General features: G+C 63.4%; 94 protein-coding genes, 2 pseudogenes and 1 riboswitch (2 of these 97 cut by a window edge). Of the genes and pseudogenes, 47 read left to right on the forward strand and 49 right to left on the reverse strand.

Annotated elements, in window-relative coordinates; genetic code table 11:
- The 9 genes from parC to thiC all read right to left on the reverse strand — a co-directional run.
- Positions 1-2,106: the 5' portion of a DNA topoisomerase IV subunit A gene (gene parC / locus FBY03_RS02690; protein ID WP_147170656.1), read on the reverse strand. The gene continues 153 nt to the left of window position 1, outside the view; the window shows 2,106 of its 2,259 coding nt (coding positions 1-2,106); the start codon lies at positions 2,104-2,106; its stop codon lies beyond the left edge, outside the window.
- A 7-nt stretch (positions 2,107-2,113) separates the two neighbouring features.
- Positions 2,114-2,599, reverse strand: coding sequence for a TIGR02281 family clan AA aspartic protease (locus tag FBY03_RS02695; RefSeq protein ID WP_371920749.1), 486 nt, complete (start codon positions 2,597-2,599; stop codon positions 2,114-2,116).
- A gap of 35 nt (positions 2,600-2,634) precedes the next feature.
- On the reverse strand, positions 2,635-3,618 hold the full coding sequence (locus FBY03_RS02700) for an esterase-like activity of phytase family protein (RefSeq protein WP_147170658.1): 984 nt from the start codon (positions 3,616-3,618) through the stop codon (positions 2,635-2,637).
- Positions 3,618-5,516 carry a DNA topoisomerase IV subunit B gene (gene parE, locus FBY03_RS02705; RefSeq protein WP_147170659.1) on the reverse strand — a complete coding sequence of 633 codons (1,899 nt, stop codon included), beginning with the start codon at positions 5,514-5,516 and terminating at the stop codon, positions 3,618-3,620. The genes FBY03_RS02700 and parE overlap by 1 nt, the downstream gene beginning before the upstream one ends.
- A 17-nt stretch (positions 5,517-5,533) precedes the next feature.
- On the reverse strand, positions 5,534-6,151 hold the full coding sequence (locus tag FBY03_RS02710; RefSeq protein ID WP_147170660.1) for a YqiA/YcfP family alpha/beta fold hydrolase: 618 nt from the start codon (positions 6,149-6,151) through the stop codon (positions 5,534-5,536).
- Positions 6,152-6,230: 79 nt separating this feature from the next.
- Positions 6,231-7,046 (reverse strand): 3',5'-cyclic-AMP phosphodiesterase, encoded by an 816-nt coding sequence (gene cpdA / locus FBY03_RS02715; RefSeq protein ID WP_147170661.1) that lies wholly within the window; start codon positions 7,044-7,046, stop codon positions 6,231-6,233.
- A gap of 191 nt (positions 7,047-7,237) precedes the next feature.
- The gene (locus tag FBY03_RS02720) at positions 7,238-7,690 is read right to left on the reverse strand and encodes a DUF1249 domain-containing protein (RefSeq protein WP_147170662.1); all 453 of its coding nucleotides are present in this window, start codon (positions 7,688-7,690) and stop codon (positions 7,238-7,240) included.
- Positions 7,681-8,280, reverse strand: a complete 600-nt coding sequence (locus FBY03_RS02725) for an NUDIX domain-containing protein (protein ID WP_147170663.1) — start codon at positions 8,278-8,280, stop codon at positions 7,681-7,683. The genes FBY03_RS02720 and FBY03_RS02725 overlap by 10 nt, the downstream gene beginning before the upstream one ends.
- Positions 8,281-8,377: 97 nt before the next feature.
- Positions 8,378-10,279: a phosphomethylpyrimidine synthase ThiC gene (thiC, locus tag FBY03_RS02730; protein WP_147170664.1), complete on the reverse strand. Its 1,902-nt coding sequence runs from the start codon at positions 10,277-10,279 to the stop codon at positions 8,378-8,380.
- A gap of 103 nt (positions 10,280-10,382) precedes the next feature.
- Positions 10,383-10,488, reverse strand: a riboswitch (TPP riboswitch).
- Positions 10,489-10,707: 219 nt separating this feature from the next.
- Here thiC and FBY03_RS02735 point away from each other — a divergent pair.
- The gene (locus FBY03_RS02735; RefSeq protein WP_147170665.1) at positions 10,708-12,162 is read left to right on the forward strand and encodes a TolC family outer membrane protein; all 1,455 of its coding nucleotides are present in this window, start codon (positions 10,708-10,710) and stop codon (positions 12,160-12,162) included.
- A gap of 142 nt (positions 12,163-12,304) precedes the next feature.
- Here the strand turns inward: FBY03_RS02735 and waaA are convergent, their stop codons facing one another.
- Together waaA and FBY03_RS02745 are read right to left on the reverse strand one after the other, a co-directional pair.
- Complete coding sequence (gene waaA, locus FBY03_RS02740; protein ID WP_147170666.1) at positions 12,305-13,588, reverse strand: lipid IV(A) 3-deoxy-D-manno-octulosonic acid transferase; 1,284 nt, start codon at positions 13,586-13,588, stop codon at positions 12,305-12,307.
- A gap of 33 nt (positions 13,589-13,621) precedes the next feature.
- On the reverse strand, positions 13,622-14,506 hold the full coding sequence (locus FBY03_RS02745) for a LysR family transcriptional regulator (protein WP_147170667.1): 885 nt from the start codon (positions 14,504-14,506) through the stop codon (positions 13,622-13,624).
- Between the two features lie 86 nt (positions 14,507-14,592).
- Between FBY03_RS02745 and FBY03_RS02750 the strand changes: the two genes are divergently transcribed.
- The 4 genes from FBY03_RS02750 (at position 14,593) to FBY03_RS02765 (ending at position 18,116) form a co-directional block, all read left to right on the forward strand.
- On the forward strand, positions 14,593-14,925 hold the full coding sequence (locus FBY03_RS02750; protein ID WP_147170668.1) for a multidrug efflux SMR transporter: 333 nt from the start codon (positions 14,593-14,595) through the stop codon (positions 14,923-14,925).
- A 64-nt stretch (positions 14,926-14,989) separates the two neighbouring features.
- A complete protein-coding gene (locus FBY03_RS02755) occupies positions 14,990-16,162 on the forward strand; it encodes an FAD-binding oxidoreductase (protein ID WP_147170669.1) in 1,173 nt (390 codons plus the stop codon).
- A complete protein-coding gene (locus FBY03_RS02760; RefSeq protein WP_147170670.1) occupies positions 16,162-16,971 on the forward strand; it encodes an aldo/keto reductase in 810 nt (269 codons plus the stop codon). The genes FBY03_RS02755 and FBY03_RS02760 overlap by 1 nt, the downstream gene beginning before the upstream one ends.
- A gap of 188 nt (positions 16,972-17,159) precedes the next feature.
- Positions 17,160-18,116, forward strand: a complete 957-nt coding sequence (locus tag FBY03_RS02765; protein WP_256677840.1) for a metal ABC transporter ATPase — start codon at positions 17,160-17,162, stop codon at positions 18,114-18,116.
- 117 nt (positions 18,117-18,233) lie between these two features.
- Here FBY03_RS02765 and hldE read toward each other — a convergent pair whose 3' ends face one another.
- From hldE to msbA, 4 genes are all read right to left on the reverse strand, one after another.
- Entirely contained in the window at positions 18,234-19,655 is a 1,422-nt protein-coding gene (gene hldE / locus FBY03_RS02770) for a bifunctional D-glycero-beta-D-manno-heptose-7-phosphate kinase/D-glycero-beta-D-manno-heptose 1-phosphate adenylyltransferase HldE (RefSeq protein ID WP_147170671.1), read from the reverse strand.
- Positions 19,656-19,729: 74 nt separating this feature from the next.
- On the reverse strand, positions 19,730-21,130 hold the full coding sequence (locus FBY03_RS02775; RefSeq protein ID WP_147170672.1) for a PIG-L deacetylase family protein: 1,401 nt from the start codon (positions 21,128-21,130) through the stop codon (positions 19,730-19,732).
- A gap of 7 nt (positions 21,131-21,137) precedes the next feature.
- Positions 21,138-22,034 carry a GNAT family N-acetyltransferase gene (locus tag FBY03_RS02780; RefSeq protein WP_147170673.1) on the reverse strand — a complete coding sequence of 299 codons (897 nt, stop codon included), beginning with the start codon at positions 22,032-22,034 and terminating at the stop codon, positions 21,138-21,140.
- Positions 22,034-23,854, reverse strand: a complete 1,821-nt coding sequence (msbA, locus tag FBY03_RS02785; protein WP_147170674.1) for a lipid A export permease/ATP-binding protein MsbA — start codon at positions 23,852-23,854, stop codon at positions 22,034-22,036. The genes FBY03_RS02780 and msbA overlap by 1 nt, the downstream gene beginning before the upstream one ends.
- A 150-nt stretch (positions 23,855-24,004) precedes the next feature.
- On the opposite strand from msbA, the gene FBY03_RS02790 reads away from it, so the two are divergent.
- On the forward strand, positions 24,005-25,198 hold the full coding sequence (locus FBY03_RS02790) for an O-antigen ligase (RefSeq protein ID WP_147170675.1): 1,194 nt from the start codon (positions 24,005-24,007) through the stop codon (positions 25,196-25,198).
- The gene (locus FBY03_RS02795) at positions 25,192-25,830 is read left to right on the forward strand and encodes a lipopolysaccharide kinase InaA family protein (RefSeq protein WP_147170676.1); all 639 of its coding nucleotides are present in this window, start codon (positions 25,192-25,194) and stop codon (positions 25,828-25,830) included. Before FBY03_RS02790 ends, FBY03_RS02795 begins: the two co-directional genes overlap by 7 nt.
- 14 nt (positions 25,831-25,844) lie before the next feature.
- Here the strand turns inward: FBY03_RS02795 and FBY03_RS02800 are convergent, their stop codons facing one another.
- The 15 genes and pseudogenes from FBY03_RS02800 to glnE form a co-directional block, all read right to left on the reverse strand.
- Positions 25,845-26,480: a CatB-related O-acetyltransferase gene (locus tag FBY03_RS02800; protein WP_147170677.1), complete on the reverse strand. Its 636-nt coding sequence runs from the start codon at positions 26,478-26,480 to the stop codon at positions 25,845-25,847.
- Positions 26,481-26,486: 6 nt separating this feature from the next.
- Entirely contained in the window at positions 26,487-27,371 is an 885-nt protein-coding gene (locus FBY03_RS23025) for a glycosyltransferase (protein WP_178090552.1), read from the reverse strand.
- 12 nt (positions 27,372-27,383) lie between these two features.
- Positions 27,384-28,520 (reverse strand): annotated as a pseudogene (locus tag FBY03_RS23030) (glycosyltransferase); the annotation flags it as partial.
- The gene (locus FBY03_RS02810) at positions 28,517-29,398 is read right to left on the reverse strand and encodes a DUF6625 family protein (protein ID WP_147170679.1); all 882 of its coding nucleotides are present in this window, start codon (positions 29,396-29,398) and stop codon (positions 28,517-28,519) included. The gene FBY03_RS02810 and the pseudogene FBY03_RS23030, both read right to left, overlap by 4 nt.
- Before the next feature lie 54 nt (positions 29,399-29,452).
- Entirely contained in the window at positions 29,453-30,565 is a 1,113-nt protein-coding gene (locus FBY03_RS02815; protein WP_147170680.1) for a glycosyltransferase, read from the reverse strand.
- Positions 30,552-32,306 (reverse strand): carbamoyltransferase, encoded by a 1,755-nt coding sequence (locus FBY03_RS02820; protein ID WP_147170681.1) that lies wholly within the window; start codon positions 32,304-32,306, stop codon positions 30,552-30,554. The genes FBY03_RS02815 and FBY03_RS02820 overlap by 14 nt, the downstream gene beginning before the upstream one ends.
- A 12-nt stretch (positions 32,307-32,318) precedes the next feature.
- Positions 32,319-33,782: a lipopolysaccharide kinase InaA family protein gene (locus FBY03_RS02825; protein ID WP_147170682.1), complete on the reverse strand. Its 1,464-nt coding sequence runs from the start codon at positions 33,780-33,782 to the stop codon at positions 32,319-32,321.
- Positions 33,779-34,525: a lipopolysaccharide kinase InaA family protein gene (locus FBY03_RS02830; protein ID WP_147170683.1), complete on the reverse strand. Its 747-nt coding sequence runs from the start codon at positions 34,523-34,525 to the stop codon at positions 33,779-33,781. Before FBY03_RS02830 ends, FBY03_RS02825 begins: the two co-directional genes overlap by 4 nt.
- Positions 34,522-35,256, reverse strand: a complete 735-nt coding sequence (locus FBY03_RS02835; RefSeq protein ID WP_147170684.1) for a lipopolysaccharide kinase InaA family protein — start codon at positions 35,254-35,256, stop codon at positions 34,522-34,524. The genes FBY03_RS02830 and FBY03_RS02835 overlap by 4 nt, the downstream gene beginning before the upstream one ends.
- On the reverse strand, positions 35,256-36,062 hold the full coding sequence (gene rfaP / locus FBY03_RS02840) for a lipopolysaccharide core heptose(I) kinase RfaP (protein ID WP_147170685.1): 807 nt from the start codon (positions 36,060-36,062) through the stop codon (positions 35,256-35,258). Before rfaP ends, FBY03_RS02835 begins: the two co-directional genes overlap by 1 nt.
- Positions 36,059-37,180 carry a glycosyltransferase family 4 protein gene (locus tag FBY03_RS02845; RefSeq protein ID WP_147170686.1) on the reverse strand — a complete coding sequence of 374 codons (1,122 nt, stop codon included), beginning with the start codon at positions 37,178-37,180 and terminating at the stop codon, positions 36,059-36,061. The genes rfaP and FBY03_RS02845 overlap by 4 nt, the downstream gene beginning before the upstream one ends.
- Positions 37,180-38,196 (reverse strand): lipopolysaccharide heptosyltransferase I, encoded by a 1,017-nt coding sequence (waaC, locus tag FBY03_RS02850; protein WP_147170687.1) that lies wholly within the window; start codon positions 38,194-38,196, stop codon positions 37,180-37,182. Before waaC ends, FBY03_RS02845 begins: the two co-directional genes overlap by 1 nt.
- Position 38,197: 1 nt before the next feature.
- On the reverse strand, positions 38,198-39,232 hold the full coding sequence (gene waaF / locus FBY03_RS02855; RefSeq protein ID WP_147170688.1) for a lipopolysaccharide heptosyltransferase II: 1,035 nt from the start codon (positions 39,230-39,232) through the stop codon (positions 38,198-38,200).
- Positions 39,233-39,432: 200 nt separating this feature from the next.
- Positions 39,433-40,356, reverse strand: coding sequence for a branched-chain-amino-acid transaminase (gene ilvE / locus FBY03_RS02860; RefSeq protein WP_147170689.1), 924 nt, complete (start codon positions 40,354-40,356; stop codon positions 39,433-39,435).
- Between the two features lie 72 nt (positions 40,357-40,428).
- Positions 40,429-43,374 (reverse strand): bifunctional [glutamate--ammonia ligase]-adenylyl-L-tyrosine phosphorylase/[glutamate--ammonia-ligase] adenylyltransferase, encoded by a 2,946-nt coding sequence (gene glnE, locus FBY03_RS02865; RefSeq protein WP_147170690.1) that lies wholly within the window; start codon positions 43,372-43,374, stop codon positions 40,429-40,431.
- 269 nt (positions 43,375-43,643) lie between these two features.
- Between glnE and aceE the strand changes: the two genes are divergently transcribed.
- Both aceE and aceF read left to right on the forward strand, forming a co-directional pair.
- Positions 43,644-46,289 carry a pyruvate dehydrogenase (acetyl-transferring), homodimeric type gene (gene aceE, locus FBY03_RS02870; protein ID WP_147170691.1) on the forward strand — a complete coding sequence of 882 codons (2,646 nt, stop codon included), beginning with the start codon at positions 43,644-43,646 and terminating at the stop codon, positions 46,287-46,289.
- Positions 46,290-46,300: 11 nt separating this feature from the next.
- Entirely contained in the window at positions 46,301-47,956 is a 1,656-nt protein-coding gene (gene aceF, locus FBY03_RS02875) for a dihydrolipoyllysine-residue acetyltransferase (RefSeq protein ID WP_147170692.1), read from the forward strand.
- A gap of 121 nt (positions 47,957-48,077) precedes the next feature.
- On the opposite strand, the gene FBY03_RS02880 is transcribed toward aceF, so the two are convergent.
- Entirely contained in the window at positions 48,078-48,581 is a 504-nt protein-coding gene (locus FBY03_RS02880) for a hypothetical protein (protein WP_371920740.1), read from the reverse strand.
- A 100-nt stretch (positions 48,582-48,681) separates the two neighbouring features.
- Here FBY03_RS02880 and FBY03_RS02885 point away from each other — a divergent pair, with 100 nt between their 5' ends.
- Together FBY03_RS02885 and msrA are read left to right on the forward strand one after the other, a co-directional pair.
- Positions 48,682-51,348 carry a bifunctional diguanylate cyclase/phosphodiesterase gene (locus FBY03_RS02885; RefSeq protein ID WP_147170694.1) on the forward strand — a complete coding sequence of 889 codons (2,667 nt, stop codon included), beginning with the start codon at positions 48,682-48,684 and terminating at the stop codon, positions 51,346-51,348.
- A gap of 120 nt (positions 51,349-51,468) precedes the next feature.
- On the forward strand, positions 51,469-52,116 hold the full coding sequence (gene msrA, locus FBY03_RS02890) for a peptide-methionine (S)-S-oxide reductase MsrA (RefSeq protein ID WP_147170695.1): 648 nt from the start codon (positions 51,469-51,471) through the stop codon (positions 52,114-52,116).
- Between the two features lie 122 nt (positions 52,117-52,238).
- Here msrA and FBY03_RS02895 read toward each other — a convergent pair whose 3' ends face one another.
- On the reverse strand, positions 52,239-53,096 hold the full coding sequence (locus FBY03_RS02895; protein WP_147170696.1) for a 23S rRNA (adenine(2030)-N(6))-methyltransferase RlmJ: 858 nt from the start codon (positions 53,094-53,096) through the stop codon (positions 52,239-52,241).
- A 205-nt stretch (positions 53,097-53,301) separates the two neighbouring features.
- On the opposite strand from FBY03_RS02895, the gene FBY03_RS02900 reads away from it, so the two are divergent.
- The 4 genes from FBY03_RS02900 (at position 53,302) to selO (ending at position 62,191) form a co-directional block, all read left to right on the forward strand.
- Complete coding sequence (locus FBY03_RS02900) at positions 53,302-55,104, forward strand: acyl-CoA dehydrogenase (protein ID WP_147170697.1); 1,803 nt, start codon at positions 53,302-53,304, stop codon at positions 55,102-55,104.
- A gap of 278 nt (positions 55,105-55,382) precedes the next feature.
- The gene (locus FBY03_RS02905; RefSeq protein ID WP_147170698.1) at positions 55,383-57,128 is read left to right on the forward strand and encodes a potassium/proton antiporter; all 1,746 of its coding nucleotides are present in this window, start codon (positions 55,383-55,385) and stop codon (positions 57,126-57,128) included.
- A 176-nt stretch (positions 57,129-57,304) separates the two neighbouring features.
- On the forward strand, positions 57,305-60,673 hold the full coding sequence (mscK, locus tag FBY03_RS02910; protein ID WP_147170699.1) for a mechanosensitive channel MscK: 3,369 nt from the start codon (positions 57,305-57,307) through the stop codon (positions 60,671-60,673).
- A 57-nt stretch (positions 60,674-60,730) separates the two neighbouring features.
- Positions 60,731-62,191 (forward strand): protein adenylyltransferase SelO, encoded by a 1,461-nt coding sequence (gene selO, locus FBY03_RS02915; protein WP_147170700.1) that lies wholly within the window; start codon positions 60,731-60,733, stop codon positions 62,189-62,191.
- Positions 62,192-62,276: 85 nt separating this feature from the next.
- On the opposite strand, the gene FBY03_RS02920 is transcribed toward selO, so the two are convergent.
- Positions 62,277-62,972: an aspartate/glutamate racemase family protein gene (locus FBY03_RS02920; protein WP_147170701.1), complete on the reverse strand. Its 696-nt coding sequence runs from the start codon at positions 62,970-62,972 to the stop codon at positions 62,277-62,279.
- 229 nt (positions 62,973-63,201) lie between these two features.
- Between FBY03_RS02920 and FBY03_RS02925 the strand changes: the two genes are divergently transcribed.
- From FBY03_RS02925 to FBY03_RS02940, 4 genes are all read left to right on the forward strand, one after another.
- Positions 63,202-64,998 carry an SLC13 family permease gene (locus tag FBY03_RS02925; protein ID WP_147170702.1) on the forward strand — a complete coding sequence of 599 codons (1,797 nt, stop codon included), beginning with the start codon at positions 63,202-63,204 and terminating at the stop codon, positions 64,996-64,998.
- Between the two features lie 64 nt (positions 64,999-65,062).
- Positions 65,063-65,497: a thioredoxin TrxC gene (gene trxC, locus FBY03_RS02930; RefSeq protein ID WP_147170703.1), complete on the forward strand. Its 435-nt coding sequence runs from the start codon at positions 65,063-65,065 to the stop codon at positions 65,495-65,497.
- 92 nt (positions 65,498-65,589) lie between these two features.
- A complete protein-coding gene (locus FBY03_RS02935) occupies positions 65,590-66,033 on the forward strand; it encodes a PaaI family thioesterase (RefSeq protein ID WP_147170704.1) in 444 nt (147 codons plus the stop codon).
- 87 nt (positions 66,034-66,120) lie between these two features.
- Positions 66,121-66,918 (forward strand): universal stress protein, encoded by a 798-nt coding sequence (locus FBY03_RS02940; protein ID WP_147170705.1) that lies wholly within the window; start codon positions 66,121-66,123, stop codon positions 66,916-66,918.
- 57 nt (positions 66,919-66,975) lie between these two features.
- Here FBY03_RS02940 and FBY03_RS02945 read toward each other — a convergent pair whose 3' ends face one another.
- Positions 66,976-67,746: a ParA family protein gene (locus FBY03_RS02945; protein ID WP_147170706.1), complete on the reverse strand. Its 771-nt coding sequence runs from the start codon at positions 67,744-67,746 to the stop codon at positions 66,976-66,978.
- 234 nt (positions 67,747-67,980) lie between these two features.
- On the opposite strand from FBY03_RS02945, the gene FBY03_RS02950 reads away from it, so the two are divergent.
- The 20 genes from FBY03_RS02950 to FBY03_RS03045 all read left to right on the forward strand — a co-directional run bounded on the left by FBY03_RS02950 (position 67,981) and on the right by FBY03_RS03045 (position 85,635).
- On the forward strand, positions 67,981-68,697 hold the full coding sequence (locus FBY03_RS02950) for a beta-ketoacyl synthase chain length factor (RefSeq protein WP_178090540.1): 717 nt from the start codon (positions 67,981-67,983) through the stop codon (positions 68,695-68,697).
- Positions 68,670-69,479, forward strand: a complete 810-nt coding sequence (locus tag FBY03_RS02955) for a 1-acyl-sn-glycerol-3-phosphate acyltransferase (protein ID WP_147170707.1) — start codon at positions 68,670-68,672, stop codon at positions 69,477-69,479. Before FBY03_RS02950 ends, FBY03_RS02955 begins: the two co-directional genes overlap by 28 nt.
- Positions 69,460-69,720 (forward strand): phosphopantetheine-binding protein, encoded by a 261-nt coding sequence (locus tag FBY03_RS02960; RefSeq protein ID WP_147170708.1) that lies wholly within the window; start codon positions 69,460-69,462, stop codon positions 69,718-69,720. The genes FBY03_RS02955 and FBY03_RS02960 overlap by 20 nt, the downstream gene beginning before the upstream one ends.
- A 12-nt stretch (positions 69,721-69,732) precedes the next feature.
- Entirely contained in the window at positions 69,733-69,990 is a 258-nt protein-coding gene (locus FBY03_RS02965) for an acyl carrier protein (protein WP_147170709.1), read from the forward strand.
- 10 nt (positions 69,991-70,000) lie between these two features.
- Positions 70,001-70,546 carry a hypothetical protein gene (locus FBY03_RS02970; protein ID WP_147170710.1) on the forward strand — a complete coding sequence of 182 codons (546 nt, stop codon included), beginning with the start codon at positions 70,001-70,003 and terminating at the stop codon, positions 70,544-70,546.
- A complete protein-coding gene (locus tag FBY03_RS02975) occupies positions 70,543-72,225 on the forward strand; it encodes an acyl-CoA synthetase family protein (RefSeq protein ID WP_147170711.1) in 1,683 nt (560 codons plus the stop codon). The genes FBY03_RS02970 and FBY03_RS02975 overlap by 4 nt, the downstream gene beginning before the upstream one ends.
- Before the next feature lie 109 nt (positions 72,226-72,334).
- Positions 72,335-73,096, forward strand: a complete 762-nt coding sequence (locus tag FBY03_RS02980; protein WP_147170712.1) for a glycosyltransferase family 2 protein — start codon at positions 72,335-72,337, stop codon at positions 73,094-73,096.
- Positions 73,093-74,025 carry a glycosyl transferase gene (locus FBY03_RS02985; RefSeq protein ID WP_147170713.1) on the forward strand — a complete coding sequence of 311 codons (933 nt, stop codon included), beginning with the start codon at positions 73,093-73,095 and terminating at the stop codon, positions 74,023-74,025. The genes FBY03_RS02980 and FBY03_RS02985 overlap by 4 nt, the downstream gene beginning before the upstream one ends.
- The gene (gene hutH, locus FBY03_RS02990; protein WP_147170714.1) at positions 74,006-75,547 is read left to right on the forward strand and encodes a histidine ammonia-lyase; all 1,542 of its coding nucleotides are present in this window, start codon (positions 74,006-74,008) and stop codon (positions 75,545-75,547) included. The genes FBY03_RS02985 and hutH overlap by 20 nt, the downstream gene beginning before the upstream one ends.
- Complete coding sequence (locus FBY03_RS02995) at positions 75,540-75,965, forward strand: thioesterase family protein (RefSeq protein WP_147170715.1); 426 nt, start codon at positions 75,540-75,542, stop codon at positions 75,963-75,965. Before hutH ends, FBY03_RS02995 begins: the two co-directional genes overlap by 8 nt.
- On the forward strand, positions 75,962-76,555 hold the full coding sequence (locus tag FBY03_RS03000) for an outer membrane lipoprotein carrier protein LolA (RefSeq protein WP_147170716.1): 594 nt from the start codon (positions 75,962-75,964) through the stop codon (positions 76,553-76,555). The genes FBY03_RS02995 and FBY03_RS03000 overlap by 4 nt, the downstream gene beginning before the upstream one ends.
- Entirely contained in the window at positions 76,545-78,977 is a 2,433-nt protein-coding gene (locus FBY03_RS03005; RefSeq protein WP_256677844.1) for an MMPL family transporter, read from the forward strand. Before FBY03_RS03000 ends, FBY03_RS03005 begins: the two co-directional genes overlap by 11 nt.
- Positions 78,974-79,702, forward strand: a complete 729-nt coding sequence (locus tag FBY03_RS03010) for a class I SAM-dependent methyltransferase (RefSeq protein ID WP_147170717.1) — start codon at positions 78,974-78,976, stop codon at positions 79,700-79,702. The genes FBY03_RS03005 and FBY03_RS03010 overlap by 4 nt, the downstream gene beginning before the upstream one ends.
- Positions 79,699-80,199 (forward strand): DUF3261 domain-containing protein, encoded by a 501-nt coding sequence (locus FBY03_RS03015; RefSeq protein WP_147170718.1) that lies wholly within the window; start codon positions 79,699-79,701, stop codon positions 80,197-80,199. Before FBY03_RS03010 ends, FBY03_RS03015 begins: the two co-directional genes overlap by 4 nt.
- A complete protein-coding gene (locus FBY03_RS03020) occupies positions 80,199-81,401 on the forward strand; it encodes a beta-ketoacyl-[acyl-carrier-protein] synthase family protein (RefSeq protein ID WP_147170719.1) in 1,203 nt (400 codons plus the stop codon). Before FBY03_RS03015 ends, FBY03_RS03020 begins: the two co-directional genes overlap by 1 nt.
- Positions 81,398-81,862, forward strand: coding sequence for a hotdog family protein (locus FBY03_RS03025; RefSeq protein WP_147170720.1), 465 nt, complete (start codon positions 81,398-81,400; stop codon positions 81,860-81,862). The genes FBY03_RS03020 and FBY03_RS03025 overlap by 4 nt, the downstream gene beginning before the upstream one ends.
- A gap of 91 nt (positions 81,863-81,953) precedes the next feature.
- Positions 81,954-82,682, forward strand: coding sequence for a 3-oxoacyl-ACP reductase FabG (gene fabG, locus FBY03_RS03030; RefSeq protein WP_025164221.1), 729 nt, complete (start codon positions 81,954-81,956; stop codon positions 82,680-82,682).
- The gene (locus FBY03_RS03035) at positions 82,682-83,917 is read left to right on the forward strand and encodes a beta-ketoacyl-ACP synthase (protein WP_147170721.1); all 1,236 of its coding nucleotides are present in this window, start codon (positions 82,682-82,684) and stop codon (positions 83,915-83,917) included. Before fabG ends, FBY03_RS03035 begins: the two co-directional genes overlap by 1 nt.
- 37 nt (positions 83,918-83,954) lie before the next feature.
- Positions 83,955-84,347, forward strand: coding sequence for a hypothetical protein (locus tag FBY03_RS03040; RefSeq protein WP_147170722.1), 393 nt, complete (start codon positions 83,955-83,957; stop codon positions 84,345-84,347).
- A gap of 40 nt (positions 84,348-84,387) precedes the next feature.
- A complete protein-coding gene (locus FBY03_RS03045) occupies positions 84,388-85,635 on the forward strand; it encodes a serine hydrolase (protein ID WP_218570752.1) in 1,248 nt (415 codons plus the stop codon).
- A gap of 42 nt (positions 85,636-85,677) precedes the next feature.
- On the opposite strand, the gene hemE is transcribed toward FBY03_RS03045, so the two are convergent.
- From hemE to FBY03_RS03100, 11 genes are all read right to left on the reverse strand, one after another.
- On the reverse strand, positions 85,678-86,745 hold the full coding sequence (gene hemE / locus FBY03_RS03050; RefSeq protein WP_147170723.1) for a uroporphyrinogen decarboxylase: 1,068 nt from the start codon (positions 86,743-86,745) through the stop codon (positions 85,678-85,680).
- A gap of 324 nt (positions 86,746-87,069) precedes the next feature.
- Positions 87,070-88,488, reverse strand: coding sequence for an FAD-dependent oxidoreductase (locus FBY03_RS03055; RefSeq protein ID WP_147170724.1), 1,419 nt, complete (start codon positions 88,486-88,488; stop codon positions 87,070-87,072).
- Between the two features lie 33 nt (positions 88,489-88,521).
- Positions 88,522-92,970, reverse strand: a complete 4,449-nt coding sequence (gene gltB / locus FBY03_RS03060) for a glutamate synthase large subunit (RefSeq protein ID WP_147170725.1) — start codon at positions 92,968-92,970, stop codon at positions 88,522-88,524.
- A 240-nt stretch (positions 92,971-93,210) separates the two neighbouring features.
- The gene (locus FBY03_RS03065) at positions 93,211-94,770 is read right to left on the reverse strand and encodes an SPOR domain-containing protein (protein WP_147170726.1); all 1,560 of its coding nucleotides are present in this window, start codon (positions 94,768-94,770) and stop codon (positions 93,211-93,213) included.
- A gap of 10 nt (positions 94,771-94,780) precedes the next feature.
- Positions 94,781-95,884 carry a 3-dehydroquinate synthase gene (gene aroB / locus FBY03_RS03070; RefSeq protein WP_147170727.1) on the reverse strand — a complete coding sequence of 368 codons (1,104 nt, stop codon included), beginning with the start codon at positions 95,882-95,884 and terminating at the stop codon, positions 94,781-94,783.
- A 51-nt stretch (positions 95,885-95,935) separates the two neighbouring features.
- Positions 95,936-96,454, reverse strand: a complete 519-nt coding sequence (gene aroK, locus FBY03_RS23160) for a shikimate kinase AroK (RefSeq protein WP_147170728.1) — start codon at positions 96,452-96,454, stop codon at positions 95,936-95,938.
- 4 nt (positions 96,455-96,458) lie between these two features.
- Entirely contained in the window at positions 96,459-98,537 is a 2,079-nt protein-coding gene (pilQ, locus tag FBY03_RS03080; RefSeq protein WP_147170928.1) for a type IV pilus secretin PilQ, read from the reverse strand.
- A 54-nt stretch (positions 98,538-98,591) separates the two neighbouring features.
- A complete protein-coding gene (gene pilP, locus FBY03_RS03085) occupies positions 98,592-99,116 on the reverse strand; it encodes a type 4a pilus biogenesis lipoprotein PilP (RefSeq protein WP_147170729.1) in 525 nt (174 codons plus the stop codon).
- Positions 99,113-99,736: a type 4a pilus biogenesis protein PilO gene (gene pilO / locus FBY03_RS03090; RefSeq protein ID WP_147170730.1), complete on the reverse strand. Its 624-nt coding sequence runs from the start codon at positions 99,734-99,736 to the stop codon at positions 99,113-99,115. Before pilO ends, pilP begins: the two co-directional genes overlap by 4 nt.
- Positions 99,733-100,305, reverse strand: a complete 573-nt coding sequence (locus FBY03_RS03095; RefSeq protein WP_147170731.1) for a PilN domain-containing protein — start codon at positions 100,303-100,305, stop codon at positions 99,733-99,735. The genes pilO and FBY03_RS03095 overlap by 4 nt, the downstream gene beginning before the upstream one ends.
- A complete protein-coding gene (locus FBY03_RS03100; protein ID WP_147170732.1) occupies positions 100,305-101,369 on the reverse strand; it encodes a pilus assembly protein PilM in 1,065 nt (354 codons plus the stop codon). Before FBY03_RS03100 ends, FBY03_RS03095 begins: the two co-directional genes overlap by 1 nt.
- A gap of 184 nt (positions 101,370-101,553) precedes the next feature.
- Here FBY03_RS03100 and FBY03_RS03105 point away from each other — a divergent pair, with 184 nt between their 5' ends.
- From FBY03_RS03105 to FBY03_RS03115, 3 genes and pseudogenes are all read left to right on the forward strand, one after another.
- Positions 101,554-103,992, forward strand: a complete 2,439-nt coding sequence (locus FBY03_RS03105) for a penicillin-binding protein 1A (protein WP_371920741.1) — start codon at positions 101,554-101,556, stop codon at positions 103,990-103,992.
- Between the two features lie 140 nt (positions 103,993-104,132).
- Positions 104,133-104,432 (forward strand): hypothetical protein, encoded by a 300-nt coding sequence (locus FBY03_RS03110; RefSeq protein ID WP_147170734.1) that lies wholly within the window; start codon positions 104,133-104,135, stop codon positions 104,430-104,432.
- Positions 104,413-104,673 (forward strand): annotated as a pseudogene (locus tag FBY03_RS03115) (transposase); the annotation flags it as partial. The gene FBY03_RS03110 and the pseudogene FBY03_RS03115, both read left to right, overlap by 20 nt.
- A 133-nt stretch (positions 104,674-104,806) precedes the next feature.
- On the opposite strand, the gene FBY03_RS03120 reads toward FBY03_RS03115, so the two are convergent.
- The 4 genes from FBY03_RS03120 to rpmE form a co-directional block, all read right to left on the reverse strand.
- On the reverse strand, positions 104,807-106,075 hold the full coding sequence (locus tag FBY03_RS03120) for a malic enzyme-like NAD(P)-binding protein (RefSeq protein ID WP_147170736.1): 1,269 nt from the start codon (positions 106,073-106,075) through the stop codon (positions 104,807-104,809).
- A gap of 104 nt (positions 106,076-106,179) precedes the next feature.
- Positions 106,180-107,622, reverse strand: coding sequence for a M48 family metalloprotease (locus tag FBY03_RS03125; RefSeq protein WP_147170737.1), 1,443 nt, complete (start codon positions 107,620-107,622; stop codon positions 106,180-106,182).
- Positions 107,619-108,419 carry a thermonuclease family protein gene (locus FBY03_RS03130; protein ID WP_147170738.1) on the reverse strand — a complete coding sequence of 267 codons (801 nt, stop codon included), beginning with the start codon at positions 108,417-108,419 and terminating at the stop codon, positions 107,619-107,621. The genes FBY03_RS03125 and FBY03_RS03130 overlap by 4 nt, the downstream gene beginning before the upstream one ends.
- Positions 108,420-108,445: 26 nt before the next feature.
- Positions 108,446-108,661, reverse strand: a complete 216-nt coding sequence (gene rpmE, locus FBY03_RS03135) for a 50S ribosomal protein L31 (protein WP_147170739.1) — start codon at positions 108,659-108,661, stop codon at positions 108,446-108,448.
- Positions 108,662-108,828: 167 nt separating this feature from the next.
- Between rpmE and FBY03_RS03140 the strand changes: the two genes are divergently transcribed.
- The 5 genes from FBY03_RS03140 to hslU form a co-directional block, all read left to right on the forward strand.
- Complete coding sequence (locus tag FBY03_RS03140; RefSeq protein WP_147170740.1) at positions 108,829-111,048, forward strand: primosomal protein N'; 2,220 nt, start codon at positions 108,829-108,831, stop codon at positions 111,046-111,048.
- Positions 111,049-111,224: 176 nt separating this feature from the next.
- Complete coding sequence (gene argS, locus FBY03_RS03145) at positions 111,225-112,964, forward strand: arginine--tRNA ligase (RefSeq protein WP_147170741.1); 1,740 nt, start codon at positions 111,225-111,227, stop codon at positions 112,962-112,964.
- Positions 112,965-113,651, forward strand: coding sequence for an SPOR domain-containing protein (locus FBY03_RS03150; protein ID WP_147170742.1), 687 nt, complete (start codon positions 112,965-112,967; stop codon positions 113,649-113,651).
- A 231-nt stretch (positions 113,652-113,882) separates the two neighbouring features.
- Entirely contained in the window at positions 113,883-114,416 is a 534-nt protein-coding gene (gene hslV, locus FBY03_RS03155) for an ATP-dependent protease subunit HslV (RefSeq protein WP_025164198.1), read from the forward strand.
- Positions 114,417-114,444: 28 nt separating this feature from the next.
- Positions 114,445-115,343 carry the 5' portion of an HslU--HslV peptidase ATPase subunit gene (gene hslU / locus FBY03_RS03160; RefSeq protein ID WP_147170743.1) on the forward strand. Its footprint extends 442 nt past the window's final position, so 899 of the gene's 1,341 nt are visible here — the first part of the coding sequence; the start codon lies at positions 114,445-114,447; its stop codon lies beyond the right edge, outside the window.

A 115,343-nucleotide genomic window follows, 5' to 3' on the forward strand; every position in this document is an offset into this window, starting at 1 on the left:
AAGCGGCAGCACCGCCAAGTCGCTGAGGTATTCCTCACGGCTGGCGACCCGTTCGCCGGGAATCCCGATGATCTTGTTGCCCTTGCCTTTGCTCAGCTGCGGCAGATCGGCCACCTTGAACAGCAGCAAACGACCCTCGGTGGTCACCGCCGCCAGCCAATCCTCGGCACGATTGGTCAAGGGCTTCGGCGGCACCACCTTGGCCCCCGCCGGCAGGCTCAGCAGCGCTTTGCCGGCCTTGTTCTTGGCTTGCAAATCCTCACCCTTGACCACGAAGCCGTAGCCCGCGTCGGACGCGATGACAAATAACGCCTGGTCATCCGGCAGCAATACGCATTCGAAGGTCGCCCCCGGCGGCGGAGCCAGGCGACCGCTGAGCGGCTCGCCCTGACCGCGAGCCGACGGCAACGAGTGAGCGGCCAGGGAGTAACTGCGTCCGCTCGAGTCGATAAACACCGCGTACTGGTTGGAGCGTCCCGGCGCGGCAGCCTTGAAGCCGTCACCGGCTTTATAGGACAACCCCGTGGCGTCGATGTCGTGGCCCTTGGCGCAGCGCGCCCAGCCCTTCTCGGAAATCACCACGGTGACCGGCTCGGTCGGCAACAACTCGGTTTCCGAGAGCGCGCGCGCCTCGGCACGCGCAACGATCGGCGAGCGCCGAGCATCGCCGTAGGTCTCGGCATCGGCGATGATTTCGCTGCGCACCAGCTTGCGCAATTTACTCTCACTGCCGAGCAGCGCCTGCAGGCGTGCCTGTTCCTTGGCCAGTTCGTCCTGCTCGCCGCGAATCTTCATTTCCTCCAGGCGCGCCAACTGGCGCAAGCGGGTATCGAGGATGTAGTCGGCCTGGTCGTCGGTCAGACCGAAGCGCGCCATCAGCACGGCTTTCGGCTGATCCTCGGTACGGATGATATGGATCACTTCATCCAGGTTGAGGAAGGCGATCAGCAAGCCTTCCAACAGGTGCAGGCGGCGCTCGACCTTGTCCAGGCGGAACTGCAGACGCCGGCGCACGGTACCGATGCGGAAGGTCAGCCACTCGGCCAGCAGGGTGCGTAGGTTCTTTACCTGCGGCTTGCCATCCAGGCCGATGATATTGATGTTCACCCGGTACGAGCTTTCCAGCTCGGTGGTGGCGAACAGGTGCTGCATCAGCTCTGCGGCATCCACCCGGTTGGAGCGCGGGATGATGACGATGCGGCACGGGTGTTCGTGGTCCGACTCGTCGCGCAGGTCGGCGACCATCGGCAGCTTCTTCGCCTGCATCTGCCCGGCGATCTGCTCCAGCACCTTGGCCCCGGAGACCTGGTGCGGCAGCGCGGTGACCACGATGTCGCCGTCCTCGATGCGATAGACCGCGCGCATGCGCACCGAGCCACGGCCGCTCTGGTAGATTTTCAGCAGGTCGGCACGCGGGGTGATGATCTCCGCCTCGGTCGGATAATCGGGACCCAGCACATGCTCGCAGAGCTGCTCGACCGTGGCGCCCGGCTCATCCAGCAGGCGCACGCAGGCACTGGCGACTTCACGCAGGTTGTGTGGCGGCACGTCGGTGGCCATGCCCACGGCGATGCCGGTGGTGCCGTTGAGCAACAGGTTGGGCAGGCGCGCCGGGAGTACGGCGGGCTCGTTGAGGGTGCCGTCGAAATTCGGCACCCAATCGGCGGTGCCTTGACCCAGTTCGCTCAGCAACACCTCCGAGTAACGCGACAGACGCGCCTCGGTGTAGCGCATGGCGGCGAAGGACTTCGGATCATCCGGCGCGCCCCAGTTACCCTGGCCGTCGACCAGGGTGTAGCGGTAGCTGAACGGCTGCGCCATCAACACCATGGCTTCATAGCAGGCCGAGTCGCCGTGCGGGTGGAACTTGCCGAGCACGTCGCCGACGGTACGCGCCGACTTCTTGTGCTTGGAGTCGGCGTCCAGCCCCAACTCGCTCATGGCGTAGATGATGCGCCGTTGTACCGGCTTGAGACCATCGCCGATATGCGGCAGGGCGCGATCCATGATCACGTACATGGAGTAGTTGAGATAAGCCTGCTCGGTGAAATCGGCAAGGGAGCGGCGTTCAACGCCCTCCAGGCTCAAATCGAGGGATTCGCTCATGCGGGCCTCATTGCAAGGTGGATTGGCGCAACATCAAGCTGCCGTCGCGCTGGGTAAATTCGAGTTGTTTCAGGGCGCTCATGCCCAGCAGCACCTCATCGCCGCCCATGCCCGGGGCGATCAGGGCGGCCACGTCATTGAGGACGATATCGCCCAACTGCAAGCGGTTGAGCTCGGTGCGATGGGCCGTGGCGCGACCGTTGGCGGTGCTGATGATAATCGGCGCGCCGGGCTGCAAGCCGAGTCGCCGGGCCAGCTCGATCGGCACCGCGACCTGGGTGGCGCCGGTGTCGAGCAGGAAGGTCACCGGCTCGCCGTTGATTTGTCCGTCGGCGCGGTAATGCCCCTGGCGGCTACTGGCCAGGCGCACCTCGACGTAGTCGCTGCCGTGCACCGACTCAGGGGCGCGATTCGGGTTGCGCTGGCTTTCCTGCCAGTCGCCGAAAAACCGCGTGGCCAGCAACAGACCGGCCCCCCAGGCCAGCACCAGCATCACCCGTCCGGCACGCCGTCCCGGTGTTTGCGGACTCACCGGTTTTCACCCCAGCCACCCGTGGGCGCGGCGAAACGCCAGACCAGCGGTCGTTGCTCGCCATCGCCGCGCGCGCGCCGGCCATTGTCGAGACCGATCCAGGCACCGTCCTTGTCGATCACCAGGGCTTCGGCAACGCCGAACGGGCTGTCGTAACGTCGCGCCTCGGTCAACGCCTCGGCGGCGAACGACCAACAGCGCTCGACCTCGCCACTGCCCGGCTGACGACGACAGATGCGGTGCGCCAGTCGCTCCAGGGTGAACAGCTTGTTCTGGTAAAACGTCAGGTCGGAAAAGTCCCGCGCCTGCGGCTCGCCGCCCAGTGGCGCCGGCGCCGACTCGCGCCCGCCTTCGCTCAGCAACACGCAGCCGCCGGCGCAGCGCCAGCTTGAAGACTGTTTATGCAACACCAACAGACCGCGATTCTCCCGCTCGGCAGCTAGCCACAGGCGCTCTCCGGCCGGATCGACCGCGACCCCCTCGAACAACGCGTTGACATGCAGCAGCATGCCACTGGCGCGAGCCTGACGGACCAAGCCACCGGGCAAGTTCAACCACTGCGGCGCCGCCGTTGGTGGTACCTGCAACACGGCGGCATGCGCCTCGCTGACCAGATAGCGGTTGCCCTGGGCATCACAGCTCAGCCCCTCTAGATCCAGGTCACCGCCGCGCACCCGCCCCGCCACCCAGGTGCTCATGCGCAAGCCCCAGGGCAGCGGCATCACCGGTGGCGCGGGAGCGACGAACGGCTCGGCCTCGGCGTGCCACACCGCCTGACTGGTGTCCAGACGATACAAGCGGTCGTCGTCGCGATCCGACACGGCCCACAATGCCTCGCCGCACCAGGTCAAGCCCGACAGATTGCCCCCGGCAATGCCCTCGATCGGATGCTCGCTGAGCAGCTCCAGCTCATCTAATGGCTGAGCGGCGGCCAGCAGCGGAGCGACGATCAGCAGCAACGCGACGCACAGACGCCGCATCAGAGCAGCACCTCGGCCAGATTACCCTTCGACTCCAGCCAGGACTTGCGGTCGCCGGCGCGCTTCTTTGCCAGCAGCATGTCCATGATTTCCTGAGTGCCCGGGTAGTCCTCCAGGGTCAGCTGGACCAACCGGCGGGTATTCGGGTCCATGGTGGTTTCGCGCAACTGCGGCGGATTCATCTCGCCGAGGCCCTTGAAGCGGGTGACCTGAGGCTTGCCGCGGCGCTTCTCGGCGACCAGACGGTCGAGGATGCCGTCGCGCTCGGCATCATCCAGGGCATAGAAGATTTCCTTGCCCAGATCGATGCGGTACAGCGGCGGCATGGCCACGTAGATATGGCCGGCATCCACCAGGGGGCGGAAATGCCGAACGAACAAGGCGCACAACAGGGTGGCGATATGCAGCCCATCGGAGTCGGCGTCGGCGAGGATGCAGATCTTGCCGTAGCGCAACTGCGACAGATCGCTCGAGCCCGGATCGATGCCAACCGCCACGGCGATGTCGTGGACCTCCTGCGAGGCCAGAACTTCTCCGCCATCGACCTCCCAGGTATTCAGGATCTTGCCGCGCAGCGGCATGATGGCCTGGAATTCTTTGTCACGCGCCTGCTTGGCCGAACCACCGGCGGAATCACCCTCGACCAGAAACAATTCGGAACGCATCGGGTCCTGGCCGGCGCAATCGGCCAATTTGCCGGGCAACGCCGGTCCCTGGGTGATGCGTTTGCGCTCGACCTTCTTGCTCGCCTTGAGACGGCGATTAGCGTTGCTGATCGCCAGTTCGGCGAGCTGCTGGCCGAGTTCGGGATGGGCATTGAGCCACAGGCTGAACGCGTCTTTCACCACCCCGGAAACGAAGGTCGCGGCCTCACGGGAGGACAGGCGTTCCTTGGTCTGCCCGGAGAACTGCGCGTCCTGCATCTTGGTCGACAGGACGAAGGCGATCCGCTCCCAAACGTCTTCCGGCGCCAGCTTGACCCCGCGCGGCAACAGGCTGCGAAACTCGCAGAACTCACGCATGGCGTCCAGCAGGCCCTGGCGCAGGCCATTCACGTGGGTGCCGCCCTGGGCCGTGGGGATCAGGTTGACGTAGCTTTCCTGTACGCTTTCGCCGCCTTCCGGCAACCACAGCAGGGCCCAGTCCACCGCTTCCTTGTTACCCGCCAGGCTACCGCAGAACGGCGCCTCGGGCAGCCGCGGGTAGGCGCTGACCGCATCTTCCAGATAGGAGCGCAAACCATCTTCATAGAGCCACTCGATGTGCTCGCCACTGGCCTTGTCTTCAAAACTGACGCTCAGCCCCGGACAGAGCACCGCCTTGGCCTTGAGCACGTGTTTCAGACGGCTGATCGAGAACTTCGGCGAGTCGAAATACTTGCTGTCCGCCGAGAAGTGCACGCTGGTGCCGGTATTGCGCTTGCCGACCGTGCCGATCACGGCCAGGTCGCTGGCCTTGAAGCCGTCGGCGAAGGTCATCTGGTATTCGTTGCCGTCGCGCTTGACCCGCACCGAGACATGGGTCGACAGGGCGTTGACCACGGAGATGCCGACGCCGTGCAAGCCGCCGGAAAACTGGTAGTTCTTGTTGGAGAACTTACCGCCGGCATGCAACTTGGTGAAGATCAGCTCGACCCCCGGCACACCCTCCTCGGGGTGAATGTCCACCGGCATGCCACGGCCGTCGTCGATCACCTCCAGGGAATTGTCCTCGTGCAGGATCACCTGAATCGACTTGGCGTGGCCGGCCAGGGCCTCGTCGACGCTGTTGTCGATCACTTCCTGGGCCAGATGATTGGGCCGGCTGGTATCGGTGTACATGCCCGGACGCTTGCGCACCGGGTCCAGGCCGGAAAGGACTTCGATGGCGTCTGCGTTGTAGGTGTTCTGCTGGGCCATGGGGTCTCTGGTCGTCATTAAAGGTCGGAGAAGTCGATATCGCGCCAAAGTTGGCCGTCGATACCGGCAAAAGCAAAGAGCATCGGCAGCCGCTCGGCGAAGCCCTGAAAACCGTGATCGCCCCCGGCCTGAATACGCAGCGCGCAGGCGCGGTAATAGGCCTGGGCATGGCGATAATCGAGGGTCTCGTCGGCGGTCTGCAACCACACCTGGTAACGCGCGGGATCTTGCGGCGGCGGCACTTCCAGCTCAGCCAGGGCCGTCACGTGATCGGCGCTCAGCTCCCAGGTTTCATCGCTGTAGAAATTCTGCTGCGGCCCCAGGTGGCCCTCGAACAACTGATGCGGGCGTACCGCTGGATTGATCAACAGCGCCCGCAGAGCATGCCGCTCGGCCAAGTGGGTCGCATAGTAGCCGCCCAGGGAGCTGCCGACCAGCACGGGCCGGCCGAGTTCGTCGATCAACGCTTCGAGCTGGGCAATGGCCTGACGCGGATGGTGATGCAAGGCCGGCACGCGCAGGTTCGCGGTCAACCCCAGACGCGTCATGGCGCGCAGCAACTGGCTGGCTTTCAGCGACGCCGGCGAGCTGTTGAGGCCGTGGATATAGAGAATACTGGGACTGGCTAGGGACATGATTGACCGGACTGACATGCGGCGACGGGAAGCCGAAGGTAGCAGCTTTCGCCTGATAGCCTCCAGCCTCAGCGACCTTTCAATAGCCCTTGACGCTGTAATCCACCTCAAACGGAATACCGGTAACGCGCGACACGCCCGTCTCCAGGCGCCCATCGGCATGCAGGCGCAGCCAGCGGTAGCCAGGTGCAGTGCTGTCGACCTGAAACTCCTCACTGCCTGGTTTGAACTGCACGCAGGTGGAAGGCGACGCGAGCAGCCGCACCCCCTTGCGCTGCTGGTCGAACTCCTGGTGAATATGCCCCCAGAGCAACCCGCGCACCTGAGCAAAACGTTCCACCACCGCGAACAATGCGCCCGGATTGCGCACTCCGATTGTGTCCAACCAGCGGCAACCAATGGGTACCGGGTGGTGATGCAGACAGATCAGATGGTGACGCTCGGGGGCTTCACCGAGCGCGCGTTCCAGCAAGGCCAGTTGTTGCTCGCCGAGGTAGCCCGGCACCGCGCCGGGAATGGAGGAGTCGAGGAGAATGATGCGCCAATTGCCCAAGTCAACCACCGACTCCAGCAGATCACTGCCGACACAGGCAGCCTGCATGGCCGGGACTTCGTCATGGTTACCTGGAAACCATCGTGCCGGCGCCGGGATGGCCGCGGTCATCTGACGAAAACGCGCGTAGGAGGCCAGGCTGCCATCTTGCGACAGGTCGCCGCTGGCCAGCATCAGGTCAATCTGCGGCTGCTCCTGCAACACCTGGTCGATCACCCGCTGCAAGCTGTCCTGAGTATCCATGCCCAACAGCTTATCGTTCGCTTCGGCGAATAAATGGCTATCGGACAACTGCACCAGCAGTACCGAGGAATCTTCAGCGGAAGTGGGCGTGCTCGGCAAGGCCGTCTCCTTGAGCGGAATGCCTGAATTATGGCGGTTAGCCCAGCCTGGGGTAAACCCGCGAAGTGGGCATAGGTCACAGAAAATCAGCTGCACCCGTGCGCGGGGTCAGGCACAGTCACGTTGATCGCAAGCGACGTACAGAAACTGATTGAATTACGGCTTAGGAAACTGTCGTTTTCGGCGGCCGCCTACAGCACCGGCGCCAACTCATGGCCGCAGGCCAGACAGTGGCTCAACCACTCGCCGAGGAACAGGTTGAGCTGGGCCTTTTCATCCGGCTGGTGCATCGCCGCATTGGGGTAGGGATAGATACTGCGAAAGCGTCGGGCACTTTGCGCACTGATCACCTCGGCCATGCGCGCATCGTGGTACACCCGCACTTCCAGCTGCGGCACCGGCAACCACGGCAGGCTGTGCTCCTGGCGTACCTGCAGGGTCGAGGTATAGGGGCAGGTTTCCAGCACCTCCAGCGCCAGCACCCCGAGCAGATGCTCGCCCTGGCTCAGCGCCACCCGCCGTGCGCTGGGCTCTTCACGCATAGCCGGCAACAAACGCATCAACCGCGCATAGTTGGCCTCACAAACCGCTTGCAGTTCGATCAGATCGACCCGGTAGCGTTCGCGTAACAGGTTCACGACCATAACCCCCGGACTTCGGCGCGATTCAGGGCCAGCCATTGCAAGGCGATGATGCTCGCCGCGTTGTCGATACGCCCGTCCTTCACCGCTTCCAGCGCACCCTCCAGTGGCCAGACATGCACCCGAATGTCCTCGCCCTCTTCCTCCAGGCCATGTACACCGCCCGCACCCTGGCTGTCGCAACGACCGACGAACAGATGTACGCGCTCATCCGAACCGCCAGGCGAAGGATAGTACTGGGTAATAGGCCACAACGAGGTCAGGGTCAGCCCCGCCTCTTCGAGCGCTTCGCGGCGCGCTACTTCCTCCGGTTGTTCGTCCTTGTCGATCAGCCCGGCGACCAACTCCAGCAACCACGGATTGGCACTCTTCTCCAAGGCGCCAATCCGGAACTGCTCGATCAACACCACCACATCATGCTGCGGATCGTAAGGCAGCACGCACACCGCATCGTGGCGCACGAACAGCTCGCGACTGAGCTGCGGGCCCATCCCCCCGGCGAACTGGCGATGGCGCAGCTGCAGGCGATCGAGCCGATAAAAGCCGCTAAAGCAGGTTTCCCGTTCGATTATCTCAACGTCATCCTGTTGCATAACTACCCCCTGTTAACACGAACGGGCCCGAAGGCCCGTCCTGGTCACGCTGCATTCGGTTGTACGTCAACGTGCAACCGTCTGCTTCGAGGCTCCATCACACCTTGTGATAGAGCTGCGCGCCCTGCGCCTTGAACTCTTCGGCCTTGGCCTGCATGCCCTGCTCCACTTCCTGATCCAGCTCCAGCGCGGCGATGCGTTGCTCTTCAGCATAGACCCGCACTTCCTGGGTGATCTTCATGGAGCAGAACTTCGGCCCGCACATGGAGCAGAAATGCGCCACCTTGGCCGAGTCCTTCGGCAGCGTCTCGTCGTGGTAGGCCCGCGCGGTATCCGGATCGAGGCCGAGGTTGAACTGGTCTTCCCAGCGGAACTCGAAGCGTGCCTTGCTCAGTGCGTTATCACGAATTTGCGCGCCCGGATGACCTTTGGCAAGGTCTGCCGCATGGGCGGCGATCTTGTAGGTGATGATCCCGGTTTTCACGTCATCCTTGTTCGGCAGGCCCAGATGCTCCTTGGGAGTAACGTAGCAGAGCATGGCGCAACCGAACCAACCGATCATCGCCGCGCCTATGCCCGAGGTGATGTGGTCGTAGCCCGGGGCGATGTCGGTGGTCAGCGGGCCGAGGGTGTAGAACGGCGCCTCGTCGCAGCATTCCAGCTGCTTGTCCATGTTCTCCTTGATCAGCTGCATCGGCACGTGGCCGGGGCCTTCGATCATCACCTGGACGTCGTGTTTCCAGGCGATCTTGGTCAGCTCGCCGAGGGTTTCCAGTTCGCCGAACTGCGCTTCGTCGTTGGCGTCGGCAATCGAGCCGGGACGCAGGCCGTCGCCCAGCGAGAAGCTGACGTCGTAGGCCTTCATGATCTGGCAGATTTCCTCGAAGTGGGTGTAGAGGAAGTTCTCCTGGTGATGCGCCAGGCACCACTTGGCCATGATCGAACCGCCACGGCTGACGATGCCGGTGACGCGCTTGGCGGTCATCGGCACGTAACGCAGCAACACGCCGGCGTGGATGGTGAAGTAGTCCACGCCCTGCTCGGCCTGCTCGATCAGGGTGTCGCGGAACAGCTCCCAGGTCAGGTCTTCGGCGGCGCCGTTGACCTTTTCCAGGGCCTGGTAGATCGGCACCGTGCCGATCGGTACCGGCGAGTTGCGGATGATCCACTCGCGGGTCTCGTGGATGTGCTTGCCGGTGGACAGGTCCATCACGGTATCGGAACCCCAGCGGATGCCCCAAGTCAGCTTGGCCACTTCTTCTTCGATGGAAGAACCCAGCGCCGAGTTGCCGATGTTGCCGTTGATCTTCACCAGGAAGTTGCGGCCGATGATCATCGGCTCCAACTCCACGTGGTTGATATTCGCCGGAATAATCGCTCTACCGCGGGCGATTTCCTCGCGGACGAACTCGGCGGTGATTTCCTTGGGGATGCTCGCACCGAAGCTGTGGCCGGCGTGCTGCTGATCGAGCAGGCCAGCGGCGCGAGCTTCCTGCAGCTTCATGTTCTCGCGGATGGCGACGTATTCCATCTCCGGGGTGATGATGCCCTGGCGCGCGTAGTGCATCTGGCTGACGTTCTTGCCGGCTTTGGCGCGGCGCGGATTGCGCACGTGGGCGAAGCGCATGGCGGTCAGCTCGGGATTGCTCAGGCGCTCCAGGCCGAAGCTGGAGCTCAGGCCGTCGAGCAGCTCGGTGTCGTCGCGGTCGGCGATCCAGGCCGAGCGCACGTCGGCCAAGCCCTTGCGCACGTCGATGGTCACGTTCGGGTCGGTGTAGGGACCGGAGGTGTCGTAGACCACCACGGGGGCGTTGATCTCGCCACCGAAGTCGGTGGGGGTGACGTCCAGGCTGATCTCGCGCATCGGCACGCGAATGTCCGGGCGCGAACCCTGCACATAGACCTTCTGCGAACGAGTAAAGGGCTGCACGGATTGCTGGTCGACCTGGGCTGATTCACTCAAAATCGGGCTCAGATTGTTTTTTTCTTGTGTGCTCATCGGCTGGTTCTCTCCTGGGATGAAATGTCGGAGTGAACGTGAACAGAGCCGTTTGCGGGCGCGGGTACACCAGAGCTGGTGCCGAGAAGACTCGCCGTGGGGAAAGCGAGGACATCTTGTTCCCTACGCAGGCCTTAACCTGATCAGGTTCAACGGGATCCGGCAACTGCCAATCTCAGCCCAAACTACGGGCACCCCGACAAGAACCCAGGCAGTCTAATCAAGACATCGCAATAAAACCAACCGCTGAGTCAAAAAAGCATGACCCATGCGTCGGATAGTGACGCCAGCACCAACAACGCAAAGATTGTTGCGCGCAGGCAACATAGCTTGTTGCAAACTACACTCACGGCGCTATCCGCGCGCCTTGACCCCCCAGGCAGTGCCCCTTAGCCTTGCCGATTACCGCCAAATCTAGGATTGCCCTAATGTTGCGCAGACTCTCTCTGGCTCTTGCCGTGGCCTCCGCTTCAGCCGGACTGGCCTGGGCAGAACAAGCCCCGCTGTCCACTAAAACGGACCTCGTCACCGTTTATCAGGAAGCCGCCGATAACAATGCCGACCTGGCGGCCGCGCGCGCCGACTACCAGGCCCGCCGTGAAGTGGTACCGCAGGCCCGCGCAGGCCTGCTGCCGAACCTCTCGGCCGGCGCCAACCTGAGCGACAGCCATACCGATGTCGACACCTCGCTCGGCTCACAATCGACTTCGCGCAGCGGCACCGTGTATCAGGCCAACCTGAGCCAGCCGCTGTTCCGCGCCGACCGCTGGTTCCAGCTGCAGGCTGCCGAAGCCACCAGCGAGCAAGCCGCGCTGGAGCTCTCCGCCACTGAACAAAACCTGATTCTGCAGAGCGCGGAAACCTACTTTGCGGTGCTGCGCGCCCAAGACACCCTGGCGTCGACCAAGGCCGAAGAAGCGGCGTTCAAGCGCCAGCTCGACCAGGCCAACGAACGCTTCGACGTCGGCCTGTCGGACAAGACCGACGTGCTCGAAGCCCAGGCCGGCTTCGACACCGCACGCGCCAACCGGATCATTGCCCAGCGCCAGGTGGACGACGCGTTCCAAGCGCTGATGACCCTGACCAACCGTGAGCATGGCGCCCTCGAGGGCATCCAGCACAGCCTGCCGATCCTCGCGCCGACGCCCAACGATGCCAAAGCCTGGGTCGATACCGCCGCCGCGCAGAATCTCAACCTGCAGGCCAGCAACTACGCGGTGGATGCCGCCGAGGAGACCCTGCGCCAGCGCAAGTCCGGCCATGCGCCGACCCTGGACGCGGTGGCCAGCTACCAGAAAGGCGACAACGACAGCCTCGGCTTCAGCAACTCCAATACCGGGTTTGCCGGCCAGCCGCGCTTCAATGGCGATGTCGAGCAACGCTCAATCGGTCTGCAACTGAACATCCCGCTGTACAGCGGCGGCCTGACCAGCTCGCAGGTACGCGAGTCCTACCAGCGCCTGACCCAGAGCGAACAGCTGCGCGAAAGCCTGCGTCGCCAGGTGGTGCAGGACACCCGCAACCTGCACCGCGCGGTGAACACCGACGTGGAAACCGTGCAGGCGCGCAAGCAGTCGATCATCTCCAACCAGAGCGCCCTGGAGGCCACCGAGATCGGCTATCAGGTCGGCACGCGTAACATCGTCGACGTGCTCGACTCGCAGCGCCAGCTGTACAACTCGGTGCGCACTTACAACGACGCGCGCTACGACTACATCCTCAACAACCTGCGCCTCAAGCAGGCCGCCGGCACTCTCAGCCCGGCCGACCTGGAGGCCCTCGGCAGCTACCTCAAGCCGGACTACAACCCGGACCAGGACTTCCTGCCACCGGACCTGGCCAAGGCCGCCGAAGCACAACTGCGCAGCGGCCAGGATTACTGAGCCGCTTGGCGAAACAAGAAAGCCCGGACACTGTGCCGGGCTTTTTTAATTTCCGCGTGGTTCCCGCCGCACCGACTGAACTTGCCTCACGTAGCTCGGATGCAATCCGGGAGATCGGCCCCGGAGTGCATCCGAGCTACAGCTAACCGAGCAAACGCCCCAGACCGCCCAGCAAGCGTTCCAGCGCCCCCTGATTGGCCCGCATCACCGCCAAGCCCGCCGCATGCATCCGTGCAGCGCGCGCCGGCTCACGCCACAGTTCGCCCACCCGCTGCGCCAACCCAGCAGCATCCGCCACCTCGAGCAAGGCGCTCGCCTCACGCAGCTGCGCGGCGATCTCGAGGAAGTTGAACAGGTACGGGCCGCTGAGCACCGGCTTGCCCAGCGCCGCGGGCTCCAGCAGGTTATGCCCGCCATTGGCCACCAGGCTGCCGCCGACAAAGGCCACATCCGCCAGGGCATAGAGGAACAGCAGCTCGCCCATGGTGTCGCCCAGCAGCACCTGATCGCTGGCTTGCAACGCTTCGCCACTGGAACGCCGACGCGTGCTCAGGCCCTCGCGCCGACACAGCTCGAACACCGGGCCGAAGCGTTCGGGATGGCGCGGCACCAGGATCAGCAGCGCATCGGGCCACTGTTTGAGCAGCTCGCGGTGGGCGGCCAACACCGCCTCGTCTTCGCCGGCATGGGTGCTGGCGGCGATCCACACCGGCCGTCGGCCGGCCTGCCACTGCTCGCGCAACTCAAGCGCACGGCGCGGCAGCTCGGGGTCGATGCTCAGGTCGAACTTGATCGAACCGGTGACCTCGACACACGCGGCGCGCGCACCCAGATCACGAAAGCGTTCGGCCTCGGCGCTGGTCTGCACGGCGATCAGGCTCAGCTCCGCGAGCATCGGCGCGGTCAGTTTGGCGAAACGCGCATAACCGCGCGCCGAGCGCTCGGACAGACGGGCGTTGGCCAGCGCCACGGGAATGCCGCGACGGGCGCACTGATGGATGTGATTCGGCCACAGTTCGGTTTCCATGATCACCGCGAGCTGCGGCTGCGCACGCCGGAGAAAACGCGCAGCGGCCCAGGGCAGGTCATAAGGCAGGTAACAGTGCTGCACCCGTCCCTGATACTCGGCCCCGCCGAATAGCGCCTGAATACGCTCGGAGCCAGTCGGGGTCATGCAGGTGAGGGTGATCGGTAAATGCGGGTAGCGCGCCAGCAGCTCACGGATCAACGGCGCCGCGGCGATGCTTTCGCCCAGCGAGACCGCATGCACCCAGATACCGCCGGGCTTGAGCGTCGGCAGGCCGAGCGCAAAGCGTTCGCCGATGCGCCGCGCATAGGCCGGCGCGCGCCAGGCGCGATAGGCCAGGCGCAGGGCGATCAGGGGCATGGCGAGGTGCAGCAACAGGTTATAAAGGGTGCGATTCATAGGCGCGCAGCTTAGCAGAGCGGCCGCCGCCAATCAGCCGATGGCCTGCAGGTGCTCGGCAAAACAGTCGGCCAGCCACAGCGCCGCCGGCCCCAGGGCCTCGTCACGCCGACAGACCAACTCCACCACCAAGGGCGGCGGCGTCCAGTCACTGCGCAACTCGACCAACTGGCTCTGGTAGGTCGGGTACTGCACGACATGCCGCGGCAACCAGGCCCAGCCGAGGTTACGCATCAACAGCTCGGCCATGGCGTAGAAACTATCGGTGCGCCAGACCGATGGGCTGATCTGCTCGCCGCCGGGATAGTGGCTGTCCTGCGGCGCCATCAGCAGCTGACGGTGCCGCGCCAGTTCACGCCGATCGGCATAGGGCCGCCCCGCCAGAGGATGACCGGCACCGCACACCGTAACCATTTCGATGGTGCCGAGGCGCTGGCGCTCCAGCGCCTCGGGCATCTGCTCATGATGGAACAGCAGGCCGAGATCGGCGCGGCGCTCAAGTAGCTTGCGCGCGACTTCGCCCTGGGCACCGCTGGCCAATTGCACCTCCAGCAGCGGAAAGGCATGGGCCAGCGCCTCGAGGCTGTCCAGCACCGGCTGGTACGGCATCGCCTCGTCCTGCGCCAAGCGCAGCCGCGCCTCTTCCCCGCGCACCAGGCCAAGCGCCCGCCCCTCCAGGCGCTCGCACTGGCGCAGCACCTCGCGCGCCTCCTCCAGCAGCAGCGTACCGGCCTCGGTCAGACGCGGCTGACGACCACTGCTGCGCTCGAACAGCAGCACGCCCAGGTCGGCTTCGAGCAGGGCAATGGCCGTGCTGACGGCCGACTGCGCGCGATGCAGCTGGCGGGCGGCGGCGGAAAAAGACTGTAGTTCGGCAACGCTGACGAACAACCGGACCTGCTCCAGGCTCCACTGCACAAGCTATCTCCAATACAGATAGGTAATCACTTTATCCCATCGCCACAATCACTAGAATAGCCGGCAGCACACATAGGAGTCTCATCATGACCGGCTACCTCTACCTCAGTATCGCGATCATTGCCGAAGTCATCGCCACCACCTCGATGAAGGCGCTCGACGGCCTCAACAAACCCCTGCCCCTGTTGTTGGTGGTGGTGGGTTATGCGATCTCCTTCTGGATGCTCAGCCTGGTGGTGAAGAGCATCCCGGTCGGCATTGCTTATGCGGTGTGGGCCGGATTGGGTATCGTCTTGGTGAGCATCGCCGCGACCGTACTCTATCAACAGCGCCTGGACATACCGGCGATGCTCGGCATGGGCCTGATTGTCAGTGGCGTGGTGGTTATCCAGCTGTTCTCGCACTCCACCGGCCACTGATCGGGCGAGCCACCACACCCACGCGGGTTATACTGCGCCTCTGTTTTCCCGATGAGGCGCGCGCATGTCCCAAGCTCTGACTACTGACGTTCTGATCGTCGGCGGCGGCATCGCCGGCCTCTGGCTGAATGCGCGCCTGCGCCGCCAGGGTTTCTCCACTCTGCTGGTGGAAAGCGCCACGCTGGGCGGCGGGCAGAGCCTCAAGTCCCAAGGGATTATCCACGGCGGCGCCAAGTACGCCCTGCATGGCGCCCTGAGCGGCGCCTCGGAAGCCATCGCCGACATGCCGCGACGCTGGCGCGAGGCGCTGGCCGGCAGCGGCGAGCTGGACCTGTCTACAGTACGCGTGCTGTCCGAGGCCCATTACCTGTGGTCGCCGGGCACCCTGGCTGGCAACCTGACCAGCTTCTTCGCCAGCAAGGCGGTGCGCGGCCGGGTCGACCAGGTCAAAGGTGAACAGTTACCACCGGCGCTGCAACACGCGCAATTCAAGGGCAAGGTCTACCGTCTGGCCGAGCTGGTACTCGACGTACCCAGCCTGATCACACGGCTGGCCACGCTGGCAGGTGACAGCCTGCTGGCAGCCGAACGCATCGAGCCGCTGCGCGAACAGGGTAACTTGCAGGGGCTGCGCGTCGACGGCCGCGAGATTCGCGCTCAGCGCATCGTCCTCAGCGCGGGCAGCGGCAACGCCGAGCTGCTCGGCGCACTCGGCCTCAGCCAACCCGCACAGCAACTGCGCCCGCTGCACATGGTACTGGTCAAGGGACCGACGCTGAAACCGTTGTACGCGCACTGCCTGGGCGGCGGCCCGAAGCCGCGCGTGACGGTGACCAGCCACCCGGCCGAAGATGGTCAATGGGTCTGGTACCTGGGGGGGGATCTGGCCGAGGCCGATGGCGTGGCGCGTGACCCGGCCGCACAGATCAAGGCCGCGCAGAAGGAAGTCGGCGACCTGCTGCCCTGGGTCGACCTGTCCAGCGCACGCTGGGCGACCCTGCGGGTGGATCGCGCCGAGCCGGCGCAATCCGGCTTGACCCGCCCAGACAATGCCTTTCTCGCCGATCAGGGCAAGCTGCTGGTCGGCTGGCCGACTAAACTGGCCCTGGCTCCGGACTTTGCCGACCGGGTACTGGCGGCGCTCGACCGCGACGGCATCCAACCCGCCGAACATGCCGCACTACCGGAGCTGCCACGTCCTACTGTCGCCCGTCCGATCTGGGAGGAGCTACTCTGATGCACAGCCTGCATAACCTCCATCGCCCACTGGGCTCGACCGACTTACTGGTATCCCCGCTGGGGCTCGGCACGGTCAAACTGGGTCGCGACCAGGGGGTGAAGTACCCCAGCGGTTTCACCATCCCCGATGACGCCACGGTTCGCCAGCTGCTCGGCCAGGCACACGAGCTGGGCATCAACCTGATCGACACGGCCCCGGCCTACGGCAGCAGCGAAACCCGCCTCGGGCCCCTGTTGCGCGGCCAACGCCAGCAGTGGGTGATCGTCAGCAAGGTGGGGGAAGAGTTCGACAACCAGCAGTCACGCTTCGACTTCTCCGCCGCGCATACGCGTTTCTCGGTGGAACGCAGCCTGCAACGCTTGGAAACCGACTTTATCGACCTGGTACTGGTGCACTCGGACGGTAATGATGTCGCCATCCTGCGCGACAGTGGCGTCTATGAAACCCTCGCCGAGCTCAAGCGCGAGGGTAAGATCCGCGGCTTCGGCTTCTCCGGCAAGACGGTGGCAGGCGGCCTGCTGGCCCTGGAGCAAGGTGACTGCGCGATGGTCACCTACAACCTCAATGAGCAGAGCGAACTGCCGGTCATGGACTACGCTGAGCAGCACGGCAAAGGCATTCTGATCAAGAAGGCACTGGCCAGCGGGCATGCCTGCCTGCAACCGCACGAAGACCCGGTACGTGCCAGCTTCGAGTTGATCTTCGCCCACCCGGCAGTCAGCAGCGCGATCATCGGCACCATCAATCCGCACCACCTGGCCGAGAATGTCGCGACGGCTGCGGCGGTGATTCAGGACAACGCCTGATGCAGCGCTAGTCGGCGGTGTCTGGGCACACCCCAGCACCATGCCATGACTGCAATAACTGGCCCGCAACGCACGCCGCTCACAGTGGCTTGCCACACAGCTTAACGCGGATTAGCGCTGAGCCAGTCGCGACCCCATCGCCCGCTAACGCCGCCGTCGCGGCCGCCCCAATACAACGAGGAGCCGAGATGCCGAGCAGCCTGACCCGCAAAGACCCCAGCACCTTCAAGACCCTGGCGCTGTTCGTCGAAGCAGGCCCGGACGGCCTCACCTACCAAAGCATCGGCCGACCGCTGAACTTCAGCGAAATGCTCGAGCGGCGCAAAACCATCGAGGTCAGCGACAGCCAACGCTTCGCCGTGGAACTGGCCAACCTGGGCGTGTCGGTACGCCTGACCCTGAACTGGCAAAGTCGCGACTACTGGGTGCTGGTGCGTCAACGCCGCCTGGATCGCGGCGACGTGGTGCTCAAACTGATTTCCGGATACGTGCCCGCTCATGAGCTGAACCTACCGCTGCTCAGCGCCGTTCAGGAGGTCGCCGAGGAGTGCCTGCTGGAAACCCCCGAAGGCTGGCTGGCCGGACGCTTCGGCGATACCTGGCTGCCGACGCCGTACCAAGATGCCCTGCGCTACCGCCAAGCCCCGTACTTTCGCCTCAGCCCGCTATCCGGTGCGGCCCGCCCGGTGCAGTGCGGCAAGCAGACGCTGCTCGAACGCCCGCGTGCCTACGTGCACCTGCCTACCGCCTCATTGCAGCTGGTTTACGACTTGCAGTTGGAGTTACCAAAGGAAGCCAAGCAACTCAGCCTGTACCACGTCGACGAGTGCCTGGAAGACGGTCAGTTGGTTGCTCACCTCAACCCCGCGAGCCCGGACCTGTACCTGATTCCGCTGCACCAGGGACGACCGACGGCCGAGTTGCTGACACTCAATCGAGGTCAGCTTAAAGCGGCCAGCACTCGTGGTCTGTGGCTGGCAGAAAGCTTCGCCGCGCAAGAGGGCTGGCTGGTACGCGACGAGCGGATCCGCTGGAAAGAGTGGGTGAAGCAGCAGCATCTCGACAACCCCACGCAGCAGAATCCCGCCAGGGGGATACCAGCAGACACTCCGGCCACCAAGCTGGATGTTGCTCCGCACGGTTGAAGGACAACCCCACCGACGGGGCCTAGGCTGCTTAACGCGCCTACGTCACAGGAACGCTTGATCACGCGAGCACCGCGGCGGGTGCCTGGCAGCCCGGCCGGTCACCCGCAAACCGGGCTACTTGCTCCGGATTTTCTCGACGATAGCGGTCGTTGAACTGTTTTCCACCAAACCCAGCACCCGCACCTCACCGCCATAGGCCTTGACGATGTCGGCGCCGACCACCTGTTCAAGACCGTAATCGCCGCCCTTGACCAGCACATCCGGGCGCACCTGCTTGAGCAGGTTCTCCGGGGTGTCTTCGCTGAAACTCACCACCCAATCCACCGCGCCAAGGCCCGCGAGTACCGCCATGCGCCGATCCACCGAGTTGATTGGCCGGCCCGGGCCCTTCAGGCGCGTGACCGAGGCGTCGCCATTCACCGCCAGGACCAGCCGATCGCCTTGCGCACGCGCCTGCTCCAGATAGGTCACATGGCCGGCATGGAGGATGTCGAAGCAGCCGTTGGTGAAGACGATCTTCTCGCCATGGGCGCGGGCATCGTCAATCGCCAGGAGCAATTGATCGAGGCTCAACACGCCGCGCTCGGAACCCGTATCGCGCTGAATCGCGCGGCGCAGTTCCGGTGCACTGATGGCGGCGGTGCCCAGCTTGCCGACCACAATACCGGCGGCCAGATTGGCCAGGGCCACGGCGTGGGGCAGCTCTTCACCGGCAGCCAGACTGGCCGCCAGGGTCGAGATAACAGTGTCACCGGCACCCGTCACATCGAACACTTCACGGGCGCGAGCCGGCAAGTGCAGGGCTGGGTGCTCGGGGCGCAACAGGGTCATGCCGTGCTCACCGCGGGTCACCAGCAAGGCACCCAGCTCCAGTTCACGCATCAGCTGTGCACCCTTGGCCACCAGTTCGGCTTCATCGGCGCAGGCACCGACCACCGCTTCAAACTCATGCAGGTTCGGGGTGATCAGGCTGGCGCCGCGGTAGATGGAAAAATCCTTGCCCTTGGGGTCGGCCAGCACCGGAATGCCGCGCGCCCGCGCCGCCTGCAACAAGACCTGATGGTTCTGCAGGGCGCCCTTGCCGTAGTCCGACAGCACCAGCACCTTGACCCCATCCAGCAGCGCTTCGACCTCCATCGCCAGGGCGGCGCAGTCGGTGTTGAACGGCTCTTCGAAATCCATCCGCAGCAGCTGCTGGTGGCGGCTCATGACCCGCAGTTTGACGATGGTCGGCTGGCTGGCGATGCGTTGAAAGCGGGTTTTCACGCCCACGGCGGCCAGGCTATTGCTCAGGCTGTTAGCGGCTTCGTCTTCACCGGTCACGCCCACCAGCACCGCCGGCGCACCCAGCGCGGCGATGTTCAGCGCGACGTTGGCCGCGCCGCCCGGACGATCCTCGATCTGCTCGACCTTGACCACCGGTACCGGCGCTTCCGGAGAGATTCGCGAGGTGCCGCCATGCCAATATCGGTCGAGCATGACATCGCCCACCACCAACACGTGGGCCTGATCGAAACGGGGCATAGCTAGCTTCATGATTACTCCGGAATACGGCGAAAACGCCGCGAATCATAGCATAGGGTCGCAATCTGCCTGACGCGGCAACCCCTTCAGCCGTCGAGCGCGCGCACCCAGAACAGCTCGTGGCGGCGCACCGCCTTGCGGAAGAACTCATCCTCGCCGCTGGCGGGCCAGCGCCGTCCGCTGAGCAGGCGCTGGATCAGCCGGCGCAGGCGCTTCTTCAACGGTGGGCGACCCTGCAAGTCATGCTGCATGGCCAACGCCATGGCCTTGTCCAACTGCACCTCACGACTCAACAGCGGGCTCCACAAGGCGTCAGCCGGCAGCGCCTCGATCGCCGGCGGCAGGGCGATGCCCGAGCCGGCCGGGCCCATGGGCCAGCGGTCGTTATCATGCAGATGATTGGCGTACAGCAGCGCCACTGTCGGTTTCCAACTGCTGCGACGGATCGCCTCGAACAGCGCCTGGGTCGTCGCCACATGATCGGCATGCGGATCGAGTTCGGGATGCGGAGTGACTATGACTTCCGGGCGAAAGTGCTGCAATGCCGCCGCCAGATCGGCAATCAGGTTGTTCCAGCTAGGCTTTCCGTCGGCATCCGCCGGCAGCGGCAGCGGGTTGTGCTGGCGCACGCTGCGGATGTCCGCTTCCCCGGACTCGCGCGAACCGCAGGCCTTGTCCGGCTCGGCCGCCATCGCCGGCAGTTGCAGGCAGTAGTAACCGAGCTGCACGCAGCGGCTCTGCGGCACACCACCCCAGAGCGGCACGGCCAAGCTGTCCCAACTGCGCAGGCGGCCTTTCAGCCGCGCCGCCTGCGCCATGTCCAAGCCCAGCCGCCGATAGGCATCGGCTTCGATTTCGCCCTGGGTCAGGGTAACCACACTGACCTCGGCACTGCGACTGTACAAACCGAAGGCCGCCAACTCGGCATCGTCGGCATGCGGGGCGAGGATCATCAGCCGCCGCCGGGCATAGTTTGGATGGCTAAAGGCATGCAGGGTGGCTGTGGCCGGCAAACGGCAGAAGCGCGCGGCCAGCCTCAGCTCGCCCTTGCGCAAGGATTCGGCCTGTCCGGACAGATTCAGGTAGCGCCGGCCGGCGACGCCACGCTCGAAGTCCTGGCGGTCATCGCCAATTCGCACATAAGGATCGAGCCAACGCCCCAGCCAGCTGGCGCGCAGTCGCACCTCGAGGATCAAGGTGTCGGCCGCGGTCAGCTCGCCAGCCACCTGCAGTCGACCAGCACTCAAGGCCACCGGCAGACTCAGGGTATCGGCGGGAAAGTCGTAGCGGTAATCATCGCGCGGCGAGTAAAACAGGTGGTCGGCAAACCAGGCCTCATGCCCGACCCAGCCCAGCACCATCAGCAGCGGCACCAGCCAGCCGGGGGCAAACCACGCCAGCAAAGCGAGCACGGGCAGCAGCGCCAGCAGGGTCAGGCGCTTGGCGCGACGATGTCGCTTGAGTAACTGCTGTTTGCGCGCACTCATAACCGATTCAGACCTGGAAGACCGGCACCGTATGGCACCAGCGGTCTTTATATTCGCGATCGGCGCGGCCGAAGGAGTAGCGCAAGGGCTTGCCCAAGGCGCGCGCCTCGGCCCAGGCCGCCTGGGTATTGACGAAGCTGAGCACGCTGCCGGGGCTGAACGCGCGGCTCTGCGGATCGACCCCGCCGTTGATGTATTCCAGGGAAATCCACTGGCTCGACTCGACCCGATAGAGCACCTGCACGGCGACGGGAGCGTCCTCAAGCAACACCACCGAACCGGTCATGAATTCGCGCAACAAGCCGAACACCTCGACCAGGTGCGCCTTGCCCGGCGCCTCGAAGCCCCAGCGACGCTGGAACAAATCGGCATACATGGCGGCTTGCTCGGCCGCGCTGAAATCCAGCATTGGCTTGAGCACACCGCCCGCTTCTTCCAACAGACGCTGCTCACGGCGCTGGTTGTAACGAAACTTTTTCGAGTAATCCTCGGGAGCGCGGGCCAAGGCCAAGCCTTCCGGCTGAGGCTTGAGGCTACTGACCCGCCCGGAATTCAGCTCGGAAACGTAACGCATACGCTGGCGCACCGGCACCCGGGCCCGCTCGGCCAGCGGCAGAATGATCTCGGCATTGCCCAGATCGAACAGGCCACGCTGGCCACGCTTCTTCAGCAGCTCCTTGGACAACGCCAGGTAGCGCCCCCAGCACGGCAGGGCCGCGACCAGCTCGTCGCCTTCCAGCCAGCCCAGGTAACGCACCGGAATTCCGGCCAGGCCCGCCAGCCGTTCGACCACCTGCGGATGGGTGACCACGCTGCCACCGAAGCGCTGCCAGACCTCGCTATAAGTGGCGGCGTCTATCTGCGTCCAGCCACGCTCGCGCCAGGCGCACAGGTAGTTCAACATCAAACGTTCGACTCCACCACGGACGCCTCGGCGCCCTCGACAAAGTCTCGTTCATGCAGGCGCGCGTAGTAGCCGTTCAGCGCCAGCAATTCGGCATGGGTACCACGCTCGACGATGCGCCCCTGCTCCATGACCAGGATCAGGTCGGCCTTCTCGATAGTGGACAGCCGGTGCGCGATCACCAGGGTGGTGCGGCCCTTCATCACCTCATCCAGCGCCGCCTGGATATGCCGCTCCGACTCGGTATCCAAGGCCGAAGTGGCCTCATCGAGAATCAGCACGGGGGCATTTTTCAACAGCGCGCGCGCGATGGCCAGACGCTGGCGTTGGCCGCCGGACAACAGCACGCCATTCTCACCCACCAGGGTGTCATAGCCTTGCGGCATTTTTTCGATGAATTCCGCCGCATAGGCCGCTTCTGCAGCGTGGCTCACCGCTTCCTGCGGCGCGCCCTGCAAATCGCCATAGGCGATGTTATTGGCCACCGTATCGTTGAACAGGGTGACATGCTGGGTCACCAGGGCGATGTGTCGGCGCAGGTTGAGCAACTTGTAATCTTCGACATCCAGGCCATCGAGCAAGATCTGCCCCTGGTCATGGTGGTAGAAGCGCGGAATCAGATTAGCCAGGGTCGACTTGCCGCTACCCGAACGGCCAACCAGGGCCACCACCTGCCCGGCTTCAGCGACAAAGTTGATGTTGTCCAGCACCGGCTTGTCACTGCCTTCGTACTGAAAGCTCAGATTAGCCACTTCAAGACGCCCACTGACCCGCTCACGCTCCTGGGTACCACGATCAGTCTCCGGGATTTCATCGAGCTGTTCGAAAATGCTTTCGGCACCCGCCACGCCCTTCTGAATGGTCGAGCTGACCTCGGAGAGCTGACGGATCGGCTTGGGTAACAGGCCGGCCAGCGTGATGTAGGCCACCAGATCACCCGGAGAGGCCTCGCCACGCAGGAACAGCACCAGGAACATCAGCGTCGCCATGGCGCTGTAAATCACCAACTGCAGCATGGGCGTATAGACCGCGCCGGTCTTGGTCATGCGCAACTGCTTGTCCGTATTGCTCTGGCTGGCATCGAGAAAGCGGGTTTGCTCATAGGTTTCACCCCCAAAGCTGCGCACCACGCGATAACCCTGGATAGTCTCGGAGGCCACATGGGTAACATCACCCATGGCGACCTGAATTTTCTTGCTCTGCTTGCGAAACTTCTTGCTGGCGCTGCTTACCATCAGCGCGATCAGCGGCAGGATGGCCACCATCACCAGGGTCAGCTTCCAGTTCATCCACAGCAGAGAAGCGAACAGGAACAACACCGTCATGCCTTCGCGGATCACCACCTTGATCGCATCGGTAGCCGCACCCGTGACCATGGTCACGTTGAAGGTGATGCGTGAAATCAGGTGGCCCGAATTGTGGTTATCGAAGTAGCGGTTGGGCAGGACCAAGAGGTTATTGAACAAGGCCACCCGCAGATCATGCACCAAGCTCAGTGAAACCTTGGCCAGGAAGTAGTTACCCAGATAGGAGCCCACCCCCTGCCAGAGCGCAATCAATACGATCAGCAACGGCACGGCCTGCAGCAATTGAACATCCTGCAGATAAGGCGTGTTCGGAAATAAGCTGGCCTCTGGATTGGACAAGCCATCGACGAAATACTTGAGGATGTAGCCGAACATCGGTTGGGTGGAGGCGAAAATCAGGAAACCGAGAATACTGAGCAGAAAGAGCCCGATGTAGGGGCGCACATAAGAAAGCAGACGCAGATAGATCTTCAGACTTGATGAAGCATCTGGTCTTGCAGCGTTCTCGCTCATAAATCAGGGACCCGCAGCCGACAAAGAGGCGGATGTTACCACAGCCCACAAGCCCAACGTCCCAGCCCAGACTCATCGCCAAGCGGGCAGTATTTTCACGACTCGATCGGGTAGAATTGCCGCCCAATCACATACCGGAACCAGGGATTGATGGATTTCCAGGCACCAGCCCGCGCGCACAAAACCTTCTCTTTCATCTGCGACTGGCTACTGCCGCTAGGCTATTTGATGCTGCTGATAGGTTTGGCTGTGCTGCCTGACCGCAGCCTCTACCACAAGTCGTTTTACGCACTGATTGCCGCCCCCGCCCTGATCGCACTGATATTGCGGCCGGAGACACTCAGAATGTTGCTGCGCGAGCCCATCGTGCTGCTTTTCTTGGCGTTTTCTGCCTGGTCCCTGCTGAGCATTTCCTGGTCCGCCACGGAAACCCCCATAGGTAGCCTGCTGAAGCGCCCCCTATATGTGTTCATGCTGTTTGCCGGCTGCTCACTGCTGACCCGGCAATCGAGCAGGCGCCTCGAGCAGACCACGCTGATCGCAGCCCTGCTGATGATTCCACTGACCCTTTACTCACTCAGTGCGTTCGCCATTAGCGGGATGCCTGACAGTAGGCTGGTTGGCCCAGGCGCACTGGATAACCCCCTGTTGAGCTCACACCTGTTTGGTTTCTTTTGCATCTTCTGGTTAGCGCTGGTCATGACCTTGCCACAACGCCAGAGCTGGATAGCTATAGCCCCTCTGTTAATAAGCGCAATCACCTTGCTGGCCACGGGGTCGCGCACTCCGATTCTCGCCACCGCCATAGCCTGTGGATGGTTGACTCTGGCCTGCTGGAATAGGCGCTCGATCATGCTGGTCCTGGCCGGCGCGCTCACCCTGGCCGGACTGCTAATACTTTATCCCGACGCACTGGTGAGCCGCGGCACGTCTTTCCGCCTGGAGCTCTGGCAAGATGCCCTCGACAAAATCAGTCGACGGCCTTGGCTAGGCTTTGGCTTCGGGGCCAGCCTGGCCATATACATCGAGGGCTTGGCAACCACATTCAGGGAACCTCACAGTTTTGCTATCGGGGTGTTGTATTACACCGGCATCATTGGTCTGGGTCTCTGGCTAGCCATGCATCTCGTGGCGCTGAAACATTGCTGGCGGCAAAGGCACAACTGGCTCTTTGTAATCGGCGGCGCCTTGCTGGCATACGGTATTGGCGCAGGGCTCGCCGAAGGCGGCGGAATTCTCTCCAGGCCCAAAGAGCACTGGTTCGTGACCTGGATCCCACTGGCGCTTATCGCCGCGCTGAACATCAGATCTCGCCATACTCAAGAGACACCGAAGTTATGCTGACCCTGTCTCAGAACCAATACGATGCACTGTCGAACGATGCCTGCGTGCTGGAAAGTGACGGGCTGGGAGCCAAAGTTCTGCGTCTGGCGGACGGTAGCTTCCTCAAGCTCTTCCGTAAACGCCGATTGCTCTCCAGTGAAACGCTCAAACCTTACGCCAAACGTTTCGCCGAAAACGCCCAACGCCTGCAGCTACTAGGCTTCATCAGCCCTGAAGTGATTCAGCTCTATGCGCTACCCGGCCCAATCAACGCCACAGCGGTGCATTACCGGCCCCTGCCCGGAGAGACCTTGCGCCAGGCCCTCAGCGTGAGCCCCCCTGCGCGAAGACAGCAGCTGATCGAGCAGTTCGGCGAGCTGCTGGCGAAGATGCACGAGGCGGGGGTCTACTTTCGCTCGGTGCATCTGGGCAACGTGCTGGTACAGCCCTGCGGGCAACTGGGGCTGATAGACCTGGCCGACATGCAGATCAGTCGGCGTGCCCTCAGTTTTGCCAAGCGGCAGCGCAACCTGAAACACATGCGCCGTTATACCGAAGACAACCACTGGTTGTTCGAGGAGCACCTTACCGCCCTGCAAGCGGGCTACAGTCGGTACGCGGGCAAGAAAGCCCAGACGCTGTTCGCCGACTGATCGAGCGCGCGCTCTTAACCGCCTTCTGATCTCTGCGCACGCTGTCGCGCATAGTCCAGAAACTCATCCAGTCGATCGCTGCACAACAGCGGGCTAACTCTGAAAACTTCCTGCTCCGGCCATTCCCACCAAGCAGCCTCAAGCAGTGCTGCGCAGACCTCAGGTGGAAAACGCCAGCGTACGTGCCGTGCGGGGTTGCCTGCCACTATCGAATAAGGGGCCACATCGCGGCTCACCACCGCCCCTGCAGCGATCACAGCACCATGCCCCACAGTGACACCGGACAAAATAACGGCGTTACTGCACAGCCACACGTCGCTACCGATCAGCACATCCCCCCTGCTCACGGCATAGCCCTGAATCTCGGCAGCCTCGGGGATCATCGCCGGAAACGGGTAGGTACTGATCCACTCGGTGCGATGGTGCCCACCCAGAAAGATTTCCACCTGCTCGGCAATCGAGGTGTAGCTGCCTATTCTGAGAGTCGTGCCTTCCTGCCAATCATGCACGATGGGCAGGCCATAGGTGCCGACGCCAACCTGATAGTGCGGGTAGCGCTGCTGGAACCTGGCGGGCCCACGCTCGAACTTGGGTAGCCGACGAATCTGCTTCTTGGCGCGTTTTTCCAAGAACCTGGCCCAGAACCCCATCGCGACTCAGTCCTTTTCCAACGGTGAGAAGTAGAGCCTCGTCAGACCTCGCCAAGTCTTCTTCGACCAGTACTTGAAGGGGATCTGCGCCAGCAGCTCACGCGCCAGCTTGCGATCGCGATTAGAGCACTTGAGGAACATCGAGCTGAGAAAGCGCGTACGCACGAACTCATACTGAGGATGCTCGCGGTACATGGCATAAATACGCAGAATGCTGTCAATCATGAAGCGGTGGTTTTTGTAGGAGTTGGTGGCGTGCTTGCGGTAGCGGGCCAGCACTTCACCCAGGCAATCGATGTAATAGCCCGCATGGGTAATCTTCAGCTCGATCGCCAAGTCCTCTAGACGAATATCCGGATCGAAACCGCCAACTTTCTCCAGGGCTTCCTTGCGGATCATCAAGGTCGTGGCGGGGGCGTAGGGTTTACGCTCCATAAACACATCGTCGAAATCCATGCGCCGGAAAGGCACATCTCGACGCTGGCGCTTCTCTGGAAACAGATTTCCGTGCGCATCGATCAACTCGATATTACCCGCACAGATGCCCACCTCAGGCTTGCCCTGCAGATAGGCGACCTGCTTGGCCAAACGCTCAGGCAGCATCACGTCATCCGAACCGAAAGGCACAATCAAGTCCCCCTGAGCCCGAGCGATTGCCGAGTTCAGCGTACGGGTCAGCCCCTGATTTTGCTGCATCTGAAAGTCAAAGCCATGCTCGACTTGCAGACGACGGATACGCTCGACGCTGTCATCCGTTGAGCCATCGTCCACCACCAACAGCTCGACCTGCGGGTGGGTCTGCGCCAGCACACTGAGAATGCACTCTTCGATATAAGGTGCATGGTTGTAGGAGGCGATGATGACACTGACCAGCTGGGAATTCTGACTCATAGGGGGGGCACTCGCCTGACTCAGCGACTCTTCGATGAGCCGCAGATACTGCTGACGGAAGACGTCGATATCGTGATTGGCGCACAGGTAGGCGTAGGCCTGCTCACCCTTAGCCTGCAATTGCTGATCGCTCAACTGCAAATAGCTGTGCAGTGCCTGACTCAGCGCCTCGACGTCTGCCGGAGGCACGGCAATACCGCCGGCCCCCTCGATCAACGGCAGCATGGCCGGGACATTCGAGGCGATCACCGGCAGGTGCCCGCTCATGCCTTCCAGCAAGGCCAGCCCCAGGCCTTCGGCCAGCGAAGGCATGGTCCAGATATCGAAAGCGCGGACATACTGCAGAGCATTCTCTCGAAAGCCGAGCAGGTGGACCCGCCCCTGCAGCCCGAGCCGATCGACCTCGGCCAGCAAGCGCGCCTCTTCGCGGCCCTTGCCGATGATCGCCAGCTGCACCTGTGGATAGTCATCCTTGAGCTTGGCAAACGCCTGGAGCAGATAGGTATGGCCTTTGACCGGCACCAGACGACCGAGCGCGCCGAGCAGGCGTACAGCGGGGTCCAGCCCCAGCAAGCGCCGCGCTTCATCGCGCGAATGCTGTAGGGCCTCGGCTTGGGGAATATCGATGGCGTTGGTAATGGCCAGCGTATTCTGTTCGGTAAAGCCGCACTTGCAGTCGAGCAAGTATTGTTTCACGGCCGGCGAGACCCCGACGAAGCGCCAGGCCGCATCGACCAGCCGCTTGGTCTGACGGCGTCGGTAATAGCGATCGTACTCGCCAAAACCATGGGAGATGCCGATGCACAACGGCACCTTCAACCAGCGATTCAACTGCAGGAGCATATTGACCGGTTTGAAGCGGTTGCAGATCACCACATCGAACTTTTCTGCCCGACAGAAACGATACAACTGCCACATGGCCAGCAGACGCATACCCTTGAGTTGCCCGTCGGAAAACTCGAAGTAGACCGAGCGGTCCGCCCGACTTACCGGCTCGCCTGGCTGCGGTTTACCCCGCAGGAAAGCCGCCACCACTTCATAGCGCTCAGCAGGCAGGGCCTTGACGATCTGCTCGGCAAGGTCGGCAAAGTCGTGGGCCTTGACGTTGTAGTCTGGCTGGAGCTGTAAAACCTTGATTCGCCTGCTCATCCGTTATCCCGCGCAAATCCCTGAGAATTGATCCGCCACACCGGCTGTTTCGCCAGAGCCTGGAGTGTTTCGACCGAAGGCTCGTCGAGCGCTGGCCAGGCATCACGCTTCCACACCACGAAATGAAAGTAGGGAAACTCCCGCCCCCTGTTCAGATCATTGGTCAGTCGCCCTTCGCGCCAATACCAGCACGAGGGGAACTCGAAACCGCCATCGGTCCAGGGGATACAGCCAGAGGGCGTACTGAACGCCTCAACGAACTCACTGCGGCGGCGCCAGGGGTTGAGCAAGCCCACCAGCCTGAATAGCGGACGGGGGAAGTTCTTGCGCCAGAGGAAAATCCGACTGAATGCCCCCTCGTCCAAGGCATGGTGTTGCTGGTCACAGAAGCGCGCCTGCCACCTCGGCATGCGCATAAAGGCTTCGCGCATGCGCTGGACGTTGCGGACCAGGCATAAATGTCCCGACACTCGCCGCTCGTGGGTAGAGAACAGATCGAAGCGCGCCAAACGCTCGGTCGTGAAATAGTCGCGCAGCTGGCCGAAGACCAGATCGATGTCACCGAAGGCCCAGAAATCGTAGCCTTTCAGGCGGTCTTCATGGATATAGCCCAACGCAGGTTTGATATCGCAGAGTTTGTAGGCGTTCTTCGGTGCAAACGGAATACCCAGCCGCTCGGCGACCAGGGCGCAGTAGTCACCGTAGCTCATGCTCTCTATCCGCACGTTGCCAGGCAGATCGGCCGGCACGCCGCAATCGCTGAACAGCAGCCAATCGACATCCGGGTTGCACCGGCAGCTCTCCAGAAAGAACGGCATCCAGAAAGGCCAACGGCCGAAATAGGGAATTACGAAACATATACTCGGCTGAGCCGTCATAGCGTACCTATCGCCCACCCGGGCCTAACGGTCCCGGAGGTTTTGAGTTTGCGGTCAGCCGGCAAGCAGACCGAGACGCCAGAACGCCTCGCGCACGGCATGATCGGAGAAGCAGGCCTCGATCCGGCGCAACATGAGCGCGGCACAGAGTTCGCGCTGTTCGGTATCCAGACCGGCCATGTGGCGCAGGGCAGCAGCCAGCGCATGCGTATCGCCTAGCGGAAACAGGACCCCCACGCCCTCGACCACCTCGCGCCCACCGCCACAGTCGCTGCCGATCAGTGGCACACCGGCCGCCATCGCCTCGAGCAACACCATGCCGAAGGGTTCATGATCGGAACTCAGGGCAAAGGTATCGAATGCCTTGAAGTAACGCCGGCCCTGGGCAACCTGGCCGAGAAAACAGACCTGCACCGCCACCCCCAACTCGACGGCCAGGGCCTTCAGCTGAGCCTCCAGGCGCCCGCTGCCCATGATCACCAACAGGCTGCCCGGTGGCAGTTGCGGTAAAGCCTCGGCGAAGCCGCGAATCAGGGTGGCCTGATCCTTATCCGGGTGCAGGCGACCGACATTGCCGACGACCCAGGCATCCTGCGGCAACCCTAGCGCCGCGCGCGCGGCCTGGCGATCGAGCAGCTCGGTCTGTACCGCCGCGATATCGATGCGGTTGTATAGCGTTGCGATGCGTTCGCGCGCCCAACTTGGCAGGCACGCGCGCATATCGTCACGCACCGCATCGGACACCCCGAGCAGCGCCAGGCGCTTCTTGAACAGATTGGCAAACAACCGACGCGAGCGCCTCTGGTAATCACCGAACGCATGGTGCACGCCGATCACCGGCAACCGAGTGCCAAGCAGGGCCACATAGACAGGCTTGAAGCGATGAGCGATGCACAGGCGAAAATCGCGACCCGCGACGATGCGCTTGATATCGCCAATGGCCTTGAGCTTGAGGCCGCGAACGTCCTTGCTCCGGTAATTGAGGAAGATCACTTCGTCGGAGGCCGAGCCCTGCTCGACCTCCGCGCTCGGCGCACCCGTCAGGTAGACCGTGGTGACCTTGTACTCGGTACCCACGAACAGGCTGGCGTATTGCCGGGCACAGTCGAGAAAGGGCCCGTCATAGCCGTGACAGAACTGCAGAACCCGCGGCTCAGGCCTGCTCATACCAGCCCTTGCCGTCCTTTACCACGAGAATGTCTTCCATGATCAGGTACTGCAGGTCCGAGCCATAGAACATGTTCAACGCATCGGTGGGCGAGCAGATCATCGGCTCGCCACGGCGATTCAGCGAGGTGTTCAGCGATACACCGTTGCCGGTGAGCTTCTCCAGCTCGAGCATCATGTCGTAGTAGCGCGGGTTGTATTCGCGCTTGAGCACCTGGGCGCGGGAGGTGCCATCTTCGTGCACCACTTCGCCGACCCGGGTCTTCCATTCTTCGTTGACTTCGAAGGTGAAGGTCATGAACGGCGATGGATGATCGACCTTGAGCATCTGCGCACCCACGGTGTCGAGCATCGAGGGGCAGAACGGGCGCCAGCGCTCGCGGAACTTGATCTGCTCGTTGATCCGGTTGGCCACCCCTGGGATGCTCGGGCAGCCGATGATAGAGCGGCCGCCGAGGGCGCGCGGGCCGAACTCCATACGGCCCTGGAACCAGGCCACCGGGTTGCCGTCGACCATGATCTGGGCGATGCGCTGCGGCATGTTGTCGATTTGCTTGAACACCGGTTTGCTCGGGTGCCGGGCGCAGGCGGCGATGACGTCTTCGTTGGAGAAGGACGGGCCGAGGTAGACGTGCTCCATCTTCTCCACCGGTACACCACGGGCATGCGAGACGTAGGCGGCGGCGCCGACTGCGGTGCCGGCGTCGCCGGAAGCCGGCTGGACGAACAGCTCCTTGACCTCGGGGCGGGCGATGATCTTCTGGTTCAGTTTGACGTTCAGCGCACAGCCGCCAGCGAAGGCGATCTTGCCGGTCTGCTTGATGATGTCGCCGAGGTAGTGATCCATCATCTGCAGCGCCAGCTTCTCGAACAGCGCCTGCATGCTGGCGGCGTAATGGATGTAGGGGTCGTCGGCGATGTCACCTTCGCGCTTCGGCCCCAGCCAGTCGATCAGCTTCTTGGAAAAATAGAAGCCCTTGCCGTTTTCTTTGTAGCGTCGCAGGCCGATGACGTTGGCGTATTCGGTGTTGATCACCAGCTCGCCATTCTCGAAGGTCGCCAAACGGGAGAAATCATACTTGCTGGCATCGCCGTAGGGCGCCATGCCCATGACTTTGAACTCGCCGTCGAGCATCTCGAAACCGAGGAACTCGGTGATCGCGCCATACAGGCCACCGAGCGAGTCCGGGTCGAAGAACTCCTTGATCTTGTGGATCTTGCCGTTCTCGCCGTAACCGAAGAAGGTCGTGGCGTACTCGCCCTTGCCGTCGATGCCGAGGATTGCGGTCTTCTCCTGGAACCCCGAGCAGTGATAGGCGCTGGAGGCGTGGGCCAGGTGGTGTTCGACCGGTTCGATCTTGATTTTCTTCGGGTCGAAGCCGAGCTGCTCCAGGCACCAGACGATCTTGTTGCGGTAGCGCTTGTAGCGCCGGTTGCCCATCAGGATGGCGTCGAGGGCGCGATCCGGGGCGTACCAGTAGCGCTTGGCGTATTTCCAGCGAGCCTCGCCGAACAGGCTGATTGGGGCGAAAGGAATCGCCACTACGTCGACGTCGGACGGTTTGATCCCGGCCTGTTCCAGGCAGAACTTGGCCGACTCGTAGGGCATGCGGTTCTTCGCGTGCTTATCACGCACGAAGCGCTCTTCTTCGGCGGCCGCGATCAGTTTGCCGTCGATATACAGGGCGGCGGAGGGATCGTGACTGAGGGCGCCGGACAGGCCGAGAATCGTCAGTGCCAAAGGTGAAAGCCTCTATTCGGGGCAGGTGCCGGGCACCTGCGGTAAACGTTTGTCGAGCAGCTGGAACAGCCTTGAATCGGCCGGCCAGTTGCGTAGAAAGCGGGCGCGATCGCGGGCATAGGCCCGCGCGAAGCCGCGCGCACTATGGTGTTGACGCATCGCATCGAGATCGATTAACGACCAATGGCCATTCTGCCAGAACAGGTTATGCCCCTTGAAATCGCCATGACTGATGCGCTCGCGAATCAGTGCGGCGAACAGCCGGTCGAGGGCAGCCAGTTCGATTTCTGGCGGAGAACTGCTCCCTTCTTTATCCAAGCAGGGCTGAAAACGCGCGATTATATCTTGCCCGGCGGCATATTCGGTAATCAGGTAGGCACGCCCGCGCAACCAGCACCAGCGTCGCTCCAGCACGGCCAGTGGCCGCGGCGTGCTGATACCGAGCAATTGCAAGCGCTGCCCCGCCACCCAGCTGTGCCAGGCGCGACTGGGACGCCAGAAACGCTTCAGCCAATGGGCGAAGTTCTTGATGTTGTAGCGCTTGACCACCAGCGGCCGGCCATCCAGCTCAACGCGCGCCACCGTGGCGGCACCGCCGGTCTTGTACAGATGCCCCCGTTCGGTGGCCTGATCGAGGTCATCCAGCAATGGCTGCAGCTCGGCCTGTGCGTCGCGACGCACCACGCGCAGGCCGAAGGCACCGATGCTGGCGCTGAACAAACTGCAATCGCGGGCCACTTTGCGCAAGTAGTCGCGCAGCCGCCAAGCCCGCACCTTGGCCACGGCCTTCAACAGCGCCTCGAGTGGCAGGGCATGTTCGCCGTTGACCAACAGGTAATGGACCAGCAGCTCTTCGATAAAGGACTCCAGCTCGACTGGCAGCTGGGCAAAGAACACACCGAGGTTTTCCAGCACCTTGTCGCGCGGCAACGGCTGGCCGGGGGTGGCCACGCACACTCCGCCGCCATCGATCACATGCAAGAGGCCATCGTGACGCAGCAGGTTATCCAGATGCAGGTCGGCCTGCCACAGGCCCCTGGCATGCAGCCGGGCGATGGCGCCCAAGGCTTCGCCGAGCACAGCTTGCTGGGCCTCGGACAACAGCGGCTGGGCTTCGACGGCGCGCCAGGCCTGCCACAGGCTGTCCGCCTCCTCCAGGTAGTCGAACAGCAACCAGCCACCCTCGCCCTCTTGCAGGCCATCGGCCAGTAATGCCGGCGTGGTCAGCCCCTGATCGGCGAGCAGGCGCACGCCGGTCAATTCACGCTGAAAATGCCGCGCCGCCTTGGCGCCCACCAACAGCTTGGCCAGCACCTTGCGCCCACGCCACTCGGCCACGCCGACATAGCGCTGCCCCGGCAATACGCGCAGCAACTTTTCCACGGTCAGGGTCGCGGGGCCGGCGGCATCCAGCAGTTCGATGCGCAGCGGCAAGGCCGGGGTACGCCCGGCTTGGCTCAGCTCCAGCAGCCTCATCGGCTCGCCCCCTTGTGCCGACGGCGGACGTCGAGGCGCTGGCCCCAGCGCTCGAGATTGGCGCCCGCGGGCAGGTACGCCGTCAGCAGGCAGCGCATGTCGTTGTCGCTCCAGTCGCTGGCGCGGCGCAGCAGCGGCTCCAGATCCCTGATCCGGTCATACCTGCCAAACAGCAGGGGCCGGGTCTTTTCCAGGTCGATCAAGCGAGCCTCGAACGCTCCTGAGCTTTCACGCAAAAAAATGTGTTTGGGGTAGAAACAGCCGTGCAGTTGTCCGCCCTGATGCAACGCGCGCGCCAGCCCACCACAGGCCCGCAGGATCGCCGCCTGCTGCGCAGCAGCCAAGTCGTGCCAGTCCTGCAACCACTGCTCGAGATCCTGCCAGCCGTCCAAGGCGCGGGTCAGCAGGATCGCGCGGCGCTCGCCGGGCAACCGCCGCTCGGCGAAGAAGGCGGCCTGCAGCGCCGGAATGCCCAGCTGACGATAGCGCTGAATACTGCGAAACTCGCGGGCGAAGGTCGACTCGCCCAACGGGCGCAGCAGGCTACGGGTCAGGTGGTTGCTCTGGCGTTTGAGGTAGAACGCCACCTCGCCCAGATCCAGGCGATAGACACTACTCCAGCCGCCGCGCTCGGTATTAGGCGCGTCCACCGCCTCCAGTTCGAGTGCCCACAGCGCGTCGAAGTCGGCCAGACCATGCGCCTGCAACAGCGCCCTGTCCTCGGCGGCGATAAAGTCACTCATTCGCGGCCCTCGAAATAACCCACCACCTGGCGCAGGCGTTTTTTGTCGCTGGCATTCAACCGGGTGCGGCCACGGTACTGCAGATAGAAACGCAGGCGCTGGGTGCGCGACAGCTTGTACTTGGCCACCTTGTCCAGACAGGCCAGGTCCTTGACGATGCGGTAGCGCAGCAATGGTCCCCACCAGAAGGCACCGGTGGGGCAATCGATGAAGAACAGTTCGGCACGGTCATTAACCAGCAGGTTGCGCCACTTCAGATCGTTATGGGTGAAGTGATGGTCATGCAGGGTGCGCGTCGCCCGGGCCAACTGGCGGCTGATGACGCTCACCCAGCCGGCATCGGCCAACCGCGGATCATCGCGACCGGCCAGCCACGCCATATCCTGGGTATTGTCCAGGCCGCGGGTGATCAGCGCGCCACGCACGAAGGCGCCAGCGTTGCGTTCCAGACCATAGGCGACGATCGGTGCCGTGGGGATGCCCCACTTGGCGAAACACTTGAGGTTCTGCCACTCGGCCTTCACCCTCGGCCGGCCAATATAGCGCCGCAGGCCCTTGCCGGCGCCCCAGTAGCGCTTGACGTAATAAAACACGCCGCCGCGCTCGACGCGGATCACCTCGGAAAGCAGGTCCTTGGTCAGGCCTTCGCCCTGCAGGGCAAACACCCGCTCGAGACTGCCGAACTCATCGGCCAGGTGCTGGTACTGCGGATCGAGATTCCAACCGGCCATCAGAGCGCATCCCCGTAACGCTGCTTGCGCGCGTACAGCTTCTCCGCCTTGCGCTCCAGCCAGGCCAGCAGGCGCGCCTCTTCGCGCAGAATCTGGCGCAGCGGCTGGCAGAAATAGCCGCGCAGGAAGCGCAGCTTGTCGCGCCGGGTCAGGCCGATATCCAGGGCGGAAAAATACAAGGCGGCCAAGTCCTTGTTGCGCCAACGCCGGGTGATCGCCGTGCGGGTTTGTGCGCGATGCAGATCGATCAACGACAACCTGAAATCATCGGCGCTAACCGGCTTGTCGGTGTGCAGCAGGAAGTGACAGATGTAGCAGTCGCGGTGATTGACCCCCGCACGGTGCATGGTGCCGGTCATCTTCGCCACTTCGTCGAGCAGCGCGCGCTTGAGTGGCGGCGCCGGCGGATTGTGCGTCCAGTCGAGGCTAAAATCCTCCAGACTGACAGTCGGCGCCAGCTCCTCGGTAACGATAAAGGAGTGCTGCGTCGCCGGGTTGCCGCCACGCTCGCCGTAAGCCACGGCGGTCATGGTCGCCACGCCGGCTTCGTGCAGGCGGCGAACCGCCCGCCACTCCTGACCGGCGCCGAGCACCGGCAGCTTGGCCGTGAGCAGGTTCTTGGCGATCTCGCCCCAGCCGATGCCGCGGTGAATCTTGACGAAATAGCCGCGCCCATCCACTTCTGTGCGCAGGGTGCGGCGCCCCTCCAGCTCACGATAGACCTGACCTTGCAGCTGTTCGACCTCGGCGAAGGCATCTTTGCCCGCCCACAGGGTCTTGAACGGTTCGCTCAGCAATAACTTCATCGGCGCTCCGCCAAAATCACATCGGCCGCGCGCTGCGGCATGCTGTACAGATCGGCCTTATCGGCAAAGGCCAGGCCATTGCGCTGCCAGTTGGCATGCCTTGCAGGGTCGCCGAGCATCTCGGCCAGCAGGCTATTCAGCCGTTCCTGCGCGAAGGGGCTGGGTAGCACTCGACCGGCATCGGCCTCGGCAATGTAGTGGGCATAGCCACAGACATCGCTGACCAGCACCGGCAACCCGGCGACCAGGGCTTCGAGCAACACGGTGCCGGTGTTCTCGTTATAGGCCGGATGGATCAGCAGGTCGGCGCCCAGCAGGAAGCGTGGAATATCACTGCGCCCCTTGAGAATCTGTACCCGATCGGAAAGCCCCAGCGCCTTGATCTGCAGCAGGAAGGGTGTGGGGTCGTCCTGGCCGATGGCGATCAAGCGGGTGCGCTTTCTCAGCTCGCGCGGCAGGGCGGCGACGGCCTTCAGGCTACGATCCAGGCCCTTGGTCTTGAACCCGGAGCCGATCTGCACCAGCAATAGCTCATCGTCCGCCAGCTCGAACTCGCGGCGAAACTCGGCGCGAATCTCGGCGGCATTGGCCGGCGCGCGGCGGTCGAGGGCGATGCCCGGCGGCAGCAGGTGAAAGCGCTGCGCCGGGGTGGCATAGTGTTTGACGAACAATGGTTGCTGCACCTCGGAGATCATCAAAATCTCGGTCTTCGACTCGGCGGCGAACACCGCCCGTTCATAGTCGGCGAAGTGCTTGTAACGCCCCCACAGGCGGTACAGCGGATTGCGCAGGGTCTGCGCCTTGTCCTCGAAACAGCCGTCGGCGGCGTAGTAGACATCCAGCCCCGGCATCTTGTTGAAGCCGATCACCCGGTCGACCGGACGCGCGGCCAGATCAGCCTGTACCCAGGCGGTCAATTTCTCGTTGCGCTTGTGGTTGAACAGCGCCTTGACCGGCACCACCACCACCTCGAAACCGGCGGGAATCTCGCCCTCCCAGATCGGCGTGTACACGCGGATGGCGTGGCCACGCTGCTGGCACTCCAGGGCAATGCGCATGAAGTCACGCTGCAGCCCGCCGAAGGGGAAGTATTTATAAAGGATAAAAGCCAACTGCATCAGACGCGGTCCTCACTCAAGCTGGGGGCTGCCAGGAGCAGTGCCTGCAACTCGGTAGCCACCCGCTCGGTTGGCAGGTCGTCGAAACAAGGCTTATGTCGATCACCCTGGCCGGCGTTCGGACCGCTGGCGCACAGATGAATCTGCGAACGGCCATAGGCCCCGACCCGTCCGGGCAAGGTCGGGCCGTACAGCGAGATGGTCGGCACATCCAGGGCCGCCGCCAGGTGGCCGAGTCCGGTATCGACGGCCACGCAGGCCTGGGCGCCGGCGATCACCTTGGCCACCCCGGCGAGGCTCAACTTGGGCAGCACTGCCGCATTGTCCAATCCCGCGACAATCCGTTCGGCGCGCGCCTGTTCGCTGGCGTTGCCCCACGGCAGGCGCACGGCCCAGCCTTGCGCACTCATGCGCTCGGCCAATTCACGCCAACAGCTTTCCGGCCAATGCTTGCTCGGCCAGGTGGTGCCGTGCAGGAACAGCAGATAGGGCGACGGCGAAGCCCCGGCCAGCTGCCGGCGACTCAGACCATAGTCACCGAGATCACCAGGCGCTGGGTAACCTAGCGCCTGGGCGAACAGCTGACGCACACGCTCCAGGGCATGTTGCTCACGCGGCACGGCATAGCGCTGGGCATAGAAGCGACTAGCCAGCGGCTCGCGCGCCGAGTTGCGATCCAGGCCAGCCACCGGCGCCTTGACATAACGCGTCAGCCAGGCGCTTTTCAACAGGCCCTGGGCGTCGATCACCAGGTCGTAACGGGTCTCGCGCAGCCGCGCCTTGAACCGCCGCCACTCGCCATTTCTCAAGGTCTGCCAGAAATTCTTGCGCCAGCGGCGAATGGCCACCGGAATCACCTGGGCGACTGCCGGATGCCAGGCGGGAATCTCGGCGAAACCCTCCTCCACCACCCAGTCGAACTGGATGCCGGGAATCGCCCGCGCCGCATCGGTCAACGCCGGCAAGGTATGAATCACGTCGCCCAGCGAGGAGGTCTTGATCAGCAGAACGCGCAAACTATTGGACCTCAACTGGATCGGCCACCAGGCGCTCCAGCGCCTCGAGCACCGGGCCCGAGCTCAGCTGACGCAAGCAGTTGTAATGGCCGAAACGGCAGGTGCGATCGAAGCAGGGGCTGCATTCCAGGCCCAGGCGCACGATCTCCACGTGCTCGGCCAGCGGCGGGGTGAACTGCGGCGAGGTCGAGCCATAGACCGCCACCAACGGGCGGTTCAGCGCGGCCGCCACATGCATCAAGCCGGAGTCGTTGGACACCACGGCACTGGCGCAGGAGAGCAAATCTATGGCCTCGGCCAGCGCGGTTGCGCCGGACAGGTTGACCGCCTCTTCGCGCAGCCCCGGAATCAAGCGCTGACGAATCTCCTCGCCTACCGCATGATCGTTCTTCGAGCCGAACAGCCAGACCTGCCAACCGGCGCGAATCTTCGCTTCGGCCACCTCAGCGTAATGCTCGCTGGGCCAGCGTTTGGCCTCGCCGAATTCGGCGCCCGGACACAGCGCCAGCACCGGGCGATCCAGGCTCAGGCCGAACTTGCCGAGGGCCGCGTCGCGCGTGGCCGGATCGATCGACAAGGACGGCCGCGGGTACGGCGTGGACAGCAACTCGCCCGGCTCGAACGCCAGCGCCATAAACCGCTCAATCATCAGCGGATAGCGCTGTTTATCCAGCACCCGCACATCGTTGAGCAGGCCGTAGCGCATCTCACCCTTCCAGCCGGTGCGCTTGCCGATACCGGCGAAAAAGGGCACCAGGGCCGACTTCAGCGAGTTGGGCAGGAGAATCGCCTGATCGTATTGACCGGCCAACGAGCGGCCTATCTTGCGCCGGGTGGCCAGTTGCAGCACGCCATGTCCCAGCGGAAAACTCAGGGCCTGACGCACCTCGGGCATGCGCTCGAGAATCGGCCGGCTCCACTCGGGCGCCAGCACGTCGATCTCGCAGTCGGCGTGCCGCTGCTTCAGGCACTGAAACAGGGTCTGCGCCATCACCATGTCACCGACCCAGCTGGGGCCTACGATCAGTATTTTCATGCCTATTCCAAAAACGACCAAGGAGGCTTACCAGACTGTATGGCAGCTGCTGCGCTCGGCGATACTGCGTTAAAAACAGGCGTGCTTGCTCATTGACCGCAGTCAACTCCGCCAGCACGCCTGTTTTTACCTTGTCTCACCGTCGCTCGCGACGCTTCCAAACAGCCTGGCTGCCTCCCCGCTTTAACCTAATTCAGGTCTCATTTGACCAAGGTGCGCCATTCGGCGTGATTGCGGGTCTTACCCGTCACCAGGTCGAAGTAGGCGGTCTGCAGCATCTCGGTGATCGGGCCGCGATGGCCGGCACCAATCTTCCGACCGTCCACTTCGCGGATCGGCGTGACTTCTGCGGCGGTGCCGGTGAAGAAGGCCTCATCGGCGATGTACACCTCATCCCGGGTGATGCGCTTCTCGACCACCTTGATACCCAGCTCTTCGGCCAGGGTGAGGATGGTGCTGCGGGTGATGCCATTCAGGCAGGACGTCACTTCCGGGGTGTAGACCACGCCGTTCTTGACCAGGAAGATGTTCTCCCCCGAGCCTTCGGCCACGTAGCCTTCGGTATCCAGCAGCATGGCTTCGTCGGCACCGCCGGAGATCGCCTCCTGCAGCGCCAGCATCGAGTTGATGTAGTTGCCGTTGGCCTTGGCGCGGGTCATCGAGATGTTGACGTGGTGGCGCGTAAAGGAACTGGTACGCACCTTGATGCCAACCTGCAGGGCTTCGTCGCCCATGTAGGCGCCCCAGTTCCAGGCGGCGACTATCACATGGACCTTCAGGCCACTGGCGCGCAGGCCCATGCCTTCCGATCCGTAGAACACCATCGGGCGGATGTAGGCGCTTTCCAGGTTGTTCTCGCGCACGGCGGCGCGGGTCGCCTCGTTGAGCTCGTCCTTGCTGAACGGGATCTGCATATTCATGATGTGGGCCGAATCGAACAGGCGATCGGTGTGCGCCTCGAGGCGGAAGATCGCGGTGCCCTGCGGCGTGTTGTAGGCGCGCACGCCCTCGAATACGCCCATGCCGTAGTGCAGGGTGTGGGTCAGTACATGGGTGGTCGCGTCGCGCCACTGCACCAGTTCGCCGTCATACCAAATCACGCCATCACGATCGGCCATCGACATAGTTGCCTGCTCCTCAAATTCGATTCGTGCACAGAGGTCGGTGCGCCATGCGCCATCCGCCCTACGAAAAACTCAGTTCAGCCCCAGCTCCCGCCAGATCCGCAGCACGCTGCGCCGTTCGGCGTGGAATTGATCGCCGCTCACCACCCCGGGCTGCTTTTGCAGCGCCTGGCGATGAGCCGCCACGCGGTAGGCCTTGTAGACCTCTTGCAATAAACGCGCATCGTCCCCAGGCACCAAGCCGAGCCGTTCCAGACCTTCCAGAATGCGGATATTGTCGGTGAACTGCAGCAGCTCCGGGTACTTTCGCGACCAGGCCAGGGCCGCGTATTGCACCATAAATTCAATATCGACGATACCACCGGCATCCTGCTTCAGATCGAAGGGGGACGCGGCCTCGAAGGCATTGGCCGCAGTACCGGCGGCGGTGACCTTGCTGCCGAGGTTGTCGCGCATCTTCGCGCGCATCTCGCTGACCTCGGTACGCAGCGCGTTCAGGTCGCGCTCACGCCCAAGCACCGCCGCGCGCACTGCCTCGAACGCCTGGCCCACCCGCGGGCTGCCGACCAGCACCCGTGCGCGCACCAGCGCCTGGTGCTCCCAGGTCCAGGCTTCGCTTTCCTGGTAACGCTGGAAGGCACCGAGTGAGCTGACCAACAGGCCCGCCGCGCCCGACGGACGCAGGCGCATATCGACTTCGTAGAGCTGCCCGGAGTTGGTCTGCGTGGTCAGCAGGTGAATGATGCGCTGGCCCAACCGGGTGAAGAACTGCGCTCCATCGATCGGCTTGGCACCATCGGTCTCGGCTTGCGGATCGCCACCGTGAATGAACACCAGGTCGAGATCCGAGCCGTGGCCCAGCTCGATACCGCCGACCTTGCCGTAGCCGACGATGATGAAGTCCGGATCACAGGGACTGCCATCGGCGCGCCGTGGCGTACCGTGCTTAGCCACGGTCTGGCGCCAGGCCAGGGCCAGCACCTGATCGAGGATCGCCTCGGCCAGCCAGGTCAGATAGTCGCTGACCTTCATCAGCGGCAGCGAGCCGGCGATCTCCGAGGCCGCCACGCGCAGGCGATGCGCCAGCTTGAAGTGGCGCAGCGCCTCCATCTGCTGTTCCAGATCCTCCTCGGGAATGCGCATCAGCCGCTCGCGCAACTCGGCCGCCAACTCCGGTGCCAACGGCGGCTTGAACAGCCGACCCTCGTTGAGCAACTCGTCGAGCAACAAGGGGAAGCGGGTGATCTGCTCGGCGATCCAGGGGCTGGCGGCGCACAGGGTAAGCAGACGCTGCAAGGCGCCGGGGTTTTCGGTCAGCAACACCAGATAGGCCGAGCGCCGCGCCACCGCCTCGACCAGCGGCAGCACGCGCTCCAGCACCAGATCGGGGTTGTCGTGCTCCACCGCCTGCGCCAGCAGCCGTGGAATAAAGGCGTCCAGGCGCTCACGGCCGAGGCGCTGCATGGCGCGCACCTGATTGCCGCTACGCAAGCCGGCGAGTCGCTGACGGGCCGCCGGCGCATCGGCGAACCCGGCATCCTCCAGCTGGCGACAGGCGCCCGCCTCGTCCTGAGCGTCCTCCCACAGCGGTAACCACTCGCCGCCGACGACCTCTTCCTCGGCGTTATTCAGGTCCTCGTCGGGATCGGCGATCACCTGGCGGAAGTGCCAGTCGACTCGCCCACGCCAGTGCATCAGCCGTTCATGGAACGCCGCCCAGTCAGCGAAACCCAGGATAAAGGCTACCCGAGCCCGATCCTGATCATTATCCGGGAGCATCTGCGTCTGCCGGTCGTCGATCGCCTGCAAGGCATGTTCGGTATAGCGCAAGAACGCATAGCCCTCGCGCAGTTCGTCGGTCACCGCCGCGGGCAGATAACCCTGGCCCTCCAGGGTGGTCAGCACCTTGAACAGGGAACGCTGCTGCAAACTGAGGTCACGCCCGCCATGGATCAGCTGAAAGGCCTGGGCAATGAACTCCACCTCGCGAATGCCGCCGGCGCCGAGCTTGATGTTCTCGGCCATGCCCTTGCGCCGCACCTCCTGCTGGATCAGCTGCTTCATGCTGCGCAGCGCTTCGATGGCAGAAAAATCCAGGTAGCGTCGATAGACGAAGGGCCGCAGCATCTCCAGCAGCTGCTCACCGGCCTGCTGATCGCCGCCGACCACGCGCGCCTTGATCATCGCGTAGCGCTCCCAGTCGCGGCCCTGATCCTGGTAGTACTGCTCCAGCGCGTTAAAGCTGAACACCAGCGACCCCGAGGAACCGTAGGGACGCAGGCGCATGTCGGTGCGGAATACGAAGCCCTCGACGGTGATCGCATCCAGCGCCTTGATCAGGCGCTGGCCAAGGCGGATAAAGAACTCTTGGTTATCCAGTGGGCGCTTCACCCCCTCGGTCTCGCCGCCCTCCGGATAACCGAAGATCAGGTCGATGTCCGAGGACAGGTTCAGTTCATGGGCGCCCAGCTTGCCCATGCCGAGAATCACCATGTGCTGCGCCTGTCCCGTGCGTCGGCCGATCGGCGTGCCGAACTGTGCGCAGTGCTGGGGATAGAGCCAGTGGTAGGCCAAGTCGATGCAGCTATCGGCCAGCTCCGAGAGGTCACGACAGGTTTCGACCAGATCCGCCTGGCGACTGATATCGCGCCAGATGATGCGCAGCTGCTGGCGATTGCGAAAGCGCCGCAAGCGCCGCCCCAGCTCATCTTCACCCTCGCACTCGAGCAACTGCGCGGCCAGCTGCGCGCGCAGCTCGCCGGCTTGCAGCGAACGCTCCAGTTCGCCAGAGTCGGCCAGCTGCAGCAGCATCTGCGGATCGCGCAGAGACTGCTGGACCACGAAGTCACTGGCCGCAGCAACCCGCCGCAGGGTCTCTTGCCGAGAGCCCGACCAGACGGCAAAACGCGCCGCGGCATCCGCCGACAGCTCGGCAAAGGCCGTCTGCAAGGACTGCTCGGCGCGCAGGGCAAGGGAGTCAAGGGTGGCAGGCAAAGTGGCCAGCGCGGGCAGGCTCATGGTCTATCCTTTTTGGCGGGCTGCACGCGCGGCGCTGACAGTGGACAAACCCACTGACCTGGCGCGCTGCACGCGACTGACAGCAAAAAAACTGTAGTTTTGCTACTAAAGATTGTATCCAAAGGGCTGAAATCGCCGTCGATATGTAGTAAAACTACACAAGTCCGGTCCTACCCCCGGTAAATCCAAGAATTCACGTGACCCGCTCACAATGCCGGCCACGAATCCTGGCCTCCGATTCTGGAAGCCTTTCCGCCCTGGAGCAAGCCATGCAAGACCTCGATCCCGTCGAAACCCAGGAATGGCTGGACGCCCTTGAATCCGTCCTCGACCGTGAAGGTGAAGACCGCGCGCATTACCTGATGACCCGCATGGGCGAGCTGGCCACCCGCAGTGGTTCCCAGTTGCCTTATGCGATCACCACGCCGTACCGCAACACCATTCCCGTGACCCACGAAGCACGCATGCCTGGCGACCTGTTCATGGAACGCCGCATTCGCTCGCTGGTACGCTGGAACGCCATGGCCATGGTGATGCGCACCAATCTGAAAGATCCGGACCTGGGCGGCCACATCTCCAGCTTCGCCTCCTCGGCGACCCTGTACGACATCGGCTTCAACTACTTCTTCCAGGCGCCGACCGAAGAACACGGCGGTGACCTGCTGTACATCCAGGGCCACGTATCGCCCGGCATCTACGCCCGCGCCTTCATGGAAGGCCGGATCAGCGAAGACCAGCTGAATAACTTCCGCCAGGAAGTCGACGGCAAGGGCCTGTCGTCCTATCCGCACCCCTGGCTGATGCCGGACTTCTGGCAGTTCCCGACCGTGTCCATGGGTCTCGGTCCGATCCAGGCGATCTACCAGGCGCGCTTCATGAAGTACCTGGAAGATCGCGGCTATATCCCCGCAGGAAAACAGAAAGTCTGGTGTTTCCTCGGCGACGGCGAGTGCGACGAGCCGGAATCCCTCGGCGCCATTTCCCTGGCCGGCCGCGAGAAGCTGGACAACCTGATCTTCGTCATCAACTGCAACCTGCAGCGCCTCGACGGCCCGGTGCGCGGCAACGGCAAGATCATCCAAGAGCTGGAAGGCGTGTTCCGCGGTGGTGGCTGGAACGTCAACAAGGTGGTCTGGGGCCGTTTCTGGGACCCGCTGCTGGCCAAGGACACCCACGGTATCCTGCAACGCCGGATGGACGAAGTGATCGACGGCGAGTACCAGAACTACAAGGCCAAAGACGGCGCCTTCGTCCGCGAGCACTTCTTCAACAGCCCCGAGCTGAAAGAGATGGTCAAGGACCTCTCCGACGACGAGATCTGGAAGCTCAACCGTGGCGGCCACGACCCCTACAAGGTGTATGCGGCCTATCACGACGCGGTCAACCACAAGGGTCAACCGACCGTGGTGCTGGCCAAGACCATCAAGGGTTACGGCACCGGCGCCGGTGAAGCGAAGAACACCGCGCACAACACCAAGAAGGTCGACGTCGACAGCCTGAAGAAATTCCGCGACCGCTTCGACATCCCGGTCAAGGACAACGAGCTGGAGAGCCTGCCGTTCTTCAAGCCCGAGGAGGGCAGCGCCGAGTACAAGTACCTGCACGAGCGCCGCGCCGCCCTGGGTGGCTACATGCCACAGCGCCGGGCCAAGAGCTTCGGCATCCCGACCCCGCCGCTGGACACCCTGAAAGCCATTCTCGACGGTTCCGGCGAGCGCGAAATCTCCACCACCATGGCCTTCGTGCGCATCCTCTCGCAACTGGTCAAGGACAAGGAACTCGGCCAGCGCATCGTGCCGATCATCCCGGACGAGGCGCGTACCTTCGGCATGGAAGGCATGTTCCGCCAGCTCGGCATCTACTCCTCGGTCGGCCAGCTGTATGAGCCGGTGGATAAAGACCAGGTGATGTTCTACCGCGAGGACAAGAAGGGTCAGATCCTCGAAGAAGGCATCAACGAAGCCGGCGCCATGAGCTCCTTCATCGCCGCGGGCACCAGCTACAGCTGCCACAACCAGCCGATGCTGCCGTTCTATATCTTCTACTCGATGTTCGGCTTCCAGCGCATCGGCGACCTGGCCTGGGCCGCCGGCGACAGCCGCACCCGTGGTTTCCTGATCGGCGGCACCGCCGGGCGCACCACGCTCAACGGTGAAGGCCTGCAACACGAAGACGGCCACAGCCACATCATGGCGGCGACCATCCCCAACTGCCGCACCTACGACCCGACCTACGGCTACGAGCTGGCGGTGATCATCCGCGAAGGCACGCGGCAGATGATGGAAGAGCAGAAGGACGTCTTCTACTACATCACCGTGATGAACGAGTCCTACCAGCAGCCTGCCATGCCTGAAGGTGTCGAGAACGGCATCATCAAGGGCATGTACCTGCTCGAAGAGGACAAGAAGGAAGCCGCCCATCACGTACAGCTGCTCGGCTCGGGCACCATCCTGCGTGAAGTGCGCGAAGCGGCGAAGATACTGCGCGAGCAGTTCAATGTCGGCGCCGATGTGTGGAGCGTCACCAGCTTCAACGAACTGCGTCGCGATGGCCTGGCCGTGGAACGCAATAACCGCCTGCACCCGGAGCAGAAGCCCAAGCAGTCCTATATCGAGCAGTGCCTCAGCGGCCGCCGCGGTCCGGTGATCGCCAGCACCGACTACATGAAACTGTTCGCCGAGCAGATCCGTCAGTGGGTGCCGGGCAAGGAGTTCAAGGTGCTGGGTACCGATGGGTTCGGTCGCAGCGACAGCCGCAAGAACCTGCGCAACTTCTTCGAAGTGGACCGCAACTGGGTGGTCCTGGCAGCGCTCGAAGCCCTCGCCGACCGCGGTGATATCGAACCCAAAGTGGTGGCCGAGGCCATCGCCAAGTTCGGCATCAACCCGGAAAAAATCAATCCCCTGGACTGCTAAGGAGACGCACTGTGAGTGAATTGATTCGCGTACCCGACATCGGCAGCGGTGAGGGTGAAGTTATCGAACTGATGGTCAAGGTCGGCGACCGTATCGAAGCCGATCAGAGCCTGCTGACCCTGGAGTCGGACAAGGCCAGCATGGAAATCCCCGCGCCCAAGGCCGGGGTGATCAAGAGCCTCAAGGTCAAACTGGGCGATCGTCTGAAAGAAGGCGACGAACTGCTCGAGCTCGAAGTCGAAGGCGCGAGCGACGCTGCCGCGGCACCGGCTGCCGCAGCGCCCGCACCTGCCGAAGCCGCCAAGACAGCCGCTCCGGCGCCTGCTGCAGCGGCACCAGCAGCGGCCGCAGAGTCGTCCGTGCAGGACATCCATGTCCCGGATATCGGTTCGGACGGCACGGCCAAGGTCATCGAAATCCTGGTCAAGGTCGGCGACAGGGTCGAAGCCGACCAGTCGCTGATCACCCTGGAATCCGACAAGGCCAGCATGGAAATCCCCTCGCCGGTTGCCGGCGTGGTGGAAAGCGTCGAGGTCAAGCTGGATGCCGACGTCGGCACCGGCGATCTGATTCTCAAGCTGAAGGTGGCTGGCGCAGCGCCGGCAGCCGCTCCGGCTGCGGCGGCACCAGCGGCACCAGCAGCGGTACACAGCACGCCGCCCGGTGCGGCGCCGGAGGTGGTCGCCGAGGTCAACGCCATCGCCAAGCTGGCGGCGGCCGCTGCCAGTGTGACGGCCGCGCCACGGTCCGACGGTGCCAAGGTGCACGCCGGCCCGGCGGTGCGCCAGCTGGCCCGTGAAATGGGCGTCGAGCTCACTGCCATCACCGGCAGTGGCCCGAAAGGCCGGATTATCAAGGAAGACGTGCAGGTCTACGTCAAGGCGATGATGCAAAAAGCCAAGGAAGCGCCGGCTGGTGCGACCGGCGGCGCCGGCATCCCACCGATCCCAAGCGTGGACTTCAGCAAGTTCGGTGAAGTGGAAGAAGTGGCCATGACCCGCTTGATGCAGGTCGGCGCCGCCAACCTGCACCGCAGCTGGCTCAACGTGCCGCACGTGACCCAGTTCGACTCGGCCGACATCACCGAGCTGGAGGCCTTCCGCGTCGCGCAGAAAGGCGTGGCCGAGAAGGCCGGAGTCAAGCTGACCGTACTGCCGCTGCTGTTGAAAGCCTGCGCCTACCTGCTCAAGGAACTGCCGGACTTCAACAGCTCGCTGGCACCCAGCGGCAAGGCGATCATCCGCAAGAAGTACGTGCACGTCGGCTTCGCCGTGGACACCCCGGATGGCCTGCTGGTTCCGGTGATCAAGAACGTCGACCAGAAGAGCCTGCTGCAGCTAGCCGCTGAAGCTGCCGCTCTGGCGGAAAAGGCCCGGACCAAGAAACTCTCCGCCGATGACATGCAGGGTGCCTGCTTCACCATCTCCAGCCTCGGTCACATTGGCGGCACCGGCTTCACGCCGATCGTCAACGCGCCGGAAGTGGCGATCCTCGGCGTCAGCAAGGCGACCATCCAGCCGGTCTGGGACGGCAAGGCTTTCCAGCCCAAACTGATGCTGCCGCTGTCGCTGTCTTACGATCACCGGGTGATCAACGGTGCCGCCGCCGCGCGCTTCACCAAGCGCCTGGGTGAGGTGCTGACGGATATCCGCACCATGCTGCTGTAAGGCTTAGCTTCGATTTTCGAGCATGCCACGCTCGTACCCTCAACCCCGCCCAACCGGCGGGGTTTTTTTTGCGTGAGGCACGGCCGTAGAAACAGCTGACGCCCTTCGCCCCCCGTCGGGTCTAACCTTTCTGCAGGTTACGGATCAGAAAGCTCAACGCCTTGGCCAACTCTGCGGCGCCCTTATGGTCGCGCACGATGCTCAGCAGCGGACTGCCGTCGACCGGATTGAGCAGCACACAGCTGATGCTGCCGTGCGGGCAGTCATAGCGAATAAAGGGATCGACGCCAAACAAGGCAATCCGCTGATTGCGCACGGCTATCTGGGTTTCTTGCTGGCCCCGCGTCTCCTCGCGCAGCAGCAGCTCGCCGGGGGCGCCGAGGCGCAGCTGGTAGAGCAGGTCCTGGCGCTGCGCCTGGCCAACCTGATAGGCGGCGCGCAAGGCGTAGGTTTTCAGCAGATCGTTACTGTGCGCGAGTAACGCCTGGCGTTCATCCTGGGTCAGGTACAAGCGCTTCAGTTCGGCCAGATAACGACCCTGTTCGGCACTGCTCACGCCCGTCGCAGGCTCGCTGGCGAAGCCAGGAGTCATCGCGACACAGCCGGCCAACAGCACCGCGCTCATTAGTTTTCTTGTCAGTCGCAATTGCATGATGCACCCTTGCTCGACGCTAAGAAGTGGGCGAGATTTCGACTCGGTCAGCATACTGGAAACCAGCCGTTCAATGAAAAGCCATCCCGATGCCACGAGCCGTTCAACGGCCGAGGTTGTGACGCAGTTGCCAGTGCCCTCGCGGCTCGGCATGTTGCGTTTCGAACGGTTGAACGAAGCCAGCTGGAGCCTGTTGTTTCTCGACCCCGCCTGCGAACAGCAGCTCGGCCTACCCGCCAGCGAGCTGTGCGCCCTGCTCGACGCCCCCTATGCCAGCCTGATGGAACCCAAGGCACGTCATCACCTGCATGACAGCATCCAACTGCAACTGGCGCAGCGTCCGCACTATCTGGTGCATTACACCCTGTATACGCCGCACGGCCCGCTCCGTCTGATGGAGCTGGGTGAGCCGTTCAAGCAACGCGGTCGCCATCTGTTACGCGGCTACCTGTTGCGCGCCGACGAAAACCCCGGGCATGACGCTGCGCCGCACCCTCAGGACGAGCACCAGCTTTACCCGCTCGGCGTGCAAGAGTACGCACTCCAGCAGGCCCGGGTGAGCGTCCAGCAGCGTCTGATCGTGCGTCTGGCGCAGCATCACTGCGTCACCCGCGAGCCACTGCGCGAAGTCGCCGAGCTGATCACCCGAGCCGCCTGCGAAGCCTACCAGGTGGCGCGCGCCAGCATCTGGCACCTGGCCGAGCACAGACTCGAGCCCGTCGTCCTGTACCGCAACGACACTGGCAGCCATGAACTGCCCGCCGCCATCGACGTCCGCCATTACCCCGACTACCTCAGCGCCCTGCAAGGCGGACGGACAGTGGACGCGCATGACGCGCAACACGACCCACGCACCCGGGAGCTGTGCGAGGGCTATCTGCGCCCCCTCGGCATCGGCGCCATGCTCGATGCCAGCATCCGCGTCGGCGGTGAGGTGATCGGCGTGCTGTGCCTGGAGCACATAGGCGCACCGCGCACCTGGCAGGCCGACGAGATCGCCTTCGCCGGCGAGCTGGCCGACCAGTACGCCCAGGTGTTCAGCAACCAGCAACGGCGCAGTGCGACCAGCGCGCTGCACCTGTTCCAACGCGCCGTCGAGCAGAGTGCCAGCGCCTTTATCCTGCTCGACCGCGACGGTCTGGTGGAGTACGTCAACCCGAGTTTTACCGCCATCACCCTGTACAGCGCCGCCGAGGTGCAGGGTCGCCGACTGCCCGAGCTGCCGGCCCTGGAAAACCTCAGCGCCTTGCTCTTCGACACGCGCTCCAGTCTCGCCGAACACAGCAGCTGGCAAGGCGAATTCAAGAGCCGGCGCAAGAACCTCGACCCCTACTGGGGTCAGCTGTCGATCTCCAAGGTGCATGCCGATGACGGCGCCCTGACCCACTACATCGGCATCTACGAAGACATCACCGAAACCAAGCACGCGCAGCAACGCATCGAGCGCCTGGCCTACAGCGACAGCCTGACCGGCCTGGGCAACCGCTACGCGTTTATCCGCGCCCTGGAGAGCAGCTTTGCCGCCGCCGACGACAAGCCGATCAGCCTGCTGCTGGTGGATATCGACAATTTCAAGCGAATCAATGACAGCCTCGGCCATCAGACCGGCGACAAACTGTTGGTCAGCCTGGCGCGGCGCCTGCGCAACAGCCTCAGCCCGAACGCCATCCTCGCGCGGTTCGCCAGCAACGAATTCGCCATCCTGCTGAATGCCACCGACCTCAACGCCGCCCAGCTACTGGCCAGTCAGGTGCTGCATACCCTGGACAAGCCGTTGTTCGTCGACAACCAGCTGATCAGCATCACCGGTTCGATCGGCCTGACCTGCGCACCGCTGCACGGGCAAGACCCGCAAACCCTGATGAAGCACGCCGGGCTGGCACTGCACAAGGCCAAGGCCAGGGGCAAGCATCAGTTGCAGGTGTTCTGCGAGGAGCTGAATGCCGAGGCGAACTACAAACTGTTCGTCGAGAACAACCTGCGCCGCGCCCTGACGCAGAACGAGCTGGAAGTGTTCTATCAACCCAAGCTGTGCCTGAAGAGCGGCCAGTTGCTCGGCATGGAGGCGCTGCTGCGCTGGCACCACCCGGAAAAGGGCATGATCCGCCCGGATCAATTCATCGGCGTGGCGGAAGAAACCGGCTTGATCATTCCCATCGGCAAATGGGTGGTGCGCCAGGCCTGTCGCATGAGCAAACAACTGACGGCAGTCGGCCTCGGCACCTTGCAGGTGGCGATTAATCTCTCGCCCAAGCAGTTCTCCGACCCTGATCTGGTCGGCTCGATCGCCGCCATTCTGCATGAGGAGCAACTCGCGCCCACGCTGCTCGAACTGGAGCTCACCGAGAGCCTGCTGCTGGAGGCCACCGACGACACCCGCCACCAGCTCAGTCGCCTGAAGAGCCTGGGCCTGACCCTGGCGATGGACGACTTCGGCACCGGCTACTCATCGCTGAGCTACCTGAAGAAGTTTCCCATCGACGTGATCAAAATCGATCGCAGCTTTATCAAGGACATCCCGGAGAATCAGGACGACCGGGAGATCACCTCGGCGGTCATCGCCATGGCCCACAATCTGAAGCTCAAGGTGGTCGCCGAAGGTATCGAAACCGCCGCCCAACTGGCGTTCCTGCGGCGCCAGCACTGTGATATCGGCCAGGGTTACCTGTTCGATCGGCCGATTGCCGGGCGTGATCTGATCACTAGCCTGAAGCGCTACCCCTGCCGCCCGCAGTCCTGACCGCCGTGTAACGCCGCAGCCCGACTGCGGTCTATTCTGGAGTCTGGTCGAGTTAACCCTGTTTGACTGCGAAGAAAGCCGGACAGGCCCGAACACCCGCTCATGTTGAGGAAATCACTCATGGTTCTGCGTTCACAGATTCTTGCCCACAAACTCGAACTGCCCAGCGCCGAGCAAGCCCTGCCCGGTCGCGACACACCGCTGTCGGTGCCCGCCGCCCATTACGTCAACGGCAACCCCTTGCAGCCGCCCTTCCCGGCCGGGCTGCACCAGGCGGTATTCGGCCTCGGCTGTTTCTGGGGTGCCGAACGGCGCTTCTGGCAACAGCCGGGCGTCTGGACCACGGCGGTCGGCTATGCCGGCGGTCACACGCCGAACCCGACCTACGAGGAAACCTGCTCGGGCCTGACCGGCCACACCGAGGCGGTGCTGGTGGTGTTTGACCCACGGCAGACCAGCTACGCGGCCCTGTTGAAAGTCTTCTGGGAAGCGCACAACCCGACCCAGGGCATGCGTCAGGGTAACGACAAGGGCAGCCAATACCGTTCGGCGATCTACTGCTACGGCGCCGAGCAGCTGGCTGCGGCCCTGGCCAGCCAAGTGCAGTTCCAGGCCGAGCTGGACAAGGCCGGGCTCGGCCAGATCACCACCGAAATCGCCGAAGCGCCGCCCTTCTACTACGCCGAGAGCTATCACCAGCAATACCTGGCGAAAAACCCCGGCGGCTACTGTGGCCTGGGCGGCACCGGGGTGTGTTTACCTGCATAGGTTGAACTGAGGGACTGCGAAAAACTCTCGCGGCGAACGCTTGGAGTCAGCCTCGCGACGGCGCTCGGTATATTCACAACTTCTGAGTCCAGCGCTGTGGCCATCAGCACTGGACGCTGCTGTTATGGCTTGGCGCCTGCCGCTTGTTCCGCGATCAGCCAATCCATACGCCAGCCGGCCTGGCTTTGCCCGAGCAAGGTGGTCAGCCAGGGCAAAACCTGCTTGAGTTCGTCCTCCAGGCCCCAGGGTGGATTGCTGATCACCAGGCCGGAGCCGTTCAGGCGCTGTGCATCATCGGCGGGGTGCACATAGAGTTCGATGCGCAGCAGCTTGGGCGCATTGCTCTTTTCCAGGTCGCGATAGAAGCGCCTGAGCTGGCCCAGCTCCTTGATCGGGTACCAGATCGCCACCACCGCCTGACGCATCCGGCCAATGGCTTCGTTCAACGCCTGCACGCAGCGCTCCGGCTCATCGGCCTGTTCGAAGGGCGGATCGATCAGCAGCAGCACGCGCTTCTCGCGGGTCGGCAGCAAGGCCCGCGACACGTGCCAGCCTTCACCCAGGTGTACGGCCACGCGGCGGTCACCGGCCATGTTTTCCTTGAGCAGACGACCGTCTTCCGGATGTTTCTCGTTGAGGTGCAGGCGATCCTGTTCGCGCGTCAGCATGCGTGCCAGCTCCGGCGAGCCGGGGTAATGCCGCAGCACGCCGTCTGGGTTCATGGCGCGAATGACTTCCAGGTAATCGACCAATTGATCCGGTACACCCTCGGCCGACCACAGCCGGGCGATGCCCTGCAGCCATTCGCCGGTGCGGCTGGCTTGGTCCCCAGCGAGATCGTAGAGACCTACGCCTGCGTGGCTGTCGAGGTAGGCGAAGGGCGCCTCCTTGCGTGACAGCAGGGCGATCAGGCGACTCAAGATAACGTGTTTCAACACGTCGGCATGGTTGCCGGCGTGGAAGGCGTGACGGTAGTTCATCGATAGATCCTCGCGAGGCCGCGGATTCTACCAGCCACGGAGGCAGCCTTCAGCATCCCCTGCGCCGTTCCAGACAACGCGCCTCAAAAGCAGCGTCAACGCCTATCAAACCCGGAAGTTTTGCGGCTTTATCACGCCTATGGATGGTACTAGGCGGCATTTATTCATCACCCTAGACTCAGTCCATTCAATTGGAGGAACGCCCATGTCCGAGACTCTGCTCAGCTCCCGCAATCTGGCCTTCGAACTCTATGAAGTACTGGATGCCGAAGCCCTGACCCAGCGCGAACGTTTTGCCGACCACAGCCGCGAGACCTTCGATGCGGCCATCGGCACGGCGCGCAGCATTGCCGAGAAGCTATTTGCGCCGCACAACCGCAAGAGCGACGAGCATGAGCCTGAGTATGTCGAGGGCGCCGCACAGCTGATCCCCGAGATCAAACCGGCGGTGGACGCCTTCCTCGAAGCCGGTTTCCTGAACGCCACCCGCGAATTCGAGATGGGCGGCATGCAGCTGCCCAACCTGCTGTCGCAGGCCTGTTTCGCCCATTTCCAGTCGGCCAACGCGTCGACCGCTTCCTACCCGTTCCTGACCATGGGCGCGGCCAACCTGATCGAGAGCTTCGGCAGCGAGGAACAGAAGCAGCGCTTCCTGCAGCCGATGATCGACGGCCGCTTCTTCGGCACCATGGCCCTGACCGAGCCGCATGCCGGCTCATCCCTGTCGGACATCCGCACCCGCGCCGAACCGGCGGCCGATGGCAGCTACCGACTCAAGGGCAACAAGATCTTCATCTCCGGCGGCGACCACCCATTGAGCGAGAACATCGTGCATATGGTGCTGGCCAAGCTGCCGGACGCGCCGCCTGGGGTGAAAGGCATCAGCCTGTTTATCGTGCCCAAGTTCCTGGTCAACGACGACGGCTCGCTGGGGCCGCGTAACGACGTGATCCTGGCCGGCCTGTTTCACAAGATGGGGTTTCGCGGCACCACCTCCACCGCGCTGAACTTTGGCGATAACGGCGAATGCGTCGGCTACCTGGTGGGCCAACCGCACCACGGCCTGAGCTACATGTTCCAGATGATGAACGAGGCGCGCATCGGCGTCGGCATGGGTGCAGTCATGCTCGGTTACGCCGGCTACCTGTACTCGCTGGACTACGCCCGCCAGCGCCCGCAGGGCCGCCTGCCGGACGGCAAGGACCCGACCAGCGCGCAGGTGGCGATCGTCGACCACGCCGACGTACGGCGCATGCTGTTGACCCAGAAAGCTTACGTCGAAGGCGCCTTCGACCTGGGTCTGTATGCCGCACGGCTGTTCGACGACACCCAGACCCTGGCCACCGCAGAACAGCGGCGCGTCGCCTTGGAACTGCTGGATCTGCTCACCCCTATCGTCAAATCCTGGCCCTCGGAGTACTGCCTCAAGGCCAACGAGCTGGCGATCCAGATCCTCGGCGGCCACGGCTATACCCGCGAGTACCCTGTGGAGCAGTATTACCGCGACAACCGCCTCAACCCGATTCACGAAGGCACCCACGGCATCCAGTCGCTCGACCTGCTCGGGCGCAAGGTGTCGATGAACGGCGGCGCGGCGCTCAAGCAACTGGTCAAGCTGATCCAGGACTGTTGCCAGCGCGCCGGCGAGTACGAAGCGCTGAATGCCCTGCGCCAGCCGCTGGAGCAACTGCTGGCGCGCGTGTCGGCGGTGACCCTGGCGTTGCTCGGCGATTTGATGAGCGGCAAGGTCAATCAGGGCCTGGCCAATTCGGCGCTGTACCTGAACGCCTTCGGTCACCTGGTGATCGGCTGGCGCTGGCTGGAACAGGCGATCAAGGCCGAGCAGGGTCTGGCGGCCGGCAATCCAGTCGACCGCGACTTCTATCAGGGCAAGCTGCAGGCCGCGCGTTACTTTCTCACCTGGGAAGTGCCGGGCTGCCATCACAACCTGGCCATCCTCGAAGCCCGCGACGATACCTGCCTGGGCATGCAGGACGCCTGGTTCTAAGCACCGCACACGCCCCTAGCGCCCGCTCACCTGAACCAGGTGAGCGGCATGCCGCCCCCGGCAAGTCCACTCGCTGGATAACCCCGATTCGCCACAGCCCGTACGCCACGCTGAGCGGGGCGCTCGCCGACGTCACTCAAGCACAGCAAACCACCGAGCAGACGGCCCCCATTGGCTGAGCGAGGTGTTTTTTTGACAGTGAGGCGAAGACGCGGGTTAGAATCCCTGGCACGCGCCATGCATGACGGCGCCCTCTCCCCTCGGCCCGGAGTACCCCCTTGGACGCCAGCACCATCAACAGCCTGTTCTTGATCGGTGCATTGCTGGTGGCCACGAGCATCCTGGTCAGCGCCTTCGGTTCGCGTTTCGGCATCCCGATCCTGGTGATCTTTCTGGCGGTCGGCATGCTCGCCGGGGTCGATGGCCCAGGCGGGATCATCTTCAACGACTATTCCTTGGCCTACCTGGTCGGCAACCTGGCGCTGGCCATCATCCTGCTCGACGGCGGCATGCGTACCCGCGTCTCCAGTTTCCGCGTGGCCCTCTGGCCGTCGCTGTCGCTGGCCACCGTCGGGGTATTGATCACCGCGGGGTTGACGGGCGTGGCGGCGGCCTGGCTGTTCGACCTGAAGCTGATGGAAGGCCTGCTGATCGGCGCCATCGTCGGCTCCACCGATGCCGCCGCGGTGTTCAGCCTGCTCGGCGGGCGCGGCCTCAACGAGCGGGTCAGCGCCACCCTGGAAATCGAATCCGGCAGCAACGACCCGATGGCGGTGTTCCTCACCGTGACCCTGATCGCCATGCTCGCCAGCGGGCAAGACGACTTCAGTTGGGGCCTGCTGGCACAGTTGGTACAGCAGTTCGGCCTCGGCGCGGTGCTCGGCCTCTGCGGGGGTTGGCTGCTGCTCAATCTGGTCAACCGCATGAGCCTGGCCAACGGCCTCTATCCGCTGCTGGTGGTCAGTGGCGGCATGATCATCTTCGCCATCACCACGGCGGCGGGCGGTAGCGGCATTCTGGCGATCTACCTGTGCGGCCTGCTGCTCGGCAACCGGCCGATCCGTTCACGGCACGGCATCCTGCACATGCTCGACGGCCTCACCTGGCTGGCGCAGATCGGCATGTTCCTGGTCCTCGGCCTGCTGGTCACCCCGAACCAACTGCTGCCGATTGCCTTGCCGGCGCTGGGCCTGGCCCTGTGGATGATTCTGCTCGCCCGCCCGCTGTCGATTCTCCTCGGCCTGCTGCCGTTTCGCGGCTTTCACGACCGCGAGCGGGCGTTTATCGCCTGGGTCGGCTTGCGCGGCGCGGTGCCGATCATTCTCGCGGTGTTCCCGCTGATGGCCGGCCTGGAAAATGCCCAGCTGTTTTTCAACCTGGCCTTCTTCATCGTCCTGGTCTCGCTGCTGCTGCAAGGCACCAGCCTGCCCTGGGCGGCCAAGTTGCTGCGGGTCACCGTGCCGCCAGAGCCGGCGCCGTTCTCCCGCGCCGGCCTGGAAGTGCACCCGACCAGCCAGTGGGAGCTGTTCGTCTACCGCCTCGGCGCGGAGAAGTGGTGCATTGGCGCCGCCCTGCGCGAACTGAAGATGCCCGAAGGCACGCGTATCGCCGCGCTGTTTCGCCACCACGAGCTGCTCCACCCGTCCGGCAGCACCACCCTGGAAGCCGGCGACCTGCTCTGCGTGATCGGCCATGAGCATGACCTGACCGCCCTCGGCAAACTGTTCAGCCAGGCCCCGCAGCGTGGCCAGGACCTGCGGTTCTTCGGCGATTTCGTCCTGGAAGGCGACGCCGAACTAAGCGCCGTCGCCGCGCTCTACGGCCTCAAGCTCGACGGCATCAACGGCCAACAATCGCTGGGGCGCTTCATTACCCACGAAATCGGTGGCGAACCGGTGATCGGCGACCAGGTCGACTGGCAGGGGCTGACCTGGACAGTCGCGGCGATGGAAGGGAACAAGATTCGCAAAGTCGGCGTCAAATTCCCCGAAGGCGCGCGCCCAGGGCCGGGCCTGTTTCTCTAACCCACTGCCGCGCACTGACTGCGCGCCTCGCGCTCAGCCGTGTGGCGGCTGCTGGGCGGGGCTGCGGCGGCTAATTTGCCGGGCATTTTTTCAGAACGGGCAGGGCATCAGCCGGTGCTCAGCATGCCTTTCCACAGCCTGTTAAACTCACTTTTTCCGAGTCCACGATCGCGACCATGCCCTCTTTACGCAGCTATTTAACCGCACTTCTACTCGGGCTTTGCCTGGGCACGTCGCCGCTCCAAGCCGCCGAATCGCCCAACAGCGCGGACGTGCAGCGCAGCCTGGATAAGCTGGCCGAGCGCCAGTTGCCGGAAGCCGAACAGCTGGCGCTCAGACAGACCCTGGAAAAAACCCTGAGCCTGTTGACCGAGCAAGCCGACACTACAAAGCGCCTGAGCGACCTCAAGCAACAGCTCGAACAGGCGCCCAAGCTCATCGATGAGGCCCAGCGCGAACTCACCCGCCTGAAAGCCAGCGAGCCGCCCCAGGTCGCCCAACGGCATGCCAATACCCCGGTGCCCCAACTGGAAACGCTGCTCAATGAGCGCAGCAGCCAACTGAGCGACTGGCAGAAGCAAATCGGCGAGGCCAACAGCCTGATCATCACCGCGCAAACTCGCCCCGAGCGCGCCCAGGCGGAGATCAGCCGCAACCAGGCCCGCGCCCAGGACATCAGCAATGCGCTGAAAAACGGCAAGGAGTCCGGCAAGCCGCTCACCGCGGAGCGCCGCGACCTGCTGGTTGCCGAACTGGCCCAGCTCGACGCCCTCACCCAGCTGCGCCGCCAGGAACTGGCCGGCAACAGCCTGTTGCAAGACCTCGGCAGCAGTCAGCGCGACCTGCTCGAAGAACGCATCCGGCGCCTGGAGCAGGAGCTGATCGACCTGCAGTCGCTGATCAACGAGAAACGCCGTGCGCTGTCCGAGAAAACCGTCGCCGAGCAATCGCGCGAGGCGGAGAAAGCCGGTTCCGGCACGCTACTGGCTAAGGAAAGCGCGCTTAACCTGAAGCTATCCGACTACCTGCTGCGCGCCACCGACCGCCTCAATCAGCTGACCCAGCAGAACCTGCAGACCAAGCAAAAGCTGGATGCCCTCAACCAGAGCGACCAGGCCCTGGACGAACAGATCAGCGTGCTGGAGGGCAGCCTGTTGCTGGCGAAGATTCTCTACAAGCAGAAGCAGGCATTGCCCACGCTGGAACTCGACCGCAACCTGGCCAACGACATCGCCGACCTGCGCCTGTACCAGTTCGAACTGAACCAGCAGCGCGAAGCGATCGGCAACCCCTACGCCTACGTCGACCAGCTGCTCGCCAAGCAACCCGCGGAAAACCTCACCGACGAACTGCGCAGTTCCCTGCTCGAGCTGATAGGCACTCGCCGTGCGCTGCTCGATCGCCTCAATCGCGAACTCAATGCCCTGCTCAATGAGTCAATCACCCTGCAGCTGAATCAGAAACAGCTGCTCAGCACCGCCCGCGAGGTGCGCACCACGCTGGACGAGCAGATGTTCTGGATTCCCAGCAACAAGCCCCTGGGGCTCGACTGGTTCAGCACGGCGCCGCGCTTGCTCGAGAAGCAGGTGGCCGACCTGCCCTGGGGCTCCAACCTGCGCGAACTGGGCGCCGGCCTGATCGAACGGCCACTGCTGTTCCTGCCTCTGCTGCTGTTGATCGGCGTGCTGATGTGGAAGCGCAGCTACCTGTACCAGCGGCTCGGCGAGCTGCATCAGGACATCGGCCACTTCAAGCGCGACAGCCAGCTGCACACCCCCCTGGCGATCCTGCTCAACGTCCTCCTGGCGCTGCCCGGCACGCTGTTCCTCGCCCTCTGCGGCCTGGCCCTGCAGATCGACGCGCGCGGCCAGAACGCCAGCCTCGGCTCGGCCCTGTATGAAATGGCCCAGGCCTGGCTGGTGTTCTACACCTTCTACCGGATCATCGCGCCGGGCGGCGTGGCCGAGTTGCATTTCCGCTGGCCGCGCGCCCAGGTGACCTTCCTGCACCGCCAGGTTCGCCGTCTCGGCCTGGTGGTAATGGCCCTGGTGGCCGTGGTCACAGTGGCCGAACACCAGCCCGCCAGCCTGGCCGAAGATGTCATCGGCATAGTCGTGGTGCTGACCTGCTACGGCCTGATGGCCTGGGTCCTGCACCGACTGCTGCTGAGCGGCCCAGGGCGCGAGCACAGCACCACGTTGCGCACCCTGATCGGTCTGCTGTTCAGCGTGCTGCCGCTGGCGCTGATCGTCGCCGTCAGCTTCGGCTACTACTACACCGCGCTGAAACTCAGCGATCGGCTGATCGACACCCTGTACCTGCTGATGCTCTGGCTGATCGTCGAAGCCGCCTTCGTCCGCGGCCTCAGCGTCGCCGCCCGGCGCCTGGCCTACCAACGCGCCACGGCCAAGCGCCTGGCGCAGGCCAAGGAGGGCGGCGAAGGCGCCGAGGTGGTGGTCGAGGAGCCAACCCTGGACATCGAGCAGGTCAACCAGCAATCGCTGCGGCTGATTCGTCTGGCCCTGCTCGGCGTGGTCATCGCCGGCTTGTACTGGGTCTGGGCCGACCTGATCTCGGTGTTCGCCTACCTCGATAACATCACCCTGTACGAGTACTCCAGCGGCAGCGGCGACGCCGCGAGCCTGATACCGATCAGCCTCAGCGACGTAATCGCCGCCTTGATCATCATCGGTATCACCGTGGCGCTCAGCCGCAACCTGCCCGGCCTGCTCGAAGTGCTGGTGCTGTCGCGCCTGAACCTGGCGCAAGGCAGTGCCTACGCAACCACCACCCTGCTGTCCTACGCCATCGTCGGGATCGGTTTCGTGGTCACGCTGTCGACCCTCGGGGTCAGCTGGGACAAGTTGCAATGGCTGGTGGCGGCGCTCTCGGTCGGTCTCGGCTTTGGTCTGCAGGAGATATTCGCCAACTTCATCTCCGGCCTGATCATCCTGTTCGAGCGTCCAGTGCGCATCGGCGACGTGGTGACCATCGGCAACCTGTCCGGCACGGTCAGCCGGATTCGCATCCGCGCCACCACCATCACCGATTTCGACCGCAAGGAAATCATCGTCCCCAACAAGACCTTCGTCACCGACCAGCTGATCAACTGGTCGCTGAACGACACCGTAACCCGGGTGATCATCAAGATCGGCGTGGCCTACGAGACCGACCTGCCGCTGGCGCGCAAGCTGATGATGCAGGCCGCCATGGAGAATCCGCGGGTCTTGCGCGACCCCGAGCCGCAGCTGTTCTTCCTCACCATCAGCGCCAGCACCTTCGACTATGAGCTGCGCTTCCATGTGCGCGAGCTGGGCGACCGCAACGCGGCCACCGACGAGATCCTCACGCGCATCGCGCAGATCTTCCGCGAAAACAAGGTGGAGATGGCCTTCAACCAGGTCGAGGTCATGTTGAAAAACCATCAGGGCCAGGAGCTCAACCTGGGCAGCGGGCAGACCGACCTGCTGCAACCAGTGCAACCGGCGCAGCATGCAGCGCCACCGCAACTGGCACCGGCTGCCCCCGCAGTCGACCCGCAATAAACTTCGCGCTATGGTCGAGATCAAGACCATAGCGCGCCGCCCCCCTGGAGTGTTGCCTTGAAGTCGCTCACCGACCTGACCTTCGACAATCGCTTTGCCCGTCTCGGCGATGCGTTTTCGACCCACGTGCTGCCCGAGCCGATCGCCGAGCCGCGCCTGGTGGTCGCCAGCACGGCGGCCATGGCCTTGCTCGACCTCGACCCGCGCGAGGCCGACAGCGAGGTGTTCGCCCAACTGTTCGCTGGCCACAAGCTATGGAACGAAGCCGAACCGCGGGCCATGGTCTATTCCGGGCACCAGTTCGGCAGCTACAACCCGCGCCTGGGCGATGGTCGCGGCCTGCTGCTCGGCGAGGTGCTCAACGATGCCGGCGAGCACTGGGACCTGCATTTGAAGGGCGCCGGACAAACCCCCTACTCGCGCATGGGCGATGGCCGCGCGGTGCTGCGCAGCTCGATCCGCGAATTTCTCGCCAGCGAACACCTGCAGGCCCTGGGCATCGCGACCTCACGCGCGCTGTGCGTGACCGCCTCGAGCACCCCGGTGTGGCGCGAGCGCCAGGAAAGCGCGGCCATGCTGCTGCGCCTGGCGCCCAGCCATGTGCGCTTCGGCCACTTCGAGTACTTCTATTACACCCAGCAGCACGAGCAGCTGAAACAGCTCGGCGAGCACCTGCTGAGCTGTCATTTTCCGGCCTGCCTGGAGCAGGCCGAACCCTACCTGGCGCTGTTCCGCCAAGTGGTCGAGCGCAACGCCGAGCTGATCGCCCGCTGGCAGGCCTACGGCTTCTGTCATGGGGTGATGAACAGCGACAACATGTCGATTCTCGGCATCACCTTTGACTACGGCCCCTACGCCTTCCTCGACGACTTCGACGCCAACTTCATCTGCAACCACTCGGACGACAGCGGCCGCTACAGCTTCAGCAATCAGGTGCCGATCGCCCAGTGGAACCTCGCCGCCCTCGGCCAGGCGCTGACCCCCTTCGTCGAGGTCGATGCGCTGCGCGAGACCCTGGGCCTGTTCCTGCCGCTGTACCAGGCGCACTACCTCGACCTGATGCGCCGCCGCCTCGGCTTGCTGACGGCCGATGAGACCGACGAGGCGCTGATCCAGCGCTTGCTGCAGCTGATGCAAGGCAGCGCCGTGGACTACACGAACTTCTTCCGCGAGCTGGGCGACAGCGCGCCGCAGCAGGCGCTCGCGCGCTTGCGCGACGACTTCCGCGACCTGGCCGGCTTCGACACCTGGGCGGCCGACTACCGCGCCCGCGTCGCCAGCGAAACCGACAGCCAGGAGGCGCGGCGCACGCGCATGCACGCGGTCAACCCCAAGTACATCCTGCGCAACTACCTGGCCCAGCAGGTCATCGACGCCGCCGAACAGGGCGATTACGCGCCGGTGCGCGAGCTGCACGCGGTGCTCAGCCGGCCCTTCGACGAGCAGCCCGGTTTCGAACGCTACGCCGAGCGCCCGCCAGAGTGGGGCAAACACTTGGAAATCAGCTGTTCGTCGTAGGCCGGGTAAGCGCAGCGTTACCCATCGCCAACCAACAACGCTGGGTAACGCCGCTTCGCGACTAACCCATCCTACGCCCCGCCATCTAACTGGCCAGCAACCACTCCAGGCCCATGGCCACATGCACCTCGCTGCTGTCGAGCAGCGGCAACGGTGCCCGCACGCCCTCCAGCAACAGGCCGATCTCGGTGCAGCCGAGAATCGCCACCTCGGCTCCCTGCTCGCGCAGTTCGGCCAGGCACGCTAGATAAAAATCACGGGCACTGGCCTGGAACACGCCCTGACACAGTTCGGCGAAAATCACCCGGTCGATCTCCGTCATGGCCGCGGCCTCCGGCAGCAACACCTCGATGCCGAAGCGCTCGGCCAGGCGCTGGCGGTAGAAGTCTTCCTGCATGGTGAAACGCGTACCGAGCAGTGCCGCCCGCTGCACGCCTTGCCGTTGCAGGGCCTGGCCGACCGCATCGCCGATATGCAGCAGGGGAATGTCCACCGCCGCCTCGATGCTCGCGGCCACCTTGTGCATGGTGTTGCTGGCCAACAGCAAGGCACCGGCGCCAGCCCGCTGCAGCCCCTGCGCCGCCGTAGCCAACAACGCCCCAGCCGCCGGCCAATCGCCACGCCGCTGCAACTCGGCGACTGCGGCGAAATCCACCGAGTGCAGGAGCAGTGGCGCGGAATGCAGGCCGCCAAGTCGTTCGCGCACACCCTGATTGAGCAAACGGTAATAGCTCGCGGTGGACTCCCAACTCATGCCACCGAGCATGCCCAACCGATGCATACCCGCCCCCTCCCAGAAAACCCCAGCCTAGCCAGGCCCCAGGCTGGGAACCAGCCACAGTCGGGCACGGAACCGGCGGTACAGCCCTCCCCGCTAAGGCCATAAAGGCATATAAACCTTCTCAAACATTCTTAGACTATCTAAGCAAAGCTCACTATCTTGGCGCCCAGATAGGCTCAGCCACGGCTGCGCCCGAGACCTCACGCGAGTCGCACATTAAGGACGCCCCATGTTCTGGGACTCATTGCCCCTACCCCTGCTGTTTGTCGGTGCCCTGCTGATCTGGGTACTGGTGGCCTTCATCCGCGAGAAGTGGAGCCCGGATATCGTCGCGGCGATCGCCGTGGCCGCCCTGCTGGTGGCCCAGTTACTCAGCCCCGGCGAAGTGCTCAGCGTGCTGAGCAACTCGGCGCCGGTGACCATCGCCTGCATGTTCGTGCTGTCCGCCGCGCTGGAGCGCACCGGCTGCATCGATGCCTTGGGCAACTGGCTGGGCAACCTGGTCGGCACTGACCCGGTACGCGTACTCACCGGCCTGACCCTTACCGCCCTGGTGATTTCCGCCTGCCTGAACAACACCCCGGTGGTGGCCATCCTCACCCCGGTGGCCATCGCCCTGGCTCGGCGCGCCGGCAGCCAGCCGTCCAAGCTGCTGATCCCGCTGTCCTACGCCACCATCCTCGGCGGCACCCTGACCATGATCGGCACCTCGACCAACATCCTGGTCGATGGCGTCGCCCGCAAGGCAGGCCTGGCACCCTTCGGCATCTTCGAGATCACCGGCGCCGGGCTGATCCTCGCCAGCGTCGGCATGCTCTACCTGCTGACCATCGGCCGCCATCTGCTGCCGGATCGGGAAACCCTGTCCAAGCAACTGCGCCCCGACCTCGACCGCACCTTCATGACCGAGCTGCTGGTGCCGCACGGCTCGCCGGTGATCGGCAAGACCCTGAGCGAGGCCAACCTCAACGGCGGCAGCGGCTTGCAGGTGCTCAAGCTGTTTCGCGAGGACTTTGAGCTGACCGAGCCGGGCCACGACACCCTGCTGGCCAACGGCGATCGCCTGGTGCTGCACGGCCAGGTGAAAAACGTGGTCGAACTGCGTGAAAGCGGGCACCTGATTTTCAACCGCGGCGACGCCTTCGAGACCATCAGCAGCCACGACGTGATCCTCGCCGAGGCCATAGTCGGGCGCAATTCGCGCTACAGCCACAGACCCATGCGCGACCTCGACCTCACCGCGCGCTACGGTATCGCCGTGCTCGCCGTGCACCGCCAGGACGAGAACATCCAGGGCAACCTCGACGACTTCGAGCTGCAATTCGGTGACGTACTGCTGGTCGAAGGCACCCCGGCGCAGATCAAGCGTTTCGCCGACAATGGCGAACTGATCAGCCTGAATGCCGTGCAGGAGCGCGCCTTCCGCCGCGACAAGGCGCCGATCGCGATCATCGCCACGTTGGCGGTGATGATCCTGGCGGCCTTCGGCCTGATGCCCATCGAGGGCCTGGCGATCATCGGCGCGGTGAGCGTGCTGGCGACCCGTTGCCTGGACGTGGAAGACGCCTACAAAGCGGTGGACTGGAAAATCCTCAGCCTGATCTTCGGCATGCTGGCGATCAGCATCGCCATGGACAAGGTCGGCCTGGTCAGGCTCCTGGTCGAGAACACCATGACCCTGCTGCCCTGGGCCGGGCCGTTGCTGATGCTGTCGTTCATCTACCTGTTCACCTCGATCCTCACCGAAGTGCTGTCGAACAACGCCGTGGCGGTGCTGGTCACCCCCATCGCCATCGGCGTGGCCCAGCACCTGGGCGTCGATCCGCGCGCCTTCGTGGTCGCGGTGATGTTCGCCGCCAGCGCCAGCTTCGCCACCCCGATCGGCTACCAGACCAACACCTTCGTGTATAACGCCGGCGGCTACCGCTTCACCGACTTCATGAAGATCGGCGTCCCGCTCAATCTGATCCTGTGGATCGCCGCGACCCTGGTGATCCCCCTGTTCTGGCCCCTGACCCCGCTCTGAGCGGGGCCTTGAGAGGCCATCCCCGTGGCCCCTATCGAGACCGAACATCCACGGAGCCCTGGTCATGAGTGAAACGCTGCTGATCCCCTGCCCGGCCTGCAACGGTCTCAATCGCATTCCTGCTCAACGTCTGGGCGATGCGCCGCGCTGTGGCCGCTGCAAGGCCGAAGTGCTGCCGAGCACGCCCTTCGAGCTGAACCAGGGCAACTTCGCCAGTCAGCTGAAAGGCCAGCTGCCGTTGCTGGTGGATGTCTGGGCCAGTTGGTGCGGCCCGTGCCAGGCCTTTGCCCCCACCTTCAGCCAGGCCGCCGCGCAGCTGCAGGGCCGCTGCCGCCTGGGCAAGCTGGACAGCGAGACCAACCCACAACTGTCTGCACAATTGGCCGTTCGCTCGATTCCCAGCCTGATCCTGTTCCAGGGCGGCCGCGAAGTGGCCCGGCAAAGCGGCGCCCTGCCGCTGCCGCAACTGATGGCCTGGTTGCGCAACCAGGGCCTGTGAGCGGATCGGTCAGTCCCCCCGAACGCCGCGGTCATTGCCGCGTCACGCCAAGGCAGTAGGCTGAGAGGCACATCCCAACGAGGTCGAACGCCATGCCCATGCCTGTTGAAATGGCCCGTCAGTTCATCGAACAAGCCATCGCCTTCGTCAAACGCAGCGGACTCAAAGCCGAAGTGCTGGAGCCCGGTTTCGTGCGCCTGCGCATGCCCCTGAGCGACAACCAGAACCATATCGGCAGCATGTACGCGGGCGCCTTGTTCACCCTGGCGGAAATCCCGGGCGGTGCGCTGTTCATCACCAGCTTCGACAGCCGCCGCTTCTACCCCATCGTCAAGGAAATGAACCTGCGCTTCCGCCGCCCGGCCACCAGCGATATTCAGGTCGAGGCGCGGCTCGCCGCGGATGACATCGATCGCCTGCAAGCCGAGGCGCAGCGCCTGGGCAAAGCCGAATACTGGCTGGAGTTGCAGCTGACCGACGCCAGCGGCGACGTGGTGGCAGAAAGCCGCGCCCTGTACCAATTACGCACGCACTGACGCCTGACCTTGCCATAGGTCAAAAGACCCGCTTAATTCATAAGGCACAATAAATTGCCGACATGCCCCCGGCAGGAGAGCGGCCCCATGTTCAAGCACATTCTTATCGCCCATGACCTCCGCGACACCGCCGACCAGGCACTGTGTCGCGCCGCGCAACTGGCTCGCCAGCACAATGCCAAATTGACCCTGCTGCACGTGCTCGACCCCGGCCAGAGCAACCAGCAGCATGAACAGGCCCAGCAGGCCCTCGATGGCAAGCTGAGCCAATACGCCCCACCGGGCAGCGAGCTGCGTTTCCAGCGCGGCAAGCCGCCTGAGGTGGTGTTGCAACAGGTGCAGCAACTCGGTTGCGACCTGCTGGTCCTCGGCGCTCACCACCAACGCCATGACTTCTTTTCCGGCACCAGCCTGGACCGTATCGCCCGGCGCAGCCCCGTGCCCTTGCTGCTGGTCGCGCGCAACGACTTTCAGCCCTACCGGCACGCCCTGGCGGCCATCGACTTCTCCCTGTGCGCCTGCAGCGCCTTGGGCCAGGCCTATCGCCTGCTGCCGGACAGCGCCGAGCTGCACGCCTTGCATGTATTCGAACCGGACAAAGGCACGGCCACACAGGTCGAGGCGCAATTGCACACCCAGCGCGCCTTGATCGATCAACTGCTGCAGGACGAGGCGCGCAACCTGCCCGCCAACGGGCCACAGCTGACGCACGAGGTGCAGCGCGGCGAGATCGTCCGCTGCCTGCAGGAGCAGCTGAAAAGCCGGCGCAGCGAACTGCTGGTACTCGGCAGCCACGGCCGCAGTGCACTGTCCCAGGCCCTGCTCGGCAGCCTGGCGCAGCACTTCCTGCACAAGGCACCCTGCGACATTTTCGTCGTGCGCTAGGAGTCTGTTGGCGGGTTACACCTTCGGCTAACCCGCCCTACGGAATCGCCGACTCACTCAACCGCCGTTCAGCAGGTCGTGCAGTTCGACGAACTGCTGGCTCAGCTTGTGCCGTGCATCCAGGTGGATCAACGGCATGCAGGCCTGGTGCGACTCGCGCATCCGCACCGAACTCATCAAGTTCACCGGTAATACCGGCATACCCTCGGCGATCAGCTCATCGAGCAATTGCTGCGGCAGCGAGGCACGTGGCTGAAACTGGTTGACCACTATGCCTTCCACTTGCAGGCCCTCGTTGTGGTCCTCCTTGAGCTCCTCGATCTCGCGCAGCAAGCCATACAGCGCATTGCGCGAAAAACTGTCGCAATCAAAGGGAATCAACACACGATCGGCGGCGATCAGCGCAGAAACCGCATAAAAATTCAACGCCGGCGGGGTATCCAGGTAGATTCGTTCGTAGTCCTCGCTCAAGCTGTCGAGGAGTTTGCGCAGCTTGTTGATCTTGTGTTTCGCCTCGAGTTTGGGCTGCAAGTCGGCCAACTCGGCAGTGGCCGTGATCAGATGCAGGTTGTCGAACGGCGTCTCGTAGATGTCGACCGTGCCCTTCTTGGCAAAGGGCCCACTGGACAGGGTCTGCTTGAAGAAGTCGGCGATGCCCATGGGAATTTCATCGCCGGACAAGCCCGTGAGGTAGTGCGTGGAGTTGGCCTGGGCATCCAGGTCCACCACCAGGGTGCGATAGCCCTGCACCGCGCTCACCGCCGCCAGATTGCAGGCAATGCTGGATTTACCTACCCCGCCCTTCTGATTGAACACCACGCGCCGCATCTCATACCTCCCCTGTCCCTGAATGGTCCTGGATTCTATGCAATGTGCATGACAAGGGCGAGGCTGCGGCGCAAATCAACCGCCCATCCATCAGAAGCCCCCCGCAAAGTTTGCGCAGAGCGCGTGCCATCTAGATAATGCCCGCTCTTCGCCGCGTCGCCCTCGACACGCTCTGGTCGAGCAGGACAACCACAATAGACAAGGATGCCCGAAGGGGCCGGGAAACTTCCTCGCGTGATGCATTTCACAATCGATCAATGGCGTGCCTGGGCCCCCGGCCTGGATAGCACAGACGACTGGCGCGCCTGGTGTCGAGCCCCCATGCGCCTGCCCGACGGCCAACAACAGCCGGATGTCGGCTTTCTCCCGGCCCTGCAACGCCGTCGCCTCAGCCGTCTGGCACGCATGCTGTTCCACGTCGCCTGGCCCATCGCCGAAACCCAGCCAGCGCTGCCCCTGGTGTTTGCCTCGCGGCACGGCGAAACGCCCAGGACCCTGAGCCTGCTCACCGATCTGGCGCACGACGAACCGCTGTCGCCCACCCAGTTCAGCCTCTCGGTGCATAACGCGATCATCGGCCAGTGGTCGATCCTGCGCGGCGACAACAGCGAAATGACCGCCCTCGCCGCCGAGGGCGACGGCCTCGAACAGGCCATGCTGGAAGCCAGCAGCTTGCTCGGCGAGGGCGCCCCGGCCGTGCTGCTGGTGATCGCCGAGGAAGCAGCGCCGGCGCTGTACGCCCCCTATATCGACGACGTGCCATTCCCCTACGCCGTCGCCCTGTTACTCAAGCCGGGTGACGACTGGCAACTGCAACTGCGCCCGGGCCAAGGCCCCAGAGCACAGTGGCCACACCCCCTCAACCTGCTCCGCGCCCTGTGCGGCGAACAGCCTGGCCTCGAACATCACTGGAAAAATCGCCAATGGACCTGGTCACCCAACAAGGCCTGAGCCGCCATAGCGCGCCCTACGCCTGGCGCCTGGTCGCCACCGCCCTCAGCTTTGCCCTGTTCGGCATCGGTGGCGTGCTGCTGCGTGTGCTGATTTTTCCGCTGCTCGCGCTGCTGCCCGGTAACCGCGAAACGCGCCGCACACGGGCCCGAGCCACGGTGAGCGGGGCGTTCCACGCCTTCGTCCAGTTCATGTTCCACAGCGGCGTGCTGACCTATGAAGTCGAGGGTGCCGAGCGTCTCGGCCGCCCCGGACAATTGGTCATCGCCAACCATCCCTCGCTGGTCGACGTGGTGGTGCTGATCGCCTTCATCCGCGACGCCAACTGCGTGGTCAAACAGAGCCTGTGGGACAACCCCTGCATGCGCGGGCCGATCCGCTCGGCCGAGTACATCAGCAACAGCGGCAGCCTGGACATGCTCGATGAGGCGGCCACGGCCCTGCGCGATGGCCAGACCCTGATCGTCTTCCCCGAAGGCACGCGCACCACGCCGGGGCAGAGCCCCGAATTCCATCGCGGCGCCGCGGCCATCGCGGTGCGCGGTGCGCGTATCGTCACCCCGGTGGTGATCAGCGTCAGCCCCACCACCCTGACCAAGGCCGAGCCCTGGTACAGCATCCCCCGCCGGCGCTTTCATGTCCGCCTGCGCGTGGGCGAGGACATCGACCCAGGCCAATTCCGGGCCCAGGGACTCGCACCGATTGCTTCACGCAAACTCAATGATTACCTGCATCACCACTTTATGAAGGAGCTCGCAAAAGATGAGCAATCTGCAACTTGAGATAAAGAACCTGATCATCGACGCCCTCGGCCTCGAAGACATGGCCGCCGAAGACATCGCCGCCGACCTCAGCCTGTTCGGCGAGGGCCTGGGCCTGGACTCGGTGGATGCCCTGGAGCTCGGCCTGGCCATCCAGAAGCGCTTCGGCATCAAGATCGATGCCGACGCCAAAGACACCCGCAAGCACTTCGCCAGCGTCGCCAGCCTGGCGGCCTTCGTTTCGTCGCAGCAGGTCGCCTGAGGAGGCTCGCAGATGCAAAGCCGTGATGAGATTTTTGCCACCCTGCGCGATGCCCTGGTCGAGCTGTTCGAACTGGACGCCGCGCAGATCAGCCTCGACGCCAACCTCTATGAAGACCTGGAGATCGACAGCATCGACGCCGTCGACCTGATCGACCACATCAAACGCCAGACCGGCAAGAAGATCGCCGCCGAGGAGTTCAAGGCCGTGCGCAGCGTCGGCGATGTGGTCGAGGCGGTGTATCGCCTGGTCAATGCGCCCGCAGCCTGATGACTCGTCCATGAGTCGACTGATCGGCCTGGTCCTGCTGCTCGCGGGGCTGAGTTACCCCTTTGCGGTGTATTTCGGCCAGCAGCAGCTGTCGCCGCGGGTCTTCGCCCTGCTGCTCGGCGCCCTGTGGCTGGCGCGCCTGCTGAGCCAGGCGCAGCGTCCCGGCAGCCGCTGGATGGCGGCGGCGGCGCTGGCCTTCTGCCTGCTGCTCGGGCTGGCAGACAATCCCAACCTGCTGCGCTGGTATCCGGTGCTGATGAGCCTGTTCTGCCTGGGCCTGTTCAGTCTCAGCCTGAAGTTCGGCCCGCCGCTGATCGAACGCCTGGCACGCCTGCGCGAGCCGGATCTGCCCGAGGCTGGGGTGCGCTATACGCGCCAGGTAACCAAACTCTGGATCGCCTTCTTCCTCGTTAATGCCAGCATCGCCAGCGCCTTGACCCTGTGGGCGCCGCTGAGCTGGTGGGCGCTGTACACCGGGCTGATTTCCTACGGCCTGATGGCCCTGCTGTTCGCCGGCGAATGGCTGGTGCGCCAACGCGTGCGGGGCCTGGCATGAGCTGGCTGGACCTCGAACAGCTGCTGCTCGCCGAGCAAGCGGCACGACCGGTCAGCCTGGCGCCCAGCCTGCAACACGGCGAACTGCGCGAGCAGGCCCTGCGCCTGGCCGCGGGCTTGCAGGCGCGCGGCGTCCGCCGCCTGGCCGTGCACCTGGAAGATGCCGCCGAACTGGCGACTGCCCTGCTCGGTGCCTGGCGCGCCGGGGCCAAGGTGCTGCTGCCGGCCGACCTGCAAGGGCAAACCCGCCAGCGCCTGAGCCCGCACGTCGACCTCTGGCTCAGCGAACAAGACGGTGACGCCAGTCTGGCCAGCCTGCTGGGCGAACCCCTGCCGGGCGCCGTGCTGGCGCTGGATGACTGTGCGCTGACCCTGTGCACTTCGGGCTCCAGTGGCGAGGCCAAGCTGATCGACAAAAACCTGCGCCAGCTGGGCAATGAAGTCCGCGCCCTCGAGCACTTGTGGGGCGCCGGGCTGGGCCAGGCCTGCATCGTCGGCAGCGTGGCCGCGCAACATATCTACGGCCTGCTGTTCCGGGTGCTCTGGCCGCTGTGCGCCGGACGGCCGTTCGTCCGCCGCGCCCAGCCGTTCCCGGAAGACCTGCAGCGCGTCAGCCTGGAACAACCCGACTTTGTCTGGATTGCCAGCCCGGCCCTGCTCAAACGCATGGGCGACAACCTCGACTGGCCGGCGCTGAGCCGCGTGCGCCGGGTATTTTCCTCTGGCGGCGCCCTGCCCCTGCAGGCCGCGCGGCAGTTGCGCGACAGCCTCGGCCAGTGGCCGACCGAGATCTTCGGCAGTTCGGAGACCGGTGGCATCGCCTGGCGCCAGGGCGGCGAGCTGTGGCGGCCATTCGCCGGTGTGCGCGCCAGCCTGAACAGTGCAGGCGCGCTGCGTATCGCGTCGCCGTACCTGCCCAGCGGGCATATCGAGCAGACCGCCGATGGCGCCAGACTCGAGGCCGACGGACGCTTCGAGCTGCTGGGGCGCCTCGACCGCATCGTCAAGCTGGAAGAACAACGCATTTCCCTGCCCATGCTCGAACAGGCGCTGGCCAGTCATCCCTGGGTCGAAGACGCGCGTCTCGGCGTGATCCAGACCAATCGCGCCTACCTGGGTGCGCTGGTCGCCTTGAGCGACGCCGGCCTGCACGCCCTGCGTAACCAGGGTCGCCGCACCCTGACCGGGCGACTGCGCCAGCACCTCGGCGAACACTGCGCCGCGCTGGCGCTGCCACGCCGCTGGCGTCTGGTCCGTCAGCTGCCGCTGAACGCTCAGGGCAAGCTGCCGCAAGCCGAGCTGGAGACTCACCTGTCTGCCCCGCGCACCCAGCAACCGCAGCTGCTCGGCCAGCGCGAAGCGGACGCTCAGTGGCACCTCGAGCTGGAGGTGCCGCTGGATCTGGCCCACTTCACCGGGCACTTCCCGCAAACCCCGGTGCTGCCCGGCGTAGTGCAGATCGACTGGGCGCAGCAGCTGGCGCGGCAACTGTTCCCTGAGCTGCCGCCACGCTTCTGCGGCATGGAAGTGCTGAAATTCCAGCAGCTGGTGCGCCCCGGCGATCGCCTGCAGCTGTCGCTGCGCTTCGACGCCTGCCGCGGCAAGCTGTATTTCGCCTACCGCAACGGCGAGGCGGCCTGTTCCTCGGGGCGCATCCTACTGGCGGCCGCCCATGCGTAAGGAGCCCCTTAACAGCGTTGGCGAGGCAGTCAGCGCCAGGCAAGAACGGGCGAAGAAGCGCAGTTTACCGGCGTTAAATGAGCATTCTGAGCCTGTTCTTAACGCAGCGATGGCAACGCAGGTAGCTTTTCAGGGGCTCCACAAGCCCTGCGCGGTGATCCCGGTGTACAACCACGAACAGGCCCTGGCCCAGGTGGTGCAGGCCCTGCGCGCCAGTGGCTGGCCCTGCGTGCTGGTCGACGATGGCTCCCATCCCGGCTGTGCGCGAGTGATCGAACAGGTGGTGGCGCAGACCGCCAGCCACCTGCTGCGCCTGCCGAGCAACCAGGGCAAGGGCGGCGCGGTGATGGCCGGTCTGCGTGAAGCCGCGCGCCTGGGCTACAGCCATGCGCTGCAGGTCGACGCCGACGGCCAGCACGACCTGGACAACCTCGGCGACTTTCTCGCTGCCTCGCAGGCCCATCCCCAGGCGCTGATCTGCGGCTACCCGCGCTACGACGCCAGCGTGCCCAAGAGCCGCCTCTACGCCCGCTACCTGACCCATGTCTGGGTGTGGATCAACAGCCTGTCGCTGCACATCCGCGACTCCATGTGCGGCTTTCGCATCTACCCGCTGACGCCGACCCTGGCCTTGCTCGACACGGTGACGATCGGCAAGCGCATGGACTTCGACACGGACATCCTGGTGCGCCTGAGCTGGCGCAATCAGCCGATGCGCTGGTTGCCGGTGCGCGTGCATTACCCGGCGGACGGCGTCTCGCATTTCCGCCTGCTGGAAGACAACCTGCTGATCTCCAGGATGCACGCCAGGCTGTTCTTCGGCATGCTCTGGCGCGCCCCGCAGCTGCTCTGGCGCAGGTGGCGCGGATGAACCCACAGCACTGGGCCCAGCACCAGGAACGCGGCAGCTTCCTGCTGATGCGCTTGACCGCCTGGGCCACGCGCCACCTCGGCCGGCGCCTGCTCAGCCCGCTGCTGCACCTGATCGTGCTGTACTTCTTCCTGTTCGGTCGCCGCGCCCGCCAGAGCATCTGGGACTATCAGCGGCGGCTGGCGCTCTGGAGCGGTCGCGAGGCCCTGCGCCCGAGCCTGCGCTCGGTGTTCGGCCAATTCATGGCCTTCGCCGACGCCCTGCTGGACAAGCTCGACGTGTGGAACGGTCGCCTGCGCCTGGAACAGATCGAGATCCGCGACCCGGCCAACCTGCGCGCACAGCTGCAGGGCCCGCGCGGACAGATGCTGGTCGGCGCGCACCTGGGCAACCTCGAGGTGTGCCGCGCCCTGGCCGAACTCGGCGAGCAAGTGCAGATGAATGTCCTGGTGCACACCAAACACGCCGCCCAGTTCAACCGCCTGCTCGGCCAGGCCGGCGCCAGCCACCTGCGGCTGATCCAGGTCAGCGAGCTGGACCCGGCGATCATGCTGCAACTGAGCCAGCGCCTGGAACGTGGCGAATGGCTGGCCATCGCCGGTGACCGCGTGCCGTTGCATGGCGCGCGCAAGACCCGGGTGGACTTCCTCGGCCAGCCCGCCGATCTGCCGCAAGGCCCCTGGCTGCTGGCCGGATTGCTGCAATGCCCGATCAACCTGCTGTTTTGCCTGAAACAGGCACAGCGCTATCAACTGACCCTGGAACCCTTCGCCGAACGCATCGAATGGCGCCGCAGCGAACGCGAGCAGGTGATCCGCGGCTGGGCCCAACGCTATGCCGATCGCCTCGGCCATCACTGCCTGCAAGCGCCGCAGCAATGGTTCAACTTCTTCCCTTTCTGGAATAGCCATGACGACACACCAGCCTGAAGCCGTCGTATTCGGCGAGCGCCCGCTGAGCATCGAGCAGGTAGTCAGCCTCGCTCAGGGCCACAGCGCCACGCAGCTGCAAAGCGATAACGCCTTCCGCCAACGCATCGCCAAGGGCGCGCAGTTCCTCGACTCGCTGCTGGATAAAGAGGGCGTGATCTACGGCGTCACCACCGGCTATGGCGACTCCTGCGTGGTCGCGGTGCCGCTGCATCAGGTCGAGGCGCTGCCGCGCCACCTGTATACCTTCCACGGCTGCGGCCTGGGCAAACTGCTCGACCCGGCGGCCACCCGCGCGGTGTTGGCGGCGCGTTTGCAGTCGCTGTGCCAGGGCGTGTCCGGGGTGCGCATCGAGCTGCTGCAGCGCCTGCAGGCCTTTCTCGACTACGACATCCTGCCGCAGATCCCGGAGGAGGGTTCGGTCGGCGCCAGCGGCGACCTGACCCCGCTGTCCTACGTCGCCGCCACCCTCAGCGGCGAGCGCGAGGTGCTCTACCGCGGCGTGGTGCGCAGCTCCGCCGAGGTGCATGCCGAGCTGGACTGGCAGCCGCTGACCCTGCGCCCGAAAGAAGCCCTGGCGCTGATGAACGGCACCGCGGTGATGACCGGGCTGGCCTGCCTGGCGTTCTCCAGGGCCGACTACCTGCTCAAGCTGGCCAGCCGCATCACCGCGCTCAACGTAGTGGCGCTGGCCGGCAACCCGGAACACTTCGACGAGCGCCTGTTCGCCGCCAAACCGCATCCGGGGCAGATGCAGGTGGCTGCCTGGCTGCGCCAGGACCTCGCCATCGATGCGCCGACGCCGCCGTTGCACCGCCTGCAGGACCGCTACTCGCTGCGCTGCGCACCGCACGTGCTGGGGGTCATGGCCGACAGCCTGGGGCTGCTGCGGCAATTCATCGAAATCGAACTGAACAGTGCCAACGACAACCCGTTGATCGACGCCGAGGCCGAGCGCGTGCTGCACGGTGGACACTTCTACGGCGGGCATATCGCCTTCGCCATGGACAGCCTGAAAAACCTGGTGGGCAACGTCGCCGACCTGCTCGACCGGCAGCTCGCCCTGCTGGTGGATGCGCGCTACAACCACGGTCTGCCGAGCAACCTGTCCGGCGCCCCGGCGGCGACCGCGATGATCAACCACGGTTTCAAGGCCGTGCAGATCGGCGCCAGCGCCTGGACCGCCGAAGCGCTGAAAAACGGCATGCCGGCCAGCCTGTTCTCGCGCTCCACCGAATGCCACAACCAGGACAAGGTGAGCATGGGCACCATCGCCGCCCGCGACGCCTTGCGCAGCCTGGAGCTGACCGAACAGGTCGCCGCCGCCACCCTGCTGGCCGCCAACCAGGGCGTCTGGCTGCGCCTGCGCGACGAACCGCGCCAGCTGCCGGCGCCGCTGGCCGAAATGCGCGCACAACTGGCCAGTGATTTTCCACCGGTGATCGAAGACCGCGCCCTGGAAGGCGAGCTGCGCCTGTGCCTTGAGCGTATCCGCGCGCAGCACTGGAGGCTGTATGCGTAAAGCTGGCGTGCTGCAGGCCGAGGTCGAAATCCTCGTGCCGTTCTTCGACGTCGACTCGATGGAGGTGGTCTGGCACGGGCATTACGTCAAGTACCTGGAAGTCGCGCGCTGCGCCCTGCTCGAGCGCCTCGAGCACAACTACACGCAGATGCGCGCAGCCGGCTACGCCTGGCCGATCATCGACCTGCAGCTGCGCTACATACGCGGCGCGCAATTCGGCCAACGCATCATCGTGCGCGCCGACCTGATCGAGTGGCAGAACCGCCTGAAGATCAACTACCTGATCTGCGACGCCGTCAGCGGCGAACGCCTGACCCGCGCCAGCACGGTGCAGGTGGCGGTGGACATCGCCAGCCGCGAGATGCAACTGGCCTCGCCCAAGGTGTTCGTCACGGCCGTGGAGCAGGCACTCGCATGATCCGCGCGCTACTGCTGGCCGGCCTGCTGCTGTGCGCGTCCTTGGCCCAGGCCTTCGACCTCGAGCAACTGAGTGCCCAACTGGCCAAACCAGCGCTAGTGCGCGGCCCCTTCATCCAGGAGAAACACCTGCGCGCCCTGCCCCAGCCACTGACCAGCAAGGGCCGGTTCGTCCTGTCTGCCGAGCACGGCCTGCTCTGGCAACTGCGCAGCCCACTGCACCAGGACTACCGCATCGACGCCAACGGCATCGCCCGGCGCACCGAGCAGGGCTGGCAACGGCAAGCCGGGCAGGACAGCGCCGGGCAACAGAGCCGGCTGTTTCTCGCCGTGCTCAAGGGCGATCACGCCGGCCTGGCCCGCGATTTCGAGCTGCACCTCGGCGGCAGCGCCGACGCCTGGCAACTCAGCCTGACCCCACGCTCCTTGCTGCTGAAACAGGTTTTCCGCGTCATCCAGATTCAGGGCGGCGCGCTGGTCGAGCGCATCGAGCTGCAGGAAACCCAGGGCGACAGCACCCTGTTGCGCCTGCCAGACAGCCAGCCGGGCGACAGCCTAAGCCCCCAGGAGCGCCACGACTTTGCCGATTGAGCGCTACCTGCCACGACTGTTCGGCGTGCTGTTGCTGGCCCTGCTGGCCCTGACCGCCTGGCAATGGCGCAACGGCCCACCGCTGGCGACCAGCCTGCTGAGCCTGCTGCCGCATGGCGCCGGTGACCAGCTGGTGCAGCGCGCCGAGCAGCGCATGCAGGAACCGCTGAACCGTGAGGTGCTGCTGTTGATCGGCCACCCGCAGCGCGAACAGGCCATCGAACTGGTGCGCCAGGTCGCCGAGGACTGGCGCAGCTCCGAACGCTTCGCCCAACTGCAGTGGCGCCTGGACAGCGACCTCAGCGCCCTGCGCCAGCAGTTGCGCAGCAGCCGCCTGGACCTGTTGCCGGCGGCCACTCGAGCGCAGCTGATCGAGCAGCCCGAGGCCTTTATCCAGCAGCGCGCCGCGCAACTGTTCGACGCCTTCGCCGGCTACAGCCTGCTGCCGCTCGAACAGGACTGGCTGGGTCTCGGCGCCCGCGCCCAGCAGACGCTCAACCCGCAGCACCGTATTCAGGCCGATCTCGGCAGCGGCGTCCTGCTGCTGCAGGACCGGGGCATGACCTGGGCGCTGTTGCGCGCACGCACCCGGGATGGCGCCTTCGACCTGCAGGCCCCGGCGGAGATCGCCGCCGCCGTACACCGCGCACGCGACACGGTCGGCGCCCAGGGCGGCCAACTGCTGGCCGCCAGCGGCATGCTCTACGCCGCCGCCGGCCAAGCCACGGCCGCACGCGAAATCAGCTGGATCGGTGGCGGCGCCCTGCTCGCGACGTTGCTGTTGCTGCTGCTGGCCTACCGCCGCGCACGGGTGCTGGTCAGCCTGCTGCCGGTCGGCGTGGCGCTGCTCGCCGGCAGCAGCGCCTGCGTGCTGCTGTTCGGCCAGGTCAACATCATGACCCTGGTCCTCGGCACCAGCCTGATCGGCGTGGCGCTGGACTTTGCCCAGCACTATCTGAGTAAAAGCTGGGGCCAGAGTAACTGGCACAGCTGGAGCGCCCTGCGTGCGACCCTGCCCGGCCTCAGCCTGAGCCTGGCGACCAACCTGATCGGCTACCTGGCGCTGGCCTTCACCCCCTTCCCGGCGCTGAGCCAAGTCGCGGTGTTTTCCGCCGCCGGCCTGATTGCCGCTTACCTCTGCGCGGTGTGCCTGCTACCGGCCTGGCTCAGCGGCCTGCGCCTGAGCCCCGCGCCGGCGCTGCTCGGCGGCAGTCAGCGCCTGCTGGCCTGGCGGGCAGCGTTGCTCGCCAAAATCGGCAACGGGCCACTGCTCGGGCTGCTGGCGTTGTTCTGCGTCGGCGGCCTGCTGCAACTGCACACCCAGAACGACCTGCGCCAATGGCTGGGTCAGCAGCCGCAGTTGCTCGCCGAGGCTAGGCAGATCGCCGAGCTGACCGGGCAACAGCCCACCAGCCAGTTCTTCCTGGTGCGCGCCGCCGACCCGCAGCAACTGCTGCAACGCCAGGCCACGCTGAGCGCACGCCTGGATCAGGTCGTGGCCAGCGACCAGCTGCGCAGCTACCGCTCGCTCAACCAGCTGCTCGCCCCGGCCAGCCAACAACCGGCGCTGCGCGAGGCCCTACAGGCCTTGCCGCAGCACTGGCAACCATTGCTGGCCGCCGGCATTCCCGAAGCCGCCTTGCGCGCGGAACTCGAACAGCTGCTGGAGACACCGCCCATCAGCCTCGAACAGGCCCTCGCCGGCCCGCTCGGCGAGGCCTGGCGCCCGCTCTGGCTGGGCCGCAGCGACAACGGCGTGGCCGGTCTGATCAGATTGCAAGGCCCGGCCGACATGGCCGCCTTACGCGCGGCGGCCGAAGGCCTCGACGGCGTGCAACTGGTCGATCGCCTGGGCGAGCTGAACGGCCTGTTCGCCGCCACCCAACTGAGCGCCGCCGAGCTCAAGCTGGCGTCCTGCGCCGCGATCCTGCTGCTGCTGAGCCTGCCGTTCGGCCTGCGTGGCGCCCTGCGGGTGGTCTGCCTGCCGCTGCTGGCGGCCCTGACCGCGCTGGCCTGCCTCGGTTGGCTCGGCCAGCCGCTGACCCTGTTCAGCCTGTTCGGCCTGCTGCTGATCACCGCCATCGGCGTCGACTACGCGATCCTCATGCGCGAGAACATCGGCGGCCCGGCGGTCAGCCTGCTCGGCACCCTGCTCGCGGCCCTGACCAGCTGGCTGTCCTTCGGCCTGCTGCTGGTCAGCCAGACCCCGGTGATTGCCAACTTCGGCCTGGCGGTCAGCCTTGGCCTGTTCTTCTGTTTCCTGCTGGCACCCTGGGCCAGTCCGGCCACGCGCCGCGGCACGACGCAGACCACTGACCAGACCGCCATTCCCTGGGATGAACTCAGCCGCCCAATGGCCAACCCCAGCACCGACGGGTGCCCGCCGCGGGCTGTGCCGCAGCTTGATAAGGACTGTCAATGAACCGCGCCGCCACCAGCTATGTCGAAGAAACCCCGTTCGGTTTCTGGTTCCTGCAGAGCCATGTCTGGCGGCACCACGTGCTGCGCGTGGCGATCGACGACCTCAAGCGCCTGATCGACGCGCCGCGGCCCAGCGCACCGGTGCTGCTGGATGCCGGCTGCGGCCAGGGCAAATCCTTCGGCCTGCTCAACGCGGCCTTCCAGCCGGCACAACTGATCGGCCTGGATGCCGACCCGCACAGCCTCGCCTGCTCGCGCGCCGAGGCCGAGCGCCTGGGCCTGGACGTGCAGCTGATCGCCAGCGATTGCGCGGCGATCCAGCTGGCCGATGCCAGCGTCGACCTGCTGTTCTGTCACCAGACCTTCCACCACCTGGTCGAACAGGACAAAGCCCTGGCCGAGTTCTGGCGAGTGCTCAAACCCGGCGGCCTGCTGCTGTTCGCCGAATCGACCAAGTTCTACATCGACACCTGGGTGATCCGCTGGCTGTTCCGCCACCCCATGCAGGTGCAGAAGAGCGCCGCGGAGTACCTGGCCATGCTGCGCGCTCAGGGTTTCGTGTTTAGCGAGCACAATGTCGCCTACCCCTATCTGTGGTGGAGCCGCGCCAAGGACTTCGGCCTCTTGGAGCGCTCGGGGCTGCGCCAGCCCAAGCCGTTCGGTCAGCGCGACGAGACCCTGGTCAACGTGGTGGCGCGCAAGCCGCTGGAGCCAGTCGTACGATGATCCGCGCGACCTTGCTGGGCCTGTGCCTGCTGCTCGGCGCCTGCGCCGCGCGCACCCCACTGCCACTCGTGCCAGCGCAGCTGGTTACGGCGCTGCCGCTGTCCCTGCATATCCGCCGTGAGCAGGCCGGCCAGCAGCAGGACTGGTTGCTGGTGCTGCAGCGCGAGGACGCGGTCCTGCGCTGGTCGCTGTTCGATCCGCTGGGCGTGCCACTCGCCCGGCAACAGTTGAGCGCAGGCAAATGGCGCAATGACGGCCTGCTGCCGCCGAATGGCGAAGCCCGCGAGCTGTTCGCCGCCCTGCTGTTCGCCCTGACGCCAGGCGACGCTCTGGCGCTTTACTACCCTGCGGGCAGCTGGCAGATCGCGGCCGATGGTCAGCGCCGACTTAACCCGGCGTGGCAGATCGGCTACCGTGCACCGCTGAATTTCACCCTGAACACCATGCGCGGCCTGAGTTATCGGGTCAGTGCACTTGCCGCCGAAGAAGGTTCCTGATGCCCAGCTACCTCAACGCCCTCGGCCTGATCTGCGCCCTCGGCCAAGGCAAACAGGCCGTCGCCGACGCGCTGTTCGCCGGCGATGCCAGCGGCATGCGCCTGCAGGACGGCTGGGTGGCCGACCGCAGCCTGACCCTGGGCGCGGTGCGCGCCGAGTTGCCGCCAATGCCGGCCGGCCTGCAGGCCTCGCACAGCCGCAACAACCAGTTGCTGCTGGCCGCCGCCCTGGAGATCGAGCCGCAGATTCGCGCCGCCATCGAAACCTACGGACCCGAGCGGGTCGCCGTGGTCCTCGGCACCAGCACCTCGGGCATCCATGAAGCCAGTCAGAGCATCGCCGTCTTTGTCCACGACGGCGCCCTGCCCGCGGACTACCGCTACGCCCAGCAGGAGATGGCCGCCCCGGCGACCTTCCTCGCCGACTGGCTGGGCCTGAGCGGCCCGGCCTATTGCCTGTCCACCGCCTGCACTTCGAGCGCCCGCGCCTTGCTCAGCGCCCATCGGCTGCTGCAGCAGGGTCATTGCGACGCGGTGCTGTGCGGCGGCGTGGACAGCCTGTGCCGCCTGACCCTGAACGGCTTCTGCGCCCTGGAAGCGGTCAGCGCCGAGCGCTGTAACCCCTTCTCGGTCAACCGCCAAGGCATCAATATCGGCGAGGGCGCGGCGCTATTTCTCATGACTAAAGAGCTGATGACCCGGGAGCCGGCCTCCATCGCCCTGCTCGGCGGCGGCGCCAGCTCGGATGCCTACCACATCTCCGCCCCGCAGCCGCAGGGCCTCGGCGCGCAACAGGCGATGCGCAAGGCCCTGGCCGCCGCGGGCATGGCGGCCGAGCAGATCGACTACCTCAACCTGCACGGCACCGCCACCGCGCACAACGATGCGATGGAGAGCCTGGCGGTGCAGGCACTGTTCCCCCAGGGCGTGCCCTGCTCCTCGACCAAACCGCTGACCGGCCACGCCCTGGGCGCCGCCGGGGCGCTGGAGGCGGCGTTCTGCTGGCTGAGCCTGAGCCCCTACAACCGCGACAACCTGCTGCCGCCGCACCTGTGGGACGGCCAGGCCGAAGGTCAGCTGCCGCGCCTGCACCTGGTCGCCCAGGGCACACGCCTGGCGCACAAGCCCCAGCGGCGCCTGATGAGCAACTCCTTCGCCTTCGGCGGCAACAACCTGTCACTGATCCTCGGAGACGCGCCATGAGCCTGTGGCCCATTGCCGAGCTGCTGCCGCATGCCGGCGACATGATCCTCCTCGATGAGGTGCTGCGTTACGGTGACGAGGATGTGGAAACCCGTCTGACCGTGCGCCCCGGCGGCCTGTTCAACCAGGCCGATGGCAGCCTGCCGGCCTGGGTCGGCATCGAGCTGATGGCGCAGAGCATCGCCGCCTATGCCGGCTGCCACGCGCGCCAGGCCGGAGAGCCGGTGGCGCTGGGCTTCCTGCTCGGCACGCGCAACTTCCAGTGCAACGTCGAGCGTTTTCCGGCCGGCGTCGAGCTGCGCATCAGCGCGCTGCGCTCGCTGCAGGACGACAACGGCATGGGCGTCTTCGAGTGCCACCTGCACGGCCCGAACATCCACGCCGAAGCGCGCCTCAACGTGTTCCGCCCGCCGCAGGTGGAGCGCTATCTTCAGGAACAACCCGAGGAGCGCGGACAATGAGTGAGGTTATTTGGCTGACCGGCCGCAGCCGCTGCCCCATAATCCGCGCCAGCGCCGAACAGCCGCGCGCCACCGTATTGAGAACTTTTCCATGACTGACACCATCCTGGTGACCGGCTCCAGCCGGGGCATCGGCCGTGCCATTGCCTTGCGCCTGGCCCAGGCCGGCTTCGATATCGTCCTGCATTGCCGCTCGCGCCGCGACGAAGCGCAGGCCGTACAGGCGCAGATCGAGGCCCTCGGCCGCCAGGCGCGCATCCTGCAGTTCGATGTAGCCGAACGCAGCGCCTGTCGCGAACAGCTGGAAGCCGACGTCGAGGCCCATGGCGCCTACTACGGCGTGGTGTGCAACGCCGGTCTGACCCGCGACGGCGCCTTTCCGGCGCTCAGCGAAGACGATTGGGACCTGGTCATGCGCACCAACCTCGACGGTTTCTACAACGTCCTGCAGCCGCTGAGCATGCCGATGATCCGCCGGCGCAAGCCAGGGCGCATCGTCTGCATCACCTCGGTGTCCGGGATGATCGGCAACCGTGGCCAGGTCAACTACAGCGCCTCCAAGGCCGGCGTGATAGGCGCGGCCAAGGCCCTGGCCATCGAGCTGGGCAAGCGCAGGATCACGGTCAACTGCGTGGCCCCCGGCTTGATCGACACCGAGATGCTCGACGAGCAGGTGCCGGTCGGGGAAATCCTCAAGATGATCCCGGCGCAGCGCATGGGCACCCCCGAGGAAGTGGCCGGCGCGGTGAATTTTCTGATGTCCGAGGAGGCGGCCTATATCACCCGCCAGGTCCTCGCGGTGAATGGCGGGTTATGTTGATGAACGGCGTCAAACGAGTAGTAGTCACCGGCATGGCCGGCATCACCTCGCTGGGCAACGACTGGCCGAGCATCGAGGCGGCCTTGCGCAGCAATCGCAGCGGTATCCGCTACATGCACGAATGGGATCGCTTCGCCGAGCTGAATACCCGCCTGGGCGGGCCGATCGACGCCTTCACGGTGCCCAAGCACTGGACCCGCAAGCAGCTGCGCAGCATGGGCCGGGTGTCCAAGCTGGCGGTCTATGCCGCCGAACGTGCGCTGGCAGATGCCGGCCTGCTCGGCGACGCGTCGATCCGCGATGGCCGCATGGGCGTGGCCTGCGGCTCGTCCACCGGCAGCACCGACGAGATCAAGGCATTCGGCAACATGCTGCTCAATTCGGTGGCCGATGGCCTCAACGCCAACTCCTATGTGCGCATGATGCCGCACACCACGGCGGCGAATATCAGCATCTTCTTCGGCCTCACCGGCCGCCTGATCCCCACCTCCAGCGCCTGCACCAGCGGCAGCCAGGGCATCGGCTACGCCTACGAGGCGATCAAGTTCGGCCGCCTGCCGCTGATGCTCGCCGGTGGCGCCGAGGAGCTGTGCCCGACCGAGGCCATGGTGTTCGACGCCCTGTACGCCACCAGCCTGAAGAACGACACCCCACAGTCTTCACCACGGCCCTACGACAGCGGCCGCGATGGCCTGGTGATCGGCGAAGGCGCCGGCATTCTGGTGCTCGAAGAGCTCGAGCACGCCCTGGCGCGCGGGGCGACCATCCACGCCGAGATCGTCGGTTTCGGCAGCAACGCCGACGGCCAGCACACCACCAAGCCGGAACACACGACCATGCGCCGCGCCATGCAACTGGCCCTGGAGGACGCCGAGCTGGCGCCCGCCGCCATCGGCTATGTCAACGGTCACGGCACCGCCACCGAGCAAGGCGATGTCGCCGAGACCCTGGCCACCAGCAACCTGTTCGGGCCGCGCATGCCGATCAGCTCGCAGAAGAGCTTCTTCGGCCACACCCTCGGCGCCTGCGGTGCGCTGGAGTCCTGGTTCAGCATCGAGATGATGAACCGCGACCAGTACGTGCATACCCTCAACCTGGATCAGGTCGATCCGGCCTGCGCCGAACTGGACTACCTGCGCGGCGAGTTCCGTGCGATGCGCAACCAGTACGTGATGAACAACAACTTCGCCTTCGGTGGGGTCAACACCTCGCTGATCTTCCGCCGCTGGCAGTGAAACCATCGTCTAACCATCCGAGAAAGGAAACTCCCCCATGCTCCGCGCACTCCTGCTGTCCATTGCCCTGAGCGCCCTGGTTGGCTGCACCAGCAAGCCCATCGAGAACATTCAGCAAACAGTCCCCGGCGCCAGCGTGCGCAGCAGCGCCGACATGCAGCAGGCCATTGTCCGCGCCCTGAACAAGCGTGAGTGGCTGGTGCAACGCGTCAGCCCGATCGACATTCAGGCCGAGATCACCCAGCGCGGTCGCCATCACGCGGAGATCAGCATCCCTTACAGCGCCAGCCAGTTCGCCATCCAATACCGCGACAGCTGGGGCCTCGATCAGCAGGACGGCAAGATCCACCGCAACTACAACCGCTGGGTCGACAACCTGCGCACCGACATCCTTCAGGAACTGCAAGCCCAGAGCCTAGGCCAGCCTTGAGCGCCGCCGTGCCACCCTTTCAGCAACCCCAGGTATCGCCGTGTGCTCCAGTAGTTTCGCGTTGCATCCGCGCTGGTTAGGCAAAGTCCTGGTTTATGCCCTGGCTCTGCTGGCGCTGTCGGCCTGCGGTACCCTGTCGCGCCTGCAGGTCGACCCTACTGACCAGCAGGCGCAGCGCCTGGCCCGTAACGGCGACCTGCAGGCCGAGGTCGACGCCCTGGCCCAGCCGCTGATCGATTCGCGGCATACCCCCGGCATCGTGGTCGGCGTACTCGACGCGGATGGGCAGAAGCACTTCTTCGGTTACGGCGTGACCGACCACCTCACTGGCAGCAAGCCGGACGGCAGTACCTTGTTCGCCGTCGGCTCACTGAGCAAAGGGTTTGTCGGCGACATCGCCGCCCTGCTGGTGCAGGACGGCACGTTGCGCTGGAGCGACACCCTGGAGCAGCTGCTGCCCGCCGGCAGCGCACTCAGTGACGACGCCAAGCGGATCACTCTGCTGCAGCTGGCCACCCACACCTCGGGCCTGCCGCGTCAGCCCATGACGCCACAGACGCTGCGCTACTTCATCGAATACCTGTTCACCGGCAACAGCTTCTACCGGCACTTCGATCGCCGCTACCTGCTCAACTACCTGGCCGACTTCGAACGCCCCGAGCGGCTCGAGCCGCAGTACTCGAACATCGGTTATGGTCTGCTCAGCCATGTACTGGAGTTGCACAGCGGCGAGAAAATCGATGAACTGCTGCAGGCCAGGGTTGCCGTACCGCTCGGCTTGAGCAACACCGACTATCTGGCGCAGCACCTGCCGGGCTACCCCCAGCGGGCGCGTGGCCATGCCGGCGACCAACCCAAGTTCATCCGCCGCGGGCAGCCGGTGCCCGACTGGCAGTTCACCGACATCCTGCATGGCACGGCCGCCCTCTATTCGAATGCCGATGACCTGCTCAGTTACGCGGCGGCGCATCTGTACGGCAGTGCTGATGCCAAGATGGATGCGGCCCTGCAGGACACTTTGCAGGTACGGGTCAAGCGCCAGAAAGAAGCGGCCGCAGTGGCCTGGATTGCCGATGACCTCGGCGCCCAGACCCTCACCTATCAGGTCGGTCTGGTCGCCGGCTACTCCAGCTACCTGGGCCTGGACAGCCGACACAAGACCGCCGTGGTGGTGCTGCAGAACAGCTTCAACTGGGACAACGCCGTCGGCCACACGCTGTTGCTGCGCATGGCCGGCGCGCTGGATATGCAGCGCAACGCCTGCTTGCCGGCTATCGGCCAGCAATAAACAGGGCCGCAGCGGCGACCCTGTTTACCCCAGTGCGCCGGCTCAGGCGTGATAGGCCGCCGACAGTTCGTGCACCGCCTCGAGGAAGGCAGCGGCATGCGCCGGGTCGACCTCCGGGGTAATGCCATGGCCGAGATTGAACACATGGCCGTTACCCTGGCCGTAGCTGGCCAGGATGCGCGCGACTTCGGCGCGGATGGCCGCCGGCTTGGCGTAGAGCACCGTGGGGTCCATGTTGCCTTGCAGGCTGACCTGCTCACCGACGCGCCGACGCGCCTCGCCGATGTCGCAGCTCCAGTCCAGGCCCAGGGCATCGGCGCCGGTGGCGGCCATCGACTCCAGCCACAGGCCGCCGTTCTTGGTGAACAGGATCACCGGCACCTTGCGCCCGTCACGCTCACGGATCAGCCCCGTGACTATCTTCTGCATGTAGGCCAGGGAGCATTCCTGGTAGGCCGCCGACGACAGGTTACCGCCCCAGGTGTCGAAGATCTGCACGGCTTGCGCACCGGCCTCGATCTGCCCATTGAGGTAGCTGATGACCGACTGCGCCAGCTTGTCGAGCAGCAAGTGCATGGCCTGCGGGTTGTCGTAAAGCATGGCCTTGGACTTGCGGAAGTCCTTGGAGGAACCGCCCTCGACCATGTAGGTGGCCAGGGTCCAGGGGCTGCCGGAGAAGCCGATCAGCGGTACCCGGCCATTCAGCTCGCGACGAATGGTGCGCACCGCGTCCATCACGTAACCGAGGTCCTGCTGCGGATCGGGGATCGGCAGCGCCTCGATATCGGCCAGGCTACTGATCACCTTCTTGAAGCGCGGCCCTTCGCCGGTCTCGAAGTACAGGCCCTGGCCCATGGCATGGGGAATGGTGAGGATGTCGGAGAAGAGGATCGCCGCATCCAGCTGTGGATAACGATCCAGCGGCTGCAGGGTCACCTCGCAGGCGAACTCGGGGTTCATCATCAGGCTCATGAAATCACCGGCCTTGGCCCGGCTGGCGCGGTACTCCGGCAGGTAGCGACCGGCCTGACGCATCATCCACACAGGGGTGACGTCGACGGGTTGCTTGAGCAGGGCACGCAGGAAGCGATCGTTCTTCAGGGCGGTCATGGGCAGGGTTCCTGAGAATTCAGTCAGCAAAAAGTGGAGGCATTTTCGCAGAGCGCACAGCAAAAGGCACGGCGAGTGCCGTGCCTTTTATCCATCGCGACGATTTGTCCCAGCTGGCCTCGCTGGGTAGGCTGGCGTAGAGCCTAGCGAAACCCAGGCATAGCGGCAGGTGTCGCTGGGTTTCGCCGAAAAAACGGCTCTACCCAGCCTAGCGTCTCTGAGCGTTACTCGCGAAGGTCAGGGCCGCACCCATTCCCTTCGGGCAACGGCATTTCCCACGTCCATGTGGGTCACAAGGCGCAACGCATTAACAGCCGCAGTAGCTCAGACGCCGAGATAGTCGAGGATGCCTTCGGCGGCGTTGCGCCCCTCGAAGATCGCCGTCACCACCAGGTCGGAACCACGCACCATGTCGCCACCGGCGAAAATCTTCGGGTTGCTGGTCTGGTGCTTGAAAGCGCTCTGCTCCGGTGCAACCACACGGCCCTGGCTGTCGGTCTGGATCTCGAACTGCTCAAACCAGGAGGCCGGGCTCGGGCGGAAGCCAAAGGCGATCAGTACGGCTTCGGCCGGAATGATCTCCTCGGAACCGGGGATCGGCTCGGGAACGCGACGACCGCGGGCATCCGGCTCGCCAAGACGGGTTTCGACTACCTTGACGCCTTCCACCCGGTCCTCGCCGACGATGGCGATGGGCTGACGATTGAACAGGAAGCTGACGCCCTCTTCCTTGGCGTTCTTCACCTCTTTGCGCGAGCCGGGCATGTTCTCTTCGTCGCGACGATAGGCGCAGGTCACCGCCTTGGCGCCCTGACGGATCGAAGTGCGATTGCAGTCCATCGCGGTGTCGCCACCGCCCAATACCACAATCTTCTTGCCGCGCATGTCGATGAAGTCTTCCGGCGCCTTCTCGAAACCGAGGTTGCGATTGACGTTGGCGACCAGGAAATCCAGGGCGTCATACACGCCAGGCAGGTCTTCGCCGGGGAAGCCGCCCTTCATGTAGGTGTAGGTGCCCATGCCCATAAAGACGGCGTCGTACTCATCGAGCAATTGCGCCATGGTCACGTCCTTGCCGATTTCGGTGTTCAGGCGGAACTCGATGCCCATGCCGCTGAAGACTTCGCGACGATGGCTCAATACGCTCTTTTCCAGCTTGAACTCAGGAATACCGAAGGTCAGCAGGCCGCCGATCTCCGGATTCTTGTCGAACACCACCGGGGTCACGCCGCCGCGCACCAGCACGTCGGCACAGCCGAGACCGGCCGGGCCGGCGCCGATCACCGCGACCCGCTTGCCGGTCGGCTTGACCTTGGACATGTCCGGGCGCCAGCCCATGGCGAAGGCGGTGTCGGTGATGTATTTCTCCACCGAGCCGATGGTCACCGCACCGAAACCATCATTGAGGGTACAGGCGCCCTCGCACAGACGATCCTGCGGACACACCCGCCCACAGACTTCCGGCAGGGTATTGGTCTGGTGCGACAGCTCCGCCGCCGCCAGGATGTTGCCTTCGGAGACCAGCTTCAGCCAGTTGGGAATGAAGTTGTGCACCGGGCACTTCCATTCGCAATAGGGGTTGCCGCAGCCCAGGCAGCGGTGTGCCTGGTCGGCCGCTTGTGCGGGCTTGAAGGGTTCGTAGATTTCGACGAACTCCTTCTTGCGTTGACGCAACAGCTTCTTCTTCGGGTCTTTGCGCCCGACCTCGATGAACTGGAAGTCGTTATTAAGACGTTCAGTCATTTCAAAACCTCATCAAACTACTGCAGGCGCGCATTATTGCGGGTTGGCACGGGTGCTGGAGAGCAGCGACTTCAGGCTCGCGGCCTTGGGTTTGACCAACCAGAATTTACGCAGGTAGTCGTCCAGGTTTTCCAGGAGGTTTTGCCCCCATTCGCTGGACGTCTCCTGTACATACTCGGCAAGCACACGCTGCAAGTGGCTGCGATAAGACTCCATGGCCTCGCCGCTGATGCGTTGGATCTCCACCAACTCATGGTTAACCCGGTCAACGAAGCTGTTGTCCTGGTCGAGCACGTAAGCGAAGCCGCCGGTCATGCCCGAGCCAAAGTTGTAGCCGGTCTTGCCCAGCACGCAGACGAAGCCGCCGGTCATGTATTCGCAGCAATGGTCGCCAGTCCCTTCGACCACAGTATGCGCACCGGAGTTACGCACGGCAAAGCGCTCACCGGCGGTACCCGCGGCAAACAGTCTGCCGCCGGTGGCGCCGTACAGGCAGGTGTTGCCGATGATGGCGCTGTCCTGGGTCTTGAACGGGCTGCCGGCTGGCGGCACGATGACCAGCTTGCCACCGGCCATGCCTTTGCCCACATAGTCGTTGGCGTCGCCATCCAGATACAGGTTCAGGCCACCGGCGTTCCACACACCAAAGCTCTGCCCGGCACTGCCCTTGAAGCGGAAGGTGATCGGCGCCTTGGCCATGCCTTTGTTGCCATGCACACGGGCAATTTCGCCGGACACCCGCGCGCCGATGGAGCGGTCGCAGTTGCAAATATCCAGGGCGAATTCGCCACCACTGGCTGCATCGATTGCCGGCTTGGCCAACTCGACCATTTTCTCGGCCAACAGGCCCCGGTCGAACGGCGGGTTCTTCTCGACTTCACAGAACTGCGGCTTGTCGGCCGGAATATGCTCGCTGCCCAGCAGCGGACTGAGATCCAGCTGGTTCTGCTTGGCGGTTTCGCCCGGCAATACTTCGAGCAGATCGGTGCGCCCGATCAACTCGCCGAGGCTACTCACGCCGAGCTTGGCCAGCCACTCGCGGGTCTCTTCGGCGACATAGGTGAAGAAGTTCACCACCATGTCGACCGTACCGATGTAGTGGTCCTTACGCAGTTTTTCATTCTGCGTGGCGACACCGGTGGCGCAGTTGTTCAGGTGACAGATGCGCAGGTATTTGCAGCCTAGGGCGATCATCGGCGCGGTACCGAAACCGAAGCTCTCGGCACCGAGGATGGCGGCCTTGATCACGTCGAGGCCGGTCTTCAAACCACCGTCGGTCTGCACCCGTACCTTGCCGCGCAAATCGTTGCCACGCAGGGTCTGGTGGGTCTCGGCCAGGCCCAGTTCCCACGGCGCACCGGCGTATTTGATCGAACTCAACGGCGAAGCGCCAGTGCCACCGTCGTAACCGGAGATGGTGATCAGGTCGGCATAGGCTTTGGCCACACCGGCGGCGATAGTGCCGACCCCGGCTTCCGAAACCAGCTTGACCGAGACCAGCGCCGCCGGATTGACCTGCTTGAGGTCATAGATCAGCTGCGCCAGATCCTCGATCGAATAGATGTCATGGTGCGGCGGCGGCGAGATCAGGGTCACGCCCGGCACCGCGTAGCGCAGCTTGGCGATCAGACCGTTGACCTTGCCACCCGGCAACTGCCCGCCTTCACCGGGTTTGGCGCCTTGGGCCACCTTGATCTGCAGCACTTCGGCGTTGACCAGGTACTCCGGTGTCACGCCGAAACGGCCGGTCGCCACCTGTTTGATCTTCGAACTGCGCACGGTGCCGTAACGGGCCGGATCTTCACCACCCTCGCCGGAGTTGGAGCGCGCGCCCAGGCGGTTCATCGCCTCGGCAATGGCCTCGTGGGCTTCCGGCGACAAGGCGCCGAGCGAGATACCCGCGGAGTCGAAGCGCTGGAGAATCGCCGCCATCGGCTCGACCTGGTCGAGGCTCAGTGGCTGCTCGGCCAACTTGAGCTTGAGCAGGTCGCGGATCATCGACACCGGGCGGGTGTCGACCAGTGTGCTGTATTCCTTGTACTTCTCGTAGCTGCCCTGCTGTACGGCGGCCTGCAGGGTGCCGACCACATCCGGGTTGTAGGCGTGGTACTCGCCACCGTAAACGAACTTGAGCAGGCCACCTTGCTGAATCGGCTTGCGGTTGTTCCAGGCCTCATTGGCCAGCAGCTTCTGTTCCGCCTCGAGATCGACGAAACGCGCGCCCTTGATCCGGCTCGGTACGCCACGGAAGCTCAGGTCGACCACCTCATCGGACAGACCGATGGCCTCGAACAACTGCGCACCGCGGTAAGAGGCAGCCGTGGAGATGCCCATCTTCGAGAGGATCTTCAACAATCCCTTGGTGATGCCTTTGCGGTAATTCTTGAATACTTCATACAGATCGCCGAGCACTTCGCCGGTCCGGATCAGATCACCCAGCACTTCATACGCCAGGAACGGATAGACCGCCGAGGCGCCAAAACCGAGCAGCACGGCATAGTGATGCGGATCACGCGCAGTAGCCGTCTCGACCAGGATGTTGCAATCGCAGCGCAGGCCTTTTTCCACCAGACGGTGATGCACCGCCCCGACCGCCAAAGCGGCATGCACCGGCAATTTGCCCGGGGCGATGTGACGATCGCTAAGCACCAGCAGCACTTTGCCACCGCGCACGGCTTCTTCGGCCTGATCGGCGATATTGCGCACCGCATTTTCCAGGCCCATCGACTCCTCGTAGTTGAGGTCGATGATCTGCCGCTCGAAGCCAGGTGTTTCGAGGTTCAGCAGGGTCCGCCATTTGGCCGGGGAAATGATCGGCGAGCTGAGGATGACCCGCGTGGCATGCGCCGGCGACTCATCGAAGATATTGCGCTCGGCACCGAGGCAGACCTCGAGCGACATGACAATGGCTTCACGCAGCGGATCGATCGGCGGGTTGGTGACCTGCGCGAACTGCTGGCGGAAGTAGTCATAGGGCGAACGCACGCGCTGTGACAGCACCGCCATCGGCGTGTCGTCACCCATAGAGCCGACAGCTTCCTGGCCCTGTTCGGCCAACGGCCGCAGTACCTGATCACGCTCCTCGAAGGTGACCTGGTACATCTTCATGTATTGCTTGAGCTGATCGGCATCGTAGAACGCCGAACCATGGTCGTTATCTTCCATGGTCGCCTGAATACGCAGAGCATTCTTGCGTAGCCACTGCTTATAGGGGTGCCGCGACTTCAGGCGGTTGTCGATATCATCGGTGCTCAGCACCTGACCGGTTTCGGTATCCACCGCCAGAATCTGCCCAGGTCCGACCCGACCCTTGGCGATCACGTCCTCCGGCTGGTAGCCCCACACGCCGATTTCCGAGGCGAGGGTGATGTAGCCATTGGTGGTGGTCACCCAACGCGCCGGACGCAAACCATTGCGATCGAGCAAGCAGACGGCGTAGCGGCCATCGGTGAGCACCACGCCGGCCGGGCCGTCCCAGGGCTCCATGTGCATGGAGTTGTACTCGTAGAAGGCACGCAGGTCCGCGTCCATGGTGTCGACGTTCTGCCAGGCTGGCGGAACGATCATGCGCACACCGCGGAACAGGTCGATACCACCGGTGACCATCAGTTCGAGCATGTTGTCCATGCTCGATGAGTCGGAACCGACACGGTTGACCAGCGGGCCCAACTCATCCAGGTCCCCGATCAAGTCGTTGGCGAATTTGGTGCGCCGAGCCTGGGCCCAGTTGCGGTTGCCGGTGATGGTGTTGATCTCACCGTTATGCGCAAGAAAGCGGAAGGGCTGCGCCAGCGGCCACTTCGGCAGGGTGTTAGTGGAGAAACGCTGGTGGAATACGCAGATGGCCGTCTGCAGGCGCTCGTCACCCAGGTCGGGGTAGAACTGCTGCAAGTCGGCCGGCATCATCAGACCTTTATAGATGATGGTCTTGTGCGAGAAGCTGCAGATGTAATGCTCACTGTCAGCCGCATTGGTCACCGAAGAGCGGCGACGAGCACTGAACAGCTTGATCGCGAACTCCTGATCGCTGAGATCCTCGCCCTCGATGAACACTTGCTCAATCTGCGGCAGCCGCTCCAAGGCCAGACGACCGAGCACGCTAGTGTCGATCGGAACCTTGCGCCAGCCGACCAGTTTCAAACCGGCAGCCAAAATCTCACGATTCATGTTCTCGCGAGCGGCCTCGGCTTTATCGGCGTCCTGATTAAAGAACACCATGCCGACGGCGTACTGCTTCGCCAGTTCGACCGCAAAATGCTCCTGGGCCACGGCGCGCAGAAAGGCATCAGGCTTCTGGATCAACAAACCACAGCCATCACCGGTCTTGCCATCGGCGTTGATCCCACCGCGGTGGGTCATGCAGGTCAGCGCTTCAATAGCTGTCTGCAGCAGGTGATGGCTTGCCTCGCCCTGCATGTGGGCAATCAGGCCGAAGCCGCAGTTATCCTTGAACTCATCAGGATGGTACAAACCTGCTTTCATAGGGACTCTCACCAGGCAGCCTTTAAACAAGGCAAATTGCTTATAATACAGTTACTTACCATGCGCACAGGGCAAAGCCTCAGCTTTGCGCAGGCAAAAGGGAGGTTATTGTACATATCCGCCTAGGCCGTCACAAATCCTGGCGACGACCTACTGAAATTTTATGTCGCGAAAACGAAGGAATGGACCGACAAGTCGTGCTAAAGACCCGTCGGTCACAGAGTGCGAACACCCCCTACATCATCGGGCCTGAGCGATCTCATGCTTGATGCTGGCAAAGGTCCGCGGCCACGGCTTACCCGCTTGCAGCTTGGCCGGCAAGCCCTTGAGCGCCGCCTGAGCGGCAGCATGGGAGGAGAAGCTGCCATAGGTCACGACGTACAGCGCCTGCCCTTGATGCTGCTTCTTGAAATAGTGGTACTCCGCCCCCTGCTCACGCACAAAGGCTTGCGCACTTCGCTCGGCACGCGCTCCAAAAACTTGCAGGGTATAGCGCGAACCCGCCTGCGCCGCATACCAGTCAGCCGCCAACGTGGCTTTGACCGCCGACTTCACCACCGGTGGTGATTCAGGCTTTGGCGCCTGCACCACGGAGACCGGCACCTCGGCCTTGACCGCAGTAGCAGCAGGAGCAATAGGAGCAATAGGAGCAGGAGCAGGACCAGGAGCAGGTAGCGGACGCTCGTCCACGTGCACATCGGCTGCGCTCTCACGCCCTGTCACATCGGCTTCCTCAGCCCCAGTCAAACCGGCTGCCTGAGCCAATGGCTCGCGAATAACCGGCTGAGCCTCGCCAACCAGCGGTAGCGGTAAAGGCTGGCTGGCACCCGCGAACTCAATGGCAGGAGGATTCGGATCGGCTGCGTCAGAAGCCGAGTCGAGCACTGTAGGCGCAACGTTCTGGTCGAGTGGTAACTGCGCCACAGTCGGCACCACCACCTCAGCACCTGAGCGCCCCTGCATCATCCAGGCAGCAAACACCCCAAGCCCCACAACAGCCAATGCCAGTAAGTGCTTTTTCGGCAGACGGAGTGAAAACCCAGATCGCTTAGCCGCGCCTCGCTGAACCAACATGGTCTCAACCAAGGTCTCGCGCGCCACCTGATTAATCAGCCCAGGCCACGCCTCGGACTGCTCATGAATAGCGGTGAGCTGTTCATCGGTAAATACCTCAAGCCCTCGCCCCGCCCCCTCAAGTCGCTGAGCCAGATATTCGCGCGACTCATCTTCGCCGTAGGGCTGCAGTTCGATGACATGAAAGCACTCCCCGCCTTCAGCCAACGACTCCAGGCGTGGAATCAAACCAGGTTCGGAAAACAGAAACACATGCGCTCGCCCCTCGGCATTGCCCGCTGCCAGCGCCAACAGACTGATCAACGCGGCTTCACTCAACTGCTGCGCATCATCGACCAGCAAATAGACCTCTTGCCCGGTCAGCGCCAACTGCCCGACCTGAGCCAAAATCGCCTGCAGCTCAGGCTGCTGCATCTGCAAGCCTTGCGCCACTTGACGCAACAGCGCACCGGACTCAGCAGCGCCCTGCCCGCTAATAACTACACTCTGCACCGCCTGCTTATTAGTACTGGCCACCAGAGCCTGTCGCAGCAAGGTTTTACCACTCCCTTGCGGGCCACTCACGACCAGCAACAGCTGGCTGTAACGAGCAAGGTGATGCAGTTGCCCGAGCACTGGCTTCCGCTGGGCCGGAAAGAACTTGAAGCCCGGCACCCGCGCCGCGAAAGGATCGTGACTGAATTGATAGTGCTCGAGAAAGGCCTCGTCAGCATGCAAACTGGTCATGGTGCACTCATTAATGTTTTAGCTGATCCACCAGCGCAGCGTAATCTGCACTGAGCGTGGCATTCAAAATTTCGCGTGGGAACTCACTGGTAACCACCGCTTCCCCCAAGCGCCGCAACAACACCAGCCGCAACTGACCATCCAGCACCTTCTTATCGACGGCCATATGCTCGAGGAAATGCTCCGGCGTCATATCTTTTGGTGGCACGACCGGTAAACCCGCAGCCTGAAACAAACGAATAACCCTATCCCTCTCGGCAGTGGTGACCCAACCCATTCGCATCGACATTTCCACTGCCATCACCGTACCTGCCGCCACTGCCTCGCCGTGCAGCCAGACGCCGTAGCCCTGATGCGTCTCAATAGCATGACCGAAGGTATGCCCAAGATTAAGCGTGGCACGCACACCTGACTCCCGTTCATCGGCGCCAACTACTCGCGCCTTGGCCGCACAGGAGCGCTCGACCGCCGCAGTCAATACCGCCTGATCGAGAGCGCGCAATGCGGACATGTTTTCTTCGAGCCAACCGATAAAAGGCTCATCGCAAATCAAGCCATACTTGATCACTTCAGCCAGTCCCGCCGAGAACTCACGGCCAGGCAAAGTGGCCAAGCTTGCGGTATCGATCAATACAGCTTGCGGCTGATAGAAAGCCCCAACCATATTTTTTCCGAGCGGGTGATTGATTCCCGTCTTGCCACCAACCGAAGAGTCAACCTGCGACAGCAAGGTAGTCGGGACTTGAATGAAGTTGACTCCACGCTGATAGCAGGCGGCGGCAAAACCCGCCATATCGCCGACCACCCCTCCGCCTAACGCCACCACAGTGGTGCGCCGATCATGCCGAGCACCGAGCAAACCATCGAAAATTGTCTGCAAGGTTTCCCAATTCTTGAATGCCTCCCCGTCCGGCAAGACAATCGAAGTCACCGCGTACCCAGCAAGCGCCGCTTCGAGCGTACCTAAGTAAAACGGCGCAACCGTTTCATTGGTAACGATAGCGACTTGTCGCCCAGCGATGTGCGGCGCCAACAAATCGGTCCGAGCCAACAAATCGGCACCAATATAAATGGGATAACTGCGCTCACCGAGATCGACGTGAAGAGTTTGCATGGAGCCCCCAGAGTCAAAAGGGACTTAGGATAGCGCAGTTCTGCCTGCGCTTTAACGGGGAGCGAGCACTTCAAGGCGCTCGAGTATTTCCTGCACAACCAAACGAGGCGGGCGCTCATCGGTTTCGACAATAACGTCTGCAATTTCACGGTACAACGGATCGCGAATCGCCAGCAAATCACGGAGCACTTTACCCGGGTCTCCGGCACGCAACAAAGGGCGATTACGATCGCGCGAGGTCCGATCCAACTGCTGTTCAACCGAAGCGTGCAGGTACACGACTCGCCCACCTGACCTCAGGGCCGCACGGTTTTCTGGCCGCATGACAGCACCACCGCCCGTCGCTAGCACCATGCCATCCAAGTCGCACAGCGCGGCAATCACTGCCTGCTCGCGCTCACGAAACCCCTGCTCCCCCTCCACATCGAAGATCCAGGGAATATCGGCCCCGGTACGCTGCTCAATCTCCTTATCGGAGTCTTTGAAAGGCAAGCGTAACTCTTTGGCAAGCAAACGCCCGATGGTGCTTTTACCAGCACCCATCGGGCCAACGAGGATCAAATTGCGCACAGAATCAACGGCTCACAGCAATGGCCTGGTTGTTCATGATACGCGGCGTGAGGAAAACCAGCAGCTCGGATTTGCTATTTTTGACAACATCTCGTCTGAACATAGCCCCAATAAACGGGATATCACCCAGCAGCGGAACCTTATCAACCGACTTGCTTTGGGTATTTGAAAAGACGCCACCAATTACGATAGTTTCACCGTCCGCAACAAGAACCTTTGCATTGACCTCATTTTTATTAATAGAGGGGACACCTCCACTCGAAGCCGCATTAGAAAAATCAGGAGCGTCCTTGGTGACCTTGACCTCCATAATAATACGATTATCAGGTGTTATCTGGGGAGTCACTTCCAACGACAAGGCAGCTTCCTTAAATGAAGTACTGGTTGCCCCGCTGGAACTCGCTTCTTGGTAAGGAACTTCAGAACCCTTCAAGATTTTGGCAGTTTCTTTATCTGACGTAACAACTTTCGGCTGCGAGACAACCTCACCATTTCCTGTTTTTTCCATGGCGGACAATTCAAGATCCAACAAGGTATTGTTAGTAATAAACCCAAGATTCAACCCTGTATTCGCCCCTGCAGCCCCCAAATCGACGAAAGTGCCGGCCTGAAAATCAAGCGGATCAGAGCCTTTAATTAAACTATTAGTTCCACCCACCACAAAGTTATTATCCCCAAGCGATACACCCCGCCACTCAACCCCCAAAGCCTTATCATAATCGACATTCGCCTCAACGATGCGAGCCTCAATCATAACCTGGCGCACTGGAATATCGAGCTGAGACACAATACGACGCAGCTCATCCAAACGAACCTGAGTCTGGTAGGCGATAATACTGTTGGTTCTATCATCTACTGTAATAGACCCGCGCTCATCGGCTGTGCCGTCGGCACTGGTAACCGACTGGAAAAGCTTGGCCATATCGGAGGCCTTAGCGTAATTGACTTGAATCAATTCACGGCGCAGCGGAGCAAGCTCTGCAATTTGCTTCTGCGACTCAAGCTCCTGACGCTCGCGCGCGGCGATTTCATCGGCAGGTGCCACCAACAATACATTACCCACCTTGCGCTTATCCAAACCCTTGGTCTTAAGTACCAAGTCTAACGCCTGATCCCACGGCACGTTTTGCAAACGCAAAGTAATGTTGCCTTGAACCGTATCACTAGCCACCAGGTTCAAGTCAGTGAAGTCCGCAATCAACTGCAACACCGAACGGACATCAATATCCTGAAAATTCAGCGAAAGCTTTTCTCCACTGTAAGCAAATCGCTCACTTTTGCGCTTCTCAACATCATCCTGAGTCAACGGCTTTATACTTAACGTGAGCTTATTATCTGTTTGATAGGCTAGATAATCATAAGAACCAGTTGGCTCAATAACTATGCTGGCCTTATCTGCAGAGCCTGTTGCACTGACAAACTGGACAGGAGTTGCAAAGTCCTTGACATCCAATCGAACACGCAGAGACTCAGGCAACTGAGTCTTTGCAAAATCCAGACGGATTTTTCCACCCTGTTCCTGAATATCAGGACTTACCGAAGCATCTGACAGGGTAATGACAACATTACCCTCACCCTGCTCACCACGCTGAAAGTCAATATTACTGATGGCCTTGCTCGTAGGCGCATAGATTTTTGCAGCAGGCGCATTAGCGACAGGCACTGCTGCAGTAACTGGCTGCGCGGCAGATGCACTGCGCTTCGTCCCCTCACCCACGAGCACATAAAGATCATTCCCTACAACACGGGTGCTATAAGGCGCCAAATTAGTCAGGTTAATAATCAACCGCGTTCGGTCTTTCGCCTCAACCACAGTAACACTGCGTGCATTACCAACACCCAGCTCTCTGTTTTTTGTTCCCAACGCATTGGAAACACCTGGCAAATCGAGTGCGATTCGTGCCGGCTGCTCAATTGTATAGCCACGCGGCGCCACCACTGGCTCGTCGAAAGTCAACTTCAGCTCCACCCGATCACCAGGCAAGGCAGCGACGTCAAGTGCCTGCAGATTAGCCGCCAACAGCCCTGGCGATAACAGCACCGCTGACAATAAAATACCTAAACGCGATAAGGAGCTATTCATTCTCAGGTTCCGTTGGGCAGACCGGTTATTTTTTTTCATGATCACTCCGCTCTGTTAAGAGCGCTCCTTAAGGGGGAGACTGCGTGGCCGTTCGAGCCAGCCACCTTCGCCATCTGGGACGATTTCAATCACATCGACCTTGGACTCATCTATCACCAGGATGCGACCGTGGTTCCTGCCCAGGTAATCTCCTACCTTGACTCGATGCACGCCGCCCGCCCCACTCACCAAAGCAAACATGCCATGGTCGTTGGCAAGGGTGCCGACCATCTCGAACACTTCAATATTAAAGTCCTCAAGAAATTGTTTGACCCGCGTCTCATCCGGTTTTATTTCTTGAGAGCCCTTTTGTCGGCTGACCACATCTATTTTGATCGGCGGCTGAAAAGGGCTGCGTAAAGCAGCAGCACTGTAGGTAAAACTCTCGTACGGCTGAAACACTGGCAACGGCTCAATAGAGCCTTTGGGTCGCGAGCGCACTTCATCCATATACGCCTGCAAGTCACTAAAATCGCCACCTGCGCCACAACCCGTCAAACTTAAGACAGAGACAAAAAATAAAAGGCGGGAGTTTCTCATTGCACCACCCCCTTGTCGTTGTAACGGTACGTCTTAGCCACGATATTCATACGCAGCTTAGATGCACTGTCCGCCTGGGCCGGCACCACTTCAAAGTCATGCAACGTAACGATGCGCGGCAGACTGGCGACACCGCTGACAAACGTTGCCAGATCGTGATACGCCCCAACCACCTTTATCTGAATAGGTAACTCTATATAAAACTGCTGAGCAGCTTCTGGTAGTAATTTTATTTCTTCAAACTCCAGACCACTGCCCAGCCCTGTGCGCGTTATATCTTCGAGTAATCCAGGCACTTCTGTATCGCTCGGCAATTGTCTCAGCAAGGCGCCAAATGAAATCTCCATCTCTTTCATCTGCTCCTTGTATGCCTCAAGGTTGGCGGCCTGGAACGCCTTGGTCGAAAACTGCTGTTTAAGCGTGCCTTCCTCACTTTGTTGCTGCTCTAATTGCGCCTGCAAATCTTTCAAGTGAAAGTTGTAACCCAACGCCAGCACAATGACCAATAGCAACAAGCAGGCGATAAATTTTATTGCTGCCGGCCAAGAACCAATATTATTGAGGTCAAGCTCACTGAGCTCAATTTTTCTTAGACTTTCTAGCGATTCACCCAAACTCATTTTTTAGCCTCCTCCGCATCAAGCTTCGGCTGCGTTTGCTGGACGGTTAATTTGAATACATTGGCCTGATCGACCGCTCCAGCCGTAACCGCCTTGACCTCGGTCAAATTGGGAGACTCCAGCCACTCAGATGAATCCAAACCGCGCATCAAACTTGAAACTCGATTATTCGATTCGGCAGCACCGAGAATGGCGATATTTTTACCGCCCATCTTAAGACCGGTGAAATAAACACCGTCCGGCAAGGTTCTCACCAGCTGATCGAACACCCGACCAGTGACCGGACGATTACCTTGCAAGTCCTGAATAATTTTCATTCGCTCCAGCAACTGCTGTCGGCGGGTCTTCAGCTCGCTAATTTCCTTAATGCGAGCATCCAACACAGCAATTTCTTTGCGCACGAACTGGTTCCGCGCATTTTGCTGCTCAATTGCGCCATTCAAATACTGATCACCGAGGAATACGGTGCCGGCTGCGACCACCAAGACGCCGACCAGCGTGACCAAGAAGCGCTGCTTGCGCTCCTCGCGCAACTGCTCGCGCCATGGAAGAAGGTTAATACGCGCCATTAGTCGAAACTCCTCATCGCCAAACCACAGGCAATCATCAATGCCGGAGCGTCGCTAGCCAACGCCCCTGCATTGACCTTGCCGCTTAGCGCCATGTCTGCAAAGGGGTTGGCCACTAAGGTTTGCGTGCCAATTTTCTGCTGGATCAGACGGTCAAGATCGGGAATTGAGGCCGTACCGCCCGCCAAGAGAATGTAATCGACATCATTAAACTGGCCTGCGGCGAAGAAAAACTGCAGAGAGCGCGAAACCTGCTGCACGACCGCTTCTTTGAACGGTTGCAACACCTCGCTGTCGTAGTCGTCTGGGAGACCGCCCTGTTTTTTAGCCAGGCCAGCCTCTTCTACCGACAGACCATAGCGCCGTTGGATTTCCTCGGTAAGCTGCTTACCGCCGAAAAGCTGCTCGCGCGTGTAGATAGTACGGCCGCCGTGCAGAACACTCAGAGTGGTCATGGTCGCACCAATATCGACCACCGCTACGGTCAACTCCTCACTCCCACTGCCGAGTTGCTCTGCAAGCAGGCCATAAGCCCGCTCCAAAGCATACGCCTCGACATCAACCACCTTGGCCGTCAACCCCGACAAGGCCAGGACAGCCTCGCGAACCTCGACGTTCTCCTTGCGACAAGCGGCGAGCAGCACTTCGACTCGGCCGGAATTACCCGGTAAGGAAGCTTGCACCTCAAAGTCGATGGCCACTTCTTCAAGCGGATAGGGGATGTACTGGTCGGCCTCGATCTTCAGCTGATTCTCCACCTCATCATCAGTGAGGCCAGCTTCCATCTCGATGGTCTTGGTGATCACGGCTGAACCCGCTACCGCGACGGCGACGGTTTTCACCCCGGTCTTTGACTTGGCCAGCACCCGTGAAAGTGCCTGACCAACGCCTTCCAGTTCGGCGATATTTTTCTCGACCACAGAATTTGGCGGGAGCGGCTCAACAGCATAAGCCTCTACCTTGTAGCGGCTTCCTGAGCGACTCAATTCGATGAGCTTGACGGAGGTCGAACTAATATCAATCCCCAGCAGCGTATTCGCTTTCTTATTGAAGAGCCCTAGCACGACCGATTTCCTATTGGCATCCGCGACTTACGGACTATTTATGTTTTTTCACATTAAATAACAGTCTTGACAGAAGCGCAAATGGCTCCCCAGGAAAAAAAGCGCTTATAATGTGAACAGTTTTCCCCTTTTAACCTTGCCTTCCGCTTAACTCGTTCTTTTATCTGGAAATCTAAAAATCTTGATGCGTCTGTTGAAGTTCTTTTGCTGGTCTGGTGTCGCCGTTTTTTGTGGACTATTACTCAGTCTCAGCGGCGCCTTCCTCTACCTAAGCCCCAGCCTGCCATCAGTCGATTCGCTGCGTAGCATTCAGCTACAGATCCCCTTACGGGTGTACAGCAGTGACGCCAAGCTGATCGCCGAATTTGGCGAAATGCGTCGCTCCCCCATCGATTTTGCCGACATCCCCAGCGACTTCACCAACGCGCTGCTCGCGGCTGAAGACGATAACTTCGCCAACCATTATGGCGTTGACCTTAGCAGCCTGCTGCGCGCCGCTACACAAATATTGAAAAGCGGACAAATCCAGTCGGGCGGCAGCACCATCACGATGCAGGTGGCGAAGAACTTCTTCCTCACCAGCGAGCGAAGCTTCTCTCGCAAAATCAACGAGATACTTCTTGCGCTGCAAATCGAACGGGAACTGAGCAAGAACGAGATCCTTGAGTTGTACGTCAACAAGATCTACCTCGGCAACCGCGCTTATGGCATCGAAGCAGCCGCCCAGGTTTACTACGGCAAATCGATCCGCGAGCTGAGCCTGTCGCAGATGGCGATGATTGCCGGCCTGCCGAAAGCGCCCTCACGCTTCAATCCACTGATCAACCCTACCCGCAGCAAGGAGCGTCGAGACTGGATTCTCGGGCGCATGCACCTGCTCGGGAGAATTGACCAACAACGCTATGAAGAAGCCCTGGCTGAGCCAATCAACGCCAGCTACCACGTCCCAACCCCCGAGATCGTCGCGCCCTATGTGGCGGAAATGGCTCGCGCTGAAATGGTGGGCCGCTATGGCAGCGACGCCTACACCGAAGGCTTCAACGTCACCACTACGGTTCCCAGCGATTTACAGGAGGCTGCCAATACCGCAGTACGCGAGGGCCTGATCAGCTACGACCAGCGCCACGGTTATCGCGGTCCTGAAAGTCGCTTACCAGGCATGACCAAGGAAACCTGGCTGGCTGAACTGGCCAAAAAAACCTCGTCGAGCGAGCTCGAACCTGCGATCGTTTCCCAGGTAGAGAAAAGCGGCATACTCGTGCTGACCCGTAGCGGCAGGGAAGAAGCCGTCGCCTGGGACAGCATGAAATGGGCCCGCCCCTTCCTCAATACCAACAGCCTCGGCCCGCGCCCACAACAACCCAGTGATGTAGCCCAGATCGGTGACCTGATACGCGTGCAGCGTCAGGACGACGGCAGCTTGCACTTTGTCCAATTGCCGGCCGCGCAGAGCGCACTGGTTTCGCTTGATCCACAAAACGGCGCCATCCGTGCACTAGTAGGTGGTTTCTCTTTCGAGCAAAGCAACTACAACCGCGCCGCCCAGGCCAAGCGCCAACCCGGCTCAAGCTTCAAGCCCTTCATCTACAGCGCCGCGCTCGACAGTGGCTACACCGCCGCGACCCTGGTGAACGATGCACCTATCGTGCTGGTCGACGACTACCTCGATCAGGTCTGGCGGCCGAAAAACGACAACAACACCTTTCTCGGCCCAATCCGCCTGCGTGAAGCGCTCTATAAGTCACGTAACCTGGTCTCGATCCGCCTTCTTCAAGCCATCGGCATCGAATATGCCCTGAACTACGTCAGCCGTTTTGGTTTCAATAAGCAGGACTTGCCACGCAACCTATCGATGGCTCTGGGCACTGCAAACCTGACGCCGCTGGAGGTCGCGGCAGGCTGGAGCACGTTCGCCAACGGTGGCTATAAAACCCAGCCGTACCTGATTCAGCGAATCGATAGCCGCCACGGCGAACCCTTGTTTATTGCCAACCCACCCACAATAGCGGGTAACGGCTCTACCGCAGACACCGGCGCCATAGCGTCGACTAGCAGCAATGGCGAGAGTGGTGAGCAGCCTGGCAACACCCAGCAGCTCGCCGCAGAGCCAGTGGCCGCCGAACGAATCATCGACGAACGCACCGCTTACATCATGACCAGCATGCTGCAGGACGTGATCAAACGCGGCACGGGACGTCGGGCCTTGGCGCTTGGTCGCAGTGATTTGGCAGGAAAAACCGGCACCACCAACGAATCGAAGGACAGCTGGTTCTCTGGCTACAACGCCGACTACGTCACCACCGTCTGGGCAGGTTTTGACCAACCCGAAAGCCTGGGACGACGAGAGTATGGCGGCACTGTGGCCCTGCCGATCTGGATGAGCTACATGGCCGCCGCGTTGAAAGACCGCCCCAGCCATGCACCCGCCGAGCCTCCCGGCATACTGACGTTACGCATCGACCCCTATAGCGGCCGCGCCGCCCTGCCCGGCACCGCGAACGCCTACTTCGAGCTGTTCAAGAGCGAAGATTCGCCACCATCAATGAGCGAGCTGGATCCAAGCCTGGGCATCCCCGGAAGCCCCCTACCCGCCGATGAAGCGGCGCCGATCGACTTGTTCTAAACAGACGGCGACCGGCTCAGCACCGTACACAAAGGCATGTCCCGCGCATAAAAAACCGCCGAGCAGACTGTGTCGAAACCTAGCAGCCTGAGCGGCGGATATAGAAATACCCGTATCGAGAGATACGGGTATTTTCGTTTATGCACTCCATCCAAGGCGAGGTGCGCCGCCAGGGCAGTTTGTTTCCGGTGGTGCTGGATGAGCCGGTTCCCGAGGATCATCGGATGATCGAGGCCTATGTGGCGCGGCTGGGCTTGCGCGAGTTGGGCTTCGGCAAAGTCCAGCCCCGCAAGACCGGGCGCCCCTCCTACTATCCTGGCGGCATGCTCAAGCTGCATCTCTACGGCTCCTGTCGCCAAGTGGGCTTGATCAGCGTCCTACTGGTGGCCATCGACGGCTGCAAATTTCAGGCAGCACTGCCTCTCGCGGCATTCCTGTGAAGCGGCGTTCGTGCGCATGTAGCAACGCCTGCAAGCCCATCCGCAAATGATGCTCAGGCGCCGCGCCTTCGTTGAGCACCCTTTTGGTCATCTCAAACAGTGGCTGTTCGGCTACGGCCGCTTCCTCATGCGCCACTTCAGTGGGGCAGGGGCGGAAATGTCACTGGCGGTGCAGGCCTACAACCTCAAACGAGCCATAAACGTGCTGAGCGCACGCCGAATGATCGAGCGGTTGGCTTAAACAGGCTTGTACTGAGATTTTTTGATCGCAAAAGCAAACGCCCCGAACCAGTCGGGGCGTTTGCTTTTGTCGCCGTGACCAGCAACAGGCCGTTTTCACACGGCCTGAAGAGCCGGTTATTTATGCGTTGGCATTAGCCGTTAAACACGTCGTCCACCGACTTCAGCGGGTAGTGCTTCGGATAAGGCAAGGTTGCCACACCGCTCTCGATAGCCGCCTTGGCGACCGCGTCGCACACTACGGTGATCAGGCGTGCATCCATTGGTTTTGGAATGATGTACTCACGCCCGAACGAAAGCTCGATGCCGCCGTAAGCATCACAGACGTCCTGCGGCACCGGCAGCTTGGCCAGATCGCGCAGTGCCAGGGCGGCGGCGATCTTCATTTCCTCGTTGATGCGGGTGGCGCGAACGTCCAGGGCACCGCGGAAGATGAACGGGAAGCCCAGTACGTTATTGACCTGGTTCGGGTAGTCCGAGCGCCCGGTGGCCATGATCACGTCATTGCGCGCGGCATGCGCCAGTTCCGGCTTGATTTCCGGATCGGGGTTGGAGCAGGCGAACACGATCGGGTTGGCCGCCATGCGCATAAGATCTTCCTGCCCCAGCAGGTTGGCGCCAGAGAGGCCGACGAATACATCGGCACCCTCGAGGGCGTCAGACATGGTGCGCTTGTCGGTTTCGCTGGCGAACACGGCCTTGTACTGATTCAGGTCATCACGCCCGGCGTGAATCACGCCCTTACGGTCGATCATGAAGATGTTCTCGACCTTGGCACCCATGCTCACCAGCAGTTTCATGCAGGAAATCGCGGCGGCGCCTGCGCCGAGGCAAACGATCTTGGCCTGTTCCAGCGTCTTGCCAGCGATTTCCAGAGCGTTGAGCATACCGGCCGCGGTGACGATAGCGGTACCGTGCTGGTCATCGTGGAACACCGGAATGTCGCACTGCTCGATCAGCGCGCGCTCGATTTCGAAGCACTCGGGTGCCTTGATATCTTCCAGGTTGATGCCACCAAAGGTGATCGAGATGCGCTTAACGGTATCGATAAAGGCCTGCGGGCTTTCCGAGTCGACTTCGATGTCGAATACGTCGATACCGGCAAAGCGCTTGAACAACACGCCTTTACCTTCCATCACCGGCTTGGACGCCAGCGGGCCGAGGTCTCCCAGCCCGAGAATCGCAGTGCCATCGGAGATCACGGCAACCAAATTGCCCTTACCGGTGTACTGGTACGCCAGCTCCGGATCGCGCGCGATTTCACGTACCGGCTCGGCAACACCCGGGCTGTAGGCCAGCGACAGGTCGCGAGCAGTCGCGGTGGGCTTGGTCAGCTCGACACTCAGCTTCCCCGGACGGGGTTTCGCGTGATATTCGAGAGCGGCGGTTTTCAAATCAGACATAGGGGCATTTCCGCTTTTTTGGCTGTTGAACAGGCAGGCGGCCGAGGATACGCAAGTTGTATACATCTGCACAAGACTGTTGAGTCAGGCGGCGACGCCAGCAACTAACGCACCACTTTCAGCCAGTCACCGGGATGCGGCTCGCCTGCGGGGTAGAGATTATTGAGCAGGCGCAAGCTCGCCTCGGCATCACCCGGCAGCTTACTTTGCCTGGCCAGGGCCGCCATGTTCTGCCCGCCGGTCGCCTTGACCAGATGCAGACGCAGCGGCTCTGCCAGCTTGCGCTCGGCGACTGTCAGCGGACGGAAACTCTTGATCACCTCGAGAAACTGAGGATCCTGGCTTTCCAGTGCCGCCCGCCCGCGCACCGCCGCAACGAAAAGATAGGTCCGTTCGCCCTGCTGCAGCGCTGCTACTCGCTTCGCCGCGCCACCTGGGATGATCGCGGTATAGCCCTGCACGCCCGCCTGCTGGAGCGCCGCCTCGGCGACCAGGCGCTGCCCGCCGACACGCTGACGCAGCAGCTCGGCCGGAGACAGGTTGTTCGGGTTGGCTGCCAGGGTCATGGCGATGAACGCCTGCTGGTCGGCGCTATGGCCAATCAGCGCGTCCGGTCGATTGACGACATCCCAGCCTTCGGGAAATTTAAGGGTAAAATCCAGCTCAGCATGATAGAACTGCTGGCCGCGGCGCACCCCAGTGGCCTCGGAGCCACCAAACGGCAACCCCTGCAGGTGTCTGAGAAACACCTCGCGCTTGACCTCTTGCTGGCCGGTCGCCAACGCCTGGGCAGGCCCCACCACCTGCTGTAAGCGCCGATCATTGTCTGGGTGAGTATCGAACAAGCCGTGGTAGCCGCTGGGCGCTTGCGTCTGCCCGCGCTTGGTCGCCTGATCGCGGGCAAAGTCTTCCTGGTTCTTCAGAACCTTGACCACCTCAATCATCGCCTGCGGGTCGTAACCACCACGCGCCAGGTACTGCGCGCCCAGGCCGTCGGCCTCAAGTTCCATGTCGCGTCCGTAACCACGCACGAAAGCGGAGCCGAGGGCGCTGGTCAGGTCCCCCGCGGCGCCGACACCGGTCCCTATCGCCACGGCCTGCCCGAGGATGCCCCAGGCGCTCGACTGACTCTGTTGGCGCACGCTGTGCCGTGCGGTGACGTGACCGACCTCGTGACCGAGGACAGCGGCCAACTCGGCCTCCGAATTGAGGTAGGCGAGCAGCCCGCGATGGATGTAGATATACCCGCCAGGCAAGGCGAAGGCGTTGATCTCCGGGCTGTCCACCACAGTGAACTGGTAAGCCAGCTGGCTACGATGACTGCTCTTGGCCACGCGCTCACCGACTTGCTGTACATAGGCCTGCAGTTTTTCGTCGGCGTAGCGCGGATATTGCTTGAGGATTTCCTGGTTGTAGCGACGCCCGAGTTCCAGCTCCTGCTGCTCGCTCATCATCACGAAGTCGTTGCGCCCAGTGGCGGGGTTCACCGCGCAACCCGCCATTTGCGCCAGCACCAGCGGTAACGCGACCAAGTAACGTAGCTTCATGGCACTACCTCTAACATCGCCTCATGGGTCAGCGACAACATCCAACGGGCCTGCCCCGGTTTTACGCCGCCACCCCCTGAGCGGTCAATCACCCACCCCCGCACCTCGACGCGCGACCCGACCAGCGCGCGCAACGCCCCCAGATCGAATGCACCCAGCGACTGCGGCGCCACACGCACCACCAGGGAATCGCCCAGCTCCAGCCAGAGCCCGCCACGATTGCGCTCGACCCGCTCGACCTGCCCCCGAACCAGGGCAAAGCCGCCACGCTGCAACTGTCCTGGCGTCTGCACCGGGGGCTGCCGCCATAGCCCCAGGCCCGCCTGTCGCGCACTGCGCTCGACGAGTTGCTGACACTCGACCAGCGCCACATTCGGTGCGATTGCCACCAGATAGCCCAGGCCTTCGGCCAACAGCTGCGCCTCGAGGTTACGCCCACGGGCATCGTAGAGATGCGCCAGCGTACGTCCGTAGCGATCCTTCTCCTCACGGCCGAGCCACACCCTGACGCGCCCGTCATTGGCCGCGACCAGCTCACGCAAGCGACGCCGCGCGGCCTCGGCAAACGGCTCGGCGGCGCGACCTTTACGCCCCAGCTCGGGGGCGTTCAGGCCGATCAGGCGTACAGTGCGGCCATCCATCAAGCGCAAGGTGTCGCCATCCACCACATGCTGCACCCTGACGCTCGGCAACTTGCCGGGCGCCGGACAAAACGCCTGCGCAGGCGTCAGATACAGCACAAAAACGAAAAAGGCGCCCACTAGGGACGCCTTTTTCAACATCACGGAGAAGCCCATCAGGCCTTCCGGGACGACAAAGCCAATTAGGCCTTGGAGCCGAACACACCAAAACGCTGCTTGAACTTGTCTACGCGACCGCCCGCGTCCAGCACTTTCTGCTTGCCGGTGTAGAACGGATGGCACTCGTTGCACACGTCCAGGCTCAACGGCTTGGCCAGGGTGGAGCGAGTTTCGATCACGTTGCCGCAGCTGCAGGTACAGGTGATGGCTTCGTAGGTAGGATGGATATCGGCTTTCATGGTGTATTCCTCGAAATTTTGTGCCGCCACCCAACCCAATGTCAGGTACCGCACGGAAATAGGCCGCGGATCATACCAGACCATCTGCCCGATGCAAGCGGCCCTCGCCGCCGGCCGTCGCATGCCTGCATGCTAAGATCGCGCCTCTTTCGACCGGAGCCCATCGCGTGCCCGACCCCATTCTGCGCCTCGCCCTGCCTTCACCGTTGCGTCGCCTGTTCGACTACCGCGCGCCGCCCGGTGTACCGCACAGCGCCTTGCAACCTGGCGCCCGCTTGCGTGTGCCCTTTGGCCGGCGCGAGCTGATCGGCATCCTGATCGAGGTGACCAATCACAGCGAGGTGCCGGCGGACAAGCTCAAGCCCGCCCTGCAACTGCTGGACGCTCAATCGCCACTGCCGCCGGCGCTGTTCAAGCTGTGCCTGTGGACTGCGCAATATTACCAGCACAGCCTCGGCGACACCCTCAGCTGGGCCCTGCCGGTACTGCTGCGCCAGGGCGAACCGGCCGAGGTGCGCCAGGAGCGTTTCTGGTCCATAGCCCCGGGGGCGCAACTGGACGACCCGCGCCTGAGCCGCGCGCCACGCCAGCGCGATGCACTGAAGACACTCGCCCAACACCCCCACGGTGTCGCCCACTCGCTGCTGAGCAAGTTGCAGTTGAGCAAAGACAGCCTCGACCTGCTGTTGGACAAGGACCTGATCAAGGTTCAGGTGCGCCGCCATGCCGCCAGCGAACGCCACGCCAACTGGCTGGCGCAACCAGAGCTGCCGCTGAACCCCGAACAGCGGGCCGCCGCCGAGGCGGTGCGCGCCGGCTTTGGCAGCTTCAATGCCTTCCTCCTCGCGGGCGTCACCGGCAGCGGCAAGACCGAGGTCTACCTGCAGCTGATCCGCGAAACCCTGGAAGCTGGCAAGCAGGCGTTGGTGCTGATTCCCGAAATCAACCTGGGCCCGCAGACCCTGGCGCGCTTCGAGCAGCGTTTCAATGCCCGGATCGCCCTGCTGCACTCGGCGGTCAGCGACCGCGAGCGCCTGGAGGCCTGGCTGGCCGCCCGCGATGGCGAGGCCGACATCATCATCGGCACCCGCTCGGCGCTGTTCACCCCGATGCAGCGCCCTGGCCTGATCATCATCGATGAGGAACACGACGCCTCCTATAAACAGCAGGAAGGCCTGCGCTATCACGCCCGCGATCTGGCCGTGGTACGCGCTCATCAGGAGAACATCCCGGTCCTGCTCGGCTCCGCCACCCCCTCCCTGGAAAGCCTGCACAACGCTCACAGCGGACGCTATGCCTTGCTCCACCTGCGCGAGCGGGCCGGCGGTGCCAAACAGCCGCGCTTCCTGCGTCTGGATGTGAAGAGCCGACCGCTCGACTCCGGGATCTCCGGTCCTATGCAGCAAGCCATCGGCCAGACCCTGGCGGCCGGCCAGCAGGTGCTGGTATTTCTCAACCGCCGTGGCTTCGCTCCGACCTTGCTGTGCCATGACTGCGGCTGGCTGTCGGAGTGCCCGCGCTGCGATGCACGGATGACCGTGCATCAGCGCTCTCGTGAATTACGCTGCCACCACTGCGGCCATGTCGAGCGCCAGCCGAACAATTGCCCGAAGTGCCAGAACGTCGACCTGCGCCCGGTTGGTGCCGGCACCGAACGCGCCGAGGAACGGCTGGCGATTCTCTTCCCGAAGGTGCCGGTGCTGCGCGTGGACCGCGACAGCACCTCGCGCAAGGAGGCAATGAACAACCTGCTCAGCACCATCCAGCGCGGCGAGCCGTGCATCCTGGTCGGCACCCAGATGCTCGCCAAGGGTCATCACTTCCCACGCGTCACCCTGGTGGCGATTCTGGATGCCGACGGCGGATTGTTTTCCGCAGACTTCCGCGCCAGCGAGCGCATGGCCCAGCTGATCGTCCAGGTCGCCGGGCGGGCCGGGCGCGCCGAGGAGCCCGGTAAGGTGATCATCCAGAGTCACCTGGCCGACCATCCACTCTTGGTCCAGCTGACCGAGCAGGGCTACTTCGCCTTTGCCGAACAGGCCCTCAGCGAGCGCCGCGGTGCCGGCCTGCCGCCTTTTTGCCACCTCGCCCTGCTGCGCGCCGAAGCGCACAAACCTGGCCAGGCCGAGGGCTTTCTCGACCACGCCTGCACGGAAGCGGAACTGCTACTGGACGAACTGAAGCTCAGCGGCATCGAACTGCTCGGCCCGGTGCCGGCGCCCATGGAGCGGCGCGCCGGCCGCTATCGGGCGCAACTGCTGGTGCAAGGCGAAACCCGCGCGGCCCTGCATCGGCTGTTGAACAGCTGGACCGCGGCACTGGAACAAATGCCCAGCGGCCGCGCGGTACGCTGGTCGCTGGATGTCGACCCGATCGACTTGTTTTAGCTCATAACAGCTAAGATGTTGACCCCGTTGCTGCCGCGCTTCATCACGTACCGACAGCGTTCCACATCGACCGACTGCCGACTGCCGCTTGAAGCGAGCCCCACCGCGCACCGATAATGCGCAGTTTTCCACCAGCGCTTCGGCGCGCCCCGCCTCCGCGGCCGAACGAGCAGACCATGAAAGACAGCATTCGCCACCTGATCCAGCAAGCCCTGACCCGCCTGACCACCGAAGGCGTGCTGCCTGCCGGCCTCAGCCCGGTGATTCAGGTGGAGAACACCAAGGACAAGAGCCACGGCGACTTCGCCAGCAATATCGCCATGATGCTGGCCAAGCCGGCCGGCATGAAGCCGCGCGACCTGGCCGAGAAGCTGATCGCCGCACTGCCGGCCGACGCGCAGATCAGCAAGGTGGCCATCGCCGGCCCCGGCTTCCTGAATTTCTTCCAGAACAGCGAGGCGCTGGCCGAGCGGCTGCAAGTCGCACTGGCCGACGCCCGGCTCGGCGTGCGCAAAGCCGGTAGCCCGCAGACCGTGGTGATCGACCTGTCCTCGCCGAACCTGGCCAAGGAAATGCACGTCGGCCACCTGCGCTCGACCATCATCGGTGACGCCGTAGCACGCGTGCTGGAGTTTCTCGGCGACCGGGTCATCCGGCAGAACCACGTCGGCGACTGGGGCACCCAGTTCGGCATGCTGCTGGCCTTTATGGAAGCCAACCCGGAGGCCGCCGACAGCGAGCTGGCCGACCTGGAAGGTTTCTACCGCGCGGCGAAGAAGTGCTTCGACGACTCTGCCGAGTTCGCCGAGCGCGCCCGCGAACTGGTGGTGCAACTGCAAGCCGGCGAGCCGGCGTGCATGCGCCTGTGGCACCGTTTCAACGACATATCCCTGTCGCACTGCCAGCAGGCCTATGACCGCCTCGGCGTGAAACTCAGCCCCGCCGACGTCAAGGGCGAGAGCGCCTATAACGCCGAACTGCCGGGCATCATCGAGGCCCTGCGCGACAAGAGTCTGCTCAGCGAGAGCAATGGCGCGCAGTGCGTATTCATGGACGAGTTCAAGAATGCCGAAGGCAATCCGCTACCGGTGATCGTGCAGAAGGCCGGCGGTGGCTACCTGTATTCGACCACCGACCTGGCCGCCATGCGCTACCGCAGCCAGACGCTGAAGGCCGACCGTGCACTGTACTTCGTCGACCAACGCCAGGCCCTGCATTTCCAGATGGCCTTCGAGGTCGCCCGACGCGCCGGCTTCGTTCACGCCGCCATGCAGCTCGAACACATGGGCTTTGGCACCATGAACGGCGCCGACGGCCGCCCGTTCAAGACCCGCGACGGCGGTACGGTGAAGCTCATCGACCTGCTCGACGAGGCCGAGGAACGCGCCTACACCCTGGTCAAGGCGAAGAACCCGGACCTCGCCGAAGACGAACTGCGCCGCATCGCCCACGCCGTCGGCATCGGCGCGGTCAAATACGCTGACCTGTCCAAGCACCGCACCAGCGACTACAGCTTCAACTTCGAGCAGATGCTCAGCTTCGAGGGCAATACCGCACCCTACCTGCTGTACGCCTACACCCGCGTGGCCAGCGTGTTCCGCAAGCTGGGCCAGGGCTACGAGCAGGCAACCGGCCCGTTGAATCTGCAGGCACCCCAGGAAATCGACCTGGCCGGCAAGCTGGCGCAGTTCGGCGAGGTGCTCAACGGCGTCGCCGAGAAAGGCGTGCCGCACCTGCTGTGCGCCTACCTGTATGACCTGGCCGGGCTGTTCTCCAGTTTCTACGAGCATTGCCCGATCCTCGCCGCCGCGGATCAGCCGACCCAGCAGAGCCGCCTGTGCCTGGCAGCCCTGACCGGGCGCACACTCAAGCAAGGTCTGGAACTGCTCGGCCTGGAAACCCTGGAGCGCATGTAAATGGCCGCCGCCCGCAAGAAACCCGCCGCCAAACGTGGCGCCAGTCGCTACAAGGCGCCGGCGAAGAAACCCGTGCCGGCCTGGATCTGGCTGGCCTGCGGGTTGACCATTGGCGGCTTCATGATGTTCCTGTTCAGCCTCGAACCCGGCCGCGACGAGATCAAGCGCAGCAAGGCCGAACAGGCGCGCGCCGGCCAGGCGGACAAAACCGCGAGCAAGCCGCCCGCAAAGTCCGCACCAGCCAAACCCAAATATGACTTCTACACCTTGCTGCCCGAGTCGGAAGTCATCATGCCGTCGCAACCCGTCGAACCCCCTGCGGAGCCGCCGACGCCGCAACCGGTCAGCCCCGAAGAGGCGGCCAAGATCGACGCGGCACGTGCCCTGACCGCACTCAGCGGCCAGACTCCGCCACCCGCACCGGTGGTGGCCCAGACCCCGAGCAGCACGCAGCTGTTCCTCCAGGCCGGCTCATTCCGCCGCCAGGGCGATGCAGAAAGCCTGCGCGCGCAGATCATTCTGCTCGGCCAAAGCGTACGCATCGAGCCCAGCACGGTACGCGAGGAAACCTGGCACCGGGTACTGGTCGGCCCCTTCGCCAACCGCGAGCAGTTGGCTCAGTCGCAAAAAGCCCTGGCCGCCAACGGCTTTAGCAACCTGTTGCTGCAACAGCGACCCAGCCGCTGAACCCACCCCAGGCGGCCCCAGGCGGGCCGGCGGGGTCAGGCCGCGACCGGGGCGCACCTTTGCTGGGCACAGTCGCTTGTGCGCTATCCAGCGCTGCCCCGGTAACCTGCTGTTACAGCCACGCCTGTGCCATTCGGCCGAGAATTAGCCGGCGCCGGTTGAAAAGCAGCGACGCTCCCCCCATTTGAGTTTGCATTGGGCATTTTCGCCCCGCTGCGTGGAGACTCTCCCTTGACCACCATCGTTTCAGTACGTCGCCACGGCAAAGTCGTCATGGGTGGCGACGGCCAGGTGTCCCTCGGCAACACCGTGATGAAAGGCAATGCGAAAAAAGTTCGCCGCCTCTATCACGGCCAGGTCCTCGCCGGTTTCGCCGGCGCCACCGCGGATGCCTTTACCCTGTTCGAACGCTTCGAAGGCAAACTGGAAAAACATCAGGGCCACCTGGTGCGCGCGGCCGTCGAACTGGCCAAGGACTGGCGCACAGACCGCTCGCTGAGCCGCCTGGAAGCCATGCTCGCCGTGGCCAACAAGGACGCCTCGCTGATCATCACCGGCAATGGCGATGTGGTGGAGCCGGAGCACGGCCTGATCGCCATGGGCTCCGGCGGCGGTTTTGCCCAAGCCGCGGCGCTGGCCTTGCTGCAGAACACCGAGCAGATGTCGGCCCACGAAATCGCGGAAAAGGCGTTGAACATTGCCGCCTCCATCTGCGTCTTCACTAACCAGAACCTGACCATCGAGGAACTGGACTCGGCTATTTAACCAGTCGTCGTCTATTTCGGAGCCGCCCATGCCCATGACCCCCCGCGAAATCGTTCACGAACTCAGCCGCCACATCATCGGCCAGGATGACGCCAAGCGCGCCGTGGCCATCGCCCTGCGCAACCGCTGGCGGCGCATGCAACTGCCCGCCGAGCTGCGCGCAGAAGTCACCCCGAAGAACATCCTGATGATCGGCCCCACCGGCGTCGGCAAGACCGAAATCGCCCGGCGCCTGGCCAAACTGGCCAATGCGCCTTTCCTCAAGGTCGAAGCGACCAAGTTCACCGAGGTCGGCTACGTGGGCCGCGACGTCGAGTCGATCATCCGCGACCTGGCCGATGCCGCGGTGAAGATGTTGCGCGAGCAGGAAATGGTCAAGGTTCGTCACCGCGCCGAAGATGCCGCCGAGGAACGCATCCTCGACGCCCTGCTGCCGCCGGCGCGCGCCGGCTTCAACGAGGACCCGGTCCCGAGCGGCGATTCCAACACCCGCCAGCTGTTCCGCAAGCGCCTGCGCGAAGGCCAGCTGGACGACAAGGAGATCGCCATCGAAGTGGCCGACAGCCCGGCCGGCATCGAAATCATGACCCCACCGGGCATGGAGGAGATGACCAATCAGCTGCAAAGCCTGTTTTCCAACATGGGCAAGGGCAAGAAGAAGAGCCGCACGCTCAAGGTCAAGGAAGCGCTCAAGCTGGTGCGCGACGAGGAAGCCGCGCGCCTGGTCAATGAGGAAGAACTGAAAGCCCGCGCCCTGGAAGCCGTGGAGCAGCACGGCATCGTGTTCATCGACGAGATCGACAAAGTCGCCAAGCGCGGTAACACCAGCGGCGCCGACGTCTCCCGCGAGGGCGTGCAGCGCGACCTGCTGCCGCTGATCGAGGGCTGCACGGTGAATACCAAGCTGGGCATGGTCAAGACCGACCA

The organism is Pseudomonas sp. SJZ079, from assembly GCF_007993865.1.
In the GTDB taxonomy this organism is placed as follows: Bacteria; Pseudomonadota; Gammaproteobacteria; order Pseudomonadales; family Pseudomonadaceae; genus Aquipseudomonas.

Excerpts from the sequence above, each read along its gene's own strand:
- FBY03_RS23025 (WP_178090552.1), bottom strand. The coding sequence starts at position 27,371 with ATGAGTCAGAATTCCCAGCTGGTCAGTGTCATCATCGCCTCCTACAAC.
- FBY03_RS02810 (WP_147170679.1), bottom strand. The coding sequence starts at position 29,398 with ATGACGGCTCAGCCGAGTATATGTTTCGTAATTCCCTATTTCGGCCGT.
- FBY03_RS02720 (WP_147170662.1), bottom strand. The coding sequence starts at position 7,690 with ATGGTCGTGAACCTGTTACGCGAACGCTACCGGGTCGATCTGATCGAA.
- gltB (WP_147170725.1), bottom strand. The coding sequence starts at position 92,970 with ATGAAAGCAGGTTTGTACCATCCTGATGAGTTCAAGGATAACTGCGGC.
- FBY03_RS03020 (WP_147170719.1), top strand. The coding sequence starts at position 80,199 with ATGCCCAGCTACCTCAACGCCCTCGGCCTGATCTGCGCCCTCGGCCAA.
- FBY03_RS02800 (WP_147170677.1), bottom strand. The coding sequence starts at position 26,480 with ATGGGGTTCTGGGCCAGGTTCTTGGAAAAACGCGCCAAGAAGCAGATT.
- pilQ (WP_147170928.1), bottom strand. The coding sequence starts at position 98,537 with ATGAATAGCTCCTTATCGCGTTTAGGTATTTTATTGTCAGCGGTGCTG.
- FBY03_RS02935 (WP_147170704.1), top strand. The coding sequence starts at position 65,590 with ATGCCCATGCCTGTTGAAATGGCCCGTCAGTTCATCGAACAAGCCATC.
- FBY03_RS02845 (WP_147170686.1), bottom strand. The coding sequence starts at position 37,180 with ATGCAGTTGGCTTTTATCCTTTATAAATACTTCCCCTTCGGCGGGCTG.
- FBY03_RS03035 (WP_147170721.1), top strand. The coding sequence starts at position 82,682 with ATGAACGGCGTCAAACGAGTAGTAGTCACCGGCATGGCCGGCATCACC.
- FBY03_RS02700 (WP_147170658.1), bottom strand. The coding sequence starts at position 3,618 with ATGCGGCGTCTGTGCGTCGCGTTGCTGCTGATCGTCGCTCCGCTGCTG.
- FBY03_RS02830 (WP_147170683.1), bottom strand. The coding sequence starts at position 34,525 with ATGAGTGACTTTATCGCCGCCGAGGACAGGGCGCTGTTGCAGGCGCAT.
- FBY03_RS03150 (WP_147170742.1), top strand. The coding sequence starts at position 112,965 with ATGGCCGCCGCCCGCAAGAAACCCGCCGCCAAACGTGGCGCCAGTCGC.
- FBY03_RS02940 (WP_147170705.1), top strand. The coding sequence starts at position 66,121 with ATGTTCAAGCACATTCTTATCGCCCATGACCTCCGCGACACCGCCGAC.
- msrA (WP_147170695.1), top strand. The coding sequence starts at position 51,469 with ATGGTTCTGCGTTCACAGATTCTTGCCCACAAACTCGAACTGCCCAGC.
- FBY03_RS02895 (WP_147170696.1), bottom strand. The coding sequence starts at position 53,096 with ATGAACTACCGTCACGCCTTCCACGCCGGCAACCATGCCGACGTGTTG.
- waaF (WP_147170688.1), bottom strand. The coding sequence starts at position 39,232 with ATGAAAATACTGATCGTAGGCCCCAGCTGGGTCGGTGACATGGTGATG.
- FBY03_RS02790 (WP_147170675.1), top strand. The coding sequence starts at position 24,005 with ATGGATTTCCAGGCACCAGCCCGCGCGCACAAAACCTTCTCTTTCATC.
- FBY03_RS02945 (WP_147170706.1), bottom strand. The coding sequence starts at position 67,746 with ATGCGGCGCGTGGTGTTCAATCAGAAGGGCGGGGTAGGTAAATCCAGC.
- thiC (WP_147170664.1), bottom strand. The coding sequence starts at position 10,279 with ATGAGCACACAAGAAAAAAACAATCTGAGCCCGATTTTGAGTGAATCA.
- mscK (WP_147170699.1), top strand. The coding sequence starts at position 57,305 with ATGCCCTCTTTACGCAGCTATTTAACCGCACTTCTACTCGGGCTTTGC.
- ilvE (WP_147170689.1), bottom strand. The coding sequence starts at position 40,356 with ATGTCGATGGCCGATCGTGATGGCGTGATTTGGTATGACGGCGAACTG.
- FBY03_RS03105 (WP_371920741.1), top strand. The coding sequence starts at position 101,554 with ATGCGTCTGTTGAAGTTCTTTTGCTGGTCTGGTGTCGCCGTTTTTTGT.
- FBY03_RS03130 (WP_147170738.1), bottom strand. The coding sequence starts at position 108,419 with ATGGGCTTCTCCGTGATGTTGAAAAAGGCGTCCCTAGTGGGCGCCTTT.
- hemE (WP_147170723.1), bottom strand. The coding sequence starts at position 86,745 with ATGACCGCCCTGAAGAACGATCGCTTCCTGCGTGCCCTGCTCAAGCAA.
- FBY03_RS02775 (WP_147170672.1), bottom strand. The coding sequence starts at position 21,130 with ATGAGTGCGCGCAAACAGCAGTTACTCAAGCGACATCGTCGCGCCAAG.
- fabG (WP_025164221.1), top strand. The coding sequence starts at position 81,954 with ATGACTGACACCATCCTGGTGACCGGCTCCAGCCGGGGCATCGGCCGT.
- FBY03_RS02970 (WP_147170710.1), top strand. The coding sequence starts at position 70,001 with ATGAGTCGACTGATCGGCCTGGTCCTGCTGCTCGCGGGGCTGAGTTAC.
- FBY03_RS02795 (WP_147170676.1), top strand. The coding sequence starts at position 25,192 with ATGCTGACCCTGTCTCAGAACCAATACGATGCACTGTCGAACGATGCC.
- FBY03_RS02925 (WP_147170702.1), top strand. The coding sequence starts at position 63,202 with ATGTTCTGGGACTCATTGCCCCTACCCCTGCTGTTTGTCGGTGCCCTG.
- FBY03_RS03025 (WP_147170720.1), top strand. The coding sequence starts at position 81,398 with ATGAGCCTGTGGCCCATTGCCGAGCTGCTGCCGCATGCCGGCGACATG.
- FBY03_RS02900 (WP_147170697.1), top strand. The coding sequence starts at position 53,302 with ATGTCCGAGACTCTGCTCAGCTCCCGCAATCTGGCCTTCGAACTCTAT.
- FBY03_RS02965 (WP_147170709.1), top strand. The coding sequence starts at position 69,733 with ATGCAAAGCCGTGATGAGATTTTTGCCACCCTGCGCGATGCCCTGGTC.
- hldE (WP_147170671.1), bottom strand. The coding sequence starts at position 19,655 with ATGAAGCTAGCTATGCCCCGTTTCGATCAGGCCCACGTGTTGGTGGTG.
- FBY03_RS02735 (WP_147170665.1), top strand. The coding sequence starts at position 10,708 with ATGTTGCGCAGACTCTCTCTGGCTCTTGCCGTGGCCTCCGCTTCAGCC.
- FBY03_RS03010 (WP_147170717.1), top strand. The coding sequence starts at position 78,974 with ATGAACCGCGCCGCCACCAGCTATGTCGAAGAAACCCCGTTCGGTTTC.
- FBY03_RS02960 (WP_147170708.1), top strand. The coding sequence starts at position 69,460 with ATGAGCAATCTGCAACTTGAGATAAAGAACCTGATCATCGACGCCCTC.
- FBY03_RS02825 (WP_147170682.1), bottom strand. The coding sequence starts at position 33,782 with ATGAGGCTGCTGGAGCTGAGCCAAGCCGGGCGTACCCCGGCCTTGCCG.
- trxC (WP_147170703.1), top strand. The coding sequence starts at position 65,063 with ATGAGTGAAACGCTGCTGATCCCCTGCCCGGCCTGCAACGGTCTCAAT.
- FBY03_RS03055 (WP_147170724.1), bottom strand. The coding sequence starts at position 88,488 with ATGACTGAACGTCTTAATAACGACTTCCAGTTCATCGAGGTCGGGCGC.
- FBY03_RS03095 (WP_147170731.1), bottom strand. The coding sequence starts at position 100,305 with ATGGCGCGTATTAACCTTCTTCCATGGCGCGAGCAGTTGCGCGAGGAG.
- FBY03_RS02710 (WP_147170660.1), bottom strand. The coding sequence starts at position 6,151 with ATGTCCCTAGCCAGTCCCAGTATTCTCTATATCCACGGCCTCAACAGC.
- FBY03_RS02725 (WP_147170663.1), bottom strand. The coding sequence starts at position 8,280 with ATGCAACAGGATGACGTTGAGATAATCGAACGGGAAACCTGCTTTAGC.
- FBY03_RS03065 (WP_147170726.1), bottom strand. The coding sequence starts at position 94,770 with ATGACCAGTTTGCATGCTGACGAGGCCTTTCTCGAGCACTATCAATTC.
- rfaP (WP_147170685.1), bottom strand. The coding sequence starts at position 36,062 with ATGAAGTTATTGCTGAGCGAACCGTTCAAGACCCTGTGGGCGGGCAAA.
- FBY03_RS02815 (WP_147170680.1), bottom strand. The coding sequence starts at position 30,565 with ATGAGCAGGCCTGAGCCGCGGGTTCTGCAGTTCTGTCACGGCTATGAC.
- parE (WP_147170659.1), bottom strand. The coding sequence starts at position 5,516 with ATGGCCCAGCAGAACACCTACAACGCAGACGCCATCGAAGTCCTTTCC.
- FBY03_RS03110 (WP_147170734.1), top strand. The coding sequence starts at position 104,133 with ATGCACTCCATCCAAGGCGAGGTGCGCCGCCAGGGCAGTTTGTTTCCG.
- pilO (WP_147170730.1), bottom strand. The coding sequence starts at position 99,736 with ATGAGTTTGGGTGAATCGCTAGAAAGTCTAAGAAAAATTGAGCTCAGT.
- FBY03_RS02880 (WP_371920740.1), bottom strand. The coding sequence starts at position 48,581 with ATGAGCGCGGTGCTGTTGGCCGGCTGTGTCGCGATGACTCCTGGCTTC.
- aroB (WP_147170727.1), bottom strand. The coding sequence starts at position 95,884 with ATGCAAACTCTTCACGTCGATCTCGGTGAGCGCAGTTATCCCATTTAT.
- FBY03_RS02975 (WP_147170711.1), top strand. The coding sequence starts at position 70,543 with ATGAGCTGGCTGGACCTCGAACAGCTGCTGCTCGCCGAGCAAGCGGCA.
- FBY03_RS02750 (WP_147170668.1), top strand. The coding sequence starts at position 14,593 with ATGACCGGCTACCTCTACCTCAGTATCGCGATCATTGCCGAAGTCATC.
- FBY03_RS02920 (WP_147170701.1), bottom strand. The coding sequence starts at position 62,972 with ATGCATCGGTTGGGCATGCTCGGTGGCATGAGTTGGGAGTCCACCGCG.
- FBY03_RS02995 (WP_147170715.1), top strand. The coding sequence starts at position 75,540 with ATGCGTAAAGCTGGCGTGCTGCAGGCCGAGGTCGAAATCCTCGTGCCG.
- hutH (WP_147170714.1), top strand. The coding sequence starts at position 74,006 with ATGACGACACACCAGCCTGAAGCCGTCGTATTCGGCGAGCGCCCGCTG.
- waaA (WP_147170666.1), bottom strand. The coding sequence starts at position 13,588 with ATGAATCGCACCCTTTATAACCTGTTGCTGCACCTCGCCATGCCCCTG.
- FBY03_RS02760 (WP_147170670.1), top strand. The coding sequence starts at position 16,162 with ATGCACAGCCTGCATAACCTCCATCGCCCACTGGGCTCGACCGACTTA.
- FBY03_RS02955 (WP_147170707.1), top strand. The coding sequence starts at position 68,670 with ATGGACCTGGTCACCCAACAAGGCCTGAGCCGCCATAGCGCGCCCTAC.
- FBY03_RS02755 (WP_147170669.1), top strand. The coding sequence starts at position 14,990 with ATGTCCCAAGCTCTGACTACTGACGTTCTGATCGTCGGCGGCGGCATC.
- FBY03_RS02835 (WP_147170684.1), bottom strand. The coding sequence starts at position 35,256 with ATGGCCGGTTGGAATCTCGATCCGCAGTACCAGCACCTGGCCGATGAG.
- FBY03_RS03015 (WP_147170718.1), top strand. The coding sequence starts at position 79,699 with ATGATCCGCGCGACCTTGCTGGGCCTGTGCCTGCTGCTCGGCGCCTGC.
- FBY03_RS02885 (WP_147170694.1), top strand. The coding sequence starts at position 48,682 with ATGAAAAGCCATCCCGATGCCACGAGCCGTTCAACGGCCGAGGTTGTG.
- argS (WP_147170741.1), top strand. The coding sequence starts at position 111,225 with ATGAAAGACAGCATTCGCCACCTGATCCAGCAAGCCCTGACCCGCCTG.
- FBY03_RS03120 (WP_147170736.1), bottom strand. The coding sequence starts at position 106,075 with ATGTCTGATTTGAAAACCGCCGCTCTCGAATATCACGCGAAACCCCGT.
- pilP (WP_147170729.1), bottom strand. The coding sequence starts at position 99,116 with ATGAGAAACTCCCGCCTTTTATTTTTTGTCTCTGTCTTAAGTTTGACG.
- FBY03_RS02695 (WP_371920749.1), bottom strand. The coding sequence starts at position 2,599 with ATGCTGGTGCTGGCCTGGGGGGCCGGTCTGTTGCTGGCCACGCGGTTT.
- msbA (WP_147170674.1), bottom strand. The coding sequence starts at position 23,854 with ATGAGCGAGAACGCTGCAAGACCAGATGCTTCATCAAGTCTGAAGATC.
- FBY03_RS02765 (WP_256677840.1), top strand. The coding sequence starts at position 17,160 with ATGCCGAGCAGCCTGACCCGCAAAGACCCCAGCACCTTCAAGACCCTG.
- FBY03_RS02985 (WP_147170713.1), top strand. The coding sequence starts at position 73,093 with ATGAACCCACAGCACTGGGCCCAGCACCAGGAACGCGGCAGCTTCCTG.
- FBY03_RS02780 (WP_147170673.1), bottom strand. The coding sequence starts at position 22,034 with ATGTTGAACTACCTGTGCGCCTGGCGCGAGCGTGGCTGGACGCAGATA.
- glnE (WP_147170690.1), bottom strand. The coding sequence starts at position 43,374 with ATGAGCCTGCCCGCGCTGGCCACTTTGCCTGCCACCCTTGACTCCCTT.
- rpmE (WP_147170739.1), bottom strand. The coding sequence starts at position 108,661 with ATGAAAGCCGATATCCATCCTACCTACGAAGCCATCACCTGTACCTGC.
- FBY03_RS03125 (WP_147170737.1), bottom strand. The coding sequence starts at position 107,622 with ATGAAGCTACGTTACTTGGTCGCGTTACCGCTGGTGCTGGCGCAAATG.
- FBY03_RS03040 (WP_147170722.1), top strand. The coding sequence starts at position 83,955 with ATGCTCCGCGCACTCCTGCTGTCCATTGCCCTGAGCGCCCTGGTTGGC.
- FBY03_RS02980 (WP_147170712.1), top strand. The coding sequence starts at position 72,335 with ATGGCAACGCAGGTAGCTTTTCAGGGGCTCCACAAGCCCTGCGCGGTG.
- aceE (WP_147170691.1), top strand. The coding sequence starts at position 43,644 with ATGCAAGACCTCGATCCCGTCGAAACCCAGGAATGGCTGGACGCCCTT.
- FBY03_RS03000 (WP_147170716.1), top strand. The coding sequence starts at position 75,962 with ATGATCCGCGCGCTACTGCTGGCCGGCCTGCTGCTGTGCGCGTCCTTG.